This window comes from Cohnella sp. 56 (genome assembly GCF_037963805.1).
Lineage (GTDB): Bacteria > Bacillota > Bacilli > Paenibacillales > Paenibacillaceae > Cohnella.
The window spans coordinates 1-115343 of the sequence record NZ_JAZDQE010000006.1 but is presented as its reverse complement, the minus strand read 5'-3'; the positions used below and the strand labels follow the sequence as shown (position 1 = coordinate 115343).

Annotated in this window: 64 protein-coding genes (1 of these 64 running past the window's edge); 56 read left to right on the top strand and 8 right to left on the bottom strand. The window is 62.2% G+C overall.

Translation table 11 applies throughout. The features are described from left to right. The 4 genes from VQ071_RS12995 to VQ071_RS12980 all read left to right on the top strand — a co-directional run. Positions 1-383, top strand: the final stretch of a protein-coding gene (locus tag VQ071_RS12995) for a carbohydrate ABC transporter permease (RefSeq protein WP_340514434.1). The gene continues 436 nt to the left of window position 1, outside the view; 383 of the gene's 819 nt are visible here — the last part of the coding sequence; its start codon lies beyond the left edge, outside the window; it ends in the stop codon at positions 381-383. 30 nt (positions 384-413) lie between these two features. Further along, positions 414-3131: a glycoside hydrolase family 9 protein gene (locus VQ071_RS12990; protein WP_340514433.1), complete on the top strand. Its 2718-nt coding sequence runs from the start codon at positions 414-416 to the stop codon at positions 3129-3131. A 411-nt stretch (positions 3132-3542) separates the two neighbouring features. Then, positions 3543-4904: a glycoside hydrolase family 64 protein gene (locus VQ071_RS12985; protein ID WP_340514432.1), complete on the top strand. Its 1362-nt coding sequence runs from the start codon at positions 3543-3545 to the stop codon at positions 4902-4904. A 344-nt stretch (positions 4905-5248) separates the two neighbouring features. After that, positions 5249-8941 (top strand): ABC transporter ATP-binding protein, encoded by a 3693-nt coding sequence (locus tag VQ071_RS12980; protein ID WP_340514431.1) that lies wholly within the window; start codon positions 5249-5251, stop codon positions 8939-8941. Positions 8942-9078: 137 nt separating this feature from the next. Here VQ071_RS12980 and VQ071_RS12975 read toward each other — a convergent pair whose 3' ends face one another. Together VQ071_RS12975 and VQ071_RS12970 are read right to left on the bottom strand one after the other, a co-directional pair. After that, positions 9079-10650: a response regulator transcription factor gene (locus VQ071_RS12975; protein WP_340514430.1), complete on the bottom strand. Its 1572-nt coding sequence runs from the start codon at positions 10648-10650 to the stop codon at positions 9079-9081. Then, entirely contained in the window at positions 10625-12532 is a 1908-nt protein-coding gene (locus VQ071_RS12970; protein WP_340514429.1) for a sensor histidine kinase, read from the bottom strand. The genes VQ071_RS12975 and VQ071_RS12970 overlap by 26 nt, the downstream gene beginning before the upstream one ends. A gap of 198 nt (positions 12533-12730) precedes the next feature. Between VQ071_RS12970 and VQ071_RS12965 the strand changes: the two genes are divergently transcribed. The 8 genes from VQ071_RS12965 (at position 12731) to VQ071_RS12930 (ending at position 31335) form a co-directional block, all read left to right on the top strand. Beyond that, positions 12731-13636, top strand: a complete 906-nt coding sequence (locus tag VQ071_RS12965; protein ID WP_340514428.1) for an ABC transporter permease subunit — start codon at positions 12731-12733, stop codon at positions 13634-13636. A gap of 22 nt (positions 13637-13658) precedes the next feature. Then, positions 13659-14549, top strand: coding sequence for a carbohydrate ABC transporter permease (locus VQ071_RS12960; protein ID WP_340514427.1), 891 nt, complete (start codon positions 13659-13661; stop codon positions 14547-14549). Between the two features lie 118 nt (positions 14550-14667). Then, entirely contained in the window at positions 14668-16446 is a 1779-nt protein-coding gene (locus tag VQ071_RS12955) for an extracellular solute-binding protein (protein WP_340514426.1), read from the top strand. Between the two features lie 152 nt (positions 16447-16598). Further along, entirely contained in the window at positions 16599-17777 is a 1179-nt protein-coding gene (locus tag VQ071_RS12950; protein ID WP_340514425.1) for a glycoside hydrolase family 172 protein, read from the top strand. Positions 17778-17807: 30 nt separating this feature from the next. Further along, positions 17808-20219: a glycosyl hydrolase family 95 catalytic domain-containing protein gene (locus tag VQ071_RS12945; RefSeq protein WP_340514424.1), complete on the top strand. Its 2412-nt coding sequence runs from the start codon at positions 17808-17810 to the stop codon at positions 20217-20219. Positions 20220-20274: 55 nt separating this feature from the next. Then, positions 20275-21384 carry a glycoside hydrolase family 172 protein gene (locus tag VQ071_RS12940; protein ID WP_340514423.1) on the top strand — a complete coding sequence of 370 codons (1110 nt, stop codon included), beginning with the start codon at positions 20275-20277 and terminating at the stop codon, positions 21382-21384. Between the two features lie 587 nt (positions 21385-21971). Then, positions 21972-28217: an S-layer homology domain-containing protein gene (locus tag VQ071_RS12935; protein WP_340514422.1), complete on the top strand. Its 6246-nt coding sequence runs from the start codon at positions 21972-21974 to the stop codon at positions 28215-28217. Positions 28218-28320: 103 nt separating this feature from the next. Continuing rightward, positions 28321-31335 (top strand): hypothetical protein, encoded by a 3015-nt coding sequence (locus VQ071_RS12930; protein WP_340514421.1) that lies wholly within the window; start codon positions 28321-28323, stop codon positions 31333-31335. A 121-nt stretch (positions 31336-31456) separates the two neighbouring features. Here VQ071_RS12930 and VQ071_RS12925 read toward each other — a convergent pair whose 3' ends face one another. Continuing rightward, positions 31457-32602, bottom strand: coding sequence for a PPK2 family polyphosphate kinase (locus VQ071_RS12925; protein ID WP_340514420.1), 1146 nt, complete (start codon positions 32600-32602; stop codon positions 31457-31459). Positions 32603-33081: 479 nt separating this feature from the next. On the opposite strand from VQ071_RS12925, the gene VQ071_RS12920 reads away from it, so the two are divergent. Next, positions 33082-33381 (top strand): hypothetical protein, encoded by a 300-nt coding sequence (locus VQ071_RS12920; protein ID WP_340514419.1) that lies wholly within the window; start codon positions 33082-33084, stop codon positions 33379-33381. Between the two features lie 67 nt (positions 33382-33448). Here VQ071_RS12920 and VQ071_RS12915 read toward each other — a convergent pair whose 3' ends face one another. Further along, a complete protein-coding gene (locus VQ071_RS12915) occupies positions 33449-34699 on the bottom strand; it encodes an MFS transporter (RefSeq protein WP_340514418.1) in 1251 nt (416 codons plus the stop codon). A 200-nt stretch (positions 34700-34899) separates the two neighbouring features. Between VQ071_RS12915 and VQ071_RS12910 the strand changes: the two genes are divergently transcribed. The 3 genes from VQ071_RS12910 (at position 34900) to VQ071_RS12900 (ending at position 36725) form a co-directional block, all read left to right on the top strand. Further along, a complete protein-coding gene (locus tag VQ071_RS12910) occupies positions 34900-35508 on the top strand; it encodes a TetR/AcrR family transcriptional regulator (RefSeq protein ID WP_340514417.1) in 609 nt (202 codons plus the stop codon). Between the two features lie 135 nt (positions 35509-35643). After that, positions 35644-36018, top strand: a complete 375-nt coding sequence (locus VQ071_RS12905; RefSeq protein WP_340514416.1) for an antibiotic biosynthesis monooxygenase — start codon at positions 35644-35646, stop codon at positions 36016-36018. Positions 36019-36110: 92 nt separating this feature from the next. Continuing rightward, positions 36111-36725, top strand: coding sequence for a hypothetical protein (locus VQ071_RS12900; RefSeq protein WP_340514415.1), 615 nt, complete (start codon positions 36111-36113; stop codon positions 36723-36725). On the opposite strand, the gene VQ071_RS12895 is transcribed toward VQ071_RS12900, so the two are convergent. Next, positions 36652-38142: an MDR family MFS transporter gene (locus VQ071_RS12895; RefSeq protein WP_340514414.1), complete on the bottom strand. Its 1491-nt coding sequence runs from the start codon at positions 38140-38142 to the stop codon at positions 36652-36654. The two genes, VQ071_RS12900 and VQ071_RS12895, sit on opposite strands and share 74 nt — an antisense overlap. 170 nt (positions 38143-38312) lie before the next feature. On the opposite strand from VQ071_RS12895, the gene VQ071_RS12890 reads away from it, so the two are divergent. After that, the gene (locus tag VQ071_RS12890) at positions 38313-39209 is read left to right on the top strand and encodes a TetR/AcrR family transcriptional regulator (RefSeq protein ID WP_340514413.1); all 897 of its coding nucleotides are present in this window, start codon (positions 38313-38315) and stop codon (positions 39207-39209) included. Between the two features lie 186 nt (positions 39210-39395). On the opposite strand, the gene VQ071_RS12885 is transcribed toward VQ071_RS12890, so the two are convergent. Further along, positions 39396-41039, bottom strand: a complete 1644-nt coding sequence (locus tag VQ071_RS12885) for a response regulator (protein ID WP_340514412.1) — start codon at positions 41037-41039, stop codon at positions 39396-39398. 6 nt (positions 41040-41045) lie between these two features. Next, entirely contained in the window at positions 41046-42836 is a 1791-nt protein-coding gene (locus VQ071_RS12880; RefSeq protein ID WP_340514411.1) for a sensor histidine kinase, read from the bottom strand. A gap of 285 nt (positions 42837-43121) precedes the next feature. Here VQ071_RS12880 and VQ071_RS12875 point away from each other — a divergent pair, with 285 nt between their 5' ends. The 11 genes from VQ071_RS12875 (at position 43122) to VQ071_RS12825 (ending at position 74580) form a co-directional block, all read left to right on the top strand. After that, positions 43122-44531, top strand: a complete 1410-nt coding sequence (locus VQ071_RS12875) for an ABC transporter substrate-binding protein (RefSeq protein WP_340514410.1) — start codon at positions 43122-43124, stop codon at positions 44529-44531. A 67-nt stretch (positions 44532-44598) separates the two neighbouring features. Next, positions 44599-45483, top strand: coding sequence for a carbohydrate ABC transporter permease (locus VQ071_RS12870; RefSeq protein ID WP_340514409.1), 885 nt, complete (start codon positions 44599-44601; stop codon positions 45481-45483). Further along, complete coding sequence (locus VQ071_RS12865) at positions 45483-46346, top strand: carbohydrate ABC transporter permease (protein WP_340514408.1); 864 nt, start codon at positions 45483-45485, stop codon at positions 46344-46346. The genes VQ071_RS12870 and VQ071_RS12865 overlap by 1 nt, the downstream gene beginning before the upstream one ends. Positions 46347-46481: 135 nt before the next feature. Beyond that, positions 46482-54107: a glycoside hydrolase family 3 N-terminal domain-containing protein gene (locus tag VQ071_RS12860; protein ID WP_340514407.1), complete on the top strand. Its 7626-nt coding sequence runs from the start codon at positions 46482-46484 to the stop codon at positions 54105-54107. 208 nt (positions 54108-54315) lie between these two features. Beyond that, complete coding sequence (locus VQ071_RS12855) at positions 54316-54609, top strand: hypothetical protein (RefSeq protein WP_340514599.1); 294 nt, start codon at positions 54316-54318, stop codon at positions 54607-54609. Between the two features lie 359 nt (positions 54610-54968). Then, a complete protein-coding gene (locus VQ071_RS12850) occupies positions 54969-57179 on the top strand; it encodes a helix-turn-helix domain-containing protein (protein ID WP_340514406.1) in 2211 nt (736 codons plus the stop codon). Positions 57180-58660: 1481 nt separating this feature from the next. Then, positions 58661-60211 carry an extracellular solute-binding protein gene (locus tag VQ071_RS12845; protein ID WP_340514405.1) on the top strand — a complete coding sequence of 517 codons (1551 nt, stop codon included), beginning with the start codon at positions 58661-58663 and terminating at the stop codon, positions 60209-60211. Positions 60212-60308: 97 nt separating this feature from the next. Next, a complete protein-coding gene (locus tag VQ071_RS12840) occupies positions 60309-61217 on the top strand; it encodes an ABC transporter permease (protein WP_340514404.1) in 909 nt (302 codons plus the stop codon). Continuing rightward, a complete protein-coding gene (locus VQ071_RS12835) occupies positions 61211-62080 on the top strand; it encodes a carbohydrate ABC transporter permease (protein WP_340514403.1) in 870 nt (289 codons plus the stop codon). The genes VQ071_RS12840 and VQ071_RS12835 overlap by 7 nt, the downstream gene beginning before the upstream one ends. 143 nt (positions 62081-62223) lie before the next feature. Next, positions 62224-68124 (top strand): DUF4962 domain-containing protein, encoded by a 5901-nt coding sequence (locus VQ071_RS12830; protein ID WP_340514402.1) that lies wholly within the window; start codon positions 62224-62226, stop codon positions 68122-68124. Positions 68125-68421: 297 nt separating this feature from the next. Beyond that, positions 68422-74580 (top strand): DUF4962 domain-containing protein, encoded by a 6159-nt coding sequence (locus VQ071_RS12825; protein ID WP_340514401.1) that lies wholly within the window; start codon positions 68422-68424, stop codon positions 74578-74580. Positions 74581-74677: 97 nt separating this feature from the next. Here VQ071_RS12825 and VQ071_RS12820 read toward each other — a convergent pair whose 3' ends face one another. After that, on the bottom strand, positions 74678-76570 hold the full coding sequence (locus VQ071_RS12820; protein WP_340514400.1) for a glycoside hydrolase family 36 protein: 1893 nt from the start codon (positions 76568-76570) through the stop codon (positions 74678-74680). 213 nt (positions 76571-76783) lie between these two features. Here VQ071_RS12820 and VQ071_RS12815 point away from each other — a divergent pair, with 213 nt between their 5' ends. The 28 genes from VQ071_RS12815 (at position 76784) to VQ071_RS12680 (ending at position 114869) form a co-directional block, all read left to right on the top strand. Then, on the top strand, positions 76784-78280 hold the full coding sequence (locus VQ071_RS12815) for an ABC transporter substrate-binding protein (RefSeq protein WP_340514399.1): 1497 nt from the start codon (positions 76784-76786) through the stop codon (positions 78278-78280). A gap of 216 nt (positions 78281-78496) precedes the next feature. Continuing rightward, positions 78497-79414, top strand: coding sequence for an ABC transporter permease (locus VQ071_RS12810; RefSeq protein WP_340514398.1), 918 nt, complete (start codon positions 78497-78499; stop codon positions 79412-79414). A gap of 12 nt (positions 79415-79426) precedes the next feature. Next, positions 79427-80320 carry a carbohydrate ABC transporter permease gene (locus VQ071_RS12805; RefSeq protein WP_340514397.1) on the top strand — a complete coding sequence of 298 codons (894 nt, stop codon included), beginning with the start codon at positions 79427-79429 and terminating at the stop codon, positions 80318-80320. Positions 80321-80448: 128 nt separating this feature from the next. After that, the gene (locus VQ071_RS12800) at positions 80449-82002 is read left to right on the top strand and encodes an ABC transporter substrate-binding protein (RefSeq protein ID WP_340514396.1); all 1554 of its coding nucleotides are present in this window, start codon (positions 80449-80451) and stop codon (positions 82000-82002) included. A 94-nt stretch (positions 82003-82096) separates the two neighbouring features. Then, positions 82097-83083 carry a hydroxyacid dehydrogenase gene (locus VQ071_RS12795; protein WP_340514395.1) on the top strand — a complete coding sequence of 329 codons (987 nt, stop codon included), beginning with the start codon at positions 82097-82099 and terminating at the stop codon, positions 83081-83083. A 30-nt stretch (positions 83084-83113) separates the two neighbouring features. After that, positions 83114-84064, top strand: a complete 951-nt coding sequence (locus VQ071_RS12790) for a carbon-nitrogen hydrolase family protein (protein WP_340514394.1) — start codon at positions 83114-83116, stop codon at positions 84062-84064. A 46-nt stretch (positions 84065-84110) separates the two neighbouring features. Then, on the top strand, positions 84111-85034 hold the full coding sequence (locus tag VQ071_RS12785; protein ID WP_340514393.1) for a Gfo/Idh/MocA family oxidoreductase: 924 nt from the start codon (positions 84111-84113) through the stop codon (positions 85032-85034). Continuing rightward, positions 85031-86326: a hypothetical protein gene (locus VQ071_RS12780; protein WP_340514392.1), complete on the top strand. Its 1296-nt coding sequence runs from the start codon at positions 85031-85033 to the stop codon at positions 86324-86326. The genes VQ071_RS12785 and VQ071_RS12780 overlap by 4 nt, the downstream gene beginning before the upstream one ends. A gap of 123 nt (positions 86327-86449) precedes the next feature. Then, positions 86450-88801 (top strand): AraC family transcriptional regulator, encoded by a 2352-nt coding sequence (locus VQ071_RS12775; protein WP_340514391.1) that lies wholly within the window; start codon positions 86450-86452, stop codon positions 88799-88801. 141 nt (positions 88802-88942) lie between these two features. Then, a complete protein-coding gene (locus tag VQ071_RS12770; RefSeq protein WP_340514390.1) occupies positions 88943-92998 on the top strand; it encodes an S-layer homology domain-containing protein in 4056 nt (1351 codons plus the stop codon). A 54-nt stretch (positions 92999-93052) separates the two neighbouring features. Continuing rightward, positions 93053-94714: a DUF4091 domain-containing protein gene (locus VQ071_RS12765; protein ID WP_340514389.1), complete on the top strand. Its 1662-nt coding sequence runs from the start codon at positions 93053-93055 to the stop codon at positions 94712-94714. 58 nt (positions 94715-94772) lie between these two features. Further along, entirely contained in the window at positions 94773-96095 is a 1323-nt protein-coding gene (locus VQ071_RS12760) for a Gfo/Idh/MocA family protein (RefSeq protein WP_340514388.1), read from the top strand. 98 nt (positions 96096-96193) lie between these two features. Next, positions 96194-97072 carry an SDR family oxidoreductase gene (locus VQ071_RS12755; protein WP_340514598.1) on the top strand — a complete coding sequence of 293 codons (879 nt, stop codon included), beginning with the start codon at positions 96194-96196 and terminating at the stop codon, positions 97070-97072. Between the two features lie 242 nt (positions 97073-97314). Next, the gene (locus tag VQ071_RS12750; protein ID WP_340514387.1) at positions 97315-97707 is read left to right on the top strand and encodes an iron chaperone; all 393 of its coding nucleotides are present in this window, start codon (positions 97315-97317) and stop codon (positions 97705-97707) included. 10 nt (positions 97708-97717) lie between these two features. Further along, positions 97718-98227, top strand: coding sequence for a hypothetical protein (locus tag VQ071_RS12745; protein ID WP_340514386.1), 510 nt, complete (start codon positions 97718-97720; stop codon positions 98225-98227). Further along, a complete protein-coding gene (locus VQ071_RS12740; RefSeq protein WP_340514385.1) occupies positions 98224-98748 on the top strand; it encodes a DinB family protein in 525 nt (174 codons plus the stop codon). The genes VQ071_RS12745 and VQ071_RS12740 overlap by 4 nt, the downstream gene beginning before the upstream one ends. 132 nt (positions 98749-98880) lie before the next feature. Beyond that, positions 98881-99498, top strand: a complete 618-nt coding sequence (locus tag VQ071_RS12735) for a hypothetical protein (RefSeq protein ID WP_340514384.1) — start codon at positions 98881-98883, stop codon at positions 99496-99498. Positions 99499-99533: 35 nt separating this feature from the next. Next, on the top strand, positions 99534-101357 hold the full coding sequence (locus VQ071_RS12730; protein ID WP_340514383.1) for a cyclic nucleotide-binding domain-containing protein: 1824 nt from the start codon (positions 99534-99536) through the stop codon (positions 101355-101357). A 303-nt stretch (positions 101358-101660) separates the two neighbouring features. Beyond that, entirely contained in the window at positions 101661-102395 is a 735-nt protein-coding gene (locus VQ071_RS12725; protein WP_340514382.1) for a hypothetical protein, read from the top strand. A 16-nt stretch (positions 102396-102411) separates the two neighbouring features. Then, a complete protein-coding gene (locus VQ071_RS12720) occupies positions 102412-104100 on the top strand; it encodes a vWA domain-containing protein (RefSeq protein ID WP_340514381.1) in 1689 nt (562 codons plus the stop codon). Between the two features lie 30 nt (positions 104101-104130). Then, a complete protein-coding gene (locus VQ071_RS12715; RefSeq protein WP_340514380.1) occupies positions 104131-105270 on the top strand; it encodes a toxic anion resistance protein in 1140 nt (379 codons plus the stop codon). A 146-nt stretch (positions 105271-105416) separates the two neighbouring features. Beyond that, complete coding sequence (locus tag VQ071_RS12710; RefSeq protein ID WP_340514379.1) at positions 105417-106394, top strand: substrate-binding domain-containing protein; 978 nt, start codon at positions 105417-105419, stop codon at positions 106392-106394. Further along, positions 106391-107839 carry a sensor histidine kinase gene (locus VQ071_RS12705; protein ID WP_340514378.1) on the top strand — a complete coding sequence of 483 codons (1449 nt, stop codon included), beginning with the start codon at positions 106391-106393 and terminating at the stop codon, positions 107837-107839. Before VQ071_RS12710 ends, VQ071_RS12705 begins: the two co-directional genes overlap by 4 nt. Beyond that, positions 107832-109514 carry a response regulator gene (locus VQ071_RS12700; protein WP_340514377.1) on the top strand — a complete coding sequence of 561 codons (1683 nt, stop codon included), beginning with the start codon at positions 107832-107834 and terminating at the stop codon, positions 109512-109514. Before VQ071_RS12705 ends, VQ071_RS12700 begins: the two co-directional genes overlap by 8 nt. Before the next feature lie 2 nt (positions 109515-109516). Then, entirely contained in the window at positions 109517-110647 is a 1131-nt protein-coding gene (xylF, locus tag VQ071_RS12695; protein ID WP_340514376.1) for a D-xylose ABC transporter substrate-binding protein, read from the top strand. Positions 110648-110946: 299 nt separating this feature from the next. Then, complete coding sequence (locus VQ071_RS12690; RefSeq protein WP_340514375.1) at positions 110947-112062, top strand: sugar ABC transporter substrate-binding protein; 1116 nt, start codon at positions 110947-110949, stop codon at positions 112060-112062. 98 nt (positions 112063-112160) lie between these two features. Further along, positions 112161-113681 carry a sugar ABC transporter ATP-binding protein gene (locus VQ071_RS12685; RefSeq protein ID WP_340514374.1) on the top strand — a complete coding sequence of 507 codons (1521 nt, stop codon included), beginning with the start codon at positions 112161-112163 and terminating at the stop codon, positions 113679-113681. Positions 113682-113693: 12 nt separating this feature from the next. Further along, positions 113694-114869: a sugar ABC transporter permease gene (locus VQ071_RS12680; protein ID WP_340514373.1), complete on the top strand. Its 1176-nt coding sequence runs from the start codon at positions 113694-113696 to the stop codon at positions 114867-114869. Positions 114870-115343: the final 474 nt, after the last annotated feature.

Here is a 115343-nt window from a genome sequence, read left to right as displayed (position 1 = left end):
CCGGCATCGCCTTCCTCATGTTCGTCGGCTACATCAAGTCCGTGTCGCGGGAGCTGGACGAGGCGGCTGCGATGGACGGCTGCGGCTACCTGCGCTTTATATTCCGCATCCTGATCCCGCTCGTGAAGCCCGTCATGGCGACCGGCGTCATGCTGACGGCGATCGGGGTCTGGAACGACATCATCGGTCCGACGATCTACCTGTCCGACACCAAGTACCAGCCGATCACGCGCGGCCTGTACGCCTTCTTCGGGCAGTATCTGAACAACTGGCCGCTGCTCGCCTGCGGCATCATCATCATCACGGCGCCGCTCATCCTGCTGTACGTGTTCATCCAACGCTATCTGGTCAGCGGTGCGCTGGCTGGCTCGGTCAAGTTCTAACATGTTTAATGGTAAAAAGGGGGGCTGACGATGCCGATTCAAGAAGCGGCGGCGGCGGGCGGGACTGCGGACGGCGCTAACGGTACTAATGATGCTGGCGGCAACGGCGGCGCGATGGAGGCGGCGCGGGCCCGGGCATTTCCGATGCCGATCCGCGAACAGGACGCCGCCGCCTGGCGGTGGCAGCGCAAGCCGGTGCTGCGGTCGCTCGCGCTCGATCGCATGCACGACGAGTCCGTGTGGGAGGCGGTCGAGCAGGCGCAGATGAGCTTCACCGCCGAGCGGGGGCGGCCCGGCTGCCGCTCCGTGCGGCTCGAGTCCCCGACGACATCCGACAAGTCGTACCAGACCGAGGCGCCGGGCCGACCGCACGGCAAGGCCGCCGTCAAGCGGCTGTTTCCCGGCGAGGACTGGCGCGCGTACAACCGGCTGCGCTTCTGGGTGTATCCGACGCTGCCGGGCTTCCGGCATATCTCGTTGTCGGTCGTCCTGCACAACGAAGGCGCGATCGCCGTCCCGGACGACTATTTGCGGGAGGGCATCCATTACTTCCAACTCCAGCCGGATACGTGGAACGAGGTCGTCTGGGAGATCGCACATCTCGACCGCGACCGCGTGACGGGCGTCGAGTTCGTCTACCGGCTGCAGGGCAGCGACGACGGCGCGGCGCGCCGGGTGCGGTACGACATCTCCGGGCTTGAGCTGCAGGAGGTCGACGCCGACTACAGCGAGGGCTGGGCGGTCGCGCCGGGCAGCATCGCCTTCAGCCATAGCGGCTACGCGCCGGACGCCGTCAAGACGGCGGTCGCGTGCGGCACGGGCGCGGCGCGCTTCGCGGTGCTCGCGGCGGACGGCGGCGCGGTCGCGTACGAGGGCGACGTGCGGCGCGCCGACTCGCCGCTCGGCGAGGGCGGCTACGAGCTGCTCGACTTTACGGCGCTCGCGGCGCCCGGCCGCTATGTCGTCCGGCTCGGCGAGCTGACGTCCGGGGCGTTCGAGATCGGGCCGCGTGTGTGGGAGGCGTCGATCTGGAAGACGCTGAACTTCTTTTACGGCCTCCGCTGCGGCATGGAGGTGCCGGGCGTGCACGACGTCTGCCACCGGGACTTCCTGTGCCGGCACGGCGACCGGCAGATCGTCATCAACGGCGGCTGGCACGACGCCGGCGACCTGTCGCAGGGTCTCGTCAACACGGCCGAGGCGGTGTATGCGATGCTGTCGCTGGCCGCCGCGTTGGCGGGGAGCGGTGCCGGGATTGCCGCCGAGGCAGATGCGGCGCTGGTCGAGCGGCTGCGCGAGGAAGCGCGCTGGGGGCTGCAGTGGATGCTCAAGACCCGGTTCGGAGACGGCTATCGCACGACCTGGGCGACGATGGATCTGTGGACGGACGGCATCCTGGGCACGGCCGACGACGAGGTGTGCGAGGCGGGCGACGATCCGCTCTCCAACTTCGCCGCCGCGCAGGCGGAGGCGCTGGCCGCGCGCAGCTATCGCGACGCCGACCCGATCCTGGCGGCGCGCGCGCTGACGGCTGCCCGCGAGGACTGGGCGTTCGCGCGGGCGGCATTCGACCGGGAGGCGGATGAGATGTCCGAGTGGCAGCCGCCGCTGATCGCGGCCGCCGCAGGCGTCGGAGCCGCAGTCGAGCTGTACGAGGCGACCGGCGAGCAGGCTTATCTCGAGCGCGCGGCAGAGCTTGCCGCTTATGTGCTCGCTTGTCAGCAGACGACGCTGCCGGACGATTGGGATACGCCGCTGAACGGATTTTTCTACACGAGTCCGGCCCGGCGCGCGCTGCTGCACTTCCCTCATCGCGGCCACGAGCAGGCGCCGGTCGTCGCGCTCGGCGCGCTGCTGCGCGTATGCCCGGATCATGCGGATGCAGGACGGTGGTATGCGGCGATCGTGCTGCATTCGGCGTACATGAAGCGGCTGGCCGCGTACACCGCGCCCTACGATATGCTGCCTGCGGGCATCTACGATCTGGCGGCGTCGGACGATCCGGCGTACCGCGAGCAGGTGCTGCAGGGCGTGCGGCTGTCGGACCGCTACTATGTGCGGCGGTTCCCGGTCTGGTACGCGATGCGCGGCAACACCGGCACGGGCCTGTCCCAGGCGAAGGCCGTATCCGCCGCGGCCGCGCTGCGGCGGGACGACACGCTGCGCGAGCTGGCCGTCCGCCAGCTGGAGTGGACGGTCGGGCGCAATCCGTTCGCCCAGAGCCTGATGTACGGCGAGGGCTACGACTTCACGCCGCAGTATACGGCGATGTCGGGCGACTTGTGCGGCTCGCTGCCGGTCGGCATCCAGACCAAGCGGGAGGCGGACGTCCCCTATTGGCCGATGCAGAATTGCTACAACTACAAGGAAGTGTGGGTGCATCCGTCGTCGCGCTGGCTGTGGCTGATGTGCGATCTGTATGGACCTGCGGGAGAGGCTGCTGCCGGAGAAAAGGGAGCGGACGATGACGTGACCGTGAGCTGCGAAGCGGACGGGAGCGGGCTGCGGTGGCATATCCGGGGGCTCGGCGGCTTCGCCGGAGGCGCGGACTGCCGCATGGTGAGCCACAATCTGCGGCTGGAGCGGCCGCATGAGGCGGAGCAGGCCTTCGCGGCGCGCGGCGAGGCGCTGCTGAGCGGCGAGATCATCGACGCGCGCGAGCCGGCGGTGCTGCTGGTCGTCCCCGGCGGACGGCTGGACCGCAGCCGCGAATGGACGGGCGGCGCCCTCCCGGCGCGCCTGGACTAGGGCCGGACGCGGCGTTTCGAGCCGAGTGAACGAGAAGCCTGCAAGCGTGGTCAGCGTGCAGGCTTTTCGCCTCCCCGGCGGCTCAGGTTCGTCCGATAACTGCAAACGGTCCTATTTGCAGCTATGATCGACGGGGTCTCGTCCCATCGCCATAACCTTCGTATTTGCTGGAATCGTGGGCAACTCGCGTTTTTTACATTTTAACGATATCCCCTTCGATCAGGCAGATGTTCGGGGCGGGCATGGAAGGAGGAGGAGCGGACGGGCGCAAATGGGGCGGCAGAACGGCACAGTGAAGACGATGAGAGGGGGTGATTGATGAACGGGATGCGGGCCAAGTCGTAGCAGTGTACGTTGTGTACCGGGCAACAGGCAAACGGAACGCCACTAATCAAATGGAGGCAGATGCAAATGATTAGAAAGAAGACGTTGTTGCTGTTGTTATCTCTGCTCGCGGCAATCAGCTTTCCGATGTTTTCGTCCCGGGTCGCGGCCGCCGATTTTGCACAGGGCGTGTCCGTCTCCGGCTCGACGGCGACCATCTGGTTCAAGTCCAACGTCGGCACGACCTGGGTCGACGTGCATTACAAGCTGAACGGCGGCGTCCAGCAAAATCTGCGGATGACCTACAGCTCGGCGAACGCCCGCTATGAGCAAGCCGTATCCGGCGTGGCGTCCGGCAATTCGCTTCAGTATCTCTTCACCTATAATAACGGCAATCCGGCCTACGATACGGCGACGTATACGTACACGATCGGCGGTGGCGGCAGTGGCGGTGGCGGCGGCTCGGGCTCGGGCATCGGCTCGGTGCCAGCGTCCTCGATTCCGACGCCGCCGAACAACGGCTCCGTGTCGCTCAAGGTGATGAACGGCACGGGCGGCGCCTACGCCGACAGCCAGATCTACTGGGGCGTCATCGGCATCAACCCGGCCAACGGCGCCTGGAGCTATCTCGACCTGAACGGCAACCTGCTGCCGATCTCGAACGCGCTTAACGACGCATCGGGGCATCTGACCAAAAACGGCCAGAACTATGCGAACATCTACCATACCGTCAGCGCCGCGAGCTGGGTCAACCTGCCGAAGATCACGTCGGGCCGCATGTTCCTGTGCGTCGGCACGCCGTGCTATATCAAGACTTATAACGACGGCTTCGCGGGCCCCGATATTAACAATCCGTCCGATCCGAACCGCAACATTTACTTCGACTTCATCGAGTTCACGGTCGACAATACGGGTTATCACGGCAATACGACCCGGGTCGACGGCTTCGGCTTCCCGGTCCAGCACCGGCTCGTCAACAAGGCGGGCAACTTCGACCGGACGGTCGGCGAGCTGGAGTCGGAGACGCGGTCCGGCTTGTTCGCCAAGTACCAGAACGAAGTGCCAACGGCGTTCAAGTCGCTCGCGACTGTGCAGGCGCCTTACCGCATCGTCGCGCCGATCCACGGCTCGTTCGCCGTCGGGGGCGCCAATGCCAACTACTTCGCCGGTTACTCCGGCTACAGCACCCAGGACATTTTGCGCTGCGACGGCAGCCTGACCGACGCCTCCGCTTGCGCGGCGATCAACAGACATGTCTATACGACCGGCAACTGGAACAATGTAGCGAACTACTACAATGCCGCACCGGCCAACTATTACGCCAAGTTCTGGCATGATCACAGCATCGATCATCTCGCCTACGGGTTTGCGTACGACGATGTCAACGGCCAGGCGGCATATCTGGAGGTCGGCGATCCGAAGGGCCTGATCATCCGCGTAGGCTGGTGAGCGCGCACAGCCGCTAGTGTACGCATGATCTTTTGACAAGCTCGACCGCCCTGGACAATCGCATCAGAATCGCACGGGGAGCGCCCCGTCGGAGCCGGACACGAACCGTGTCGCTCTGACGGGGCTTTTTCTCCTCGCCCATAATGATTCGGAAAATATAAACCGGTCGGATGCGATCGGCGGCCAAATGAGCATTGAGTTATAGCGAGCTTCTTGCTACAATTGATAACGATTATCATTATTATTAAACTGAGGAAGTGATCCTTACGGAACCTCAAGCGCAGTCCAAGCGAGATGCGGCGCCCAAGGCCAAGAAGGGGAAGCCGCTTAAGCCGCCTTCTCCGATGTCTCGTTTAAAACCATTTTTGCTCAAGCGCAAGGCGGCGTTGGCCGGCTCGATCGCGACGGGCGTCGTGGCGACGCTCATGGGGCTGATCCCCTATTGGGTCATTTATCGCATCTGTCAGGGGCTGTCCGACGGCAGTCTGCTCGGCGATCGCACACAATTGCTGACGCTGGCCGGGGCGGCCCTGTGCGCGATCGCGTTCAAAGGGCTGCTGACGGCGCTGTCGACGAATTGGACGCATCGCGTCGCTTATGATGTGGTGTACGAGGTGCGGATGGCGCTCGCGGACAAGCTGGCGCGGCTGCCGCTCGGCTACTTCGATCGGACGGACAGCGGCAAGCTCAAGCATACGCTGAACGAGGACGTAGAGCAGCTGGAGGAGGGCATCGCCCATCTGCTGCCGGACCTGACGACCAGCACCGCGCTGCCGCTTCTGTCCTTCGCCATCATGTTTGCGATGGATTGGCGGATGGGGCTGGCCGTGCTGGCCTTCATCGGCGTCACGGTCGGCGGCTATTCGCTGGTGATGACCTTTCTGAAGCCGCTGCAGGCCGGCTACGGTCAGGCGGGAGCGGCCGTCAGCAGCGCGATTCTTACATATGTGTACGGCATGAAGGTGATTCGCGCCTTTTCCCGCACCGAGTCGGCGTTCGATTCTTATGCGCAGGCGGTGCGCCGTTTTTCGGAGACCTCCTCCCATATCGAGGGCAAGAGCATGCCGGCCAAGACGATTGCGGTGCTGCTCTCGCGGACGGCGCTGCTGATCGTGGTCCCGTCCGGCCTGTGGCTGGCGGCGCGGGGGCAGCTTGAGGTTCCAGTACTGATCTTCTTCGTTCTGATGTCGCTCGGCGTGGGGGCGGCGTTGTTCAAGCTGCTCCGGTCGAGCGGCATGACGGCTTTCCGGCTGGCCGCAGCGCTCAAAAATGTGAGCAAGCTGCTGGAGGAAAAGGGCATGCAGACGGCGGATCGGCTGCAAACGCCGCAGGGCACGGATATCCGGCTGCAGCATGTGACCTTTGCCTATGACAAGCAGGTCGTGCTCAGCGATGTATCGCTTCACATTCCCGCCGGCACGATGACTGCGCTGGTAGGTCCGTCGGGCGCGGGGAAAACGACGATCGCCCGACTGCTGCCCCGGTTCTGGGATGTCGACAGCGGCAGCGTAACGATCGGCGGCGTCGATGTGCGCGAGATGGGCGAGGAGCAGCTGATGTCGCTCGTATCGTTTGTGTTCCAGGACGCGTACTTGTTCCAGGGAACGATCATGGACAATATCCGGTTCGGCAAGCCCGGCGCTACGGACGAAGAGGTGATGGCCGCGGCGCGGCGGGCCGGCTGCCATGCGTTCATCGAGGAGCTGCCCCAGGGCTATCGGACGCCGGTCGGCGAAGGCGGGATGACGCTCAGCGGCGGTCAGCGGCAGCGGATCAGTCTCGTGCGGGCGATTCTGAAGGACGCCCCGATCATCGTACTCGACGAGGCGACGGCATTGGTCGATCCGGAGAACGAAGCCCGCATTCAGGATGCGATCGCGGGACTGCTTCACCCGGTCGACGGCGAGCCCAAGACGATCGTCGCGATCGCCCATCGGCTCGGCACGATCGTGCATGCGGACCAGATTGCCGTCATCGACCAGGGAAGCGTCGCGGCGGTCGGCACGCACGGCGAGCTGCTGGCGGGCAGCGAATTGTATCGCCGCCTGTGGGAGTCGTACGAGGCCGGCACCGAGGATCTGGAGGAGGAGCCGACGGCTCTCGCGGCGGAGCGGTCTAAGCAGCAGATGAGTGCGCGGACGGCGGAGCGACAGCCAGCCGCGCCTGCGGCCGCGGCTGCGGCGAATGCGGCGGCATCGGGCGGGCAGAGCGCCGGCCAGCCGGAGGCGGACGATCCGCACCGGCATCTGGCTGAGATGTCGGAGCTGCGGCAGTCGCTGCTGCTGGCAGACGAGCGAGGCGGCCGGCTGCGGGGTGCGCTCATCTTTTCCATTTTTGAGAATGCGTTTACCGCTCTTGGCTCTATCGCTGTGGTTGCCGTCCTGTACGAGCTGCTGACCGGCAGCACGAACGGGGCGTGGCGCGCGGTGGGCTGGATGCTGCTGATGTTCGCGGGCCAGGGCGTGTTTTATTTTCTGACGAACAAATGGAGCTTTCCGCTGTTCGGTCATTTTCTGACGCATATCCGTCTATATTTGGGCGATCGGCTGCGCAAGGTGCCGTACGGATTTTTCCTGCAAAAGGACGCCTCCGTGCTGGAATCCCGGGTGAAGACGGATGCGGGCAGCTACATCTACGTGCCAGCCGTTGTGGTCGGTCTGATCAAGGCATGCGTGATCCCGCCGCTGATTCTAATCGCGATGCTGTGGATCGACTGGCGCCTGGCGCTCGTCTCGCTGGTCGGGGTTCCGCTTAGCATCGTCTCGACCTGGCTGGCCGAGCGCAAGCTGAAGGATATTATGCAGAAGCTGTCCGCGGCGCGGCAGGCGGCCAACAGCCGGATTTTGGAGTATATCCGCGGCATCGCGGTCATTCGTTCGTTCGGGCTGACGGGCAGCCGGATGGGCAGCTATGAGGAGACGATTCGCCGCTACAGGGACGCCAGCATCGCGATCAATCGGGAGCTGACGCCGTACACGGCCGTCTATCATGTCGCGTTCGAGGTAGGTCTGGCGCTCGTCCTGATCGTCGGCGGGATATTCGTCGGGCAAGGAACGCTGGAGCCGGCGAGCTTCATGGTGTTTCTCGTGTTGGCGATCTGCTTTTACGAGCCGCTGCCGCTCATGGATTATGCCATGTTCAAGCGCATGTTCGCGACGACGGTGAACCATATGAACGACATTATTTTGGCCGACGATATGCCGGTGCTGCCGGCTTCGGACCGCCCGCAGCGGGGCGCCGAGATTGCGTTTTGCGACGTCACCTTCGCATATGACGACAAGCCCGTGCTGAACGGTCTGAACCTGGTCATTCCGGAGCGGGGGACGACCGCGCTCGTCGGACCGTCGGGCGGTGGCAAGACGACGATGCTGCATCTGATCGCGCGTTTCTGGGACGTGCAGCAGGGGGCGGTGACGATCGGCGGCGCGGATGTGCGGAGTTTGAGCTCCGACGAGCTGATGCGGCAGCTCGCCTTTGTGTTCCAGGACGTGTATCTGTTCAACGACACGGTGGCGAACAATATCCGCTACGGCAACCCGGGCGCGAGCATGGAGCAGGTGGAGGATGCGGCCCGCAAGGCGCGCTGCCATGAATTCATTATGGAGCTGCCGGACGGCTACGAGACGATGGTCGGCGAAGGCGGGGGGCTGCTGTCGGGCGGCCAGCGGCAGCGCATCTCGATCGCTCGGGCGATTCTCAAGGATGCGCCGATTATTTTGCTGGACGAAGCGACGGCCAGTGTCGATCCCGACAATGAGCGCTACATTCAGGAGGCGTTCGAGGAGCTGGCCCGCGACCGGACGGTCGTCATCATCGCCCACCGCCTGCACACCGTCCGCCGCGCCGACCATATCGTCGTGATCGACGACGGCAGGGCGGTTCAGTCCGGCACGCACCGCGAGCTGCTCGCGAGCGGCGGCATCTATCGCCGCTTCTGGGAGGAGCGCCGCCGCGCCCAAGGCTGGGTCATGCGCAGGGGCACAGAACGCAGAGAGTCAGCAGCACAGGAAGCAAGGGCGCAGGAGGCCGAGGCATAAATAACGCGTATGCCGCGCGTCCGGCCGGGATTTCCGCTAATCGGCGGCGGTCCCGGCCGGATTTTTTTAAACCCGCACCTTTCCCCCGCCTGCCTACCCGCGCCCCCGGATCGCCGCCCCCGTCGTTTTATCGCGCCTTACGCATACTCCGACGGATATTTTCCGGTCACCTTCTTGAAAATTTTATAGAAATAATCCGGATTGGCATAGCCGACCTTGAGGCCGATTTCCTTGGCCTTGAGCGGGCTGCTCTGCAGGAGCTCGATCGCCTTGGCGACGCGGTATTCGTTCAGGTAGGCGCTGAACAGCTTGCCGGTCTCCTTCTTGAACAACTGGCCGAGATAAGCGGCGTTGGCATGGAACAGGGAGGACAGTTGGTGCAGCGACAGATCGTCGGCGTAGTGGGCGTTCACGTAGGCCAGCACCTCCTCGATGCGCGAGTCGCGCGACTCGGTCCGGGCGAGGAGGTCGTCGACCGCGTCGACGATGGCATCGGCGATCTCGCCCAGCGTGCGGCGGTTCAGCACGCCCGCCAGAAACTCCTTGCGCCCGAGCGGGCTCGACGACACGCTGCGCTGCGACAGGCTGGCGGCATGAACGATGCGGTACAGCAGCTCGACGGTCACGTTGTGCACGAGCGCGGGGCTCTTGGTCTCCAGCACGTCCAGCTTGCCGAAGATGGTGCGGATGTCCGCCGCGATGGCGGTGCGGTCGCCTGCGAGCAGCGCGTTCTGAAGCTTGTCGAAGTCGATCTGCAGCGGCGCGCCAAGCCCGACCTGCTGGGCCTCGGCCTCCCGCGAGGTGATCAGTCCGCGGTCCGCCACCACGAGCGAATAGTCGGCCAGATCCTTCGCCGAGCCGTAGCTGGCGGCCAGCGCGTGCCGGTCGTCGGCCGGGACGCCCAATGAGACAAATATTTCCTGCTTTAAATAGTTCATGCAACTGTGTATCATGTCCCGCAGCAGGCGAATCACGGCCGCTTCGTCTGTGAGCGCGCCGGACAGCACCAGCACGATGTCCTCGTCGCTGTCGCTGACGGCATAGCCGAACAGGCCGTCGCCGGCGGCAGCCGCCAGGACGTCGCTGCATATATTGCGGATGGCGAAGTTCATGAGCTGCGGCTCCGCCTTGGCTCCCTCTGCGAGATTATCCTTGATCCGGCGGATCATGGCGACGGCGTAGAGCGGGCCGTCCAGCTTAAGCCGCAGGAACGCGCTCTTGTCGGCATACTCGTGAATGCCGATGCTGCCGTTGGCCAGCCGCAGGACGACGTTGTCCCGCAGGATGTCGATCGCTTCCCGCACATATACCTGCTGAATGGCTTGGCGTCGGCTCTGCTCCAGCTTCTCGGCCGCGCTGACGAGCGTCGAGGACAGTTCGTCCTTGTTGACCGGCTTGATCAGGTAGTTCTCGATGCCGAGGGTCGCAGCCTTGCGGACATACTCGAAATCGTTGTAGCCGCTCAAAATGACGAACTTCACGTCGGGCCGCAGCGCCCGCACGCGCTCGATCAGCTCCAATCCCGTTTGCTCCGGCATGCGGATATCGGTCACGATCAGATCGACCGCGCTCCTGCCCAGCAGCTCGATCGCTTCGGCCGCGCTCTCCGCCGCGCCCGCGATCTCGAAGCCATGCTCCTCCCAGCTCAAAATATAGCGGAGTCCTTCCAAAATAAGCGGCTCGTCATCGACCAGAAGCGCTTTGTACATTTGCCATCTCCTCCAATCTGCGCGCGGGCCAGGCGATCGTCACGACCGTGCCGCGTTCGTCGCTGCTCACCTCAAGCCCGTACGGCTCGCCGAACTGAAGCTGAATTCGCTCGTGCACGTTCGGCAGACCGATCCCGCGGTCGCCGCCGCGGTCTCTCGCCGCACCGGCTCCGCTGGTCCCGCCCGCCGCTCCCGAACCTGGCCGCTCCGCTCCACCCGCGCCCGCCCCGCCGGTCCGGTTCGTTTCGCCCATCAGCCTCTCCCTGATCCGTTCCAACGCTTCCGGCGCCATCCCTCTCCCGTTGTCCGCAATCTCGATGACCGCGACGCCGTCCCGCAGCCGGCCCCGAATCCGAATCGCGTTGTCCCCGTGCTTGAAGTCCACGCCATGCTGGACGCTGTTCTCCACGATCGGCTGCAGCGTCAGCTTGCCGATGGCGTAGGGCTCCAGCTCGGGGTCGACGTCGATCTCGATGCGCAGCTTGTTCGGATGCCGCAGCGTGAACAACTGCAAGTACAGCTCGCAGTACGAGATCTCCTCCCGCACCGTGACCCATGGGTCCTGCTTGAGACTCGTTCGCAGCAGGAAGGACAGGATGTAGATCATGTCCGCGACATCCTCGTTGCCCTCCCGCACCGCCTTCATCCGGATCGCCTCGAGCGTGTTGGACAGGAAGTGCGGATTGATCTGCGCCTGCAGCGCTGCGAGCGCTGCATTTTTGTAGCGAATGTCCGCGATATACACCTCGTTGATATAGTCCGTCAGCTTGTCCTGCATGACATTGAAGCGGAACGCGAGCTGGCCGATCTCGTCGTCCGACACTTCGAGGCGCGCCTTCTGCTGGAGAATGCCCTCGGGCGGATGGCCGATGGCCCGGACGATGCGCCGCACCCGCTTGGTGAACACGCTCATGCCCGCACCGTTCAGCGCGATCGTCAGCGCAGCGCACAAGAGCCCGAGCAGGAAAATGCTGCGCTTGAGCGCATTCACCTCGCGGTACATTTCCGACTGCTCGATAATGCCGACGACATAGGTGCCGCCCTCGCTCGGCAGCACGTTCACGATGCGGGAGCCGACGGTCATCGAGGTTGTGCCGGCACCGACGGACAGAATGCGCTGCCGCAGCTCGTCGCCGAGCGGGGCGTATGCCCCCTTGGAGTCGTAGATCGGCTTGCCGTCCCGGTCGACGATGAGCACATTGCCTTTGACCCGTTCTTTGTAGGGCTGGTAGGCGTTCTCGATGGACGAAGCGTCGAAGTTCACGAGCAGGACGCCCGTGTTTGCGGTGATGTCCTGCGACTTCAGGTTGGAGCCGATTGTGTAGATCCAGCGCGAGCCGCTTAACGCGAAGCTGTCCTCATAGGCGGGCGTCAGCCGCAGGCCGTACAGATCGTTGTTAAAGTCCTTGAACCAGTCGAGCGTTTTAAAATACTTCTCGTCCTGGATGCGCCACAGATTGGTGGAAAAAAGAAACGATTCGTCATTGAGCCTGGAATAGATGGCGATATTGGTAATGTCCTTGTCGCGCGTGAAGTTGGAGTTGAGGTAGGTCTCCAGCTTGGCGCGGTTGGACCTGTACTCGTAGCTGCCCGTGTCCTGCTGCTCGAGCAGCGCAAAAATAAAATCGTACGAAGCCGGATCGTAATAAATTTGCTCGATCATCTGCCGCACGACACTCAGCTTCTGCTCGTAATATTTGCTCACGCTCTCGAGAATCTGCGTATTGAAGCTAAGCTCCTTCTCCGAATTCTGAGCGGCCACGCTGCGCGAAATGAGCGTCACGAGGATCGCCATCATGAGCAGGACGATCGCGGTGTTGAGCAGCATTAGGCGGGCGAAGAAGCGCGATTTAAAGTACTTGGCGTACCACCGTCTCAGCAATTTCCGCTCACCTCCGCCTGTTGCTATCAGTATAGTCAACGCGCGGGGCGGCGAACAGACCCCGAGGCCGGTCTGCGGCAAAGTCCTATAATTTGAACCGTAAAACTAAAATCCGTTCCGTTGTCGGGCGCTGCCGTTTGCTTTTACGATTAATACACAGGCAACAAGCACAAGCAAAGCGGAATGGAGCGAACCGGCATGAACCAGACACGAAGAAAAACAGATTGGCTGCTGTGGGCGATGACGCTGCCGTTTTTTCTTCTCGTCCTCTTATTCAGTTACGTCCCGCTCGCGGGCTGGTCGATGGCCTTCGTCAAGTATATCCCCGGCCTGTCCATATTCAAGAGCGAGTTCGCGGGGCTCGATTACTTCAGACAGCTGTTCAGCCTGGGGAGCGAGCTGCCGAAGGCGATTACCAATACGCTGGCGCTCGGCTTCCTCGGCATTCTGGCGTCCCCGTTGTCGATGATTCTGGCGATCCTCATTACGGAGGTCGGCCGGAGCCGACTGCGCAGGTTCATCCAGGTTGCGCTGTCGCTGCCGAACTTTATCTCGTTTATTATCGTTTACGCCATCTTCTTCACCTTCTTCTCGGTGGACGGCGGGATCGTCAACCAACTGCTGCTCAAGCTGCATCTCGTCTCCGAGCCGACCAACCTGCTGGGCAACGAAGGCGCGACCTGGCTGTTTCAGACGCTCGTCATCATCTGGAAGACGATCGGCTGGTCCGCGATCATCTACATCGGGGCGATCACCTCGATCGATATGGAGCTGTACGACGCGGCGAGCGTGGACGGCGCGGGCCGCTTCAAGAAGGCGCTGCACGTGACGATTCCCGGACTGCTCCCGACCTTCACCGTGCTGCTGCTGCTGTCGATCGGCAACCTGCTCAGCTCCAATTTCGAGCAGATTTTCGTTTTCCACAACGCGCTTAATCACGACCGGATCGTCACGCTGGACTATTATTCGTATCAGGCCGGTCTCGTGAACTTCGACTTCTCGCTCGGCACCGCGATCGGCGTATTCAAGAGCGTCACGAGCCTGATCATCCTGTTCGCCGCCAACGGCATCATCAAGCGGATCTCGGGCAACTCGATTATTTAGCCATACGAAAGGAGGCGGGGGCATGGCCCGGCGAACCGCATGGTCACATCGCATATTCGGATTTTTCAACCTGTTGTTCCTGCTGCTGCTGGTTGTCCTGTGCATCTATCCGTTCTACTACATCTTCATCTACTCGGTCAGCGTGCCCGATCAGGTCGCGCGGCATTCGATCTACCTGTGGCCCAGGGGGTTCACCTTCGTCAACTACAAGCAGATCTTCATGCTCGACGAGCTGGCCAAGGCGGCCGGCGTCAGCGTCGCGCGCACCATCGTCGGCACGGCCGTCACCGTATTTTGCACCGCAATGTTCGCCTATGCGCTGACGAAGCCGCAGCTGCGGTTCCGCAAGGCGATCTACCGCATTACTTTGGCGACGATGTACGTGAGCGCCGGCATCATCCCCTGGTATATCACGATGAAGTCATATGGCCTGAAGGACAACTTCCTGCTGTACGTGCTGCCGACGGCGATCATCGCTTTTTATCTGGTGCTCATCAAGACGTATATCGAGCAGATTCCCGGCGCTATGGAGGAGTCGGCGATGATCGACGGAGCGAACGTGATGACACTGTTCCTGCGGATCATTTTGCCGCTCAGCATGCCGGTGCTGGCCGTGGCCGCGATCTTCTCGGCGGTCAATCAGTGGAACACCTGGACCGACAATTTCTTTCTGGCTCCCAATCTGCCGACGATGCAGCTCGTGCTGCTGAACTTTCTGACGGATCAGACCTCGAACCTGATGGCGCTGAAAACGAACATGGCGACCGTCAGCTCGTCCGATATCCAGCAGGTGACGCCGACGTCGATCCGCATGACGATCACGATGATCGCGACGCTGCCGATTATATTTGTCTATCCGTTTTTCCAGCGCTACTTCATCTCGGGCATCATGATCGGCGCGGTCAAGGGTTAGCGGGCGGCGCATTCATCCGAAGCAGGTGTCTCATCCGCCGGGCGGCGCAGGACGAACGAACCGACCGACGGATTGCACATATAAGCTTTTATCCATCACGAACAGAGGAGATATCGACATGGGGAAAAAAGGTCAACAGAAATTCGCGTCGTCCGTCGGTCTGGTGACGGCGGCCATGCTGGCGCTCGCAGGCTGCTCCGGCGGCAACAATAACGGGAACGCTTCGCCGTCCGGTTCTTCCGCGGCATCCGCATCTTCGTCCGCTTCGGCATCCGCCAGCGCGACGCCGAGCGGTCCGCCCGTTGAGATCACGATGTCGGCGCCCGCCTTCGAGAAAAGCTTCCCGGCCGGCTTCCAGGACGATCCGGTCATGAAGGAGATCGAGCGGCGCCTCAACATCAAGGTCAACATCACGCCGGGCAACGCGGTCGGCGACATCAGCGCCAAGTTCGCGGCCCAGCTTGCGAGCGGCGATCTGCCTGACATCGCATTCGTGCCGACGCCGGATCTGCTGCCCAAGGTCGTATCCGCGGGCGCCGCGCTGACGCTCGACGACATGCTCGACCAGTACGCGCCGGACATTGTGAAGAATACGCCGCAGCGGATCGATTACTCGCGCAAGTTTCTGAGCAAGGACGTGAACGGCACGACCGACAACAAGGTGCGCTTCATCAACCTGGTCGGCGATTATGCCGACGATCCGCTGCAGGCGCAGGTGGCGCCGTATATGCGGTACGACCTGTGGAAGCAGCTCGGCTATCCGAAGCTTGAGTCGCTGGACGACTACCTCAACGTGCTGCAGCAGATGCAGAAGCTCGAACCGAAGAATGCCAATGGAGAAAAGAATTACGGCGTATCCGCCTGGTTCGGCGATGCCCCGGGCTGGGCGCAGTGGTCGATGGACGTGCCGTTCTCGATGTTCAAGGGCGTCTCGAACAATATGATCTACGACCTCGACATGGTGTCGTACGACGTCAAGTCGCGCCTCACCGATCCAGCCTCGACATTTTTCGAAGGCGTGGAATTTTACCGCAAGGCGAATCAAATGGGGCTGCTCGATCCCGACGCCTTCACGATGAAATTTGCCGACTTTCTGAACAAGGTAACTGCGAACCGGGTTTTCCTCGGCTGGTCCCCGTGGTCGGTAGACAACGGCAACGTCGAGTTCACCAAGCAAGGACAGACGGACAAAGGCTACTTCCAGATGCCCGCGCCCAACAATCTCGATCAATATATGCTGTCGTTCGACCAGCCGCAGGGCGGCTCGACGTTTTTCATTCCGAAAAACTCCAAGCACCCGCAGGAAGCGCTCAAGCTGCTCAACTTCCTCATCTCTTACGAGGGTGCAGAGCTGATCTTCAACGGTGTCAAAGGCCAGGCGTGGGACGAAGTCGACGGCAAGCCGCAGCTTAAGCCCGAGACGATCGAAGGACTCAAGAGCGATCCGGACTACCGCCTGAAGACGGGCGTGTACAAGTACCACAACATCTCCGGACGCGGCCTGTCCGCCGTCGATCCGACATACAATACGCCGGTCTACTTCAGCTACTTGCCGGACGTCGTCAAGCAGCGGCTGACGCCGTTGCAGCAGGAGGGCGCGGAGCACTTCGGCGTCGAGCTGCCGGGCGATCTGTATACCAAGCAAAAGGCGCATACCTCGTACGATACGTCCATCGTCGCCAGCCTGCCGCCGATGTCGACCGAGCAGACGGCGATGCTGACCAAGATTACGACGTACGTGCAGACCAATCAGATCAAGCTTGTCATCGTCAAGGACGACGCCGCCTATGCAACCGCCAAGGCCAAGTTCATCAAGGACGTTCAGGCGCTGGGCGCCGAAGAGCTGCTCGAATGGTACAAGACGGAGATCGCCAAGATCGTGGCGGAACGCGGGTAAAGGCGACGGTCGGGGCAGCGGATAATGGCGGTCAACGGGCCGATCGCAGCATTTAAGCCATAGTATGCGCTTGGCTGCGTTTGAACGCTGTCCCCTCCGCGCAGGAACAGGGACAAGGATATGTCCACCATGAAACAGAGAGGAGCGAGCCGATGCGTTGCGATCCGGGAGGAATGGAGCTGTACGCGGCGCCCGCCGCGCAGACGCGGTGGGCGAGCGCGGAAAATCCGGCCGGCGCGAAGGGCGCGGGAGGCGCCGCCAACGGCGGCCGCAAGGGCGCGCCGTCGTTCAAGCTGGCAGCCGGCGAGACCCGGGAGCTGGCGCGCGAGCGTGAAGGAAGCGGGATCGTGCGCCGCATCTGGCTCACGATCAGCGACTTTCGGCCGCTCGCGCTGCGGGGGATCCGCATCGACGGCTATTGGGATGGCGAGACGCGGCCTGCGGTCAGCGCGCCGCTCGGCGATTTTTTCGGCACGGGGCTCGGGCGCAGAGTGGCCTTCGAGTCGGTCTTCTTTTCCAATCCGGAAGGCCGAAGTTATGTATGTACGCTCCCGATGCCGTTCCGCAACGGCATGCGGCTGACGCTGACCAACGAGCTGGACTGCGACATCGAGCGGATATTTTACGACGTAAGCTATACGGTCGGAGACGACACGCGCGAAGCTCTCTATTTGCACGCGCACTTCAGAAGAGAGAATCCGACGGCATTGCAGCGGGATTATGAGATATTGCCGCGGATAGCCGGACAGGGGAGGTATCTCGGCGTCAACTTCGGCGTCAACGTCAACCGGCGGGAATATCTCGGCGCGTGGTGGGGAGAAGGCGAGCTGAAAATCTACCTCGACGGAGATCGCGAGCTGCCGAGTCTGTGCGGCACCGGCGTGGAGGATTACATCGGCACCGCCTGGGGCCAGGGCGCGTTCACGCATCTGCATCAAGGCTGCCAGATCGCGGACGAGGAGAGCGGGAGCTATTGCTTTTACCGTTACCATGTCCCGGACCCGGTCTACTTCCGCGAGGACATTCGGGTGACGATTCAGCAGATCGGCTACTGCGGTCCGGATGCGCGAGATGGGTTCAAAGAAGCGGGAAGGACGATCTTCCATGCGAGCCCGGGACTGACGCCGATCGACCTTGAGGCTCCGCACAACTTCGTGGATGCGTCCGATCCGACGTTCCACGCGCTGTTCGAGCGGCAGGACGACTGGTCGAGCTGCGCCTACTTTTACCTCGACGCGCCGAGCAATGACCTGCCCGCGCTTGCCTCGGTCGAGGCGCGCACGGCCGGCCTTGAGGCGATCGAGGCATACGTCGAACGCAAAGATTTGTAAGCCGCGTTGCTCGCGGAAAGGAGGATCGTCATGAACGAACCAAGCGGCCGCAACCGGCTGTACCTGAACTATCCGGCCTCGATCTGGTCGGCCCGCTGGAAGGACGCGCTGCCGGCGGGCAACGGCTCGATCGGCGCAGCCGTCTACGGCGGCAGTTACGAGGAGACCGTCATGCTCACTCACGAGGATCTGTGGTGGCAGGGCACGCATGATCCGCTGCCGGACGTGAGCGGCAGCCTGCCCGAGGTGCGGCGTCTGCTCGCCGCAGGGCGGGCGCCGGAGGCCGACCGCGTGCTGCCCGACGCGCTGAAGGCGGCGGGCTACGACCCGCGGGTCGCCTGCCCGCTGCCGCTCGGCGATCTGAAGCTGATCACGAAGGCGGCGCACGCGTTCAAGAACTATAGCCGCGTCCTCGATATGGAGACTGGTGTCGTGACCGTAGCGTGGGAAGACGGAGAGACGCGAATCGCGAGGGAGCTGTTCGTCTCGCGTGCGGACGATGCGGTCGTCTGCCGCATGATGGCGTTTGGGCCGGCGCAGCTCGACGGCCTTGTCTGGGTCGGCCTGCACGATGTGGCGGACGCGCGCATGCCGTTCGGCGGCCCTTCGGCGCTGCCGACGGACGACGAGAGCCGCGGCGACGGCGAGCTGGTCTACTATGCGGCGCGCAAGGACGACGGCAGCGACTTCGGCGCCGTCGCCCGCGTGCGAACGGTAGGCGGCTGGCTCGCGCCGCGTGAGAAGGGGCTCGGATTCGAGGGCGCGTCATGCGTCGAAATCGTGCTGAAGGTATTTATCGACGGCGACCGGCACGAGGCTTGGCCGCGGCTTGCCGCGGAGCTCGGTGCAGCGGCGGAGCTGGATTACTCCGTGCTGCTGGACCGCCATGTCGCGCTGCACGGCCCGCTTTTTAACCGAATGAACCTGGACCTGCACGCGGACGAGGCGGAGCGGCGTCTCTCCAACGAGGAGCTGCTGCTGCGCGCCTATCGGGGAGAAGCGCCGGTCGCGATGCTCGAAAAAATGTGGGCGTACGGCCGATATTTGCTCGTATCCAGCTCGCGGGCGGGCGGCAACCCGTCGCCGCTGATGGGGCTGTGGAGCGGGGAATATACGGGCTTCTGGGCATTTAACATGATTAACGAGAACCTTCAGATGAACTACTGGCAGGCGCTGTCGGGCAATATGCCGGAGACGCTGCTCGCGGTGTTCGACTACTTCGAGCGGATGATGGACGACTTCCGGGACAATGCGTCCAAGCTGTACGGCTGCCGGGGCATCTATATCCCCGCGCCGACGTCGCCGCAGAGCGGGCTGATCCAGATCATCTTCCCGCATATCGTCCACTGGACGGGCGGAGCGGGCTGGATCGCCCAGCACTATTACGATTACTACCTGCATACCGGCGATATCGACTTCCTGCGCGACCGCGCGCTGCCCTTTTTGCGGGAAACGGCAATGTTTTACCGCGACTTTTTCACCGTCGGCGAAGACGGCTACTATGTCAGCTCTCCATCGAACTCGCCGGAAAATACGCCGGGCAACTACTGGACGAAGCTTGCGACCGGCTACGAGGAGACGACGATGGAGACGACGGTCAACGCGACGATGGACTTCGCGATCGCCAAGGAGGTCGTGACGCATCTGGTGGAAGGCATGCGGCTGGCCGGCGGCTTCGACGAAGCGGACATCGCGGACTGGGCGGCGATGCTGCCGCGCATCCCGCCCTATCAGATCAACGAAGACGGTGCCGTGCGGGAATGGATGCACCCGGACTTCGACGACAACTATCAGCACCGCCACCAGTCGCATATTTATCCGCTGTTCCCGGGCACGGAGGTGACGCGGGACGGCGATCCGGCGCTGTTCGAGGCATTCGTGACCGCGATCCGCAAGCGGCTCGTCATCGGGCTCAAGCAGCAGTCGGGCTGGTCGCTCGCGCATATGGCCAACAGCTACGCCCGCACGGGCGAGGGCGATCTGGCGCTGGAGAGCCTCGACATTCTCGCGCGCTCCTGCGTGCTGAACAACTTTTTTACCGTGCACAACGACTGGCGCGGCATGGGGATCGGCGTGGATCTGGCGTGGGCGCCGTTCCAGATCGACGCCAACATGGGGTGGACGGCGGCGCTGCAGGAGATGCTGCTGTTCGGCGTGCCGGGCAAGCTGTCGCTGCTGCCTGCGCTGCCCGCCCGCCTGCCGCGCGGCTCGGCCGGACCGCTGCTCGCGCGGGGCGCGATCGAGGTGACGCTGCGCTGGGATACGGCGGCCGGCGAGCTGTACGCCGTGCTGACGGCGCAGGCGGGCGACGCCGACGTCGAGGTGACGGTGCCGCGGCAGTTCGCCCTGGCGGAGGACCGGGTGCGGACCCGCCATGCGCTGAAGCGCGGTGTGCCGCTCGCGCTGACGTTTAAGGCGGGAGCATGCGTGCTTGAAGTGTGAGAGGGCGCGCGGCTCTCTTGCCGGATTATATAGCGGGGAACGGAGGGGATTTATCGTGAAGCAAGCATTTAACGGACTGGGCATGCATCCCGGCAATCTGTGGCGTCTGTCGGACGCCAGGACGCGCAGCATCAGTGCGGAAAATCCGACCGGGGCCAAAGGCGGCGGCGCCATGAGCGACGCGCATCCGAACAGTCCCGCGCGCGAGCTGGGGAAGGGCTGGAAGTGCAGCCCTTGCGCGATGGTCGGACCGGGGGAAACGTATACGGTCGCCGATATCGAAGGTCCGGGCGCGATCCAGAGCATGTGGTTCGCGGGGTACGTAGGCCGGGATTTCATTTTGCGCATTTACTGGGACGATCTGGAGTTCCCGTCGGTGGAGACGCCGCTGCCGGATTTTTTCGGACTGCCGTGGGTAACGGGGGATATGTTTTCGACGAAGGGGCCATATGTGCATCTGAACTCGCTGATGGTCGCGGTCAATCCGAACAAGGCGCTCAACTGCTTCTGGGAGATGCCGTTCCGGGGCCGCTGCCGGATTACGATCGAAAACCGCATGCCGGCGGGCAGCGCGCCGCAGATGTGTTTCTACCAGATCAATTACACGCTGACGGACGTGCCGGAGGATGCCGCATACTTCCATGCGCAGTTCCGCCGGACGAATCCGGTGCCGTACATGGTGCCGTACACGATTCTCGACGGCGTCCGGGGACGCGGCCAATACGTCGGTACCTCGATGGGCTGGGGCATCAACAACAGCGGCTGGTGGGGCGAAGGGGAGATCAAATTTTACCTCGACGGGGACGGCGAGTATCCGACGATCTGCGGCACGGGCACCGAGGACTACTTTGGCGGCGCGTTCAACTGGGAGGTGGACGGCAGCTACCGCGAGTATTCGACGGCCTATGCCGGCATGCATCAGGTGCTGCGGCCGGACGGCCTGTACCAGTCGCAGCATCGCCACGCGATGTACCGTTGGCATGTCGTCGACCCGATCCGTTTCGAGTCGGATCTGACGGTGACGATCCAGGCGCTCGGCTGGCGGGGCGAGGGGCGGTATTACCCCGGGCAGCATGATATTTGTTCGGTCGCGTACTGGTACCAGACGCTGCCGGCGACGCCGTTCCCGGCGCTGCCGGGGCGGGACGAGACGGAAGTGGTGTAGCGGGCGTGCGGACGCCCGGAAGCCGAGTTATGCGGCGGTGTCGCATAACGGGGGCGGAAAAGGTGTCCGGCGGCCGAGTTGTGCGGCGGTGTCGCATAACGGAGGCGGAAAAGGCGTGCGGAGGCCGAGGTGTGCGGCGGTGTCGCGCAACGGAGGCGGAAAAGGCGCCCTAAGGCCGAGATGTGCGGCGGTGTCGCATAACGGAGGCGGAAAAGGCGCCCGGCGGCCGAGTTGTGCGGCAGTGTCGCATAACGGAGGCGGAAAAGGCGTCCGGCGGCCGAGGTGTGCGGCAGTGTCGCATAACGGAGGCGGAAGAGGCGTGCGGCGGCCGAGTTGTGCGGCGGTGTCGCATAACGGGGGCGGAAAAGGCGTGCGGAAGCCGAGTTGTGCGGCAGTGTCGCGCAACGGGGGCGGAAAAGGCGTGCGGCGGCCGAGTTGTGCGGCGGTGTCGCATAACGGGGGCGGAAAAGGCGTGCGGCGGCCGAGTTGTGCGGCGGTGTCGCGTAACGGGGGCGGAGGTGAAGCGGGGGTATTAAACGGCTTCAATGGTAAGCGCTTACAAACATTTAAACTGGAGGCAATCTCATATGATCCTGCGTCGTGCGGGCATCGGCTCGCTGCTATTCATTATGCTTGCAATACAATTGCTGGCTGTCCTGCCGTCGGTACATGCGGCTGCGGTACCGGCTCCCGTCAACATGCTGTTCGGCCAAGCCGCGAGCGCCAACGCGCCGGGCAGCGTGCCCGGCTCGATCGTCGACAACGATACGTCGACGTATCTGAACACGTACGACGGCACACATCAGGCGGAGGCGTGGTATGCGGTCAAGCTCGATACGCCCGCCCGCATCGACAAGATCGTGTACGCGCACGGCCACGCCTATGTCGACGGCGGCTGGTTCGATACGGCCGCAGGCGGCAAGCCGAAGCTCCAGGTTCAGACCGCACAGGACGGGGAATGGATCGACGTCGGCACGCTGGCGGACTATCCCGACACCGACGCCGCGAGCAGCGGCGGGCTCGTCGACGGCCAGAAGTTCGCGCTGACGCTGGCCCCTACCGATGTCTACGGCGTCCGCATCGTCGGCAAGCCGGTCTTTTTCGCGTCGGCGGCGGAGCTGCAGGCGTTCGATACGAGCGCGGTGGTCGATCCGAATCTGCTGTCCAAGGGCACGCCGTCCAACTCGCGCAATCTCGCGGGCGGCGAAGCCTACCTGGACAGCGATCCGGCCACCTCGCTCAGCTTGAACGACGGCACGCTTCAGGCCGAGGATTGGTATGCCGTCGCGCTCGCCGCGCCGCAGACGATCGACAATGTCGTCTTCACGCAAGGTCCGGTGTCGCCGGACGGCGGCTGGTTCAACACGGCGGACGGCGGCAAGCCGCGCGTCCAGATTCGCACGGCGGCGGGAGGCCCGTGGCAGGACGCCGGCGTGCTGTCGCGCTATCCGGCGACGACGGCCTCGGACAGCGGCGGACTCGCGCAGGGCCGACGCTTCGAAGCCGTCTTCGACCCGGTCGCCGTCTATGGCGTCCGCATCGTCGGACGGCCGGCGAGCCCCGGCGGCGCCGTCGCCTTTTCGAGCATCGCGGACCTGCAGGCGTATCACGATCCGCTTGCGGCCGAGGCCAACGTCCTGCGCCGCGGCACGGCGGAATATTCCCGCGCAGGCAATGCGCCCGGCTCCTTCAATGACGGGGACGTCGGCACCGTCCGCAACACCTGGAACGGCCAGATCGAGACGACCGACTGGTATGCGGTCGAGCTGGACGTGCCGCAGCTTATCAACAGACTCGTGTTCGTCCACGGCGTGACGTCGCCGGACGGCGGCTGGTTCGACACGGCCGCTGGCGGCAAGCCGGTCATTCAGGCGCGCTTGTCCGCAGGCGGCGCGTGGACCGATCTGGCGACGGTCGAGGCTTACCCGGCGACGACGAGCGGCGACAACGGCGGCCTGACGACCGGCCGCAGCTTCAGCATCGACGTGCCGCCGACCGAAGTATACGGTGTGCGCGTGATCGGCCGTCCGGCCCATTACCCCGGCACGACGTATTCCTTCTCGAGCATCGCCGAGCTGCAGGCGTATTACGCGCTGCCGGAGCGGGTATACGTGCCGCTGAACGCGCCGCTCGCGGACAGCGAATCGTGGTCGACGACCGGCGGCGCCGCGCGGCCGTCGGACGGCGCGCTCTCGCTGTCTGCCGGCCAGTCCGTCTACTACGACGGACAGCATTATATGAGCGCGGCGTTCCACTTCAAGCTGCGGATCGGGCAGCCGGCGCCCGGCGGCGAGGCGCCGTCCGTGTCGCTGCGCGCAGCATCGAACGGCGATGCCTACAGGCTCGTGCCGAAGGCGGACCGCTGGGAGCTGCAAAAGCATACTTCCGCAGGCACGAGCGTGCTTGGGACCGTCTATGCGGCCGATATTCCCGGCTTCGACGGCGCCGCGGACCATGAAGTGCTGCTCGCCGGCTACGAGGAGCGCGACGGCGTTCGCCTCCAACTGTCGATCGGCGGCGAGCCGCGGCTGAGCCTGCTCGACGCCGCCGAGCCGATTCGCGGGGCCGGGCGCTTCGGCGCCGACGCGGGCGACGGCACGCTGGCGCTCGCCGGCATCGCCGAGGGCGTGCCCGCGGACGCGCTGCTGGCCGATCGCGGCAACTGGGTCGGGCTCGGCACGCTGGCGCCGGGCGACGACGGGCGCGTGACGATCAGCGGCGGCAACAAAATGTACAAAGGGCAGGAGTTCGGCGACGAATACCTCGATTTTACGATGCGGTATACGTTCACCGGCCCCGACTGGCCGGGCATCGCGCTGCGGAGCAGCGATCCGTCCAAGACGATTTTCGATGGCGGCTCCGCTTACTTTATCGATATGAGCGCGAGCAAGTGGGAGGTTCAGAAGTGGACGGACGGCAACCGCAAGATGCTGATCGGGGAGTTCCCGGGTCAGACGCCGCCGTTCGGCACATTGGCCAATCGTCAATTCCTCTCCGATACCGCGCACACGGTGCGGGCGGCCGCGATCGATGTCGCGGGCGGCGTGCGTCTCGTCCTGTGGGTCGACGGGCAAAAAGTGTTCGACATCGTCGACGCCGATGCGCCGCTGACGGGTCCGGGCTACTTCGGCATCTACGCCTTCAGCGGACCGGTGACGGTCGGCGGGATCGATTGGGAGCCGCCGGGGCCGGCCAATACGTACAACGACATCACGCTGTTCGACGTGCCGAAGAAAAACCGGCCTGTCGTCATCGACAAAGCCGCGCACACCGTGACGGCGCTGCTGGCGGACGACGCCGATCTGTCGCAGACGGACGTTGCGATGAAAGTATCGCGCGGGGCCGCGGTCAGTCCGTCGCCGGATGCCGTACACGATTTCCGCGAGCCGGTCGCGTTCACCGTTACCGCAGAGGACGGCACGCCGCAGTTGTGGACGGTGACGATCGCAAAGGAATCCGACGTTCAATCGAGCTTCGTCGATCTTGCGGATCATCCCGCCAGACGCGATATCGTGCAATTGAACGCGGCAGGCATCATGGACGGCACGGACGAGACGCATTTCTCGCCCGACGCGCCGATCTCGCGGATCGCTCTGATCGCTGCGGTCGCCAAGGCCGCCGCGCTCCCGCAGGCCGCCTATGACGATGCTTATGCCGACGTCGAGGCGGGCGATCCGTACGCCGGGCTCGTTCAGGCCGCGGCCGATGCGGGCCTGATCTTCCCGACGGCCGGCGGCATGCTGCTGCCGGAGCAGCCGGCGACCCGGGAGGAGATGACGTACTTGTTCGCCCAGGCGGCCCGCCGGGTTGCCGGTCGGCCGTATCTGCTCGGCGACGCCGGCGCTTATGCGGATGCGGCGCAGATTGCACCCTGGGCGCTGGACAGCGTGGAGGCGGCGCTCGGCACGGGTTTGCTGCCGGCGTCCGAGGACGGCATGCTGCATCCGGGCGCGACGGTGTCGCGCGGCGACGCAGCCGTATATCTGCGCAGGCTGCTCTACGACAACAAGCCGTTCGCGCCGCTTTACAACGCGTATTCGGCACAACTGCTGAACGCGTTCCCGCTGGCCGGCATTCCGTCGCAGGCGCCGGGGGAATGGACCGTGTCGCAGACCAACGGCACCGTCCCGATGAACGGCACGAAGTGGAACGAAGCCGCGGACGAATCGCTCGTCTATCAATCCTCGGTCAAGCATGTCCAGGCGGACGGAAAGTCGTGGGAGCTGCGCGTCGGCAAGGGCGGCCAGATTTATTCGCTCGAGACGGACGCCGGAGAGCTGATGCCGCCGCAGACGGCGAACAATGTGTTTATGGACGAGGTCATCCAGCCCGTGTCCATCAGCTACGACAATCATAATCCGGATCAGGAGCCGACGATGTACTTCATTCACGGCTCGGGCGTGTATTACAAGAACGATCCGATTCTGACCAAGCCCTTTTACGACCCGATGCTGGCCTCCGGGTGGAACCCGCAGGATCAGTCTTACTCGGTCGCAGTCTGGGGGCAGAACGCGCAGATCCCGAGCATCTGGCGATCCGGTCTCCTGTACTACACCAAGGTGCGGGACGCGGGCGACGGCGTTATCGAGGTGTCCTACGTGCTGAACAACTTCGGCACCGACACGATCGACGATATCTCGATTCCGTGGGGCGGCGTGCGCAAGTCCGTGCTGCCGGACCATATTATCGGCAATCAGGCGGGCGCCTTCGACCGGGCCGGCGGCGCGTACACGCAGATCAAGAAGGCGTCCGACACGGGCGGCTGGGCCGCGATGACGCAGGACGCCGACGATCCGGACAGCTTCGCGCTGGCGACGGTATTCGGCAAAGACCAGCACTACGGCACGATCGACGGACAGTGGGAGCCCAACTACTACACATGGGGCGACGCCAACCGCGACGATTTTTACGTGCAGGCGGTGCAGGGACGCATCCATCTGCAGCCGGGCGAGAAGCTGGCGTGGAAGTTCTACTACGTGGTCGGCAAGCTGGGAGAAGTGACCGGGAAGGCGAAGGCGCTCGCGGACAAAATGGACTACGGCTTTGCCGAGTATGACGCAGCGGCCGCCGATAAGCTCGCCTATTATGTACAAACGGACGGGGACGGCACGCAAACGCTGTCTTTGAAAAAGGAAGGCGCGGCCGAGCAGGCGTTCGAGGCATACGCCCAGCCGGCGGCGGGGACGAAGCCGCTGTTCCTGCTGCGCGATACGGAGACCAGGGCGCTGTCGCTCACGATGGACCCGTTCCTGCTGAGCACAAAGGTGCCCTACGTCAATCCGTATCCGGTCGGCGATCCGAAGCACGATCTGTATGAGGGCAAGTTCCAGTACAAGGCTTATGACGGCAAAACGGAATATCTGGGGCTGCTTGGCTACGTATATCCGTCAGAAGCCGCTGTGCCGGCAGGCGCGGATACGGTCGCGTTGGGCGATGTGCTGGACGGCGGCTCCGGCACCGGGGCCGGTTATGGCCTCACGGCCGAGGATCGGGCGCTTCGCGTGCTCGCTCTGGCGAACGACGCGCCGGAGACGAGTCCGAGCCCGACGCCGACTCCAACACCAACGCCAACACCAACGCCAACACCAACGCCAACACCAACGCCGACGCCAGCACCGACTGCGACGCCGGATGCGCCCGAAACGGTGGTCAAGCTGGACGCAGCCGCGCTGAACGCGTCGCTGGCGTCGCTGCCTGCCGACGGCGGCACGGTGAACGCCGAGGTGACGGAGAAGGGCGATCGGCTCAGCATCGAGGTGCCCGCCTCGTTCATCGCCGCGGCAGCGGCGGCCGGCAAGCCCGTCACCCTGGCGGTCGTCACGCCGCTCGCGCGGTACGACCTGCCGATCGGCAGCCTCTATCTCCGTCGGCTCGCCGCCGACCTGGGCGTCGACAGCTCCGAGATCGGCCTCCACATTCATATCGGCGTCGCCGGCGCGGCCGATCGGGCCGCCTTGACCGAAGCGGCCGAGAAGGCCGGAGACCGGCCTGTCGGATCGCCGCTGGCATTCAGCGTCGAGGCCGTCGCGGGCGACCGCCGTATCCCGGTCGATCGCTTCGGGGCGTATATCGCGCGAAGCTGGACGCTCGACGGCAGCCTCGATGCCGCGCGGCTGACCGCGCTGTGGCTGACGCCGGAGGGCGAGGCACGGTTCGCGCCGGCCACCTTCGAGCGGGAAGGCGATCTGTCGCGCGCCACGGTCATACGGCCGGGCAACAGCGCGTATGTCATCGTGCAGACGGCCGAGCGGACGTTTGCGGATGCGCAGGCGCACTGGGCATCCGCCGACATAAGCGAGCTGGCGGCCAAGCGAATTGTCAAGGGCGCGACGGCGGATCGCTTCGAGCCGAACGCGGCGATCACCCGCGCCGAATGGGCCGCGCTGCTGACGCGCGGCCTGGGACTCGGCGACGAGCCTGCCGCGGCCTCCGCATTCGGGGATGTGGGCGGCGACCGCTGGTACGCGGGCGCCATCGGCGCAGCCGCGCGGGCCGGGCTGATCGGCGGCTACGAGGACGGCGGCTTCCGGCCGAATCAAGCCGTCACGCGCCAGGAGATGGCGCTCATGCTCGACAAGGCGCTCAAGGCTGCGGAGGGCGCGCACGCCGCGGCCGCCGCGACCGCGACTGCCGGGGCCGCCGCACGTGCGGACTTCGCCGACCGTTCGGCGATCGCGTCCTGGGCGCGCTCGGCCGTCGACCATGCGGCGGACCTCGGCCTGATCTCCGGCCGACCGGACGGCACCTTCGCGCCGACCGCGCCGGCCACGCGGGCGGAAGCGGCGGCTATGCTGCACCGTCTGCTGCTCCAAGCCCGGTTCGTCCAGCACTGAGGCGATCGAGACCGATGCCGCGGTGGCATTTGCGCCGTCGCGGCACCGGATTCACGGTAAACAGTCAGGCAACGACCATTAAGACGCAGGGGAGGCAGCTTTTATGAAAAAGACATTCACCGCCTTGCTCGTACTGCCGCTGTTATTCATAAACGCTCACGCGTACGGACAGGCGTCGCAAAACGCCGATCTGCTTCAGATTTTTCCGACAAGCCCGGAAGCCCCGCACAACGCATCCGCTTGGGAAGCAACGAGCGCGGATGGGCCGCTCCAAACGCCGGTCAACACGAACATTCTCTACTACGGCAAAGAAAGCTGGTCCCGCGCGGGCAATATCGACGCCTCGTTCATCGACGGCGACGTGATGACGCACCGGGTGACGATGGACGGGACGGCGCCGGCGCAGGACTGGTACGCCGTCACGCTGCCCGTCCCGTATCTGATCAACAAGGTGGTCTACGCGCACGGCAAAAACTATGCGGACGGCGGCTGGTTCGACACCTCGTCCGACAAGCCGAAGATTCAGGTGCAGACCGCGCCGGGCGGCGCCTGGACGGATGCGGCGACGATCGCCGCGTATCCGGCGACCGGACCGGGCAATGGCGGCGGCCTGGCCCAGGGCCAGACGTTCGAGATCCAGATCGAGGCGACGGTTGTGTACGGCGTGCGCGTCGTCGGCAAGCCCGTTCAGGTGACGGGCAAGACGTACGCCTTCTCCAGCATCGGCGAGCTGCAGGCATCGTACGTGCCGCGCAACGCGGCCTTGAACGGAACCGCTTCGTATTCGCGCGCGGGCAACATCAATGCTTCGTATATGGACGGCAGCTTCGCGACCCATCGGGTGACGATGGACGGCACGGCGCCCGCAGCCGACTGGTATGCGGTTACCTTCGCCAAGGCGCAGCCGATCAACAAGGTGTTGTACGCGCACGGCAAAAGCTATGCGGACGGCGGCTGGTTCGATACCTCCGGCGGCAAGCCGAAGATTCAGGTGCAGACGTCCGCGGGCGGCGCCTGGACCGATGTCGCGACGATCTCGCAATATCCGGCGACGACCAGTGCCGGCGACGGCGGCTTGACCGACGGCCAAGCCTTCGAGGTCGTCTTCGACACGGTGCAGGCGGTTGCGGTTCGCGTCATCGGCAAGCCGGTGCAATATACCGGCAAGACGTACGCCTTCTCCAGCATTGCCGAGCTGCAGGCGAGCTTCGCGCCCGAAGCCAATGCGCTGCTGCAGGCGACGCCGAGCTACTCGCGCGCGGGCAACATCGCCGCCTCGTACCTCGACGGCGACTTCAACACGCATCGCGTTACTTGGGACGGCACCGTCCAGACGAGCGACTGGTATGCGGCGACGCTCGGGCTTCCGGTCACGATCAACAAAGTCATTTACGCACACGGCAAAAACTACGCAGACGGCGGCTGGTTTAATGCCTCGGCCGGCAAGCCGAAAATTCAGGTGCAAACGTCCGCGGGCGGCGCCTGGACCGATGTCGCCACCTTGACCGACTATCCCGCGACGACGGACGGCAACGGAGGCGGGTTGACGCAAGGGCAGCGGTTCGAGGTCCGTTTTGACCCTGTGTCCGTCTACGGCGTCCGCGTCATCGGCACACCCGCGCATTATCCCGGCACAACGTTCTCGTTCTCGAGCATCGGCGAGCTGCAGGCATTTTACGACGAGGTGGACCTGGACAACGGAAAATGGGCGGCCGGACTGAACGAACGCCATGTGTATCAGGCATCGATCGTGCACCGGCAGACCGCGGATACTTCCTGGGAGCTGCGCCTCGGCAAGGGCGGGCAGATTTATTCGCTGACCGGACCGTTCGGCGAGGCAATCCCGCCGCAGTCTCCGGTCACGACGCCGAGATCGGGCGGCTGGATCGACGAGGTTATTCAACCGGTCGCCATCAACCGCGGATTGAACAATCCCGACACGCAATTTTCCCAGTCCGTTTACGACAGCATGGCGTACTACATTCACCAGGCCGGCGTATACGAAGGCAAGGACACGACCGCGCTCGGCCGCAACGGCTTCTTCTATTCGCCGAAGCTCGCCTACGGCTGGGACGCGTCAGACAAATCCTATTCGATGCTGAGCTGGGGCCAGCAGGCCCATATTCCGAGCATCCACAGGTCGGGCATTTTGTATTATGAAAAGGTGCGGGATATCGGCGACGGCATCATCGAGGTTACGTATGTTATTTCCAACTTCGGGACCGAGCGGATCGACGATATTACGCTGCCTTGGGGCGGCGTGCGCAAGTCCAACCTGCCGGATCATGTCGTGAGCGACACGAGCGGCGACTATACGGCGATCGGCGGGGATTTCAGCGATCCGAGCAATCGCATTGCGCTGGACGAGACGGGCGGTTGGGCGGCCTTCGCGCAGAATGCGAGCAACCCGGGCAGCTACGCGCTAGGCTGGGTTTTCGGCCAGGACAAGCATTACGGCGAAGATACTGATTTTCAATATGCAAAAAATACCTGGGCTTGGGGCGATGCCAACAGAGACGATTATATCGTGGGCGGCGTCGGCGGCAACTTCTATCTTGAGCCCGGTCAGACGATGTACTACAGGCATTATTGGGTCGTCGGCACGCTGGCGGACGTGCAGGACAAGGCGAACGCGCTTGCGGACTCGGTCGACTACGGCCTGCTGGACATTACGGAGGCAAATGCCGGCCTGATCCCGCTTTATACGATATCGGTCGGCGGTCAGACGATTCTAACGCGGGAGCCGCAGAGCGGACATTCTCCCGCCCTGCGTACGTACGCCAAGCCCGTCGCCGGCAGCAAGCCGCTGTTCCTGATGCAGGATACGACGACCGGCGCGTACAAGCTGTCGTTCGATCCGTACGAATTCGCGGACAAGGCGGCATTCGCCAACCCGTATGCCCCGTCCGATCCGCAATATTCGACCTATCAGAACCGCACATTGTACAAGCAGTACGACGGCACGATGGCTTATGCGGACCTGCTGGGCTTCGCCATGCCGGCCGACCTGGCCGACACCGCGAGCTACGGTTATGTCAATCTGTACGACGTCGTCACGGACCGCTCGTTCTATCCGGGGCCGACGGCCGCGCATCAGACGCTTAAGGTCAGATCGTAGTAAAAGGTCGGCCTGCCGTTGTCCACTTCCCGGAGCTGCTAGCCCCCGGCATACTCGGCGAACAACCCAAAGCACCTGCCGATCGATCGGCAGGTGCTTTGGGTTTGATCACTGCAGCAAGCTAGCTGTCTGTCTGCCTCCGGCTGCGCCTGCCCGGTTGCTTAGGCGCGCTCGGCTCGGTCGGCGCATCCGCGGCTGAAGCCGGCACCGACGCTTCGTTTGCAGCTTGCTTCCTCGTTTCCCTCGGCTTCCGGGCAGCCTTCCGCGTTACGGGCGCTGCTTTTTCGGCAACCTCCGCCGGTTTTTCGACGACTGGCCGGTCGTCCCCAGCTTCCCCGCCTGTCTCGGTCGCCCGCTGCTCCGCATCCGCAACCTCTTCCTCCGCGGACTTCCTGCTCTCATCACCGGTCTCGCTTTTGACAGCCTTGCTATTGGCCGCCGCCAGCTTGGCGAGCGTCTCGGCATCCAGATCCAGCTCTCCGAGGCGCTCGATGTCAAGCTTCGGATAAGCCGGCTTCAGCCCCTCGATCTCCTCCGTAATAATCTTCAACACGCGATAATCGCGGTACCACCGCTTGTCGGCGGGAACGATATGCCACGGGTTGCGCTTCGTGCCCGTCGCTTCGAATACATCCTCGTAGGCCCGGACGTATTCGTCCCAGTGCTGCCGCTCCTTGAGGTCGCTCGGATCGAATTTCCACAGCTTGTCCGGGTGGTCGAGTCGGTCGCGCAGCTTTTCAAGCTGGAACGCCTTGGAGATATGGAGGAAAATTTTAATAATCAGCACACCGCTGTCGGCCAGCTGTTTTTCGAAATTTTTAATATGCTCGAGTCGGCGCTTCGCTTCCTTGCCATCGATGAGCCCGTGAACGCGGGTGATGAGCACATCCTCGTAATACGAACGGTTGAACGAGGCGATATAACCCTTCTGCGGCACGAGTCGGTGCGCGCGCCACAGAAAATCGTGGGCGGCTTCCTCGGCGGTCGGCGTTTTGAAGCTTTCGGCGCGGAAGCCTTGCGGATTAAGCGCGCCCAGCACCTTTTTCACCGTGCCGTCCTTGCCGCTGCAGTCCATGCCCTGGAACACGATGAGCACGCCGTTCGAGCGGCTGGCATAGAGCTTCTCTTGCGCCTCCTGCAATCTTTCGCGAAGCGCCTCGAGTTCGGCCTCTACCTGCTCCTTGCTCTCGATGCCGCCGGTATCGCCGGGGTCGAACGTCTTCAGTGACACGGCACGCTTGCGGTTAAGCCTGGTGTGGTCGGACATGCTTTTCTCCTCCGATTCTCGCTTGAATATGGGGCTGTCACACACGATTATACCATCGTTCGGACCCTGAGCGCTGGGCGGGCATACCTGTGCGAAGGCATGGGACAGCGAGCTGTGCTATCAGGAAAATGAGCCCGGTCCGATAACCGCGTCGCCCGTGTGGCAGATATGAACCGTGCGGGGCAATGTCTGCCATGCGGGCGGCGTCACGCCGTCTGCGCCATCCGTGCCGGGCGCGCCTGCGGCACCCGTCGACGGCGGCGTACGGCAGCTAATGTGCATCGATAGGATTACAAACGCTGCGGATGAATGCTAATATCGAATAGAAGGTTGCCGTCGTGACCGGAATGACTGGGCGAGTGCGCGAGAGACCGGCGTCCTCTGACAGGCGACGGCCGGACGCCAAGGTCGGATCTTCGGCCGACAAGAGCAGGTGCCGCCTCCGATGGCGGATATCAGACCTAGGGAGGGGAAGTCCCATGCTGATCGGAATTATCGCGGCCGCGGTCCTGGCGGCTGCAGGGCTCGTGCTCTGGCGCTGGAAGCGCGGACGGCGAGCTCCGGCTCCGCGCAGCGCGAAGGTTGTGCCGCTGCGGGCCGCCCGCAGGCGGCAGCGAAGCCGGCCCGGGCCGGCCGCAGGGGAACAGGCCCGGCCTTGTTCGCTTTGCCGCGAACGATCTGCGCGGCTTTCTTTTTATATTGACGAGAGCGGCCGTACGATCGGCGTGTGCAAGGCCTGTCGTTCTAAAGCCGAGGCGCGCGAGCTGGACCGCCTGTGATCGTGCGGACTTGACGACAACGATACAGACTTCGTGTAGCCATAATGGTGATAATCCGGGTGTGCCGTCACATGCGCTGCTCTCGCAGCTCGAATGGCTGTGTGATGCCGGCGTCGCCGTCCGCCATGCGTTCCCTTTTCTCAGTCGCAGCATAAAGGATGGCGAGCAGCGGCCATGCAACGCCGATCAATGCCGCCAGCCGCCAGCCGCCGTGCGCGTACGCCCAGCCGCCCAGCGCCGAGCCGACGGCTCCGCCGAGAAAGAAAATCGACATGAACAGACCGTTCAGGCGGCCGCGCGCTTCACTGCCGAGCGCATAGACGACGCGCTGTCCGAGCACCAGATTGCCGGAGACGGCCATGTCGAGCGCGATTGCGGAGACGAAAAGCAGGACGAGCGAGGCGGTCGAGCGGCTGTGAAACAAGCAGGGGAGCAGGAAGGACAGCAAAGCGATACTCATGGCCAGCCAGGCGAGCGGTCGGCTCCAGCCCTTGTCCGCCAGCCGTCCGGCGATTGGCGCCGCTATCGCGCCGCCGACGCCGACCAGTGCGAACAAGGCAATGCCCTGCTGCGACATGCCGTATGCATCCGCCAGGCGGAGCGGCGCGACCGTCCAGAAGAGGCTGAAGGCGCCGAACAGGCAAGCCTGGTACAGCGCGCGGCGGCGCAGCGCCGGCGTACGGGCGAGCAGCGGCCAGAGGGAGCGGATCAGCCGTCCGTAGGATACGCTTCGCGCGGGCCTTCGTACGGGCAGCTTGCGCGACAGCAATGCCATCAGCAGCGCGATGGCGGTCGCCGAGGCGGCGAATACGTACGGCCAGCTCCAGATGCCGGCGATGAAGCTCGCGACCGGCCGTGCGAGCATGATGCCGAGGAGCAGACCGCTCATTACGTTGCCGACCGCGCGCCCACGCTGGGCCTCGGAAGCGAGCGAAGCGGCGAGGGGCACGAGCACCTGCGCGACGACCGAAGCCGTCCCGATGAGGAGCGACGCGGACAGGAACAGCAGCGCGTTCGGCGCGAGCGCGGCCGCGATCAGCGCGATGACCGCTACGGCAAGCCCGGCGACCGCAAGCCGGCGGTTCTCGACGATATCGGCCAACGGGACGACGAACAGCAGCCCGGCGACATAGCCGATTTGCGTCAGCGTGACGATCAGTCCGGCCGCGCCGGCGGACAGCCCTGTGGAAGCGCCGATCGGGCCGACGAGTGTTTGGGCATAGTAGAGGTTCGCCACAATCAGGCCGCATGCGACCGCCAGTAGAATCGTCAAGCCGCGGGAAATGCCGCTTTCCTTCATGATGTGTTCCGTTCGCATCTTGCTTCCTCCATTCGGTACGTTTTTTATTTAATATACTAAACGTACAGTTTATTAATTAACGACCTCATCATATAATGAACGAAGCGTTTTGTAAATAGGCGCTTTGTTTGTTTTTTCAACTTTTTTTCGTATACTGAACGTATTGTATTTTATTGTTCGCAATTACACGGTGGAGAGGCCGGGAGGAGGCTGTGACGATGCAACAACCGAACAAACGGGGGCGGCCGCGGGACCCGAAGACGCAGCAGGCGATTCTGGCAGCCTCGTACGAATTGCTGCTTGAAGTCGGATTCGGCGCGGTGACGGTAGAAAAGATTGCGGAGCGCGCGGGCGTGAGCAAAGCGACCATTTATAAATGGTGGCCGAACAAAGCCGCGGTGGTCATGGATGGATTTTTGTCCGCCGCCTCGGCCCGGCTGCCGGTGCCCGATACGGGCGATGTTTTCGAGGATATCCGGATTCACGCCATGAACGTGACGCGCTTTTTGACGAGCAGCGAAGGGAAGATCATCACTGCGCTCGTCGGGGAAGGGCAGTTCGACGCCGGCCTGGCCGAGGCTTACCGGACGCGATATTTCCAGCCGCGGCGGCAGGAGGCGAAGGGAATCTTGGAAAAAGGGGTTCGGCGCGGGCAGTTGCAAAAAACGCTGGACGTCGGTCTCGGCGTCGATCTGCTGTACGGGCCGATCTTCTACCGGCTGCTCGTGACCGGCGAGCCGCTCGATGACGATTATGTGCACAGGCTGGTGACGAGCGGGTTCGAGGGAATCCGCGAGTGCGGCGATCGGCGAGGAGATGCTCAATAACGGGGAGTAGCGCAGGCAACGAGAGGGACGCACGATCGGCCGCGGTGCTCGCACCACACAGCCGGCTGCTGATTTGAGCGGGTATCTCGCCTTTGCTACAATACGGACAATACGGACACAGGAAGGATGTTTAACATGATCGTCGCCATCAACACCATCAAGATCAAGTCCGGCCACGTCTCCGAAGTCGCCGAGCGCTTCAAAAACCCGAAGGGTATCCAGCACGCCGCCGGATTCGTCCGGATGGAGCTGCTGACCGAATCGCTGGAGGCGCACGATGAACTCAAAGTATGCACCACTTGGGAGGATCGCGCAGCCTTCGACGACTGGGTGAACAGCGACGCGTTCAAGCAGGCGCATACGCCTGCCCGACCGAAGCCGGCGGCAGAGGGCGGCGAACCGGGGCAGCATCGGGGCGGAGATGGGGAGCAGGCGCGTCCCGGCGGCGGCATCATGCTGGGCGCCAAGCTGAGCGTGCATGAGGTTGTGTTCGCTTATCCGTCCGAATAAGAGCGCAGCAAAAAACGTTCCTCTCGTCCACAGCGGCATTGTGCGCCATGGATGAGAGGAACGTTTTGTTTGGTGACAGGCATAAGAGGTCGATGCCAATCGCCTCCTGTAGTGAAGGCGATCCGCCCAACGCAGGCGCCCCGAGCCCAATCGCCTCCTGTAGTGAAGGCGATTCGCCCGCAGCAGGCGCTCCGGTGCCAATCGCCTCCCGTAGTGAAGGCGATCCGCCCGCAGCAGGCGCGCCGGTGCCAATCGCCTCCTGTAGTGAAGGCGATCCGCCCGCAGCAGGCGCGCCGGTGCCAATCGCCTCCTGTAGTGAAGGCGATCCGCCCACCGCAGGCGCGCCGGTGCCAATCGCCTCCTGTAGTGAAGGCGATCCGCCCGCAGCAGGCGCCCCGGTGCCAATCGCCTCCTGGAGTGAAGGCGATCCGCCCGGCGCAGGCGCCCCGGTGCCAATCGCCTCCCGTAGTGAAGGCGATCCGCCCAACGCAGGCGTCCCGGTACCAATCGCCTCCTGTAGTGAAGGCGATCCGCCCGCAGCAGGCGCTCCGCGCTCAATCGCCTCCCGTAGTGAAGGCGATCCGCCCAGCGGCGCCCGCGCCGCGCGAATCGGATTGCCTTCACCACGCCCCGTTAATGTCCCGACAGCACGCTCTCCTCCGCTCGCACTTCGCCCGATCCGCTCTTCTGCGCGGCGGCCGGTTTGACGCGGCGGATGAACAGGCTGAGCGCGAAGCCGACGATCGCGAAGCCCGAGGTGAGCAGGAAGGTGTCGCCGAACGCGCCGACGGCCGCTTCGAGCGGGTTGGGGCCGGTGTAGGCTTTCATGATCTTGTCGCTATGCGTGGACAGGTAGCCGGTCAGTCCGGCGACCGCGAAGGAGACGATAACCTGCTGCGCCGAATTGGTGAGCGGCGTGACGCGGCCGACCAGTTCGCGCGGCGCGGTGTTGAGGATGTACGTGTTCATCGTCATCATCGACAGCCCCATGCCGCAGCCGAGCAGGAACAGGTTCAGCATGATGACGTACAGCGGACGGTCGAGCGTGATCTGCGACATGATGAGCAGCGCCGCGGAGATGAACAGTGTGCCCGTGATGACGATCGGACGTGCGCCGATCCGGTCGAACAGCCTGCCGCCGATCGGCATGCAGAGCATGGAGCCCATCGCTTGCGGGAGCAGGATCAGCCCGGTCTCGAGCGGCGTGTAGCCCTTGACCTGCTGGAGCATGAGCGGGAACAGGATAATGGAGCCGAACAGCGCCACGTTCAGAATCCAGGACAGGATGATGCCCTGCGTGAACGCGAAGGTGCGGAAGACGCGCAGCTCCAGCAGCGGCTGCCGGTGCCGCAGTTCGACGAAGATGAACAGCAGCAGCGCGGCGCCGCCGACGATCAGGCCGGTCAGCGTGCGGGCGGAGCCCCAGTCCTGACCGCCCTCGCTGACGCCGAACGCCAGCATGGCGAAGGCGATCGGGCCGAGGATCATGCCGAGGATGTCCAGCGCCGGCGGCTTGCCGCGCTCGAAGACGGGCAGGAACCGCGCGGCGACGATGACAGCGGCGATGCCGATCGGCAGGTTGATCAGGAAGATCCAGTGCCAAGAGACGTATTCGACAAAGTAGCCTGACAGCACCGGTCCGAGCGCGGGCGCGAGCAGGATCGGAATGCCGAGCACGCCCATGACGGCGCCGCGCTTGTCCGGGGGGGCGATGCGGAAGACGAGCGCCATGCCGATCGGCGCGACCATGCCGCCGCCGATGCCCTGGATGACGCGGAAGACGACGAGCTGCTCGGTCGTCGAAGCGAGCGCGCAGAGCGCGGAGCCGAGCGTGAACATCACGATCGTCGCGATGAACACGCGCCTCGCGCCGAACTTGTCGGTCATCCAGCCGGCGAGCGGGATGACGGCCGACAGCGCCAGCGTATAGCCGGTGACGGCCCATTGCAGATGGTGAAGGGTGGTGCCGAAGTCGTCGACCAGCGTCGGGATCGCATTGTTGACGACCGTCGTGTCAAGAATAACCATGAACATGCCGATGATAACGGCGAGGAGCGGCGGCAGCAGCTTGAGCAGCGAGAAGGGCGCGGCTGCGTCAGGCGAGGCCGTGCGCGAGTTTGCCATGTGTGTTCATTCCTTTCCGATTGGGGGCCGAGTCTTGACGGAAGTCTGATTTTCCGCTATTTTTGACTAAGTGGTTTTGTTAAAAACCGCGTAGTCACGAAAGGCTATAGGCCTATTTTTATACCTTTCGGCAATCCATGTCAATCGTTATTTTTCTGGCGGGAGGGCTTATGAGCATATTAAAAAACAAAATCGTAGCCTCGGCCGAGCGGCTGTTCGCGGAAAAAGGGTACGAGTCGACGTCCATCCAGGACATCGCGGACGATTGCAGCGTCGCAAAGGGTTCGTTATATAAGTTTTTTCCGTCCAAGGAAGATTTGTATATCGAGATTCTCGAGGTGCATTACACGCGGATGATGGAGGAGACCGATCGCCTGCGGGAGCGGACCGAGCTGTCCGCACGCGAGCTGTTCGTCGAGGAGATCACGTATCAGCTCGGCTACTTCCTCACGCACGGCTTCTTCGTGGCGAATTCGTTGAAGGAAAAGCCGCCGATCGCGAGCGACAAGCTCGGCCCGCATCTGTTCCGCAAGCGCGCGCGGCTGCTGAACTTCAATCGCGGGGTGCTGCTGCGCCGGTACGGGGAAGCGATCGAGCCGCATGCCTGGGACGCGGTGATGATTCTGAACGCCATCGGCAAGGAATATTTGCATCTGATGAAGACATCGGCCAAGCCGCTCTCGGTGCCGGCGCTGGCCGCGTATGTCGCCGATCGGATGGACGATCTGGTCGCCGGACTGCTCTCCCGTCAGGCAGAGCCGATGCTGCCCGGGCAGCTGATGCAGGAGTTCGCGGACGAGGCGCCGGAGACGCTCCGCGAGTCGATCGAGCGCTGCGGCGGCATGGTGCTGGCGCAGACCGCCTCCACGATTCGCGAGCTGAGCGTGCCCAACGCGCGCAAGCGGGAGCTGGAGCAGATTCTGGAGCTGCTCCGGGAGGAAGGGCTGAAAAGCGAGCCGAGGCGCTTCCTCGTCACGGCGCTGCTGAACGAGCTGGGATCCGAGCACGAGCTCGCGCCTTACGCCGCCCGGATGCGTCTTTGGGTCGAGCAGCTGCTGGCCGAATAGGCATTGAAAAGGTCTCGATAGTCTTTGATAAGCTCAATGTCGCGGACGGCTCGCTTGGCGGTCCTGAAGCATTTCTTGAGCCGGGCAGTCTAGGGCCCCGATCGGCAGGAAGCCGCCTTGCCCAACAAGCAGAAAACAGCGCCGCGCGGGCCCGTAGCCCGCGCGGCGCTGTTTCGGCATTTCCGGCTAAGCCCGGCTCGCCATTTCTTTCTTGTACTGCGAGGGCAGCTTGCCCGTCCACTTTTTGAACGTCCTCGTAAAATGCGCCTCGTCGAAGTACCCGATCTCCTTGGCGACGGATTGAATCTTGATATCCGCCGATTGCAGCAATCCTTTCGCTTTTTCCACCCTGTATTGATGGACGTAGTCCAGGAAGTTGATGCCCAGCTCCTGCTTGAACAGCGTGGACAGGTACGTGCTGGAGACGTACAGCTCCTTGGCGACGCCGCCCAGCGACAGACCGGGCGCGTTGTAGTGGCTGGCGATGTAGCCGAGCGCCTGCTGGACTTTGCGCTTGGGCGTGCGGTGCGGATTCAGCCGCTCCACGAGCTGGCGGATGACGGTGTAGACGAAGCCGGCCAGCTCCTCCATCGTATCGATGCCACCGATCTGCTGCTCCAGGCTGCCGTAGTCGACGGGACGATCGTCCTCGCCGTCGGCCTGTCTCTGCAAGGGCGCCTGCTGCAGGAGCCGGGTCAGGAAGGAGAGCGTGCGGACCTGAATCTCCGTACGGGAGTGCGGATGGTACCGCTGGAGCGCCTCCAGCCATCGTTCCGCATCGTTGAGCGCCTCCGCGAACAAGCCTGCGTGCAGATTGTCGGCGGCGGATTGCTCGAGCTTGACCAGGCTCGTATCGACGGCTTCCGCCTGGGAGAGCGATGACGGCGCATGCGGCGACAGCATGCGCACGTCGCGATAATAGCAGCAGCGCTCCGCCCCGAGGAAGAAGCGCAGCTCGAGCGCCTGCAGGGCCTCTCCGTACGCTTCGGCCAATTGATTGATGCTCGCCTTGGAATCGCTGATGCCGACGCTGACCTCGATCTTCAGGAACTGCCTCAGATTGTGCTGGACGCGTTCGAGGCCTCTCGCCAGCTTGTCCTCGATCCACTCGAACATGCCGTTCAGGATGACGACGATGCCGTCTTCCTCCTTGACGGTGGCGACGGACTGCATGACGGTCTGCTCGAGCGTCTCCTGCACGATGTTGGCGGCGGCCAGCCGGATCAGCTCCAGATCGGTCCGATTGTAGTTGAGCTGCTGCCGCGACCGGTTGTCGATGCGCACGACCGCGACGATCAGATGCTCGTGGCCGATAGGGAGCTTGAGCTTCCTGAGCTGCTCCCGGCGATTTTCCGTGACCAGGGCAGGTGAGCTGAGCCATTGGCGCAGCAGCTGCGTCTTGAGCATCGGCATGCTCTCGCGCCAGCCTTGGACCGAGTCGGACTGGCGGCGCTGCTCCGTCAGCTGGGCGGTCAGTCTGGCGAATATGGCCTTGATCTCTCGGGGCGCGCAGGGCTTCACGACGAAGTCGGACACACCGTAGCGGAGCGCCTGCTGCGCATACTCGAAGTCGCTGTAGCCCGACACGAGCACGCAGGCGATATCGCGCTCGCGCTTGCGGATCTCGCCGATCAGCTGCAGGCCGTCCATGAGCGGCATGCGGATATCGGTCAGCAGCAGGTCGACCTCGGTCCGCCCGATGATCTCGAGCGCCTCCAGGCCGTTTTCGGCTACGCCGCAGATGCGGACGCCGACCGCTTCCCAGTCGATCATGCTGGCGAGGCCTTCCCGCATCGTTTCCTCGTCTTCTACGATCAGCAGATTCAGCATCCGGCTCTACTTCCTTTCATATGGCAATTCGATCCTCAGCCGCGTGCCGGAGCCGGCCTCGCTCTGGACGTCGACGCTCGCTCCCTCGCCGTAGAACAGCCGGATTCTGGCTGCGATGTTCTGCAGCGCATAGCTCTCGCCTTCGGGCGTCAGCCGTTCGGAGCGGATCATCTGCGCGAGCCGGGAGCGCTTGTCCTCGGAGATGCCGATGCCGTTGTCCGTCACCTCGATGACGACCCGGCCGCCTTCCGCTGCGGCGGCGACATGCACGAGGCCGACGTCGTCGACCAGCGATTCGATGCCGTGCACGACGGCGTTCTCGACGAGCGGCTGGATGAGCAGCTTCGGCACGGCGAAGTCCGCGATGCGCTCGTCCAGCTCCAGCTCGTAGTTAAGCTTGCTCGGGAACCGCATTTTTTGCAGGAACAGGTAATGGCCGATGAGCTCGAACTCCTGCTTCAGGTCGGAGGCGTCCATGCCTTGATTCAGGCTGATCCTGAACATGCCGGACAGGGCGTAGATCATCTCCTCGACGAGCGCGTCGCCGCTCTTGTGCGCCGTCCAGGCGATCGTATTGAGCGTATTGTACAGAAAATGGGGGTTGATCTGCGATTGCAGCGCCTTCAGCTCGGCTTGCTTCTGCTTCAGCTGAAACGCATAGACGTCGTCGATCAGCTCCCGGATGCGCCCGACCATCGTGTTGTAGCCAAGACCGAGCTGTCCGACTTCATCGTGTCCGATGACGCGCACTTGCTGCGTAAAATCGCCTTTCTGGAACTTCTTCATGGAGATGAGCACCTTGCGGATCGGCTTGGAAATCAGACCCGATACGGCCCAGGACAAGATGAGACTGAGCACGATCGTCACGCATATGATAACCGCCGTCAGCCACTGGATGCGGCTCAGCTGCCGCAGCATCTCGCTCCGGGGCTGCACGACGAGCACATGCCAGCCGGTCAGCGGGGAGATGACATCCGCATATACCCATCGGGCCGTGTCGATCTGCCGCGCCAGCGATTCCGGCCCGCCCTCGCCGCCCTGCAGGAAGGGGAGCGCATGCATGGACTGGCCGGTCCAGCTCCCGGAGCTGTCCGAGTAGACCATCCCGTCGGTGCCGATCACGTAGATCTCGGAGATGTCGCCGCTTGGGGCGTACGATCTGCGAATATCCTTTTCGTCGATGCCGATGATGATGATGCCTTCCGGTTCGTAGTCGTAGTCGTTCTTGAGCACCTTGGTGAGCAGCAGCTTGTTCTTGGTATCGCCGGGGAAGATCCGGCTGTCGCCGCCGCCGGGCGTCTCGACGCTCCACCACTCCATCTCGCTGCGCCTCAGCAGGCGATCGTAGTCGAATCGCTCCCGGTATTCTTCGAACGAGATCGCCGGGGACAGGCCCTTGTTGTTGAACTGGATCGAGCCGAAGTGCGCGGAGTACAGCGTCAAATATTGAAAATAAGGGCGCGTGACCATCAGCCGGTTGATGGCGTCGATCGCGGTCTTGTTGACATAGTTGTCGTTCGACGGATCGGAAGAGACGAGAGACTGAATATCCGGCGTCAAAAACAAATAATTGAAAATATCGCCCGCATCCTGCGCGATATAATCGAGATGATCGATTGCCTGCTTGGCCGCGCTCGTCTGCTCGGCGCCGATCTTGGTCGTCAGCTCATGGGCCGCGATATTATAGGAGTACACGCCGGTCGCGGAGATGGTCAGCGCGAGCAGGGGCACGAACCAGAACAAAATCTTGTACCGGACGGACAGATTCAGATACGGTCTGAACAAGCGGTTAGCCATCGGCTGCGACCTTCCCGGTTGAATTGAGAGATAGATTTACTATAAACGAAAAGGCAGGCCGCGTCTGCCGTCCGCGCCTCCGATCTGAAATCTGTACAAGGGAAAGTGAAAAATGAGCAATTGCGCCATGCGGCAGAGGGCGGGAACCAGTCGGGCACGGCGGACGGCTTCGAAAAAGCGCAAGAACGTACAGAAGATCCTGAAGAATGCCTTCTGCTGCCCGGCGCCGAAGCGGATTATAATCAAGCTCGAAGCGCAAACGACAACTGTTAAGGTGGGGGAAAGATGAATCGTTCGAAGATGAAAAAGGCATCCGCAAGTCTGGTTGTCCTGATCGCGTCGCTGAGTCTCGGCGCATGCGGCGGCAACGGCGACAACAAAAACGCGTCTCCGTCCCCGAGCGTCTCCGCGTCGGCCCAGGACACGGCGTCCGCATCGGCTTCGGCTGCCGCGACGGCGGAGCCGGCCAAGAAGGTCACGCTCTCCTTTTTCACCAACAACTCCGACCGCACGGTCGGACAGGGCAAGATGGAGCAGGACCTGATCGACGCCTACATGCAGGAGAACCCCAACGTCACGATCAAGGTCGAGACGCTCTCGCCGGACCCGCAGTTCCAGGACAAGATCAAGGTGTACAACGCGTCCAACGCGCTGCCGGACATCATCACGTCCTGGGGCAATACGAACTTCCTGACGCCGCTGATCAACAGCGGGGCGCTCGCGGAGATCGACCGCGGCGAGCTCAAGGACTTCGGCTTCGTGGACGCGGCGCTCGACGGCTTCAGCAAGGACGGCAAGCTGTACGGCATCCCGCGCAACTCCGACTTCTATGTGCTCTATTACAATAAGAAGATATTCGCCGACAACGGCATCCAGGTGCCGTCCACGGAGGCGGACCTGCTCAAGGCGTTCGATACGCTCAAAAGCAAAAAAATCGTGCCGATCGCCATGGACGGCCGGGACGCGTGGACGTCGGGCATCTGGTTCGACACGCTCGTGCAGCGCGCCTCCGGCACATGGGACACGTCGCACAACGCCATGAACCGCACCGGCTCGTTCAAGGACCCGGCGGCCGTGAAGGCCGCTGAGACGATCCAGAGCTGGATCAAGGCGGGCGCCTTCGGCAACGGCTTCCTCAACCAGGACTACGGCGCGGCCCGCAATATGTTCGGCCAGGGCAAGGCGGCCATGTTCATGATGGGCGAATGGGAGATGGGGATGGCGGCGGACGAGAACTTCCCGCAGGAGGTGCGCGACAATATCGGCGCGTTCCCGTTCCCGGCGCTGGAAGGCGGCCAGGGCAAGACGACGGACCTGCCGGCCTGGTTCGGCGGCGGCTACTCGATCTCGGCCAAGTCGCCCAACAAGGACGAGGCGATCAAGTTCCTCGTATGGATGTTCAAGCCCGAGAACTGGGCGAAGGGCGTATGGGTCAACGGCATCACGTTCCCGGCGCAAAAATACGACCAGTTCCTGACCGGCAGCGAGACGAGCGTGCAGAAGGACCTGAGCGCGATCTTCAACGGCGCATCTTCCTATAGCGGCACGGTCTCGCAGGATCTGTTCACGTCCGACACGCAGAAGACCTTCTACGATTCGCTGCAGCAGCTCGAAGGCAATCGCCTGAAGCCGGAAGACTTCACGAATACGATCGACGGGGCGGCGGACAAGTCGGCCAAAGATTCGGCGAAATAAATACGAGGAACCAAGGGGCGGCGATGCCCGCATCGCCGCCTCCGTTCTTCCGATAGGATGATGACGCATGCACAAAATACTGGGCGACAGAAAAACGATCGTCTGGCTCATGACGCCCGGACTGCTCCTCTTGGCGTTCATGATCCTCGTGCCGATCGCGGTCGGCTTCTACTACAGCCTGACGGACTGGAACGGCGTGGGCGACTACGGCTTCGTCGGCTTCCAAAATTACGGAGACGCGTTCGCGCACGATCCCGTCTTCTGGAAGTCGCTGCTGAACTCCGTCCTGCTCGGCCTCGGCCTCGTCGCCGTGCAGCATCCGCTGGCGATTGTGATCGCGATGCTGGCCCAATACGGCGGCCGTTGGGAGAAGCTGCTGCGTGTCTGCATCTTCATTCCCTCGATCATCTCCACCTTCGTCACGACGAAGCTGTGGACCAGCATTTTCGACACGCAGTTCGGGCTGCTCAACCGGGTGCTCGACCAGATCGGCCTCTCCGCCTGGCAGCAGGACTGGCTCGGCGATCCGGGCTGGGCGATCGCCTGCATTATTTTCGTGTGCATGTGGCAGGGCTTCGGCTACGCCTTCCTGCTGTACTATGCCGGCATCAAGGGCGTGCCCAAGGATCTGTACGAGGCGGCGATGCTGGACGGCGCTTCCGGCGCGCAGCTCAACCGCCGCATCGTGCTGCCGCTGCTCGCGCCGGTGCTCCGGGTCAACCTGGTGCTGGCGGTCGTGTCCGCGTTCAAGCAGATGGAGACCGTCTATCTGATGACATCCGGCGGACCGGGCAACAGCACGCAGTTTCTGTCGACGTACCTGTACTCCAAGGCGTTCCGCGAAGGCCTGTACGGCTACGGCAACGCGATCTCCTTGCTGCTGGTCGCGATCTGCCTGCTCGTCACGCTCGGAATGAACCGCGCCATGAAGCGGGAAGTAGGTGAATATTGATGCAGCCCAAACTGCAAGACAACACGCCCGGCATCCGGCTGTCCGGCGTCTACCGGAGCGGATTTGCGCTGCTGATGACGCTGCTCGTCGTCGCGGAGCTGTTCCCGCTCGTCTGGCTTTTCGACTTTTCCTTGCTCAAGAGCGGCGACTTTTTCGGCTCGAATATTTTGAAGTGGCCCGACCCGCCCAAGTGGCAAAATTACGCGGACGCCTTCCGCAACGCGCACATCCCGCTGCTGTTCTGGAATAGCCTGCTCGTATGCGCGGTGTCCATCGCGATCATCATCGCCTGCTCCGTCGCCATGGGCTACGCGCTGACCCGGATGACGTGGAGATGGCGCAAGCCGACGCTCGCGCTCGTCATGGCCGGCATGATTATCCCGATCTATGCGACGCTGCTGCCGAACTTTATGGTATTCAACGAGATCGGCCTGCTCAACAGCTATTTCGCGCTCATTTTGCCTTATGCCGCATTTCAGATTCCGGTCAGCATGTACATCGTCACGGGCTTCCTCGAGACGGTGCCGCGGGCGCTGGAGGAAGCGGCCGTCATCGACGGCATGACCGTTCCCGGCTTGCTGTTCAGAATTATCCTTCCGATCCTGCGGCCCGCCATCGCCACCGTGTCGGTGCTCGCCTTTCTCGCCTGCTGGAACGAGTTCATTATGGCCGTCACCTATATCGATACGGATAAGCTGCGGACGCTGCCGTTTGCAGTCGTCTACTTCATGGGGCAATATTCGTCCAATTACGGCGCGCAGTTCGCCGTGCTGGCGATCATCTCGATACCGTCCATCCTGATCTACATCGCGTTCACGGACCAGATCAACCGCGGCATCACGGCGGGCGCCGTCAAAGGTTGATCGGCGAGGGGGCAGGCACGCGGCCCGACAATCGCAAATCTGTACAAGCGATACTGAAGAATAGGCTCTGAAAATAGAAAGCGCTCGCATTTATAATCGGTCAGGAAATCATCGCTAACCTGGGAGGGTTGTCTCGTGATTCGAAAAAGAGCAAGAAGCTTGGCGTCCTCGCTCATGCTGTCTTCCTTGTTGACGGGCTTGCTGCCCGGCCTCGCACAGGCGGAGCAAGCGGCGCCGCCGCAGATCGACCTGCAAGGGGAGAGCGTCCAGCCGGCCGCAAGCTCCATGCCGCTCTATCTGGACAAGGACCGGGAGCTGGAGGAGAGAGTCGCGGATCTGCTCGGCCGGATGACGCTCGACGAGAAGGTCGGCCAGATGGTGCAGGCCGAGCGGGCCAATGTGACGCCGGCGGACGTGAAGCAATATTACCTCGGCTCCGTACTGAGCGGCGGCGGATCGTTCCCGAACGGCAAGCAGTCGGACAGCACGGTCGACAAGTGGGCGGAGCTGGTCAATTCGTATCAGGACGCGGCGCTGTCCACGCGGCTCGGCATCCCGATCCTGTACGGGGTGGACGCCGTTCATGGACACAACAACGTACTCGGCGCCACCATCTTCCCGCACAATATCGGGATCGGCGCATCCCGCGATACGGCGCTGGCCGAGCAGATCGGCGCGGCGACTGCCGAGGAGATGAGAGCCTCGGGCACGAACTGGGCGTTCGCGCCGACGATCGCCGATCCGCAGGATATCCGCTGGGGCCGGACCTACGAGGGCTTCGGCGATGACGCGGGGCTCGTGGGCGACATGGGCGCCGCGTACGTGAAGGGACTCCAGGGCGAGACCGCCGACCGCAACGACGATCCGGACAAGGTCGTCTCTACGGTGAAGCACTATCTCGGCGAGGGCTACACCGACAATGGCACCAATCAAGGCAACGTGACGCAGTTCACGGAGCAGCAGATTGTGGACAAGGACCTCGGCGTCTACAAGAAAGCGATCGATGCCGGCGCCATGACCGTCATGGCCTCCTACAGCAGCATCGGCGGCATCAAGATGCATGCCAATCAGCGGCTGCTGACCGACGCCCTGAAGGGAACCGGCGAAGGCCAGCTCGGCTTCAAGGGCTTCGTCATCAGCGATTACAACGCCGCCCAGCAGATCAAGACCGACTGGAACGGCAACGCCGTCAGCGGACTGAAGGATCAGATCCGGGTGTCCGTGAACGCGGGCGTCGACATGTTCATGATGACCTCCGACTGGAAGGCGACGGTCGCGAATCTGAAGGCGCTCGCGGGCGACGATATCGCCAGCCCGGGCAGCGGCATCCCGATGACGCGCCTGGATGACGCCGTCTCGCGCATCCTGCGGGTCAAGCTCCAGGCCGGCGTCTTCGAGAACAGCCGGGCCAGCGTCGATCTGACGTCCGCCGTCGGCTCCGCGGAGCATCGGGCAATCGCCCGCAAGGCGGTCGCCGAATCGCTCGTCCTGCTCAAGAACGACGTCGTCGGCGGTGCGCCGATCCTGTCGCGACTGGGCGGCATGCAGCATATTCTCGTCGCGGGCAAGAGCGCCGACGACATCGGCATCCAGTCGGGAGGCTGGACGATCAGCTGGCAGGGCGCTGCGGGCAGCATCACGACGGGTACGACGATCCTGCAGGGCATCAAGAATGTCGCCGGCAGCGACCGCGTGACCTACAACAAGCACGGGCTCGGCTCGGCCGGCAAGGATGCCGCGATCGTCGTCGTGGGCGAAGCGCCGTACGCGGAGGGCACCGGGGACATCACGTCCCAGACCGGGCTCAATCTGAACGCCGAGGACCTGGCGACGCTGCGGAACGTGCGCGCAGGCAACCCGGGCATCCCGATCGTCGTCGTGCTCGTCTCCGGCCGCCCGATGATGATCTCGGAGCAGATGCAGGACTGGGCCGGTCTGGTGGAGGCTTGGCTGCCCGGAACCGAAGGACAAGGCGTCGCGGACGTCCTGTTCGGCAGCCAGGACTTCACGGGCAAGCTGCCGATGCGCTGGCCGTTCTACCTGTCCGCCTATCCGATGTACGAGCGGCAGAGCCCCAAGCTGCTGTTCGACTACGGCTACGGGCTGACCAAGCACGAAGCGACGCCGACGCTGGCGGCCAATCCGGCGCGGACGGCGGTAGGCGCTTCCGATGCCGCGAAGATTGAAGCTGAGAACTACAGCGTCAAGAGCAGCGCGCTGAAGGTCGAGACGACGGCGGCGGCGAGCGAGGGCGAAGGCGCCAAGGATGTCACCGGCGCAGCCGCGAACGAATATCTGGAGTTCCCGCTGCGGGTGGAGCAGGCCGGATACTACGATATCGACATCCGCTATTCCTCCACGATCAGCGGCACCTCCACCGGCCTGCAGGTGCTCGATGCGAACGGGACCCAGCTCGGCATGCTGACGGTGCTGTCGACGGGGGGCGAGTGGCAGACGGGCACGGTCAGAAATGTCGCGCTGAAGCAAGGCGATCAGACGATCCGCCTCAAGCTCGTCGGCAACCTGCTGAATCTCAATTGGCTGTCGATCAAGCGCACCGGCGACGCACCGGTCGTGCCGGTCGTAGCGGTGCCGGAATCCGGCGCGGTCAAGTTCGAGACGGAGAGCTACAGCGCCAAGAGCGACAAGGTCGCGATGCAGACGGCGGACGGCGTGACCAATGCCGGCTTCGCCGCCAGCGGCGAATGGCTTGAGTATACGCTCGACGTCGCCAAGGCCGGGACGTACACATTGAACGTCCATTATGCCACTGGCGCGACCTCCGCAGTCGGCTTCAACATCGTCAACTCGCGGGGCGAGCTCGCCGGCAAGTTTGCGAATTCGGCTTCTACGGGCGGTTATGCGACCTATGCCGACAAGCAAGTGACCGGCATCGTCCTGCCGGATGCGGGCAAGCAGAAGCTGCGTTTTGAATATACGAGCGGCTCGCTCAATCTGGACTGGTTCCAGTTGACCCGCACGGGCGACGCGCCGGTTCGGACGGTCGTCAAGGCGCAGGCGGTCGAATCGTGGATATCGCGAGAGCGCGATCCGGTCAACCGGGAATGGTACTACGCGTCCCGCTATCAGCCGGGCGACCAGAAGCTGGAGCAGCAGCCCAAGCTTGACATCGTCGCCAAGGACGCCGCGTTCAACGCAACGACGATCAACGTCGATCCGACCAAGCAGTATCAGTCGATCATGGGCATCGGCACCTCGGTGGACGAGTCGTCCGTACACAATCTGTGGAAAATGTCGGGTCCCGCGCGGGCGAGTCTGATCGACAAGATGTTCAATCCGGACACCGGCGCCGGCATCAGCATGATGCGTCTGACGATCGGCACGGCCGACTTCACGGCGCAGCCGTTCTACTCCTACGACGATATGCCGAAGGGTCAGACGGACGTCAATCTGGAGCACTTCTCGATTCAGAAGGACAAGGATTATCACATCATCGATACGATCAAGCAGATTCAGGCGGCCAACCCGAACATGCAATTTTTCGCCTCGGCCTGGAGTCCTCCCGGCTGGATGAAGACGACGGACAGCATGATCAAGGGGACGGTCAAGGACGAATACTTGCCCGTGCTGGCGAAGTATTACGTCAAGTATTTGCAGGCGTACAAGAGCGAAGGCATTAATATCAGCGCGCTCACGATGATCAACGAGCCGCTGCTAGAGATCGAGTATCCGAGCACGAACATGCCTTGGCAGCAGCAGGCCAGACTGGCGAAGCTGCTGCGGGCAGAGCTGGACGCGAGCGGCTTCAAGGACGTCAAAATCTGGATTTTCGACCACAATCCGAGCTCGACCTCCAGCTATCCGACGCCGATCCTGTCGGACGAGTCGGCGCGCAATGCCGTGGACGGCACGGCGTTCCACGACTATGGCGGTGAACTGTCGAACATGACGACGCTGCACAATGCGTTCCCGACCAAGAACGTCTACCTGACGGAGAGAGCGGTATGGGGCACGTCGGGTGCGGACCGGATGGCGCAGTACTTCAGGAACTGGGCCAAGAGCTACAACTCGTGGGTGTTCATGCTGGACAGCGATATCGCGACGCATCAGTGGACCGGCACGCCGGACCCGACGCCGATCGTTCAGGATTCGGGTAATCCGGACAACTACTGGCTGCTGCCCGAGTTCTATCTGCTCGCGCAGTATTCGAAGTTTGTCAAGCCGGGCTATATCCGGATCGACAGCGACTACGGCTCCTCGTCGACGGTGACGAACGTCTCGTTCATGAGCCCGGACGCCAAGAAGCTGGTGACTGTGGCGATCAACCAGACGAGCAAGCCGCAGAACATTCGCATCGTGAGCGAAGGCTCGCAGTTCTCGGCGGTCATCCCCGCCCAATCCGTGGCGACCTATCAATGGGACCGCCTCGGCACGGGCAGCATCGTCAATCAGGCGAAGCTGACGGCGGAGCAGAGCTCGCTGCCGTACAATGTCGCAGGCAGGACCGTCTCGCTCAAGCTTGAGGGCGGCACGTTCGTCGCCGACAAGGCGAACGCGATCGTCTTGTCCGGCACCGGCGCGACCGAAGGCGGCGTCTCGATCCAGTCGGCGACGGTTGTCGGCGAGCATCAGGTGGATGTGAAGCTGGCCTGGAACAATACCGTCTACTACAAGGACCTGAAGCTGACGTTCAGCGTGCCGCCGGCCGCCTACGCGGATTCGAGCGCCGGAGCCGTATTGACGACGGACGTCACGCTGCGGGGCACCGACCGCGCGACGGCACCCGCGCTCGTCACCGATCCGCTCGATCTGTCCAACTACGCGCAGAAGAGCGGGATGACGGGCGTGACCGCCAGCCAGCTGTCAGGCATCGCGACGGGCGACTGGATCGACTACAAGCTGACCGTGCCGGATCAGGGCGGCGCCTATATCGCCACGCTGCAGGAAGTGCCGCCGGCCGGCTCGTCGTTCCTGCTGAACGACCAGAACGGCAATACGCTCGCTTCCTTCATCGTGCCCAACCAGTACAACAGCACGAGTCCGATCCAGGCGAGACTGCCGGTGACGCTGGCGGGCGGCGAGCAGAAGCTGAGATTGTACGCGGCGGCCAGCGACGCGAACGTGAAGGTGCAAGGGCTGCGCTTCGAGCCTGTCGCCGCCCAGACGGTGGACGGCACGCTTGAAGTCAAGGCCGACAGCTACACGAACGCGACGCCGATGCCGGTCGTCCAGCTCGGCACGACCTTCAACAACCTGGGCTATACGACGGCGGGCATGAAGTTCGAGTACCTGCTGAACGTTGCGGCCGAAGGCTACTACAACGTGTCGTACAACTATGCGACCAATCAGAACGGCGTGACGGTCACGTTCAACCAGGACGGCGCCGCGCTCGCGACGACCTCGCTGCCCTTCACCGGCGGCTGGGGCAACTACCAGTCTGCTGTCGCGACCGTTCATCTGAATGCGGGCATTCATACGATTCAATTGGTGGACAATGTGGACGGCTTCAATCTGGCTTCGTTCACCTTGTCCAAGACGGATACGCCGCCGGTCGTTCAGAGCGGCAAGCTGTCGCGGGTGACTGCCGCGATCGCGCCGGGAGAGCGGCTCGGCACCAAGACGGTGACGCTGTCGACGATGTCCGTCGGCGCGGCCGTGTACTACACGCTGGACGGCTCGCTGCCTACGGCCGCCGCCGGCATGAAGTACGCAGAGCCGCTCGTGCTGGAGCGCAGCGCGTATATTCGCGCCGTCGCCGTCCGGGACGGCTGGCAGGACAGCGACGTATCGGCGTACGCGGTCGCCGTCGCGCCGTTGACGGCAGCCGGCGTGGCGGATACGATCCGCTCGCTCGCGCCGCCGGAGCGGGATGCCGCGGCCTTGAAGCTGCCGGCCGTGCCGGAAGGCTATACGGTGACGATCAAGAGTTCGGATCGTGAGGACGTGATCGACGCGCACGGCGTCATCGCGCCGCCGGAAGCGGACACTGCCGTCACGCTCGTGCTGACGGTGACCAGGATCGCGGACGGCACGACTGCGGATACGGCGAGCCTGACGGTCGTCGTGCCGGCGCGGACGCCGGCCTCGGCGACGGCTGCCGATGTGGCGCAGCGCATCGTCTCGATCCCGGCGCCCGAGCGGGATGCGACGGCATTGACATTGCCGGTCGTGCCGGCAGGCTTCGCGGTGGCGATCAAGAGCTCGGATCGTGAGGACGTCATCGACGAGCATGGCGTCATCGCGCCGCAGGATGCGGACACTACCGTCACGCTCGTGCTGACGGTGACCAAGACGGAGGACGGCACGACCGCGGATACGGCGAGCCTGACGGTCGTCGTGCCGGCGCGGACGCCGGCCGAAGCGGGCATGACGGCGCTGTCGGTCGCCTCCGGCATATACGGCTTGGCCGCGCCGGCCAAGGATGCGACGAGACTGACGCTCCCGGCCGTGCCTGCGGACTTCGAGATCAAGATCAAGAGCACCGACAGACCGGACGTCGTCAGCGACACGGGGACGATCGCGCCTCCGGCCGTCGAGACGATCGTGCATCTGGTGCTCGTCGTCACCCGGATCTCCGACGGCATGACGGCGGATACGCGTCCGCTAGCGGTCATCGTCCCGGCGAGGACGCCATACGTGCCGGAGACGCCGCCGCCGGTCTATACGCCGCCGGTCGTGACGGCTCCCGTATCGCCGGGCACCCAGGTCGTGAAGAGCGAGGAGCTGGCCCGGGCAGTCGACGGCAAGGTGACTGTGGCGATCGGATCGGACACGAAGCGGATCGAGCTGCCTGCCGATGCGTTCCGGCTGATCGGCGCCAACAAGTTGATCCTGTCGGCGGGAGAGTTGAGCCTGACGATCCCGTCCGCCATACTGAAGCAATTGGCCGGCGGGATTGCAGATGATCAACTTGCCGACAGCAGGATCGCGATCAAGCTCGGGCAGATCGGCGATGCCGACAAGTCCGCACTGCTCGCTGCCGGGGACGATGCCGGGAACACGCTGTATCGGGCCGCGGGCCATGTGTACGACCTTGAACTGGCGCTGGTCGCGAAGGACGGCAAGGAGACGAAGCCGGCCGCCTTCGACGCGCCGATCCTACTGCGCTTGAAGGTCGATCCGTCGATGAATGCGCGTCTGTCGGGCATCTACTATATCGCGGACGACGGCAAGCTGGAATACATCGGCGGCAAGTACGAGAGCGGGGCGTTCGCGGCGGAGATTCGCCACTTCAGCAAGTACGCCGTGCTTGAGATGACGAAGTCGTTCGACGACGTGCCTGCCGGATACTGGGCGGCCGACGCGATTGCCGAGATGGCGGCGAAGCATATCGTCAACGGCGTGAGCGCTACCTCGTTCGCTCCGGGCGGCTCGATCACCCGTGCCGAGTTCGCAGCCTTCCTCGTGCGCTCGCTCGGCCTGACGGCTACAGACGCCGCGGCATTCGACGACGTGTCGCCTACGGCTTGGTATGCGGACGCCGTAGCGGCAGCCGTGCAATCGGGCATCGCGCGCGGCAAGAGCGACCGCGTCTTCGATCCGAACGGACGCATCACGCGCCAGGAGATGGTCGTCATGCTCATGCGGGCATACAGTGTCCGGCACAGCGGCGCTTCCGATGTCGCGCAGGCTGCGGTTTTCAAGGACGAAGCCAAGGTAGCGCCATGGGCGGTCGAGGCGGTTCGCGCCTCGGCGGCGCTCGGCCTCGTCAACGGCAGGCAAGCCGGCCTGTTCGAGCCGGCGGGCCTGACCAGCCGCGCCGAAGCGGTCGTCGTGCTGCAGCGGCTGCTGCAGCAGTAAGCAAAGGTTGATGCGAAGAGCCCGGGCGGCCGCACTTGCCCGGGCTCTTTTTTGTCCGCCGCAGGGCCCGCAAATCAAGGGCCGATCCGCGCGAGCCAGATCATTTGCAAAGGTTTATGCGTTAAGACTTGAAACTTTGGTCCGAATGCGGCCATAATGGGAATATCGATAAAATTTTAGGAGTGGTCGTTTGAAAAAGCAGAAACCGATGTCCATGGAAGAATTGTTGAAGGATTTGCAGGGCCAGCGCACGTTCCAGGAAGATCCGAATCACATCTCGCTCGACAAGCTCTTCAACGAAGCGTTCATGAGCAAGCACACGAACTTCGAGTCGTTCCCCGCATTTCTGGAGAAGGGCAACTTCCAGGTCTATAGCCATGACGATATCAAAAATATTAATGAAGAACTCTGGGAGCGTCATGTGGCCCGAGAGACGAACTTCAAGGACTGGAAGTCGATGCTCGATAGGGCGAACGCCGAGTACGCAGGTCCCAAAGCATAACTTTCGCGCTAGATTAGAAGGACTAACTTTCACTCCGAACAGCGGGCCAGCCTGTGATGCACAGAGCTAGACCGCTAATTCGCAGCGCGCCGAGAATCGGGTCGCGTCTCAAGCTGCAGCAGACTTGAGGCGTGGCTTTTTTGATTGCCCGGACAGGCGCTATGCACATTAAAAGACATAAAAAAGATTTGTCTCCATATGCTCCGGCCATTATGATGGACATAGGTCGTTTGCATCAGAAGTTGCAAACGCCGCCGCATGCAGCTTGAACCGGTACGATGGCCCATAATACTGGCAGCCCCGCGGCCGAGCCTGCGAGACGCCCGGGAGTCCGATCATAACAGACAGGATGATTCATCATGAAGCTCCGGCCCGTGCACTACGTTCGCAATTTTTCATCCACGCTTTTCCTGCGTCTGATGGCGGGATTCCTATGCATTATTATTCTGCTCGTGTCGCTGACCGCCTACGCGCTATCCGTCTCCAGGAACAATGTTCGGGATGAGGTCGTGAAGTACAATACGCTCATGCTGGACAGCACGATGGAGAACTACGAAAAGCACTTCGATATTATCCGCAAGCAGATGTATCTATTCCTGTTCAGCGACCGTGTGCAGAAGCTGCAGCGCGAGCCGAACTATTCGGATTTCCCGGGCGTTATCAACGACATTCTGTCCTGGGTGTCCAATCCGAATCTGTATATCGCCGACATCGTGTTCTACTCCAAGAAAGGTCAGTTCGTCATTGAAAAGTCCACGAGCACGACGCCGGACAACATGTTCGACGTGTTCATGGCCGGCGAGAAGTATCCCAAGTCTTTCTGGGACAAACAATTCGACGAGACGTACACGAACCGGATCTTTCCGGCGGACCGGTTTTATTCCAATGTATTCTCCCGCCGCAAGGAGGTCGTCGGCGATTACATCCCGATGATATTCAAGCGGGCGGACAATCGTGATTTTTATATGGCGGTGCTCCTCGATGCCAACAAGATGTATGGGGCCTTTCACCAGTCGCTGAACGACGACTTCATTATCTACGGTCGCGATGGCTCACCGCTATTCACGCGCTCGAACGTCGGCGCATTTCCTTCTTTGGATACGCTTACGGAGCGCGGGGGCGACGAGTTCGTGCAGGACAACCGCTACCACTTTTACAGGACCGGCGGCAGCGGGATGACCTATATGCACCGGCTGCCCGTCGAGCAGATGGCCTCGCAGACGCGCATCAACCTGACGCTCGTCGTGCTTGTGGTGGCGGTCGTGCTGCTCAGCATCGTGATCGCTCTGCTCATGGCAGTCCGCATCAACAATCCGTTCAAGCAATTGGTGAATTCGATTCGCGGAGCGGGGGACGCGGAGCCGTACAAGTCGAGTATCCGGGAGTTCGATCTAATCGGCAGCCAGCTGCGGGACAAAAACAAGCTTATGAAGCAATGGGCGTTCATCCATCTGCTGAAGGACATCCGGGGGAGCGAGCGGGATGCCTCCAAGCTGGAGTTCTCCGGCAAGCCGTTCGTATTCGTCCTGTTCCAGGTTGTCGAGAAGAAGGGGGCTAGCTGGGACGACGGAACCTTCAGCAGCTGGCTGTATTATATGAAGGTATTCATCGAGGACAAGCTGAACCGGGTGTTCCCCGACGCGCTGACCAATCAGGTCGAATACAACCAGATACTGAGTCTCGTGTTCATCGACCGGCCGGAGACGCTGGACGAGCTGCTGCGGGAGATTAAGGTCGTGTTCGACCAGGACCGGGACAGCGGCACGATCACGATCGCAGTCACTTCGGTGTACCATCGTTCCGATCAGATCAGCGTCGCCTATAAGGAGGTGCTTGAACGGATCGACGAGCGCAGCCTGGTCGACGAGACGCAGATCGTCGCCTCCTCCTCGGACCGGCTGACAGCGATCGCATTCGTGCAGGAGGAGGACGTCCGGTTCCGGGCCAATCTGAAAGAAGGCAACGTGCAGGCGCTGGAGGAGCTGATGGAACGGTTCTTCGCGAGACAACGCGAGCTTGAGCCGACGGCGGCGGCCTGGCTGCGATTCGCCCAATCCGTGACCGAGCGCATTCGCGGGACGGCGGCGGAGCAGTTGGGCGCGGATATCGCGGACAGCATGCTGCAAAACGCGGAGGAGCGGATCGACGGCTGCGTCACCGTGGCGGAGCTGCAGCGGCTGCTGCTCGAATGGGTCCGGCGGGCCGCAGAAGCGATCGAAGACAAAAAGGAGCGGAAGGATTCGATCGCCTCCTTCGTCATGAATTATGTCAACGAGCATCTGGCCGAGGAGATCTATCTCGACGCGCTGGCCGACAAGCTGAACCTGAGCAGCGGTTATCTGTCCACCTACTTCAAGGAGAAGACCGGCATCAACTTCGTCGAGTACGTGAACGAGACGCGAATCCGACAGGCCGAATCTCTGCTCGTGAACGGCCGGATGAAAATCCAGGAGGTGGCGGAGGCCGTCGGCTACCGCAACATCGCATCCTTCAACCGGATGTTCAAGAAATATACAGGGCTCAAACCGAGCGAGTATCGGAAAAGCAAGCAGGAGAATTCGGCCGGATAAGCGGCGGCAGGACGCGGGTGCGAGCCCGCGCCTGCCGCTTTTGCTTGCCGTTGGCGGCGGATAAGTGATTTCAGTGCGGGCCTAGTAGTCTCAGGTAGGAACAAACGAGCACGGTGATGGCGGCGTACGGACCAAGTAGTCTTAGGTAGGAACAAACGGGCGTCATGGTGGCGGTATGCGGACCAAGTAGTCTTAGGTAGGAACAAACGAGCGTCATGGTGGCGGTATGCGGACCAAGTAGTCTTAGGTAGGAACAAACGGGCGGTATGCTGGCAGAGTGCGGACCAAGTAGTCTTAGGCAGGAACAAACGGGCGGTATGCTGGCGGAGCGCGGACCAAGTAGTCTTAGGTAGGAACAAACGGGCGTCATGGTGGCGGTATGCGGGCCAAGTAGTCTCAGGTAGGAACAAACGGGCGGTATGCTGGCGGAGTGCGGGCCAAGTAGTCTTAGGCAAGAACAAACGGGCGGTATGCTGGCGGTATGCGGACCAAATAGTCTCAGGTAGGAACAAACGGGCGGTATGCTGGCGGAGTGCGGGCCAAGTAGTCTCAGGTAGGAACAAACGGGCGGTATGCTGGCGGAGTGCGGACCAAATAGTCTCAGGTAGGAACAAGCGGGCGCGATGGTGGCGGCGTGTGGGCCGAGTAGTCTCAGGTAGGACAAACGGGCGGTATGCTGGCGGAGTGCGGGCCAAGTAGTCTCAGGTAGGAACAAACGAGCGGTATGCTGGCGGAGTGCGGTCCAATTAGTCTCAGGTAGGAACAAACGGGCGGTATGCTGGCGGTATGCGGGCCAAGTAGTCTTAGGTAGGAACAAACGAGCGCGATGGTGGCGGTATACGGGCCAATTAGTCTTAGGTAGGAACAAACGGGCGGTATGCTGGCGGAGTGCGGTCCAATTAGTCTCAGGTAGGAACAAACGGGCGGTATGCTGGCGGAGTGCGGTCCAATTAGTCTCAGGTAGGAACAAACGGGCGGTATGCTGGCGGAGTGCGGGCCAAGTAGTCTCAGGTAGGAACAAACGGGCGTCATGGTGGCGGTATGCGGACCAAGTAGTCTTAGGTAGGAACAAACGGGCGCAATGGTGGCGGAGTGCGGGCCAAGTAGTCTCAGGTAGGAACAAACGGGCGTCATGGTGGCAGTATGCGGACTAAGTAGTCTCAGGTAGGAACAAACGGGCGTCATGGTGGCGGTATGCGGACTAATTAGTCTCAGGTAGGAACAAGCGAGGTATCGGTCATCTACACTCGACCAAGCCGTCTTTACTTGCCTGTTTTACGAAAAGCTAATACTTTTTTAATATCGCCCGAAAAAAATACAACTTTTAAAGGCAACCGATTATTTACCGGAGCGGCTCCCGGCGCCTACGATGAGAGCAAGCCGAAGGATGGCCGCAGCGATGCGGAGGCAGTCCAATGATGGCGAAGGAAGCGGGCAAGGCAGCTTAATAAAACCTTATTTGAAAAGGACGGGGTGTCTGCATGAACATGAAAGCGTTCAAACTGACCTGGGCGGCAGCCGCTGCGGTTGCGTTAACCGTAAGCGGTTGCGGCAGCAACAATAATAACGAGCCCGCGACAAGCGCTTCGAGCTCGGCCAATCCGAGCCAGTCGGCCGCCGCGACGGCAAGCGCGTCGGCTGCACTGCCGGAGCCGGCAAAGATCAAGATCTTCACCGAGAACAATGACGCTTGGCCGCCGAAGGCGGATTGGGGCGTGTGGAAGTGGGTCAAGGAAGAGACCAACATCGACGTCGAGCAGGTGCTCGCCACCGGCCCGGAATCGCTGGCGCTCGCCGTATCATCCGGAGACATGCCGGACGTGCTGTCCGTCTTCCAGAACGACGTTCAGAAGTTCGGACCGCAGGGCGCCTTCGAGGATCTGTCCAAGCATATGGACCAGATGCCGAACGTCAAGGCGTACCTCGACAGTCACCCGGACGTCCTGTCCCGCGCAGTGTCGCCGAACGGCGAGATCTTCAACATCTATAACGACGGCGCAGGCGACGGCAGCCAGATGGTCTGGTTCTATCGCGACGATATCTTCCAGAAGAACAATCTCGAAGTGCCGAAGACGTGGGATGAGCTGTACACGGTGTCCAAGAAGCTCAAGGAGCTCTATCCCGACAGCTATCCGTTCATGTTCCGTCACGGCCTGGGCACGCTCGATACGTTCGGACCGTCCTTCGACATCTATCCGGAGTTCTATCAGGATCCGGCGGATCCGACCAAGATGAAGTTCGGTCTTGAGGATCCGAACGCCAAGACGATGGTCGAATGGCTGAACAAGTTTGTGAAGGAGAAGCTCATCCCGCCGGACTGGCTGACGATGGACTACAAGGCCTGGACGCAGTTCATGTCCACCAACAAGTCGTTCATCACCGTCCAGTTCATCGGCCAGATCGAGATCATGAACAGCCAGCTGACCGAAGGCCACCTGAAGTTCATGCCGCCTCCGATCGGCGCCGGCGACAAGCCTTACCTGCCGAAGGGCGGCCAAGAGGGCTACAGCCTGGCAGTCGCCTCCACGTCCAAGAACAAGGATGCGGCCTACCGCTACCTGGATTACATCTTCTCCGAGAAGGGCAAGGACATCCAGAGCTGGGGCAAGGAAGGCGAGACGTACACAGTCGTGGACGGCAAGCGCAAGTTCAACGACAACTACAAGGAAGCGAACGACCTGCGCGTCATCTCCGGCATCCAGACCGCCGCGACCTACGGCTGGTTCGACTTCAACGCATGGCTCTCGCTGGTCAAGCCGGGCGAGCAAGAATCTTATGTCGAAGCGCCGAAGTACCGGTTCCCCGTCGCCTATGCCCGCCCGAATCTGACGGCGGACGAAGCGTCCGAGCTCTCGACGTCGAACGACCAGATCTGGAAGTTCTGGACAGGCGAAGTCACGAAGTTCATCAACGGCGACAGACCGCTCAGCGAGTGGGATGCCTTCGTCAAGGATCTCGGCAAGCATGACCTCGAGAAGATCCGTACGACGTACCAGAAGGCGCTGGACCGCCAGATCGCGAACACGAAGTAAGTAACGAGATTCATTCCGGCATGAAAAGATAGCAAGCTGCGGGGCCGTGCGTTGCTGGACAGTGCACGGCCCCGTCTCTTCGGGAAGGAGCACTACGATGAAACAATCCGTTTTCCACCGCATCAAGCGCGACAGGGTATTTCTGCTCCTGCTGCTGCCTGCGCTGCTTCATTATCTGCTTTTCCGCTACGTTCCGATGTTCGGGATCGTGGTATCCTTCATGGACTACAACCTGTTCAAGGGCATCTGGCACAGTCCCTGGGTCGGGCTCAAGTATTACCGGATGTTTTTCAGCAATCCCGACGCCTGGAACATTGTCCGCAACACGCTCTTATTGGGTTTATATAAGTTTGTCATCGCTTTTCCGGCGCCGATTGTCCTGGCGATCCTGTTCTACGAGATGCGCTGGAAAAAGTTCAGACGCTTCGTGCAGAGCGTCAGCTACCTGCCGTTTTTCCTCTCCAGCGTCGTCCTGTCCAGCATCATGCTGATGCTCTTGTCTCCCAGCACAGGGTGGGTCGGCAAAGCGATGCAGACACTTGGCCTAGAGCCGATCAACTTCCTCCAGAAGCCGGAGTGGTTCCGGACGATCTACATCGGCTCGGACATTTGGCAGCAGGCCGGCTACGGTACGATTATTTTCCTTGCGGCGCTCGCGGCCATCGACCCTCAGCTGTACGAAGCCGCGCGGATGGACGGCGCGAACCGTTGGAAGCAGACGCTCCATGTGACGATCCCCGGCATCGTACCGGCGATTGTCATCATGTTCATCCTGAGCATCGGCGGCATTCTCGAAGTTCCGTTCGACAAGGCGTTCCTGCTCGGCAATGCGGGCAATCGGGACACCGCGGACATCATATCGACCTACGTCTATCGAATCGGCATCCTCGGAGGCGGCTTCAGCTACGCTACCGCCATTAATCTATCCATAGCTGTCGTATCCCTGACCTTCATCTACACAGCGAACAAAGTCAGTCGCAAAGTGGGGGAGACCAGTCTATGGTAAGAAAAAGAATTGGTGTATTCGACGTCGTCAATTTTCTGATCCTGCTGTTCATCGCGATCGTCACGGTGTTTCCGTTCCTGCATATGGCATCCGTGGCGATCAGCGCACCGGAATATGTCGTCCGCAACCAAGTCAGCTTCTTCCCGCGAGGGTTCCAATTCGACGCGCTGAACGCCGTATTCGAAGACAAGCGGCTGTGGATCGGCTACCGCAATACGATCGGCTACGTCCTCCTCGGCGGCTTCATCTCCATGTCCGTGACGATTATGGGCGCGTATGCGCTCTCGCGCAGGGGGCTGGTCTTCCACAAGCCGATCATGCTGTTCATCGTGTTCACGATGATGTTCTTCGGCGGCATGATTCCGTTCTATCTGGTGGCGCGTGCCTACGGATTGATGGACACAATCTGGGCGATGGTGCTGCCCAATGCCGTCAACACGTACAACTTGATCGTGATGCGGACGTTTTTCTCCGGACTTCCGGTCGAGGTCGAGGAGTCGGGACGCATTGACGGCTTGTCGGACTTCTCGGTGCTCACGCACATCGTCATCCCGCTGTCCAAGCCGGTGCTGCTGACGATCGGATTGTTCTACGCCGTAGAGATCTGGAACAGCTTCCAGGGGGCGCTGCTGCTCATTCGCAATCCGAACCTGTTCCCGCTGCAGCTCGTCATCCGCAATCTGGTCGTCGTCGGCCAGGCCGGCGATGTGCTCACGGCGTCGACGAAGGACGGGCACAAGGTCATTCTCGAATCGCTCAAGTACGCGATCATCCTGCTTGGCTGTCTGCCGCTTCTCATCATTTATCCGTTTATCCAGAAGCACTTCGAGCAAGGCGCACTGATCGGCTCCGTCAAGGGCTGACGGAGGCGGCAGTCCTGCAACATCGCATGGCGGCGCTAGTTATGAGGCCGCCTGTTTAACGGAGGATATGGTAAACGCTTACAAAGCTGCAAAACAAAACGCGGAATCGAGAGGGATGAAGAATAGTGACGATGTACGGGAAGGTGAAAAAGCAAACCGCTCTTGTATTGGCTTTAACGCTGCTGCTTGGCTTATTGAATCTGTGGCCCGCCAGTTCGACGCCGCAGGCGGCGGCTGCCGACTCCGGTTGGCCCGCGAACGTGCTCGGCGGCACGAACATGCCGTTCCGGCCGACGGATTCGCTGGTTACGACGCAAAATCCGCCCGATTTCAGCTGGCCGTTCGTGACCGGTGCGGACAAGTACGATCTCCAGGTCAGCCGGGATTCGTCGTTTGCGACGGTCGTTCATGAGAACGACGCGATTATGTTCAACTACTACAACTTTCCCGTGACCTTCGACGCCGGCGCCTGGTACTGGCGCGTCCGCTATCATCAGACGAGCGGCGCCTGGTCCGACTGGAGCACGACGCGCAAGTTCCGCATCGACGCGGACAGCGTGCCGTTCGTCGTGCCGCCGGTCGAACAGCTCATGAGCAACGTCTCGACGGCGCATCCGCGCATTTGGACGACGCCAGACGAGCTGGCGGCCTTCCGCGATCTCCGCCTGACGGGCAACTCCAAGACGGTGTTCGACCAGACGGTGGCCGCGTACAATGCCAGTGCAGGCAAGCCGCTGCCGGCAGCTCCGACTTTCCCTTACATGAACAATGAAGTACCGACCAACAGCGACGCTTATGTAGCGGCCCAGCAGGCGCTCAAGAAGACTGCCGAAGACGCTTTGAACGACATGCAGAACGCCGCATTCCTCTATCTCGTGACCGGCAACGCCACGTACGGCAATCGCGCCAAAACGCTGCTGCTGAACCTTGCGACCTGGGATCCGAACGGAGCGACGAGCTACCGGATACACGATCAGGTGCACCGCTCCATCGCCTATCGCTCCGCGATCGCATACGACTGGCTTTTCCCGCTGCTGACGGAGAGCGACAAGCAGGCGGTCCGCGATATGATCAAGGCCCGCACCGAAACGCTGGTTCAGAACTACCTGAGCAACAACGGCTTCTACAAGTTCCCGTACGACTCGCACGGGTGGACGATCGTCGGCTATATCGGCATCATCGCCACCGCGATGCTCAATGAAATTCCCGAGGCGGCCGACTGGTACAAGCTGTCCGTGCCGCTGTTCATCAACGTGCTGCCGCCGTGGGGCGGGGAGGACGGCTCATGGTCGCAGGGCACCGGGTATTGGCAGTGGTCGTCGGGCTCCAACAAGGAGCTGATGGACGTGCTGCTGAGCTCGGGTGCGATCGATTTGTACAAAAAGGCGTTCTCACGCAACGAGGGTCTGTACCCGCTGTACATGTTCCCGCACGGCAGCCCGACCGGCGTCTTCGGCGACGACTCGCAATATACGCCGGGCGCGCCGAGCGCCAGTCTGCTGACGCGTCTCGCCGATATTTACGACGATTCCCGGTTGAAATGGGAAGCGGAGGCGATCGGCGCCAAGTCGACCGGTCTGACGGATTATTTCTATCGTGCGGACGACGTGGCTTCCAAGCCGCCCGTGGACCTGCCGAAGGGCATCTGGTTCCCGGATACCGGCGCCGTGGCCATGCATTCGGAGCTGTACGAGACGGACCGTACGTCGCTGTATTTCCGGTCCAGCCCTTACGGGACGTACAACCACACGATGTCCGATCAGAACAGCTTCGTGCTGAACGCCTTCGGCGAGTCTCTGGCCGTCAAAGCAGGCTACTATGACTTCTACGGCAGCAAGCATCATAGCAACTTTACGCGGCAAACCTACTCCGCCAATGCGATCACGTTCGACGGCCGCAAGGGGCAGGGCAATGACGATATTACGGCTGACGGCAAAGTGCTCGGCTTCGTGACGAGCCCGGACTTCGACGCGACGAGCGGCGATGCCACCGCGGCGTACAAGGGCGGCTTGTCCAAAGCCGTGCGCCACATCATCTATGTGCGCCCTGACGTCTATGTCGTCATCGACGACCTGGCGACAACCAAAGACGGCGGCTCCCAGTTCGAGTGGAACCTGCACGCCGACGACAATCTGACGATCGACCCCGGCAACACGGGCGCGACGATCGCCAAGGGCGACGCGAACCTGCGGGTGCAGTTCTACGGCCAGGAGGCGCAGAGCTATCGCACGACCTACGAGACGAAGTATGTAGGTCCCGACGGCGTATCTTATCCGCCGACGGGCGCCTTCTCGGGCAAGTCGCAGATCCATGCGGCGTTCATCACGCCGAGGGAGAATCAGACCAAGATGATCGCGACGCTGGCGCCGTACAAGCGCGGCGATGCGCCTGCGAACGTCGCGTCGACCGAATATTCCAATTATATGAAGCTTGTTTTTGAAGACGGTACGACGGTCTACATCCGCAAGACGGACAGCGGCCTGGTAGACACCGGTGCGGACGGCGTGCAATTCGACGGCGCGGCCGCCGCGGTCAAAGGCGACTCGGCGCTGCTCGTCGTCGGCACCAAGCTCGTCAAAAACGGTGTCACGCTGATCGAGAGCGATTCTGCCGCGACCGTCTCGTACGGCCGCGACCAACTGTCCGTATCCGCACAGGCAGAGGCGCAAGTGACGTTGGCTGCGGCAGGACTGACGCAGGTGCGCGAGTCCGGCAGCGGCGATGCGATTCCTCCCGGCGGGGACGTCCGGGAAGCGCTCGACAATCGCGGGGTTCAGTGGAGTCTCGCGGATGGCAAGCTCGTGCTGCATGTCGAGCAGGGACAGCATGCATTCAAGCTGAATGCCGCGCCGATGCCCGGCCCGCTCGGCACGGTCACGCTGCAGACGGATATCGACGGCGTCGCGGGATCGGTGACGCTGCAGGCGTACCGCGATGTGAACGGGGACAGCGTAGCCTGGGGGCAGCTGACCAATGCGCAGGGCTTCTATCAAGTAGTCGAAGCACCGGCAGGCTTTTCGTTCCAAAAGTACGGCAAAATCTCGAGCGGCCTGATCGACGCCAACGCCTCGATCCTGCTGAAGGGCGATACCGGCCTGCTGAAGCTGACGAACATCGGCTCGGGCGACCCGCTGCAGACACAGCAGTATCAGGCTCCCGACGATACGCGGCAGACGATGGGCATCGAATGGCAGGAGGCCGAGCTGTTCACCGAGTGGAAGGGTACGAAGCAGCCGACCGTATACGATACCCGTCCATGGCTCTCGGGCGGCAAAGGCGTGAGCAACTGGGATGCGCTTGGCGTATCGCTCAAGTGGAAGCTGAACGTGCCGGAGGACGGCGTCTACGACCTGGTCGTGAAGTATGTGGCGGGCTGGGACGTGACGACGCCGGATACGGATTCGATCCGCTATGTGAAGCTGGGCAACGCAATTAACTACTTTAAGGTGCCGAAAACCGAGAGCTTCGGCTCGACGCCGGAGCAGTGGCGCGGCCTTCGGGTCAAGACAGGCGTACAGCTGTCCGCGGGCGTCGTCGATCTGACGATGTATCACTCGCTCGGCGGGATGAATCTGGACTGGATCGGACTCGTCAAGGCAGGCGACGATGAGATCCGGCCCAGCGCGCCGACCGGACTGAAGGAAGTGTCCCAGGCGGACGGCGAGATCACGCTCGGCTGGGAGCCTTCCACGGACAATGTGGCCGTCAGGGGTTATGAGATCGAGATGGACGGCGTCAAGAAGCTGACGGTGCCGTCGGACAAGACCGAGGCTACGATCACGGGCCTGGTCTCCGGACAAGCGTATGCCTTCCGCGTCATCGCCGTCGATACGAGCGGCAACCGCTCCTATGTCGCGCCGGGCGCGGCACCGCTGACCGTCCTGAAGAAGGATTCGACGCCGCCGGTGTGGGGCGAGGAAGCGGCCATTCATACGCAGTTCCTGTCCAGCGACATGGTCCGGCTCACCTGGGCGCCTGCGATCGACAACGCGGGCAAGACGAGCGGGTACCAGGTGTACCGCGTCGACGGCTCCGTGATGACGGCCGTGTACGCAACGAATAGCACGACCGTCGACATCGGCGGCCTGCAGGCAGGCGGCACGTATACGTTCAAGGTCGAAGCCAGGGACAATCAGGACAATGCCACGACCGACGGTCCCGACGTGACGGTGACGCTGCCCGCGTCCGTCAGCATTCCGGTGTACGACACGTTCGATGACTGGCCGGTGGCCGAGGTCGAGAACGGCAACGGCTGGGACAATCTGAAGACGGGCGGCACGTCCATCAGCGTCGCTCCTTTGCCGGAGGGCGGCAATGCGCTGGTAGCGCTGGACAACTATTTTCCGAGCTCGGACCAGTACGCTTCGTCGCCTGTCCTGCGGAAGATCATCCCGAACACCGGCGGCGGCAAGCTCACCATAGAGACGCGTACGATGTTCTCCAAGGTGGACCATGACGTCGGCAATTATCTGATCGATATCAGCGGCAACGGCAAGATCTTCGCCGGCTTCGTCGGCTTCTCTGACGGCGGCATCGGCTTCCAGAAGCTTGTGAACGGCGTCAGCACGAACATTCGCCTGGCGGAAGGCTACCAGCAGCCCAAGGATCAATGGATGACGATCCGCTGGGATATCGACTTCGACGCCAAGACGTACGATCTGACCGTTCAGGAAGAAGGGCTTAAAAACTACGGCGGCCTGCCCGTCGCCGGCGGCCAGGTAGACCGCGACACAGGGACATACCGAGTCGAAGGCATTCCGTTCCTCGACACGAGCGCGACGCTGAAGGGCTTCGAGATGTTCCGCTTCTCCGCGCAGCGGTTTACGGGCAAGTACGCATTCGATTATCTGGCCGTCTATCCGACCGACGCGGTCAAGACGAGTCTGCCTGCGCCCAAGCTGCGACTGGATTCGCAGACGGACGATTCGGCGACGCTCGCCTGGGACGGCTCGGCCGATTCTGCGGTCAAGGCGTATGCGATCTATCAGGACGGGACGCTGAAGACGACGGTCCCGGCCGGTACGAATACGGCAGCGCTGACCGGGCTGGCGCTCGGCTCGACGTATACGTTCGCGATCCGGGCGGTCGATCAGCACGATCAAGTGTCACCGGAATCCAGAAGCCTGAGCGTCCTGCTGGAGGGCGGTGCGGTCGATCCGGAGCCAACGGCATCGCCGGAGCCAACGCCGACACCGGAGCCAACGCCGACACCGGAGCCAACGCCGACACCGGAGCCGTCGGCGACGCCGGAGCCAACGGCGACACCGGAACCGTCGGCGACACCGGAACCGTCGGCGACACCGGAGCCATCACCGTCACCGGAAGCCTCGCCGTCACCGGAAGCCTCGCCGTCGCCGGAATCGTCTCCGTCCCCGGATCCGGGGACGACGCCTCCGCCGGTCCCGACGCCGACACCGACGCCAACGCCAACGCCGACGCCGGTCCCGACACCAACGCCGACACCAACGCCGGCGCCGACATCGGGCGCCGCAATCTTCAAGGATGTCGACGCGAAGTATGGCTGGGCGGACGAAGCGATCGGCACGCTCGCCGCCGCGGGCATCATCAAGGGCACGGCCGAATCGACCTTCGATCCGGGCAAGCCGATCATGCGCGCGGACTTCATGACGCTGCTCGTGCGGCTGCTGAACATCGAAGCGGAGGTGGACGGCACCGATAACTTTGCCGACGTGTCGCCCGACGATTATTTCTACAGCACGCTTGCCATCGTGAAGAAGCTGGGCATCGCCAACGGCGTCGACGGCAGCAACTTCAATCCGCGAGCGGAGATCTCCCGGCAGGATATGATGGTTCTGATCGCAAGAGCGCTGCAAGTGACGGGCGCGCTCGAATGGGCCGGCGCTGCGGCAGATCTGGCAACGTTCAAGGACGGGGACGCCGTCTCCGGCTATGCGAAGCAAGCCGTAGGCGCGATGGTCGGCGCCGGCATCGTCCAGGGAAGCGGCGGACAGCTGAAGCCGAATGCCTCTGCGACGAGAGCCGAGACCGCGACGATGCTGTACCGTGTCTTCAAGCGGCTGTAGAAGGCCTGCGATCGCGCACGCCCGGCGCCGCCTCGACGGCGGAAGCCGGGCGTATGCGAGCCGCTTGGTCCAGGCCCGACCGACGTACATCCACGATTGAACATCATAGAGCATGGACAGATTGGCAGTGCCGGGGAGGGGATCGAACGAACGGAGCCGCCGGACGCCGATGAACGGCAAGGCCGGACGAGAACGTGAGAGGTTTGTGCGCGACCGGCATCGGCACATTTGTCGATCCGGCGAATTTTACGCCAATAGCAGGCGCTTGCCAAAAATGGACGAAGGGAATGAACTGAAGTGACGATATACGGAAAATGGAAAAAGCAAATCGCAAGCGTATTGGCATTGACGCTGCTGCTGGGACTGCTTGGCGCCTGGCCGGGAAGCGCGGTGCCGAGAGCCGCAGCCGCAGACGCGGACTGGCCCGCCAGCGTGCTGGGCGGCACGAACATGCCGTTCAGGCCCGCGGATGCGCTCGTCACCACGCAGAATCCCCCGGATTTCAGCTGGCCGTTCGTGAGCGGAGCGGACAAATACGAGCTTCAGGTCAGCCGTGACTTATCGTTTTCATCTGTCGCGCATACGAACAATGCGATCCCGTACAACTTTTACAACTTTCCCGCCACCTTCGATACCGGGACCTGGTATTGGCATGTGCGCTACCACAAGACGGACGGCACCTGGTCCGGGTGGAGCACGACGCGCAAGTTCCGCATCGACCAGGACAATGTGGCCTTCCCCGTCCCTTCGGTCGACACGCTCATGAGCAACGTCTCCACGGCGCATCCGCGCGTGTGGACGACGCCGGCCGAGCTGACCGCCTTCCGCAATCTGCGGCTGACGGGCAACTCCAAGACCGTATTCGATCAGACGGTGGCGGCCTACAACGACGGCTTGTCCAAACGAAGCCAGCCGCCGGCCGATCCGACCTTCCCTTACATGAACAATGAGGTGCCGACGAACAGCGATGCTTATGTCACTGCGCAAGGCGTGCTCAAAAGTTATGCCGAAACGGCGCTGAACGATATGATGAACGCCTCGTTCCTCTATCTCGTGACCGGCAACAGCACGTACGGCGCCCGCGCCAAGACGCTGCTGCTCAACCTTGCGACGTGGGATCCGGACGGGGCGACAAGCTACCGGATACACGATCAGGTGCATCGCGCCATCGCCTACCGTTCGGCGATCGCGTACGACTGGCTGTATCCGCTGCTGTCGGATAACGACAAGACGGCGCTCCGCGCCATGATCAAGACCCGGACGGATACGCTGGTTCAAAAATACCTGGACAGCAGCGCAGCCGGACAAAATTTCTACAAATTCCCGTACGACTCTCACGGCTGGACGATCGTCGGCTACATCGGCATCATCGCCACCGCGATGCTGAACGACATGCCGGAAGCCACGAATTGGTACAAGCTGTCCGTGCCGCTGTTCATCAATGTGCTGCCGCCGTGGGGCGGGGAGGACGGCTCGTGGTCGCAGGGCACCGGGTACTGGCAGTGGTCGTCCGGCTCCAACAAGGAGCTGATGGACGTGCTGCTCAGCTCGGGTGCGATCGATTTGTACAAAAAAGCGTTCTCGCGCAACGAGGGTCTGTACCCGCTGTACATGTTCCCGCACGGCAGTCCGACCGGCGTGTTCGGGGACGACTCGCAGTATACGCCGGGTGCGCCGAGCGTCAGCCTGCTGACGCGCATGGCCGACATCTACGACGACTCGCGGCTGAAGTGGGAGGCGGAGGCGATCGGCGCCAAGTCGACCGGCCTCACGGATTATTTCTACCGGGCCGACGACGTAGGCAGCCAGCCGCCGGTCGACCTGCCGAAGGGCATCTGGTTCCCGGATACCGGCGCCGTGGCCATGCATTCGGAGCTGTACGAGACGGACCGCACGTCACTGTACTTCCGTTCGAGCCCGTACGGTACCTACAATCATACGATGTCCGATCAGAACAGCTTCGTGCTGAACGCCTTCGGCGAGTCCCTGGCCGTCAAGGCCGGCTACTACGATTTCTACGGCAGCAAGCATCATAGCAACTTCACCCGCAACACCTTCTCCGCCAACGCGATTACGTTTGACGGACGCAAAGGTCAAGCCAACGACAACATCTCGGCTGACGGCAAAGTGCTTGGCTTCGTGACGAGTCCGGACTTCGACGCGACGAGCGGCGACGCAACGCAAGCTTACCAGGGCGGCTTGTCCAAGGCCGTGCGCCACATCATCTATGTGCGTCCGGACGTCTATGTCGTCATCGACGATCTGGCGACGACGAAGGACGGCGGCTCCGAATTCGAATGGAACCTGCATGCCGACGACAATCTGGTCCTCGATCAGAGCGGCGCCGGCGCGACGATCGCCAAGGGCGACGCCAACCTGAAGGTGAAGTTCTACGGCCAGGAGGCGCAGAGCTACCGCACGACCTACGAGACGCAGTATCTCGGACCGGACGGAATCTCCTATCCGCCGACGGGGAACTTCGCCGGCAAGTCGCAGATTCATGCGGCCTTCATCACGCCTCGCGAGAGTCAGGCCAAGATGATCGCGACGCTCGCGCCGTACAGACGCGGCGAAGCTCCCGTGAATGCGACGCCGACCGAATACGCGAGCTATATGAAGCTCGCATTCCCGGACGGCACGACGGTATACGTCCGCAAGACGGACAGCGGTCTGATCGACACCGGCACGGACGGCGTGAAGTTCGACGGCGCGGCCGCAGCGGTCAAGGGCGATTCGGCGCTGCTCGTGGCGGGCACCAAGCTCGTCAAAAACGGCGTGACACTGATCGAGAGCGATGCTGCGTCGACGATCGCTTACGGCGGCGACGCGCTGTCCGTGTCCTCGCAGGCGGACGTCCAGGTGACGCTGGCCGCGACAGGGCTGACGGCGGTACGCGATGCGGACACCGGCAATGCGATTCCGTCGGGCGGCACGGTAGCCGACGGCATGAACAATCGCGGGGTGCAATGGTCGTTCGCGAGCAACAAGCTGACGATGCACGTCGAGAAGGGCCAACGCGCGTTCAAGCTGAACGCCGCTCCGATGCCGGGCCCGCTCGCGGCGGTCACGCTGCAGACCGAGATCGACGGCGTCGCAGGCTCGGTCACGCTGCAGGCATACCGCGATGTGAACGGCGACACCGTCGCCTGGGGACAGCTGTCCAACGCACAGGGCTTCTATGAAGTGCTGGAAGCGCCGGCAGGCTTCTCGTTCCAGAAGTACGGCAAGATCGCGAGCGGCCTGATCGACGCCAATGCTTCCGTCCTGCTGAAGGGCGCCACCGGCGTGCTGAAGCTGAAAAACCTCGGATCGGGCGCACCGCTGCAGACCGAGCAGTACCAGGACCCGGATCAGACGCGGCAGACGCTCGGCATCGAATGGCAGGAGGCCGAGTCGTTCACGCAGTGGAACGGCACCAAGCAGCCGACCGTGTACGACACCCGCCCGTTTCTATCGAACGGCAAAGGCGTGAGCAACTGGGATCAGTTCGGCGTCTCGCTCAAGTGGAAGCTGAACGTGCCGGAGACGGGTACGTACGACCTCGTGCTGAAGTACGTGGGAGGCTGGGATCTCGCGGAAGAGGCGGATACGAATTCGGTGCGGTACCTCACGCTCGGCGGCGACATCAAATACTTCAAGCTGCCGAAAACCGAGAGCTTCGGCTCGACGGCCGAGCAGTGGCGCGGGCTTCGCGTCAAGACGGGCGTGCAGCTGTCCGCCGGAATCGTCGACCTGACGATGTATCACTCCCGCGGCGGCGTGAATCTGGACTGGATCGGTCTCATCAAGGTCGGCAGCGACGAGATCCGTCCTTCGGCGCCGGCCAACGTGCATGAAGTATCCCAGGCGGACGGCCAGATCACCATTGGCTGGGACCCGTCCACGGACAATGCGGCCGTCAAGGAATACGAGATCGAGATGGACGGCGTCAAAAAGCTGACGGTTCCGTTCGGCACGAACACGGCTACGATCACGGGGCTGTCCTCGGGCAAGGAGTATACGTTCCGCGTGACGGCCGTCGATACGAGCGGCAACCGCTCGTTCAGGGCGCCCGGCTCGGCGCCGCTCACGGTTCTGATGACGGACACGACGCCGCCGGTATGGGGCGAGAACGCGGCTGTGCATACTTCCTTCCTGTCCAACAAAATGGTCCGTCTGTCCTGGACGCCGGCCGTAGATAACGCAGGCCAGGTCAGCGAATATCAGATTTATCGCGTGAGCGGTTCGACGCTGCTGTCGGTGGGCACGGCGAAGGGCACGACGATCGACTTGACCGTGCCGCAGGCGGGCGGCACCTATACGTTCAAGGTCGAGGCCAAGGATAATCAGAACAACGCCACGACCGACGGTCCGGACGTGACCGCGACGCTGCCTTCGTCCGTCGTCCTGCCGGTGTACGATACGTTCGACAGCTGGGTGGGCGGCGGCGAGGTGTCCGATATCAGCGGCTGGTCCTTCACCAGGACCGGCGGCACGTCGGTGCAGACTGTCGCGCTGCCGGAGGGCGGCAAGGCGCTGGTCGGGATCGACAACTATTATCCGTCCACCGACGAGTACGCCTCGTCGCCGGTCATGCGGAAGACCATCTCGAATACCGGCGGCAAGCTGACCGTCGAGACGCGGACGATGTTCTCCAAGGTGAACCATGACGTCGGCAACTATCTGATCGATCTGAGCGGCAACGGCAAGATCTTCGCCGGCTTCGTCGGCTTCTCGGACGGCGGCATCGGCTTCCAGAAGATGGTGAACGGCGTCTCGACGAACATCCGTCTGGCGGAGGGCTACAAGCAGCCGAAGGATCAATGGATGACGATCCGCTGGGACATCGACTTTGACGCGAAGACCTACAATCTGATCGTACAGGAGGATGGCCTGAGGGATTACAAAGGCATTCTCGTCCCCGGCGGCCAGCTGGATCGCGATTCCGGCGTATATCGCGTCGACGGCATTCCGTTCCTGAATACGAGCGCGACGCTCGTCGGCTTCGAGATGTTCCGCTTCTCCGCCCAGCGCTATACGGGCAAGTATTCGTTCGACCATCTGGCCGTCTATCCGACGGATTCGATCAAGGAGAGCCTGCCGGCGCCGAAGCTGCGGCTGGCGTCGCAGTCCAACACCTCGGCGACGCTCGCCTGGGACGCTTCGTCCGACCCGGCGGTGAAGAGCTACGCGATCTACCAGAACGGAACGCTGAAGACGACGGTGCCGGCGAGCACGAATACCGCGACGCTGACGAGCTTGACGGTCGGCAATGCGTATACGTTCGCGATCCGTGCCGTCGATCAGAGCGACAAGACATCCGCCGAGTCGCGGAGCCTGGCCTTGACGCTGGCCGGCGCGCCGACCTGGGGCTCCACGGCCGCGCTGACCGCGGACCTGACGTTCACGAACGCGGTCCGGCTGACGTGGGATCCTGCGACGGCCGGTTCGGGCCAGGTTGCCTCGTATACGGTGTATAAAGCGGAAGGCTCGTCGGCCGCCGTGCCGGCAGGCACTGTGACGGGCACGACGCTCGACGTGGCCGATCTGACGCCGGGCGCGACGTATACGTTCCGCGTGCAGGCGAAAAACGCCGCAGGCGGCGAGTCCGGAGACGGACCGGCGCTGACCGTGACGCTGCCGACGACGGGCAAAATGGTGTACGATTCGTTCGACACGTGGCCGACCGGCGAAGTATCGAACGGCGCGGGCTGGACGTTCACCAAGACGGGCGGCACGTCGGTGCAGGCCGTGCCGCTGAGTGATCTCGGCGGCAAGGGGCTGCAGGCGATCGACAATTACAACCCGGCCTCGGACGCCTACGCTTCGTCGCCGGTCATGCAGCGCACGACGAGCAGCATCGGCGGATTGGTCACGCTGGAGACGCGCGTGAAGTTCTCCAAGATCGACAGCGACGTCGGCCACTATCTGATCGACCTGGCCGGCAACGGCAAAGTATTCGGCGAGTTCGTCGGCTTCTCCGACGGCGGGCTCGGCTATCAGAAGCTGGTGAACGGGACGCCGACGTTCGTCCGCCTGACGGACTACAACGTCTACAAGCAGCCGGCCGACGAATGGGTGACGCTTCGCTTCGACTTCAACTTCACGGCCAAAACCTACACGCTGACCGTGCAGGCCGATTCGCTCAAGACCTACGGCGGCACGGTCACGACGGGCGGCACGCTGAACGCCGCAACAGGCGTCTACCGCGTGACGAACATTCCGTTCATGGATCCGAACAACGCCGTGCAGGGCTTCGAGCTGTTCCGGTTCACCGCGCAGCGGTTCACGGGCAAGTACACGCTCGACAAGTTCGTCCTGTACAACACGAATGCTTCGCTCTCGTATGCGGCATCCGCCGCAGCGCCTGAGCTTGAAGGCGAGGAGGGACTGTCGATTGCGGGCGCCGTATACGGCGATGGCGACGCGCAGCGGCAAGAGGAGCCGGCGCCGCTGAATCTCGATTCGGCGACCTGACGACGAAGACGCATACGCTGTCCGAGATTCAAGGACGGCGTATGCGTCTTTTACATAATATGAGCTTGCCAGGAACAGCTACAGAGCGGATTCGGCGTCAGCGCTCGATCCACCAGGCCAGCGCGCTTCTGGGCGCCAGCTCCGCCTCTCCGGAGGGCGGGGCCGGCACGGCTTCGCCGGTCCAGAATGCCGTCCATGCGTTGTCCGGCGCGAGATAGGCTGCGGGAATCCTCTGCGTCCGGTAGTCGTCGCCGAGGTTGAACAGCACGAGCAGCGTGCGTCCGCTGCCCGGCTCGCCGCTCTCTGCCGCGACGACCGGCAGGTCTTCGCCGTCCGGCTCGAACAGATTCAGCGGGACGCCGCGCCGAACGGGAGGCTGCCGCAGCAGGCCGGCGAGCAGCTCGATGCCTGCGGCGTTGAGCTTGGCGAGCGCGTCCCCCAGGAGCAGATCGCCGCCGCTCGCATAGCAGGCGAGGAGCAGCGTCTTGGCCTCCTCGAGGTTCATCTCTCTGCCGGCCGCCCAATTCCCGCCCAAGCCCCAAGGGTTGTGGGCCAGGCGCCGGTTGAGCTGCCGGTCGTCCGTCGTCTCGCGGCTGCGGACGATGGGAGAGTCGGGATCTACGTTGCCGACCGCCCCGTGCATCCACCATCTCGCCTGCATGGAGCGGATGTTCTGCCGAATATGGCTCCAATAGTTGTGAATGTCGCCCGTCGTGCGGTGAGCGTCGGCGATGCCGACGACGGCTTCGTAGGGGGCGCCGCAGGCAAGCAGATAGGCGTCGTCCCCGATCTCCTCCCGGATGATCCCGAACAGCCGCCGGATCATGCCGGCATGCGACATGCTGTGATCATGGAAGGTCGAAGCGCCGAGCAGCAGCTGGGCGAAGTCGCATTTGAAATACGTAAATCCGGCTGCGCGCAAACGCGCGTACGTCTCTCGTATGTGCGTCACGACGTCCGGATGCGTAATATCAAGCTGGACCATGGCGCCGTACCCTGCGTTTTCGGCGAACGGATTGCCCTTCTCGTCGCCGACGAACCAGTCGGGATGGTCGCGGAACAAAGGGGTATAGACGCTGACCATGAGCGGCGCCGTCCAGATGCCGGGCTCGTAGCCTTCGGAGCGGACCTGCGCGCAGAACGCCGCCAGCCCTTGCGGGAATTTCCAGCCGGCCTCCCAGACGCCCCACTGGCATTCGTATCCTTCGTCGATTACGATGTACTGCATCGTATCGCCGAATCGCTGCCTTGCCTCCGACGCATTGGCGAGCATGTCCTCGGCACGGACGGCGCCGGCGTAGTAGTCCCAGCTGTTCCAGCCCGTGACCCGGTCGGCGCGGGGGCGGAATGCCGCATCGGTCAGACGCTTGCGGATCAGCTCCGCGTATTGCGTCAGCAGCTGGTTGCCGCCCTGGCCATGCAGGACGACCAGATGCGCCAGGACGACCTCCTCCTGCGCAGCGATCGTGCGGGGCGACTGAAGATGGAAGCCGTACCCGATATTGCCGTCGCGATGAGGCAGCTCATGCAGAATCGTGATATTGACGAAGCAATCGCCGTACGGCGGCACCGCGCCCAGCAGGATGCCGGCGCCGGTCCGGCGGTGGCTGAGCACGCTCACCATGCCGGAGGGTTCGGCCGGAGGGGACCAGGCCACCGGCCGATGAACCGGGCGAACGCCGGACAGTCCGGAGAAGTCCCGCGTGTGGTGAAGCTGGACGTACTCCCGCGCATCGAGTCTATCTCCCAAGCTAGAAGCGGGCCACTCCAGACGGATCTCGCGCAGCGTCAGCGTGTTCGGGCTATCGTTGCGGATGGAGACCGCCAGCGCCTCGGGATCTGCGGTCGAGCACAGGCTCACCGTGAGCGTATCTGCCCGGAACGCCGCATCTCCGCCCGGCGTCTGCCTGGAGAAGGCGCCTTGCAGTACACGGTTCGATAATCGTGCACTAACAGTTGCCGTCCGCAGCGGCGGCGGATCGAATCGCATGGTTGAATCCTCCTTGTGGACGGCGGCATGCGCTGAACGCAGCGCGCCGCGTGATCGTTCGAAGCAAGCATACCAGACCGTTCCTGTCGTCGAAGCACGCCATATTGTACTTTTGTATGTTCAACGGAGCGGCCGAATTGCTATATTTATAAATAAGTGAACAAACCGTATATACGGCAGGGGACAAAGCGGTGGCGAGGGGGGCGATTGGTCTTGTACAAGGCGATCAAAGGGGAAACTTGGAAGCGGGTGGCGCAGGCGATCATCGTCTGCTCGCTGTCCGCCGTGAGCTTGAGCGGCTGCACGGGAACCGGCTCCCCGCGGGAAGCGGAGCCCGGAGCCGCCGGGGGCAAGCTGCCGCCGGTCGAACTCGTATGGTATTACCCGCAGTACAAGGCCAATCCCGACCAACGGCTCGTGAACGACGCAGTCAACGAGATTACCCGGTCCAAGCTGAACGCGACCGTCGATCTGCGGCCGATCGAGTTTGCCAATTACGAGCAGAAGCTGAACACCATCGTCGCCTCCGGCGAGCGGATGGATATCATCTGGACGTCCAACTGGCTGTTCAATTGGACGACGAACGCCAAAAAAGGCGTGTTCCGCCCGCTCGACGATCTGCTCGCCCAATACGGCGGGCAGCTGCTCGCGAACATGGACGAGAAGTACTGGAACGGCGGCAAGCTGGGCGGACAGCTGTACGCGATCCCGAACTATCAGATCTCCGCCATGCGTCCGAGCCTCGTCATTCAGCAGCGGTTCATCGAAAAATACAGGCTCGACATTTCCAAGATCAAGCGAATCGAAGACATCGAGCCCTTCCTGAAGCAGATCAAGGAGGGGGAGCGGGAGATCGTCCCCTTCGGCACAACCCGAGGCTTCTATACGAACCTGCTCTACGGGATCGACTGGCATGTGCCGGTGTACCGGAACGACTCGACGCCGACAGTGCTCCCGGACGTCACGGCGGAGATGCGGACGAACTTCGCGCTCATGCACGACTGGTATATGAAGGGCTATATTAATGAAGACGCAGCTACGCTCAAGGATGCGGCGGACGCCTATAATAAAGGAAACGCGGCGGTATGGTTCGATATTACGGGCAAGCCGGGCTCGGAGGTCGAGTTCAAAGCCGGGGACGGCGGCTACGACGTGCAGCTGGTACCGCTGACCGGGTCGGCGTTCGTCGGCGCGGGCAGCTCGATGAATGCGATCGGCCGGACGTCGGTCGACCCCGAGCGGGCGCTCATGCTGCTGGCGCTCGTCAATACGGACAAAGAGCTGTACAACCTGCTCGTGTACGGCATCGAGGGCAAGCATTATACGAGAACGGCCGGCAACTTCATCCGGGTGAATTCGGATGGCGGCTACGTGACGAACACGGATTGGGTGTTCGGCGACATTCGGAACGAATATTTGCCGGAGGGGTCTCCGCCCGGTAAGATCGAGCAGACGATACGGGCGAACGAGGAAGCGGTCGTATCCGCGTTCGAGGGGTTCGAGTTCGACGAGGACCCGGTCAAGACGGAGATCGCCAACGTCCGGGCCGTCAACGAGGAGTATTATCCCGCCCTGGCTACGGGCACGATCGATCCGGTGCGATTCCTGCCGGAGTACGAGGAGAAGCTGGCCAAGGCGGGCAGCGGCATTATCGTCCAGGAGAAGCAGAGGCAGCTGGATGCATGGCTCAGGGCAAACGGCAGCCAATAACAGGACCGCGAACGACGAGATTTCCCCGTCGCTTTCGCGGCCTTTTTTTGTTTTCCCGCCGTCCACGCCGAATCGGGCAGAAAAAAGCAAATCGCGCACTTCGGCGGAGAGTAAAGTACGATTTCTTCACTTTTCCCGGCCCCGGATCGGCGATATCGTCAAGGCATGAGCCAGAGCAAGACGCAAATCCAAGCAGCAAGGAGGACACCGGCCGATATGAAACGCGGCAAAGTTTTCAAATTCGTGAACCGAAATATCGAGTTGTTTCTTTTTTCGCTACCCGCGATCATTTACATCTTCGTCCTCTCGTACCTCCCGATGTTCGGCGTAATTATTGCCTTCAAAAATTACGTGTACGACAAGGGGATTCTGGGCAGCGAGTGGGTCGGCTTCAAAAACTTCCGCTTTCTATTCGAGAGCGACAACGCCTACCGGATCACGAGGAATACGGTGCTGTACAACCTGGGCTACATGTTTATGACAACCATCTGCTCCCTCCTGGTCGCCATATTGCTTCATGAAGTCGCCAAAAAATGGCTGAAGCTGTACCAGACCGCGATGATCCTGCCTTTCTTCCTGTCCTGGGTCGTCGTCAGCTACATCACGATGGCATTTCTCGATCACCAGAACGGCTTCCTGAACGGCTGGCTGGAGGGCATGGGCTTCGAACGGGTCCAGTGGTACTTCAAAGCCAGCGTTTGGCCTTACATTTTGAATGCGGTCCATCTATGGAAGGCGCTCGGCTTCTCGGCGCTCGTCTACTTTGCGGGCATTCTCGGCATCGACGCGGAGCTGTACGAGGCGGCGAAGATCGACGGAGCCAAGCGGTGGCAGATGGTTACGAACGTCACGATCCCGCAGCTGACGCCGCTCATCATCATCCTGCTTATCATGAGCATCGGCAATATGTTCCGCGGCGACTTCGGCCTCCACTACTTCATCCCGAACAACAACGGCATGATATACGCCACGACGGACATTATCGATACCTACATCTATCGGGCGCTGAGCGAGCTCGGAGACGTCAGCATGGCTTCCGCCGTCGGCCTCTATCAATCGTTCGTCGGACTCGTGCTCGTCGTGCTCGCGAACTATACGGTCCGCAAAATCAACGAAGAAAATTCCTTGTTTTAAGGGGGCTCCACCGTGACCGCCACATCGAAGTTCAAGTTGTCCACTGTCATTATCCATCTTGTCTTTATTCTGATCACGCTCAGCATGCTCGTGCCCCTGGCACTCGTCATCGTCGTGTCGCTGACGGATGAAAATTCGATTTTGCACAACGGCTTCCGCATGATACCGGATAAATTCACCTTTTCGGCTTACGAATATTTCTTCAAGACGCCGGATGCGATTTTGCGCGCCTACGGCGTGACGATCTTCGTCAGCGTCGTAGGCACGGTGCTCAGCCTGATTCTGACGGCCAGCATGGGCTACACGCTGTCGAGAAGAGACTACGGCCTGGTGCGGCCGACTTCCTTCTACGTGTTCTTCACGATGCTGTTCGGCGGCGGGCTCGTCCCGTTCTACATCCTGATGACACAGTACCTGCACCTGAAGGATACGATCTGGGCGCTTATCGTACCGGGGATGCTGAGCCCGTTCTATGTCCTGATCATGAAGGGCTTCATGTCCAAAATTCCGTTCGAGGTCATCGAATCCGCCAAGGTGGAGGGTGCGCGGGAATGGCGGATCTTCGTGCAGCTGGTGCTGCCGCTGTCCAAGCCGGCGCTCGCGACGCTGGGACTGTTCATCATGTTCAACTATTGGAACGAATGGTTCAACGCGCTGCTGTTCATCGACAACGAGAAGCTGGTTCCGTTGCAGCTGCTGCTCGTGCGGACGATGAACTCGCTCGACTTTATTACCTCAAGGCCCGAATTTGCGACGGTCATGGCCAACTTCAACCTGGCGAACTTCCCGAAGACGTCGGCCAAGTTCGCGATTGCCATCATGTCGGCGGGGCCGATGCTGCTCGTATTCCCGTTTTTCCAGCGCTTTTTCGTCAAGGGGCTGACGGTCGGGGCGATCAAAGGCTGAGCAAGCGGATTCATCCGGATACACGATTAGAGGCGCGCGGGAAGGGCGGTGAAGGCGGTACGGTTATGCGGCGGCCTTTCATTTATCGATAGGCATCATCATCCAAACATTTCTCGGGAGGGTTTACGTTGAAAAAAACAAACAGCGGCAAATTCAAATTCCGGACTACGCTCCTCACGTCGATCTCGCTGGCTGCAGCGCTCACGGCGGCAGGCTGCGGCAACTCCAACAACAATAACGACGCTTCGCCCAGCCCGTCCGCAGCCCCGTCGGGCAGCGCCGGCACTTCGGCTTCCGCCAGCGCAGCTCCGTCGGCGAGCAGCGAGCTTGACCCTGTAGAGCTGACCTGGTACTACCCGCAAAACGCGGCGAACGCCGATCTTCAGCTTGTCAACGACGCGGTCAACAAGATTACGAAGGAAAAGATCAACGCAACGATCAAGCTGATGCCGATCGACTTCGGCACATACGAGCAAAAGATGAACACGATGACCGCCGCAGGCGAGAAGATGGACATTATCTGGACGTCCAACTGGCTGTTCAAGTTCGATACGAACCAGAAGAAGGGCGTATTCCAGCCGCTCGACGATCTGCTGAAGACGCATGGCCAGAAGCTGTACGATTCGCTGGAGAAAAAGTTCTGGGATGACGCCTCGCTGCAAGGCACGATCTACGCCGTACCGAACTTCCAATTTTCCGCTCAACGGGCGGGCCTCGTCATTCAGAAGCGGTTCGTCGACAAGTACAACCTGGACATCGGCACAATCAAAAAGATGGAAGATATCGAGCCGTTCCTGAAGCAGGTCAAGGAAGGCGAGCCGGGCATCACGCCGTTCGGCACGACGAGGGGCTTCTACACGGCCCTGCTGTACGGCATCGACACGAAGGTGCCGGTCTACGTTAACGATTCGACGAACACCGTGCTCCCCGATGTGACCGAGGAAATGAAGCAAAACTATGCACTCGCGCATTCGTGGTATACGAAGGGCTATATCAACCAGGACGCCGCGACGCTCAAGTCCGCCGCCGACGCGTACAACAAAGGAACGACAGCCGTCTGGTTCGACTGGACGGGCAAGCCGGGCTCCGAGGTCGAGTTCAAAGCTGCCGACGGCGGGTACGACGTCGTGCTCGTGCCGCTCGGAGAGCCTGTCTTCACGGGGGCGTCCAGCACGCTGAACGCGATCAGCCGCACGTCCAAAAATCCGGAGCGCGCGATGATGTTCCTCGAGCTGGTCAACACCGACAAGGAGCTGTACAACACGCTCGTCTATGGCATCGAGGGCAAGCACTTCGAGAAGACGACGGGCAACTTCATCAAGATCAATCAGGATGCCGGCTACTTCACGAACACGGACTGGATCTTCGGCAACATCACCAACGAGTACCTGCCCGAAGGCGCCCCGGCCGACAAGATCGAACAGACGCTCAAGATGAACAACGAGGCGCGTGTATCGAAGTACAACGGCTTCGTATTCAACTCCGAGCCGGTCAAGACGGAGATTGCCAACGTGAACGCGGTGAACGAGGAATATGCGGCTTCGCTGGGCACCGGCACGCTCGATCCGGCCAAGTATCTGCCGATCTACGAAGAGAAGCTGAAGAAGGCGGGCTCGGAGACGATCCGCGCGGAGAAGCAGAAGCAGCTGAACGAATGGCTGGCGGCGAACGGCAAGCAGTAAGCTGGACGACAAAATCGAATTGAAACGCCAACGCGGGAAAATAGACCGGGGTCCGTCCCCGGCTATTTTCTTCGCGGTACGGGAGGTCAAGCAGATGAAAATCGCGCTGCTGCAAGGCAAGGAACAGCGGGAGAAAGTATTTAAGCCGCATCATCTCGACCGGCTGCGGAAGCTGGGCGACGTCGTCCTGAACGAGACGGCCGGCGATCCGTCGGAGGCGCTGCTCGCAGAGGTCATCCGGGACGCCGATATCGCGATCACGTCCTGGGGCTGCGGCCAGCTGACCGCGCGCGTGCTGGATGCCGCGCCGAATCTGCAGCTGGTGCTGCATGCCGCGGGTACCGTGAAGCCGATCGTCACGCCCGAGATCTGGGCGAGAGGGATCCGGGTATCGAACGCGACGGCGGCGCTGGGCAAGGGCGTGGCGGAGACGGCCCTCGGCTTCACGATCGTGTCGCTGAAGGATATGTGGCGGCTCTCCCGCGACACCCGGGAAGGCGGCTGGGGCGACGGGGCGAACGTCCGCGAGGTGTACGACGTCACGATCGGGGTCGTCGGAGCGGGCCGAGCCGGCTCGCACTACATCAAGCTGCTGCGCCAATTCGACGTGGACATCGTGCTGTACGATCCGTTCGTCAGCGAGGCTCAGGCGAGGGAGATGGGCGCGCGCAAGGCGGAGCTGGACGAGCTGCTCGCGCAGAGCGACGCGATCTCGATTCATCTGCCGTCGCTGCCCGAGACGCAGCATATGTTCAACCGGGACCGGTTCGCGCGCATGAAGGACGACTGCGTCCTCATCAATACGGCCCGCGGCTCGGTCATCGACGAGGACGCGCTGGCCGAGGAGCTTCGCAAGGGCCGCTTTTTCGCCTGCCTGGACGTGACCGAGCCCGAGCCGCCCCGCGCGGATCATCCATTCCGCGGACTGCCGAACGTCGTGCTCACGCCGCATATCGCGGGCGCCGTCAACAACGGCCTGCAGCGGATCGCGCAGGCGGTCGTCCTGGAAGCGGAGGCGTTCATGGACGGGGAGCCGCTTGGCGGCGAAGTGCGGGCCGACCAGCTGCATCTGCTGGCTTGAACGCGAAGGGAGAAGGGAGCGTAAAGCGCTGTGGCGAATCACGTTAAAATCAGCTGTCTCGGCCCGAGGCCGCTCGCCGTGCCGGCGGATGTCTCCGACGAGGAAGCGATCGCGCGCATGATCCGGCACTGGCAGGCGCAGCTGGATCAGGTGCTGCCGGACCGGCCGGACCTGATCGTCCTGCCGGAAGCCTGCGACAGGCCGGACCCGCTGAGCTTCCCGCTCGCCCGCCGCCTCGACTACTATCGCGCACGCAAGAACCGGATGCGCGATTTCTTCGCGGATGTCGCGAAGCGGCACGGCTGCTACATCGTCTATCCGGCGCATACCGAGGCCGCGGACGGCTCATGGCGCAACGCCATGCAGCTGACCGACCGAGCGGGCGTGGTGACGGGCGCCTATCATAAGAATCACCTCGTCCCCGACGAATACGAGGTTGCGAACATTTTGTACGGCCGGGACGCGCCCGTATTCGAATGCGACTTCGGCCGGGTGGCGGCGGCGATCTGCTACGACCTGAACTTTGAAGAGCTGCTGCGGCGATATGCCGCGCAGAAGCCCGATCTGATCGTCTTCCCGTCGATGTATCACGGCGGGCTTATGCAGAGCTACTGGGCCTACGCGTGCCGCTCTTACTTTGCTGGCGCGGTCGCTGGAGCGCCCTGCACGATCGTGACGCCGCTCGGGGAGGTCGCGGCCAGCAGCACGAACTACTATTCCTTTATTACGGCCAGCGTCAATCTCGACTGCGTCGTCCTTCATATCGACGAGAACGGCGCCAAGTTCCCGGACATCAAGCGCAAGTACGGCCCCGCAGTCTCCATCCACGATCCGGGCTATCTCGGGTGCGTGCTGCTGACGAGCGAATCGGAGCGCTTCACGGCGGACGATATCGTGGCGGAGTTCGGACTGGAGCGGCTCGACGATTACTTCGAGCGGGCGGACCGGTCCAGGCATGCGCCCGGACGGATGGCGCCGTGACGATGAGGCAGACATAGGGCAGCGGCAGGCAGAGGAGGCATATGCATTGAAAATCGGAATCGTCGATCTGGATACGTCCCACCCGAACGCGTGGGTGCCGATCCTGAAGGAGATGGGGCATGAGGTGACGGCCGTATACGACGGCGGCACGGTGCATGACGCAGGAGAGGCCGAGCGGTTCGCCGGCAAGCACGGCATCGAGGCGGTCTGCGAAGATCTGTCGGATATGGCGCGGCGGGTCGATGCCGCGGTCGTTCATAGCGTGAACTGGGATCTGCATGTCGAGCGGGCGCGCCCGTTCGCCGAAGCCGGCAAGGCGATCCTGATCGACAAGCCGATGGCGGGCAGCGCGCGCGACATCCGGCAGCTGCTCGACTGGGCGCGCGGCGGCGTCCGCATCGCCGGCGGCTCCGCGCTGCGCTTCTGCGAGGAGGCCGCGGCATGGCGCGAGGCGCGCGATCCGCAGGATCGGGTCGTCACCGCGCTGGCCGGCTGCTCCGTCGACGACTTCAACTACGGCATTCACGCCTACAGCCTGATGCTGGCGATCATGGGACCGGGACTGGCAAGCGTCAGGTCCGCCGGGGTCCATATCCAGCATCAGGTCGAGCTTGTCTGGCGGGACGGCCGCAGAGGGTTTCTCAGCGTCGGCGCTACAGCGGGCTACCTGCCTTTCTATGCGACGGTCGCCTCGGAGCGCGAGGTTCGGCATCTCCAGGTCGATCCGGACAGGCTGTACCGTACGTTCCTCGCGGCCACGCTGCCGTATCTGGCAGGCGAAGCCGCTGCCGTCCCCCCGCTGGCCCAGCTGCTCGAGGCGGAGCTGGCGGCGCTCGCCGCGAGAATCTCCCTGCTCGAGGGCGGGCGCGCGGTCTCGCTCGAAGAAGCGGCCGCCGCGCCCGGTCCGGGCTGCGACGGGGCGGACTTCGCCGTTCAATATCGGATGAAGGCGAGAGGGCAGACGCGATGATCACCATCAGCAACACGAGCGTGCGCACCCAACGCGAGCCGCTCGCGGCGCCGTTCGGCTTCAAGGGCGGCTACGTCGACGAGCTGTGGCAGTCCGTCGTCTGCCTGCAGGACGACATCGGCAACAGGGGGACCGGACTGGGCGTCCAGAGCGTGCTGTGGTCCGGACCCGAGGTGCATGCCCGGTGGGGGCATGAGCGGGGCAACGCGTTCATGCAGGCGATCACCGCGCATGCGCTGGAGGCGGCCGTGGGCGTGTCCTTCGGGACGCCGCTCGATCTGCTGGACGGCCTGACCGGCGAGACGCTCGCCTATGCGGACCGGGAATGGGGCGGCGGGCGGCTCCGCGCGACGTTCGCGCTGAACGCGCTCGTGCCCGTCGACCATGCAGCCTGGGCGCTGCTCGGCCGACGGCGTCCGGACGCTTCCTTTTACGAGCTGATCCCGGCAGCCTATCGCTCCGCCCTGACGGCCCGTCACGATCGGCTGGCCTGCACGCCTGTCGTCTCCTACGGCATGACGGCGGCGGACGTCGAGGCGCTCTTGGACGAAGGCTACTTCGTCCTGAAGATCAAGCTCGGCTCCGATCCGGACGGCGACGGCGATCCGGACAAGATGCTGGCTTGGGATATCCGGCGGCTCGAGGAGGTCCACCGGCTCGCGGAGCGCCGCGACTGCCCGCATACCGGGAGCGGGAGAATCGCCTATTACCTGGATATCAACGGCCGCTACGGCAGCAAGGAGCCGCTGCTGCGGCTGATCGAGGCCGCGGATCGGATGAACGCGCTCGATCGCATACTGGTCGTGGAGGAGCCGTTCCCCGAGCATGTGGATGCGAGCGTGGCGGACCTGCCGGTCCGGATGGCCGCCGACGAGAGCGTGCACGACGAGGGGGACGCGCTGGCGCGCATCCAGATGGGCTACGGGGCGATCGCGCTCAAGCCCGTCGCCAAGACGATGAGCATGAGCCTGCGGATCGTCCGGGTGGCGGCCGCCTCCGGGATTTCGTGCTTCTGCGCGGATCTGACGGCCAGCCCCGTCATGGTCGATTGGAACAAGAACCTGGCCGCGCGTCTCCCGCCGCTCCCCGGACTGACGATGGGACTGATCGAATCGAACGGCGGGCAGAACTACCGGCATTGGGGAGCGATGAAGCGCCGCCATCCGGTGCCGGACGGCGATTGGACCGATGTCGCAGCGGGACAGTTCCGGCTGACCGCGGACTTTTACGCGCGCAGCGGGGGCGCACTCGACGGCAGCGATTATTATGCGTCGCTGTGCGAGCTGGATTAGCAATCATTTCAATCACTGTCAAAATGAAGTTTTCAAAGCTGTCTTTAATGGAGGAAAGTGCGGATTTTGCACTTTTCTCTTCGTTTGTATTCCTGTTAAGGTAGAGACGGAGGGGATCAGGCCATGGCTCACTACCTGCGGAAATACAGAGAACGCAAATATTTGATGCGCATCATGCTCTCGATCAATCTGTTGATCGTGGCGTCCATGCTTGCTTCTCTGCTGTCCGCGTACTTGTATTCGCGGAAGATCAGCCTGGACTCCCAGCGGGAAGCCAACGAGAAGGTGCTCTCCCAGATCAACTACAATATTTCCTACATGAACGAGACCGTCAAAAACTTCGCGATCTCCCTTTATTACGATAACGACATGGCGCATCTGCTGTTCAGCCGGGAGCTGGACCGATTCGAGGATACGACGCGGATCAACAAGCTCAACAAGACGATCGCTTACAATTCGTTCATCCATTCCATCGTGTTCTACAACAGCAAGCGGGATACCTACTTCACGAGCGGCGACGATTCGATATCCGACCCCAGGAGCAATCTCATGGATATTACGAAGAGCTATCTGGCGGGAACCAAACCGATCTACAAGATGCAGCTGATGCCGATCGCCTATGCGCCGTTCACCGAGCGCCCGCAAAATACGCAGGAAATTTTCTCGCTGTACATGTACGACTCCATCGAAGCCTACAACAAGACCGACAGCGCGCTCATTATCAATATCAAGCCGGAATGGCTGTTCCAGAAGCTCGAGCTGATGAACGCGAGGTCCGACAATCCGTCCAATCGCATCTTCATTCTGGATCAGAACAAGGAGATTTACAGTCCGGTCGCGCCGGCGGACGAAGGGCTTGCCGAGCTCAAGGACGCGATCTACAAAAAAATCGGGGCCTCGAACCAGGCGGTGTCCCAATTCACCTATAAATTGGACGGTCAGAAACAGATCGTAAACTATATGGCGAACGCGTCGACGAACTGGGTTATCGTGGATATCGAGCCTTTTACGGGCGTGATGGCCCAGATCGAGCAGCTGAAGAAGGTGTTCATTACAGTCGCTGCGATCTCTTTTTGCCTGGCGCTCCTCGCCTCGCTGTTCGTATCCAACAAGCTGTACAATCCGGTCAATGTGCTGCTGAAGCAGACGGAGCGCGTGACCGGCATGAATCTGCTGGAGCGTCCGCAAGGCAAGGACGAGTTCAGCTACGTCACGGATATTTACGACAGTCTGGTCGAGAAGCTGGCATCCGAGCAGACGAGGCAGGCAGGCAACGAAAATATTATTTGTTCCTATCATCTGCGCAAGCTTGTGACCGACAGCACCGCGATTACGGCGGACGAACTGCAATCGTACCGGGAGCGGGGCTACCTCAAGACCGATCTCGCGTGGCCGTTCGTGCTCGGCGTCGTCAAGGTGGACGACTACAAGAAGCTCAAAGGCACCCGGGGATTGGATCTGAAGCTGCTGCAGTTCGCCGTCTCCAACATCGTGCAGGAGGTCGTATCCGAGGTGCTGCCCGTGGACGCGGTAGACCTCCGGGAGGAGCACTTCGTGCTGCTGTTCGATATCGGGCAGCCGGACGAGGAGACGTACGACCGGATCGCGACATCGATGCGCAAGGCGCAGACGATCGTTAACGATCTGTACCATATCACGTTCACTGTGGCGCTCAGCGATCTCGTCCGGTCGCACGGCGAGCTGACCTACAGCTATGAGCAGACGCTCGATTATTTGCAGTACAGAATGAATATCGGCGCGAACGCGGTAATCACGCCGCAGACGGTCCAGGTCAGGCAGGACAATCACGACGCCCAGATCCCGCCGGAGCTCGAGCGCAAGCTGATCGAGGGAATCAAGTCGGGCCGGCAGGAGCAGGTCCATCAGGAGCTCGGACGCATTCGCGAGGTCATCGCCGGCATGAGCTCGGATGCGGTCATCCAGTCGGTCGTCCATGTGGGCATCATCATCAAGCAGACGATCCGCGAGATCAATCAGAACAAAGTATCGCCGCTGACGCTCGACCTGCGCTCCATCGACGGCCTCGTATTTGAAAAGGAGACGCTCGACGAGATTTTCGAAGCTTTCATTCAGATTTTGGATGCGATCTTCGTCGACCACAAGTCCGTCGTCGAGAACAAGGTCCAGGTCATCGTCGATACGATCAAGGATGTCATTCAGTCGAACTACGCCAATACGAACCTCAGCCTGCAGGAGATTTCGGATCTGCTCAAGATGTCGCCGGCGTACGTGGGCCGGATTTTCAAAAAGTACGAGTCGGTGTCCGTGGCCGATTACATCAACGAAGTCCGCCTGCAAAACGCGGTCATGCTGCTCGAAAAAAACAATTGGCAGGTCAACGAGATTTCCGATAAAGTCGGGTTCAGCTCGCAAAGCTACTTTTTCAAATTGTTCAAAAAACGCTTCGGCACGACGCCGAAGGATTACCGGATCAAAAAATCGATGGGCATGTAGATGCAATTCACTAAAAGCCATATCGAGGAGCGCCATAAGGGGGAAAAGTGCAGATTTTGCACTTTTTTTTCTTACCTGTCCTGCTACTGTATGAGATGCGGATTTCCTTGATCCGCCATCTGACAAGAGGAGGTAGGGTTCTTGTACAAGAAACGGAAATCAAAGCTTGTTTCCGGCATGGCGGCATTTATGATTGCATTGTTGATTATCGGGCTGGTGCCCGCGCAGGCGGCCGAGCCTGACGCCACGAACGCGGATCACGACGCGGGAGTGACCATGAATACGCTGAGTGTGACCGGGGCTACATATTACGTTGCGCCCGCGGGCAGCGATACCGCGATCGGATCGGATGCGGCTCCGTTTAAGACCATTGGCAGATGCGCCGAGATCGTGAAGCCGGGCGATACATGCCTGATCGATTCCGGAACGTATCGCGAGACGGTCAGACCGGCCGTCAGCGGCACGAGCGGTCTGCCGATTACGTTCGCGGCCAAGCCGGGCGCGACGGTCGTCGTCAGCGGCACCGAGCAGCTGGGCGGATGGACGCTCGATTCCGGAAGCGTATACGTCGCCGATCTGCCTGCAGGCTTGAACAGTCTGGGCGAGCAGAACCAGCTCTTCATCCGCGACGGCGGCAACGTCACATCGTTATGGGAGGCTAGATGGCCCAATATTGACGACTATACGCTGCCCGAGCTGAAGCAGCATGTAGGGGTGGCGACGGCCGGCTCGGAAACGACGCTGTCCAGCGATCAGCTCACGCAGGCGGACGACTACTGGGTCGGTGCTACGCTGTGGGAGCGGGGCGGCGACGCATATGTCGCGAAGACGACCAAGGTCACCGGCTTTGACGCGGCAACGCATATGCTGACCTATGAGAAGACGGCAGGCAACTTCGACTATATGTGGCCGAAGCTTGGATCGACCTTCTATCTGTCCGGCCTGCGCAGCGAGCTGGACGCGCCGCGCGAATGGTACGTGGATTCGGCTGCACGCAAAGTGTATCTGTGGGCACCGGGCGGCGGGAAGCCGGCCAACGTCGAGATCAAGCAGCGTCTCAAGACGTTCGATCTGAGCGGACGCTCCTATATTCGTCTCGAAGGGCTGCATACGTTCGGCGGCAGCATCCCGATGGACAACGGGGCGAGCTACAATGTACTTGACGGCATCACGGCGGAGTATTTGTACTTCTCGACCGAATCGCACGGCACGTCCGTCGCCCACCAGCTCACGGGCGGCATCAATGTGGCCGGCAACAACAACGAGATCAAGAACAGCGCCATCGGCTACTCGACCGGCACGCTGATCAACATCGACGGCAGCAACAACCGCATCGTGAACAACGTCATTCACGACGGCAGCTACATGGCCGCCTACGACCCGCTCGTCAAGCTGTCGACCGGCGCGACGAACCTGATCAGTCACAACGACATGTACAATTCCGGACGCTACATCCTCTACTGGAACAGGGGAAGCGCGGAGATTCAATACAACGACATCCACGACGGCATGTGGCTGTCCCGCGACGGCGCCCTGATCTACAGCTGGGGCACCGACATGGGCAACAGCGAGATTCATCACAACCTGATTCACGACAGCAAAGGCACGGACATGAGCGTCGGCCTGTACTTCGACAACTTCGCCTCCAACGTCGTCGCCCACCACAATGTTATTTACAACAACAATGTCGGTATCCAGCTCAACACGCCGGGCAATTACCGGCTCATCTACAACAACACGGTCGCGAACAACGACCTCAGCAGCATCGGGTATTGGGGCTCCGCTCCATACGACCAGGAGCTGTACGGCTCCCGCATCTACAACAATATTTTTACGAACAAAGTCGGGATCACAGCGGATGCGGCTAACGGGTTCAACACCGTGTCGGCAAGCGGCGTGAACTTCGTCGATCCGGCGAACCGCAACTTCCGGCTGAGCGCCGGCTCCACCGCGATCAATACGGGCGCCGTCATCGCGGGCATCACGGACGGCTACGTCGGCGCGGCGCCCGACGCGGGCGCTTACGAATTCGGCGGCACGGACTGGACGGCCGGGCCGAACTTCGACAATCCGCCGAATCCGTCGTACACGCAGATCGTCACGCCTTATATGAACCTGATTAAGAATAGCGGGTTCGGCACGTTCGACAACTGGCTCAAGTGGTCGACGGATACGACGACGCTCGAGCAGGTGCCGCGGGCGACCGGGAATGAAGTCTGGCAGAACAGAGGTTATCAATCCAGGCTGAAGCTCGGCAAGGGCGGCGGCGTCGAGCAAAAGATCGACGGTCTTCAGCCTGATACCGACTATAAATTCGTAGCGTGGGTTTACAACGAACCGGGAGAAACGATCATCGTCGGCGTGCTGAACTACGGCGGGGATCCCAAGGACATCTCCACGAAGGAAGAAAAGTATACGCGTATTGAAGTGCCGTTCCGTACTGGGACGGATAATACGAGCGCGCGCGTTCGCATATTTAAAACCGGGGCGGCTACCGGCATCTCCTATGCCGACGACGTGGGGCTATTCGAGACCAAGGCGTTCGACTCCGGCGTGAGCGACACGCTGCTCAAGGAAGTGAAGATCAACCTGCCTGCGGTGCAGGACTCGATCTTCAAGGCAGGCGAGCAAGGCACGATCCCGCTCGTCGGCACGCAGCAGAACGGCGACACAGCGGACCTGTCCGATGCCGATGTCACGTTCACTTCGAGCGACAGCGGCGTCCTTCGCATCGACGATGTGAGCGGCGGTATTGCTTCCTTCACGGCGCTGGCGCCGGGGCAGGTCACGATTGAAGCGATCGCGCTCAAGGACGGCATCACGAAGGCGGCCTCGACGGTCGTCACGGTGTTCCCGGACGGTACGCAATCGCCGATCGGCGATTGGTCGGTACGGACGTACGGAGCGCACAGCCGCGGCTTCGCCACGGTGGCGGATACGACTTATACATTGATCGGCCAAGGCGACAATGTGTGGAATACGTCCGACGACTTCGTGTATCTGAGCAAACCCGTGCATGTGGACGATCCGAATGCGACGGTCACGATGATCGCGACGATCGACTCGCTCGGCGCCGGCGACCCGGCTTCGGTCGGCCTGATGTTCCGGACGCAGGACACGGCGGACGCCAAGCATGTGCACTTCCGCACGGACGGGACCGGCAAGGTGCTGCGCTATGTGTTCCGCAACGAAGAGAGCATCCTCGATGCGCAGAAGCCTGCGGATAAGCAAAAATACTGGGGCTCGCCGACCGGCCTGCTGCTGGACTATCAAGGCAAGAGCATCGACGCGCCTTTCCGGATGAAGCTCGTTAAGCAGGGCAACAACGTCGAAGGCTTCTATATGAAGGATGACGCATGGACATCGATCGGCAGTACGACCGTCGAGTTCCAGGGCGGCGACTTCTTGGCAGGCATCGGCATGTATTCCGGTGCGAACAAGATCCCGGTGAAGGCCGTCGTCTCGAAGCTCGAAGTGACGATTGCCGGCGACACGCCTGATCCGTCGCCGTCACCGTCGCCATCGCCATCGCCTTCACCGTCACCGTCACCATCGCCGTCGCCGTCGCCGTCTCCAATCCCGACACCGACGCCTACGCCTACGGCATCGCCGACGCCGACGCCGTCGCCGCAATCCGGTGCCGCAATCTTTAAGGATGTCGGCGACAAGTACGGCTGGGCGGACGAAGCGATCGGCACGCTTGCAGCCGCCGGCATCGTCCAAGGCACGAGCGAGGCGACGTTCGATCCGGCCAAGCCGATCACGCGCGCGGACTTTATGACGCTGCTCGTGCGCCTGCTCGGTCTCGAAGCGGACGTGGAAGGCGTCGCCGGCTTCGCGGACGTATCGCCGAACGATTATTTCTACAATACGCTCGCGGTCGTGAAGAAGCTGGGCATTACCAACGGCGTGGATGGCACCCACTTCAATCCGAGGCAGCAGATCACTCGCCAGGACATGATGGTCCTGATCGCGAGAGCGCTGGAGGTATCCGGCAAACTCGACTTGTCCGGCCAGCCGACGGATCTGGCTTTGTTCAAGGACGGAGACGCCGTCGCCGGCTACGCGCAGAATGCCGTAGCGGCCATGGTCGGCGCCGGCATCGTTCAGGGCAGCGGCGGACAGCTGAATCCGAAGTCCTCCGCCACGCGGGCCGAGACGGCCGCGATGCTGTATCGCATTTACAAGAAGCTGTAGCCAGTCAAGATAGGACGACTGATAGCTTAAACGCTGAATAGAAGGAGAAGCGCCATGATCCATTCTGGCCCGCCGTTCGAGACCAGATGCCTGCATTCCCTGGAGAAGGTGTTCGCCGACGACTCGCTTCGCGCTGCGCCCTATCGGCGCGGCTCGGCGCTCCGGGGAGAGACCTACGCCTTTCAGGTCGCCTACCGCGCGCCGAGGCTGACCAAGCATATTGCCGTCAGCGCGCACTCCCCGCTAGGCGCAAGCGTCTCTCTGAGAGCCGTCGGATTGTCGCCATCGGAGCTGCCCAGCCAGTATGATCACGACGACAACGTCCTTCGGGCGACGCCGGGACTGTATCCCGACCCGTTGTACCCGATCCGGGAAGGACATGGCGTGACGGGCTTTCGCAATCATTGGCGGTCGGTATGGGTCACGGTGGAGACGGATGCGAATACGCCTGCGGGTATCCATCCCGTCGCCGTCCGATTTGCGGCCGAGACGGGCGAGCTGCTGGGGGAAGAGCGCTTCGAGCTGGAGATTATCGATGCGGAGCTGCCCCCGCAGACGCTGCTTCATACCGAATGGTTCCATTGCGACTGCCTGGCCAACTATTATGGCGTGGAAGTATTCGGCGAAGCGCACTGGTCGCTCATCGAGCGCTACCTGGACCCGGCCGTGCGTCACGGAATGAATATGGTGCTGACGCCGCTGTTCACGCCGCCGCTCGATACGCAGGTGGGCGGAGAGCGTCCGACGGTTCAGCTGGTGGATGTGACCAAGGACGGGGATTGCTACGTTTTCGGATTCGAACGCCTCGAGCGCTGGATCGCGATGTGCGACCGCGTCGGCATCCGTTTCTTTGAATTTTCGCATCTGTTCACTCAATGGGGCGCGATGCACGCGCCCAAGATTATGGCCGACGACAACGGGGCGTACCGGCGAATCTTCGGATGGGAGACCGACGCCACCGGCGAAGCCTACACAAGCTTCCTCGGTGCGTTCCTCCCGTGCCTGGTCGCGTTCCTCCGCCGGCGCGGGCTGCTGGACCGCAGCTATTTTCACATTTCCGACGAGCCGCTGGAGGGGCATATGCCCTGGTACCGGAGCGCGAGCGAGCTGATGCACGCGTTTCTCGGGGATCTGCCGATCATAGACGCGCTTAGCGACGTAGCGTATTACGAGCAGGGGCTGGTGCGGCGGCCGATTCCGTCCAACGATCATATCGAACCTTTCCTGGAGCGGGGGGTTCCGGAGCTGTGGACCTACTACTGCTGCGCGCAATACAAGCAAGTGTCCAACCGGTTTTTCGACATGCCGTCGGCCCGCAACCGCGTGATCGGCATCCAGCTGTACAAGTTTGAGATTGCCGGCTTTCTGCACTGGGGCTACAATTTCTGGAACTCGCAATATTCGCTGGAGGCGATCGACCCTTACCGCGTGACCGATGTCGGCTGCAGCTTCCCTTCCGGAGACGCGTTTCTCGTCTATCCCGGGGCGGACGGCACGCCGGTCGAATCGATTCGCATGGAAGTGTTCAGGGAGGCGCTCCAGGATATGCGGGCGCTGCAGCTGCTCGAGCGAGCGATCGGTCGGGAGCGGGTGCTCGCGATGATCGACGAAGGGCTGGAGGAGCCGCTGACGTTCAGCGCCTATCCTCGCGACGCAGCGTGGCTGCTGGGGTTGAGAGAAGTTGTCAACTCGGCGATCAAAGCCCATATCGGTTAAACGAACGCGGCGCGGGACAATTGTCCCGCGCCGTAACTTTACGAAGAGGTGAACAAGAGTGGATCTGAATTGTGCTACGGCGGGCGGGTCTCGTGATCCGGTCACCGTCGTCATCGTCGGCGCGGGCAGCCGTGCGATGAACTATGCCTCGTACGCGCTGCAGCATCCGGATGCGATGCGGATCGTCGGCGTCGTCGAGCCCAACCCGGTCCGGCGGGCATACGCGGCAAGCCTGTACGATCTGCCGGCGGATCGGTGCTTCGCGGATGTGGACGACTTCGTGTCGCGACCGAAGCTTGCCGACGCCGCCATCAACGGGACGCTCGACAGGCTCCACGTGCAGACGACGCTGCCGCTGCTGCATGCGGGCTATGATGTGCTGCTGGAAAAGCCGGTCGGCATCTCGGAGGCCGAGGTGCTGACGCTCTATCGTACCGCCGAGGCGCACGGACGCAAAGTGATGATCTGCCATGTGCTCCGCTACGCGCCCTTCTATCAGGCGGTTCATCGCGCTATCCGGGACGGTGAGATCGGCGACGTCATCCATGTGCAGACGGAGGAAAACGTCGACTACCACCATATGGCGACCGCGTTCGTGCGGGGCAAGTTCGCCAGCCGGGAGCGGGACGGCTCTTCTTTCCTGATGGCCAAATGTTGTCACGATCTGGATCTGATCTCCTGGTTCAAGTCGGGGATCAAGCCGGTCCGCGTCAGCAGCTTCGGCCGGCTCTCGCAGTTCCGCGAGGACCGCGCGCCGGAGGGGGCCGGCACCCGGTGCATCGCGGACTGCCCGATCGAGGTTCGCTGCCCGTACTCCGCCAAGTCGCTGTATGTGGATCGGGGACTGTGGCCGGTGTACGTCTGGCCGGGTTATCTGGACGGCGTGCGGCTTGGCGACGGGGAGAAGCTCGCGAGTCTGGCCGGCGACAACCCGTTCGGCCGCTGCGTCTGGCGCTGCGACAACGATATCGTGGACCACCAGGTCGTCCAGTTCGACTTCGAGGACGGCAGCACCGCTGCGCACAGTCTGGTCGGGGCGACCGCCAAAGCTTGCAGGACCGTGCATATCACGGGGACCAAGGGAGAAATCTGCGGCGAGCTGGAGGAGGGCATGTTCGTCGTCCGGCACCCCGATCCGTGGCGGGAGGACGGCGTCTATGCGGAGCGCAAGGTGACGATCGAGGTGTCGGGAGAGATGCACGGGGGCGGCGATCACCGGCTTGTGGCGGATTTCCTGCGGGTCGTGCGGGGCGATCCCGGGGCTGCGTATTCGACCTCGCTCGGCCATTCGGTCGTCGGCCATGTGGCGGGCTTCCGGGCGGATGATTCTATGGCTACGGGCCGAACCGTGGACATCGATTGGGATTGTATTTTCGTTTAAAACGAAGCCTCGAAGGTTATATAGAAAGGAGTTCGAGCCTATAAGGCAAATTCAGCGAAACGCAACGGAGGGATCTCACGATGGCCGATCAATATGCGATGCAGGATCCGACGAAGCAGTACCCGAAGGCGGGACCGGAGTATCAACAGAAGCAGGAGCCGCCGGGACTCCAGGTCGAGATGCACCCGATCCCCGACTGCGGGGAGCTAACCTATCGCGGCACGGGACGGCTCGCGGGCCGCAAGGCGATCGTCACCGGCGCCGACAGCGGCATCGGCCGCGCCGTGGCGATCGCCTTCGCGCGCGAGGGCGCCGACGTCGTGCTGTCGTATCTGCCCGAGGAGGAGGCGGATGCGCAGCAGGTGGTGAAGCTGGTGCAGGAAGCCGGGCGCAAGGCGGTCGCCGCGCCGGGCGACCAGAAGGATGAGGCCTACTGCGAGCAGCTGGTCGAGACCGCGGTCCGCGAACTCGGAGGCCTCGACATCCTCGCGAATGTGGCCGGCATGCAGCAGTTCGTGCCGGAGATCGCGGAGCTGACGACCGAGCAGTTCGACGCGACGTTCAAGACGAACGTATACGGCCTGTTCTGGCTGTGCAAGGCGGCGATCAAGCAGATGAAGCCCGGCAGCACGATTATCAATACGTCGTCGATCCAGGCGTACAAGCCTTCGCCGATTCTGCTCGACTACGCGACGACCAAGGGCGCGATCAACGTGTTCAGCAAGGCGCTGGCCGGGCAGGTCGCGAGCAAGGGCATCCGCGTCAATGTCGTGGCGCCCGGTCCGGTATGGACGCCGCTGCAAATATCCGGCGGGCAGCCGACGGAGGTGCTGCCGAAGTTCGGCGAGACGACGCCGCTCGGCCGTCCGGGCCAGCCTGCGGAGATGGCGCCGGCATACGTGTTCCTGGCGAGCGCCGAGTCGAGCTACGTCAGCGGCGATACGCTGAACGCAAACGGCGGCACGCCGACGCCATAAGCGCAAGCGGCGAGTCGTCGGCGTGCGCACAGGTACGAAGCCCCCGGTTGTTGGTTGTTGCCCGGGGGCTTTTTTTGCGTTGCCCCGCGTATGCAGGGCTCCCGTTCACGCGCGCCGGCTCCGGCACGGCGCCATCCGCCGCCGCGGTCAAGCAGCGTACGGCAACTCCTCGACACGCGCGAGCGTTTTTGCGTTACACTGATAGAGTCAGCTACATTCCGATCCGCAAAGGAGCGCCTCGCATGGACGGTAGCCGCAACGCGTACGCATCGACCGACGACTATATCGCCACATTTCCGCCGGAGATTCAGTCGCTTCTGCAGGCAGTCCGGAACACGATCCGGCAGGCCGCGCCGGAGGCGAAGGAGAAGATCAGCTACCAGATTCCGACGCTTGAGCTGCACGGGAATCTGGTCCACTTCGCCGCCTTCAAGCAGCACATCGGATTTTACCCGGGGGCGGACGGCATCGCGGTTTTCAAGGACGAGCTGTCGGCTTACAAAGGCGCGAAGGGCTCGGTGCAATTTCCGATCGACGAGCCGCTGCCCCATGCGCTGATCGCCCGGATCACAGCTTACCGGGCAGCGCAGAACAAGGCGCGCGCCGAAGCGAAGCGGGGCAAAGGGAAAGGCTGAGGCGGGGGTGATGGGGGCGGTGGGGAGCGCGCATCTGCCGGGCGCATCGCCGGATCGCGCGCCCGCGGAGCCCATCGCCTCTCGTAGTGCAGGCGATGGCCGCCCCCGCGCGCCCGCCCAGCCCATCGCCTCTCGTAGTACAGGCGATGATCGCCCCCGCCCGCCCGCGGAGCCCATCGCCTCTCGTAGTGCAGGCGATGATCGCCCCCGCGCGCCCGCGGAGCCCATCGCCTCTCGTAGTGCAGGCGATGACTGCCCCCGCGCGCCCGCGGAGCCCATCGCCTCCCGTAGTGCAGGCGATGGCCGCCGCCGCGCGCCCACGGAGCCCATCGCCTCTCGTAGTGCAGGCGATGACTGCCCCCGCGCGCCCGCGAAGCCCATCGCCTCTCGTAGTGCAGGCGATGACTGCCCCCGCGCGCCCGCGAAGCCCATCGCCTCTCGTAGTGCAGGCGATGGCCGCCCCCGCGCGCCCGCGCGCATTCCACATTCACATTCCGCCGCATGGGAGGTCTCCGCATGAATTTTAACCTGGAAGAAGCCATCAGCATCCTCAGTCGTACCCCGCAGACGCTGGCGTCGCTCCTGTCCGGCCTGCCCGAGGGCTGGCTCCGCTGCAACGAAGGAGAGGGCACGTGGAACGCGGACGAGGTCGTCGGTCACCTGATCGAGGGGGAGCAGTCCAACTGGATTCCGCGTCTGGCGTTTATACTGCGCGAGGGAGAGAGCAAGCCGTTCCCCGCGTTCGACCGCTTCGCGCATCTGTCCGCCGCCGAGCGGACGACGGAGCGGAAGCTGGAGGAGTTCGCCGAGCTGAGAGCCCGCAGCATCGAGCGCCTGAGAGCACTCGTCGGCACCGACGAAGTGTCTCTCGAGCGGACCGGTACGCACCCTGCGTTCGGCACGGTGAAGGCGAGGGAGCTTGTCTCCGCCTGGGTTGTGCATGACATGACGCATCTCGCTCAGATTGTCAGAGTGATGGCGCTCCGTTACCGGACGGATGTCGGCCCGTGGGCCGAGTATCTGGGTATTTTCAACCGCTGACCGCGCAGCCTCTTCGTTCGCCGGCTCACCTTATTTATCATTGACGTTCCCGCCGCCGACATAATATGCTGGAAATAAATGATGATTTTCATAGGGGGCTGTCCGGTGAACTCGAAAAAAAGAGCATTGGCAATGGCAGGTGTATTCGTGGTGGGCGTGATCGGCGGATCTGCGCTGATGTACAACAATTCGGTGTACGACGCGGTCAACGATGCGCTGGGCAAAGGCGCGACGCAGAACGCGGTCGGGTCCATCGACATGACGCAGATCAACGTCAGCAGTATGGATCTGGAGACGGCGATGATGGCGGTGCAGTCCAATCGGGCGAACCTGCTGGAGCAGCAGCTCAAGGAACAGATCGAGAGCGTGCAGGCGAAGAACGACCAGATTGCGAAGCTGAATCAGGTGCTGAACACGTTGAACGTCGTGGCGGGCCGGTTTAATTCCGACGCAGGCAAAGATACCCCGGTCCCGAATGCGGGCAGCGAGGAAAAGCAAAGGTATGCCGATGTGCAAAACGCGATCAAGAACGCCGGTCTGACGGATGCCGTCCCGTCGACGAAGGGGCAGCTCGAAGTGTACATCCAGCAGATTAAGTCCATGATCGACGCCCAGTCCAACTCGCAGCAGATGGATATGCTTCGTCTGCAGAGCCTCTCGAACAAGCGCAACGAAGCGTTCGACGTCATGACGAACTTCGTCAAGAAGATGTCGGACTCCCGCAGCTCGATCATCGGCAACATGAGATAAATGAGCGGACACGCACAGAAACGGAAGAGAAGCGAATGCCACAAGACGACGTAATCGCATTCCTGAGCGGACACTCCCTGCTGCGCGGCATACCCGATTCAGAGCTTCGCATCGCGGCCGCCTCTATCGAGCTCGTCTCGTTCGGAGACGGCCGTCCTCTTCTGATCGAGGGGGATACGGGCTCGGACTGCTACTTCATCCAGCGGGGGACCGTGCAGGTGGCATCCCGCAACCTGGTCGGCGAGTCGCTGCTGCTCGCCGAGCTGGGCCCCGGAGCGCTGGTCGGAGAGATCGGGCTGCTGCGCAAAGAGCGAAGAACGGCGACGGTGAAGGCAGTCGGCGAGGTCGAAGCGCTGCGGCTGGACCGGCGCTCGTTCGAGCTGCTCGCGGAGCGCAGTCCGCTTTTTCACGAGAGCCTGCTGCTGACCGTCCGGATTCGGATGATCCACCGCATGCTCCGCAAAGCTTCGATCTGGTCGGATATTCCGGATGCGGAGCTGCGCGGCCTCGCCGAGATCACGACGGTCAGACGGATGAAAAAGGGCGAGCTGCTCGTACACGCAGGCGCGGAGCTGGACAGCTTCTACATGCTCGCCGGCGGAAGCGTAGAGGTTCGGAGCCCGAATAAGCGGAAGACGGTGCTGCGGGCAGGCGATTTTTTCGGCGAGATCGGGCTGCTGACGGACACGCCTTCCGAGGCATCGGTCACGGCTTCAGAGGATGGCGAGCTGCTCGTCATGGGCAAGAGCGAGTTTCACTACATTCTTGACTACTACCCGCCCGTGCGCCGGCAGTTTATGGAGATGCTGCGCATTCGGGCGCCGCATCTGCTGCCGAAGGCGGAGGAGGGACAAGGCGGCGAAGCCGCGTCCGTCGTCCTCGAACCCGCGCTGCCGAAGGCGCAGGAGCGCTGGATCGACGTGCTGCTCTGGCTCGGCGGCGGATTCGTCGCATTGACCGTGCTCGCGCTCATACTGCGCAGCAGCTGGCTGAACTTCGCGGCGCTGATCGTAGGGGGCATCGTAGGGCCGGTGACATTCGTATCGTATATTCGCAGCCATCAGCTGCTGGGCTTCAGTCCGGTCAGGCTCGGATTGATCTTCGTCTCCTCCGCGGCGGTGGCCGTCCCGTTGGCCTGGTATCTGGAGCGTGTCTCGCTGTTCGGCGGCGGCGCAGAGGCAGGAGACTTCTCGCAGCTCAGAGTCCCCCTGACGGTATCGGTCATTGAGGAGAGCGCCAAGCTGCTCGTGTGCCTCGCGCTCATCCGCACGAAGCAGATGCGGTTCCTGATGGACGCGGTCGTGTTCGGGGCTGCGGCGGGCATGGGCTTCGCGGCGGTAGAGAGCGTGATCTACGGCTGGTCGAATCTCGAAGCGGCTTCGTCGATCGGTATGCTGTCGGTGCTGTGGATCCGCGCGCTGCTGTCCCCGTTCGGACATGGGACATGGACGGCGATCGCCGCGGCGGGCATCTGGATCGGCACCGCCTCGCGTACGTCCGGGCAGGTGGACGCGGCTTCTCGCCGGCGCTTCAGGCCGCAGGTCGCGCTCCTGCTGCTTGCCGCCGTCGTCGGGCTCCATGCGCTGTGGGATCTCCATTATTCGAACGGCCTGGCGAAGCTCGGGACGATGGTGGCGGTCGGATGCGTCGGCCTGAGCCTGCTGTATATCCTGATCCGCAACGGCAGACGCGAGGAGCTCCGCGCCTTCGCCGCGCTGAACCCGTATGTCCGCGAGTCGCTGAAGCATGCCGATCCGGAGGCCGAGGCCGGAGGCGAGCTTCGATGCGCCGGCTGCGGCACCGTCTCGCCGCAGGGGACCCGGTACTGCGCGCGCTGCGGCAGCGCGCTCAGAGCGTGACAGAGAGGCCTGCTTTGCGAAGCGATTCGCGGAGCGGGCTTTTTTAGGGTGAGGCAGGCCAGGCCGGTACGATGCGGACAGCCGACAGGACGTTTTTGGGAACGTATCCGCGCGCGCTGCGTATTGCTTCATATCGTCGCTGGATTCCCGTCAAAAACGTTTATTTTGTTTACAACCCTCGAATCCTAGCATAATATGGTAGTATTTAATTATATGAACTGATCGCCCGGAAGATCGCATATTCATAGCATAGCGGCGGATCGAACGGACCGAACGAACATCGCGGGAAAGGGGCTACAAGCGTTGGCCGGAAAGAACTATTTGAAAATGCTCGGGGTCGTGGCCGGTGCGGCTGTCATCAATATTTTGGCGCTGTCCCCCGCCTTCGCCGGCGTGACGATCGGCGGCAGCGCGTTCGAGACCGCGCTGGGCGTGACGCTGCTGGCCGCCAGCGCGATCGCGATTATTTACGGCAGCTACAACTGGCTCTACAAGACACCGATCGTGCTGACGACCAAGCCGATCCAGACCCGCGAGGACTATGTGGGCGCACTGGCCCCGTACGGCCGTATCCGCGTCCTCGCGGAGGATATCTCGGCTGCGCTGGAGCAGATGGACCGGATGGACAAGAAGAAGGCGACCTTGCTCAAGGTGCTGCATCAGCGGTTCGAGCTCGGCGAGATGAGCTTCGCCAAGTTTTCCTCCGTGGCGGACGAGGTAGAGAATCTATTCTACTTGAATATAAAAAGCGTGCTGAATCGGCTCGGCGTGTTCGACGAAGCAGAGTACGAGCGGGTGATGACGCGCAAGTCGGCGCGCTACTCGCCCAAGCTGCTGCAGGAGAAAACCGATTTTTACAACGACTATCTGTCTTATATCAAGCATGCGATCGGCACGAACGAAGAAATGCTGCTTCAGCTCGACAAGCTGCTGCTCGAGATATCCCGCCTCGACAGCATCGAGCCGGGCGAGATCGAGCAGATGCCGGCCATGGTGGAGATCGATTCCCTGATCAAGCAGACCAAATACTATAAATAATAAGGGGTGCGACGCATTGAGGAGCGGCAAGAAGTTTCTGATCGTAACCGGCACTATTCTGGTCGTCGTGTTCGCCATCGTCTACATCGGCGTCAATCTGTCCACGAACTGGGGCAAGTCCGACAAGCAGGTGGCGACGGAGGATGCGGGCAAGCGGCTGAACAAGCTATACGGCAATATCGACGTGACGACGGAGACGCCGGTCAAAGGACAGATCGACCTCGATCCGGTGGATTTGGCCGCGTCCCTGCCCGATATCTCCAAGTTCCCGATCACGGCGGACAGCACGACGGCCGATTATATCGAGATTTTCTCGTCGACGGAGAAGTCCGGCACGGGAGGCGACGGGTGGCTGACGGATGTCGCGAAGGACTTCAACAAGGCGAACATCGACGTCAACGGCAAGCCGGTATCGGTCAAGCTGCGCAATATCGCTTCCGGTACGGCGGCTGACTATATTCGTTCGGGCAAGTACGTGCCGGATGCGTTCACGCCGTCCAACGAGCTGTGGGGCGAGATGGTGAAGGCGAGCGGCGTGAAGACGCAGCTCGTCGCGAAGCGTCTCGTCGGCAATGTGCCCGGCATCGTCATCTCGAAGGCCAAGTATGACGCGCTCGTGCAGAAGTACGGCAAGGTCAACGTCAAGACGGTGACCGAGGCGATCGCGGCGGGCGACTTTTCGATGGGCTACACGGACCCGTTCGCCAGCTCGACGGGGCTGAACTTCCTCGTCGCGGCGCTGCAGACGTTCGACAGCGCCAACCTGCTCAGCGACAAGGCCGTCCAGGGCTTCGAGAGCTTCCAGGCCAACGTGCCGTTCATCGCGTCGACGACGCTGCAGATGCGCGACGCAGCCAAGTCCGGCGCGCTCGACGGCTTCGTGCTGGAGTACCAGACCTACGTGAACGCGGCGGACCTGAAGGGCGGCTACGTGTTCACGCCGTTCGGCGCCCGGCACGACAGCCCGCTCTACGCGCTCGGCAACATTTCCGCCACCAAGCTCGAGATCGTGAAGAAGTTCGCCGAATTCGCGGCCCAGGCCAAGTACCAGGACGACGGCAAGGACAAGGGCTTCAACAATCTGGAGGATTACAAGCCGACCCTCGGTGCCGTCGAAGGCAGCGTCCTGATCGCCGCGCAAAAGGTATGGAAGGAAAAGAAAAACGGCGCCAAGCCGATCGCCGCGGTGTTCGTCGCCGACGTCTCCGGGAGCATGGACGGCGAGCCGCTGAACCGGCTGAAGGAATCGCTGCTCAAGGGCCAGAAGTATCTCGGCCGGGACAACAGCATCGGACTCGTCTCCTACTCCAGCAACGTCACGATCAACCTGCCCATCGCCAAGTACGATACGAACCAGCAGTCGATGTTCGTCGGCGCGGTCGACGGCCTGCAGGCGGGCGGCAGCACCGCGACGTTCGACGGCGTCGTCGTGGCGCTCAAGCTGCTGCAGGACTATATGGCGGTCAATCCGAACGTCAAGCCGCTGATCTTCGTCCTGAGCGACGGGGAGACCAATGTCGGCCTCAAGCTGAAGGCGGTCCAGGGGCTGATCGAGAGCTTCAAGGTGCCGATCTACACGGTCGGCTACAATGCCGACATCAAGGCGCTGCAGAGCATCTCGAGCATCAACGAGGCAGCCAGCATCAACGCGGATACGGACGACGTCGTCTACAAGCTCGGCAATCTGTTCAACGTTCAAATGTAAGCCATAGAGCCATGGGAGGATGAGCGCGAGATGTCATTTACGATGGAAGTGCCCAGTCAGGAAGAGATCAAGGTCGCGATCGAAGAGGAAGTAAAGCCCGTCCCCGAGGAAGTCGCCAAGCTGCAGGAGATGGCGGACAGCAACGTGCAGGCGATCATGTCGCTCGACATCGAATCGCTCGACAAGCGCAAGGGCATTCTCCAGTCGATCGATTCGTTCGGCATGGGCACGATGCGCACGTCGTCGGAGAAAAACCAGCTGCTGCAAATCACGGTCGGCAATCTGTCCAAGACGGGTGATGAGGGCGGTCAGGTCGCCAAGGGGCTGGCGGAGCTGAACATCCAGCTCAAGGATCTCGACCCGAGCGCGATCGACTTCGCCAAGCGCGGCATGCTCGGCAAGCTGTTCAACCCGCTGCGGGCGTACTTCGCCCGCTACGAGAAGGCCGACGTCGTCATCGCCGACATCATCGTCTCCCTCGACAAGGGCAAGACGACGCTCAAGAACGACAATACGACGCTCGAGATCGAGCAGCAGACGCTGCGCGACCTGACCAAGAAGCTGCAAAAGGAAATCCAGCTCGGCTCGCTCATGGACGCTTCAATCGAGCAGCAGGTCGAGGCCGCCAAGGCGCGGAGCGAAGACCCCGAGAAGATCCGCTTCATCACCGAGGAAGTCATGTTCCCGCTGCGCCAGCGGTTGATGGACCTGCAGCAGATGCTGGTCGTCAATCAGCAGGGCATCATGGCGATGGAGGTTGTCATTCGCAACAACAAGGAGCTGATCCGCGGCGTCGACCGGGCCAAAAACGTCACCGTATCGGCGCTCAAAATCGCCGTCACCGTGGCCAGTGCGCTGTACAACCAGAAGATCGTGCTCAAGAAAATCGAGCTGCTGAACCAGACGACCAACGAGCTGATCGCCGGCACGTCCCGCATGCTCAAGGAGCAGGGCGTGGCGATCCAGAAGCAAGCGATCGAGGCCAATATCTCGGTCGACACGATGAAGCAGGCGTTCACCGACGTGCTGTCCGCGCTCGACTCGATCAGCACCTACAAGCAGGAAGCGCTGCCCCGCATGCGCGAGACGATCAACCAGTTCCGCGAGCTGGCCGACACCGGGGAAAAGCAAATCCAGCGCCTCGAGCGGGGCAGCAAGCTGGGACTGTAAGCACCGCGGCATATAAAACGTATGAGCCCGGCCTCGTCTGCCTCGCAGGCGGCCGGGCTTATTTGCGTTTGCCGCGCCGCAGCGCTTGATCTTCCCATCGCCTCTGATATGATGTAGCTAGTCCAATTGGAAACGGAGTCATTCGCTTGCGCAAATCGTTGCTTATCGTGATCGGCGCCCTGTGCGTCGTCCTGTTGTACTTTACCGCGCAGTCCGCGGATCGCGTGTTCCGCTCCGAGCGGCAGCTGCCGCGGACGCCGGCGGAGCAGCAAGCCCGCTATCGGCTCGTCCTCATCACGCAGGAGCTGGATACGCCGTTCTGGGACAAGGTCGCCGCCGGCGCCAGGGCGGAGGCGATCGCGAGCGGCGCCAGCATCGAAGTGTGGGGCAGCTACAACAAGGACCAGGAGGATTTCCTGAAGAAGCTGGAGATCGCCATCGATTCGAAGGTGGACGGGATCATCGTACAGGGCCTCGACACGGACGCGTTTAAAAACTTGACCAAGGTCAAGGCGGCCTTCTACGGCATTCCCGTCATCACCGTCGGCAGCGACGTGCCGATGGTCGACAGCCTGAGGCGGACGTACGTCGGCTCGGATCAATACGCCGCAGGACAGCTGATCGCGAGGCAACTGATCGCCGACATGGGCGTGTCGGGCACGGTCATCCTGATGGGCGACAGCAGCGAGGAATATTATCAGAAGCAGCGTCTCGCGGGCATTCACGACGTGCTGAAGCTTTACCCGGACGTGCGCACGTCGTACGCGGAGACGCAGGAGGCCCGCGAGCAGGTCATCGCCACGACGCAGGATATGATGAACCGGCTGCCGGACGTCGACGCCTTCATCGCGGTCAACGCCAACATCGCGGCCGCGATGATCCAGGAGATCGGCAGGCGCTCGCAGGTCGGGCCTTACGATATCTACTCTTTTGACGACAGTCCGGACAGCCTGGGTCTGCTGGAGAAGGGCAAGCTCGACGGGATGCTCGAGCAGTCTCCGGAGCAGATGGGGAGGATCGGCGTGAATCTGATGGTCAAATGGCTGAGCGGCGAGGTCATGCCTCTGAATACGGACGGCTATCCGACCGATATCAAGATGCTCAAGCTGAAGGAAGCGCCATGACCAGCATCCAGCGCAAGATCTGGACGCTCGCCGCCATCGTCCTGTTCATCATGGTCGCGATCTGGGTGACGCTGACCTATTACAATCAGAAGACGCAGGACCAGTACAACGACATATTGCAGCGATACTTGCGCATGAGTGAGGTGACGGGCGCCAGCCAGCAGACAGTTACGGCGCTCAACAACTATCGGAACAAGCCGACGGAGGCCAATCTCGGACTGCTCGACCGGAGCAAGGAACAGCTGCGCAGAGCCCGGCTCGACGTCATCGATCTGAGGAACGCGGACAACGAGTTCGCCATCACCAATTACATGAATCTGATCGACAGTCTGTTGGAGACGACGGACCGCTCGCTGCTGTTTCAATCGGAAAAGGAATCCGAGGATTCGGAAAACGCCTTCAACGAGGCGACCCGCATCTCCAAGTACATCTCGGAGATGACGCTCACGCTGATCGACACGGAGCTGAGGACGTACGACCGGTTCTACCGCGGCATCATCGAGCAATCGGCCGAGCTCAAGAAGCTCGGGGTCTGGCTGCTGCTGACGATCACGCTGCTGATGCTGCTGTTCACCTACGGATTCTCGCTCAGCATCACGCGGCCGATCCAGAAGCTCACCCAGGCGGCCAAGGAGCTGTCGCGCGGGCGGTTCGACCTCAAGGTCGAGGTCAAGTCGAATGACGAGATCTCCTTCCTGGCCAAAATGTTCGAGCGGATGCGCATCAACATCAACAACCTGATCTCCGAGATCCAGCAGAAGGCGCAGCTCGAACACGAGCTCCAGCAGAACAAGCTGCTCTTGCAGGAGAGCCAGCTGCGGAGCCTGCAGAGCCAGATCAATCCGCACTTTCTGTTCAACACGCTCGACACGCTGTCCAAGAAGGCTTATCTCGAAGGCTCCGAGGAGACGAGCGACCTGCTCGCGAGCGTGGCCGGATTGCTGCGCTACAACCTCAAACGGCTCGACAGGTCGGTGACGCTGTACGAGGAAGTGAAGGTGCTGCGCCAGTACATGGAGATCCAGAAGGCGCGCTTCACCGACCGGCTGCGGTTCGAGACGGATATTGACGACACCTGCCTGCACGTTCAGATCCCGGGACTCACGCTCCAGCCGATCGTGGAGAATGCGGTCATCCACGCGGTCGAACCGAGCGAGGACGGTGGCACGATCCGCTTCAGCTTGAGGGATGACGGGGAGGATCGCGTGACGGTCGAGATCGCCGACGACGGACCGGGCATGCCCGAGCTGAAGGTCCGACAGATTCTCGAGGAGCATCAGGTGGAGGCGGAGGGTCATTCGACCGGCATCGGCTTCAGCAATGTCGTGCGGCGGCTGCGCCTCTTTTACGGAATGGACGACGTGATCGAGATCGCGAGCGGCCCGCAGGGCACGACGGTTGTCCTACACATCCCGAAGACAAGGAGATTCGACAGCGATGACTAAGCTCTTGATCGTAGACGACGAGCAGATCGAACGGGAAGGCTTGCAGGCGATCATTCGCAAAGGCTTCCCCGAGCTCGACATCGCGCAGGCCAAAAACGGAAAAATCGCGGTGGAACTGGCCGGCGAGCTGCGTCCGGACCTGATCCTGATGGATATTAAAATGCCCGGCATGAACGGTCTCGAAGCGATCGAGCTGATCGCCGCAGAGCTGCCGGACACCAAGTTCGTGATGGTCACGGCGTACGATACGTTCGACTATGCGCGCCAGGCGATCAAGCTGGGGGTCAAGGACTACCTGCTCAAGCCGAGCAAGGCGAGCGAGATCGTGGCGACGGTGGGCAAGGTGCTGAGCCAGATCGCGGAGGAGCGCAGGTCGGCCGAGACGAGCAAGCGGCAGGAGGATGCGCTGCGCAAGGTGTTGCCGGTCATCGAGACCGATATCGTCACGCAGCTGCTGTTCGATCATGTGCACGAGGTGCATCTGGACGAGCTGCTCGGCCTGCTCGGCGTGAGCGCGGGGAGCGAGCCGTTCGCGATGACCGTCCTGCTGCCAGAGGGCTCCGAGCGCTTGTATGCCGCGATCCGGGAAAAGGCGAGACAGGCGGGCGGCGGCTGGGTAGGCGCCATGTACGGACGGCATATCCCGGTCATCATGTTCAGGGACCCGGCGCGCTCGTACCGCTCGCAGGCGCTCGCCGTCGCGCGCGAGCTGCTGTCGGTCGCGGATGCGGAGCAGGCGCCGGCGGACGGCAGCGCGGGGGCCGCAGAGGAGGCGGGCGGTGCCGGCGAGCTGGCGGCAGGCCGTACGGCTGCGGCGGGGGCCGACTCGGCCGGCGAAGCCCGTGATGCAGGCGGGGGCGCGCGGGCGCGCGGCTTGGACGGCTGGTTCGTCGGCATCGGCGGCGTATGCGAATCGCTGGATCAGATCCGGCAATCCTATCAGGAAGCGCTGATCGCTTCCTCGGATCCGACCGTGCCGGTCAAGTACCGGCTGTACGCGGATACGCCATCGCTTGGCATAGCCCGCGAGGGATTGTCCGCGAAGCAATGGGAGCGGCAGTTTTTCGACCGTGTGCGGCTCGGGCAGTGGGAGCAGATCGAAGCGGACGCGCTTGAGCTGCTCAGGCGCTGCGAGAGCGAGAGAGCGGATCTGCTGCTCGGGCAGCAGCGCGTGCTGGAGCTTCTCTGGCTCGCCTCGCGCGTGCTGCTTGAGATGGGCGTGGAGACGGATATGCCGCTGTTTTCATTTCAGGCGCGGGACTACCGGCAGCTGCGGGCCGAGACGTCGCTGCTCCTCGGACGGCTGCGGCAGGCGTTCGAGGCTCACCAGGAGCGGATCAAGCCGGATGCCATCCAGCAGATCAAGCAATACATCTACGAGCATTCCCACGAGGACATCTCGCTGGAGGCGATCGGCAAGCGGGTCGGGCTCAGCCCTTTTTACATCAGCAAGCTCTTCAAGGAGCAGCTCGGCGTCAACTACATCGACTTTCTGACCGAATGCCGCATCGACAAAGCCAAGAAGCTCATGGGCGATCCGGACCGCAGCCTGAAGGAGATCACGTTCGAGGTCGGCTATCACGATCCGAACTACTTCAGCAAGGTGTTCAAAAAAATGTGCGACGTCTCGCCGACCGAATATCGCAAGACACTGCTCGGCAAGAGGGGACCGTGAAGATGGCGTTCAAAAGAGGAAGCACGCAGTCGGGTGCGCTGGCGCTGCTGCTGGCGGTCGTGCTGTCGCTGTCGTGCCTCGCGGCGGGATGCAGCGACGGCGGGGCGACCGGGAATGGTGGTCCTGCGGCTTCGGCCTCGCAGGGCGCGGGGGGCGGCGGCGGTGTGATTCCGGACCGGAGCGGGCCGATCAAGATCGGCTTCGCGATGGACACGCTGCTCGAGGAGCGCTGGCTCCGCGACCGCGATCTGTTCAAAGCCGCCGCCGAGGCGCTCGGCGCTCAGGTCATCATCGAGGCGGCGAACGGCGACGATGCCAGGCAGATCTCGCAGGCCGAGACGATGATCAGCGAAGGCGTGGACATCCTCGTCATCGTGCCGCACAATGCGGCGGCCACGGCGGCGATCGTCAAGCGCGCGCACTCGTCGGGCATCAAGGTGCTCGCGTACGACCGGCTCGTCAACAATGCCGACATCGATCTGTACGTATCGTTCGACAACGAGAAGGTCGGCGAGCTGCAGGCCCAGGCGCTCCTGAAGCTGGTGCCGCGCGGCAAATACGTATATATCGGCGGAGCGGATACGGACAACAACGCGCATATGTTCAAGCAGGGCGTGTTCAACGTCATCCAGCCGTTGATCGACAGCGGCGACATTAGAGTCGTCTACGATCAATGGAGCAAGGACTGGCTGCCCGCGAACGCGCTGGCTAATATGAAGGCGGCGCTCGAGGCGAACGGCGGCCGGATCGACGCGGTCATCGCGGCCAACGATGCGACGGCCGGGGGGGTCGTCCAGGCGCTGGCGGCCAGAGGCCTCGCGGGGCGCATCCCGGTCGCGGGCCAGGACGCTGATCTGGCGGCGGCGCAGCGAATCGTCGAAGGGACGCAGACGATGACCGTCTACAAGCCGATCAAGCTGCTTGCCGACAAGGCCGCCGAGCTCGCGTTCAAGCTCGCCCGCGGCGAGGACCCGGGCGCGGACCGCAAGGTCAACAACGGCAAGATCGAAGTGCCGTCCGTGCTGCTCTCCCCGATCGCCGTGGACAAGTCCAACATCGACGAGACGATTATCGCCGAAGGCTTCCACTCGCGGGCTGATGTGTACAAGAACGCCAAGCAGGCGGAGCGCTAGCCCCCGCCCCCGCTGCGCCATATCCGCGCGCGACCCGCGCGATCCAGGAACCGCACAAACCGTGCGGTTCTTTCGCATTCTCCGCGCCCGCAGTCCGCGCTTCGCCGCGAGTCACCATCCGCCTCCTGCCCCGCCGCACCTCCCGTTTCAACGGCGCGTTTTTGGCTTCCGCCCACCGAGGATAAAAATTTGCAGGCGGTCGTAAAAGAGTGCTATTGATAAGCGCTTTCACGTATCTTGTCCGGTGCTATAGTTGGTCTTGTCAGAAAAACCGACGAGATCGAAAGGGGATACAAGCAATGAAAAAAGGATTCAAAACGATCGCGCTCTTGATGGTCGTCATGATGTTCGCGGCGCTCGCCGCAGCTTGCGGCAAGGACGGCGGCAGCAGCGGCAGCAGCAAGGTGAGCGTAGGCATCGTGCTCCCGACGAAGGATGAGCCGAGATGGGTGCAGGACGAGCAACGGTTCAAGGATGCGCTGTCCGGCACCAAATATACGACTGACATCCTGTTCAGCCAAGGCTCCTCTGCCAAGGAGAAGGAAAATGTCGAGACGCTCATCAACAAAGGCATCAAGGTCCTCATCATCTGCCCGCAAGACGGCGATGCCGCGGCAGCGGCTGTCGAAGCCGCCAAGAAGGAAGGCATCACGGTTATCTCCTATGACCGTCTGATCACGAACACAAAAGCAGTCGACTACTACGTCACGTTCGACAGCGTCGCGGTCGGCGCAGCGCAGGCGAAGTACCTGGTCGATCACGCGAAGGGCAACGGTCAGCCGCTGTACCTGTACGCCGGCGCCGCAAGCGACAACAATGCGTTCCTGTTTTTCCAAGGCGCATGGGAAGTGCTGCAGCCGAAGATCGCGGACGGCACATTCAAGATCGCGAACTCCAGCGAAGCCGAAGCGCTCAAGGGCAAGCAGAAGCTGGAGCGCGCCGAGATGAGCAAGATCATCGGCCAAGTCACCACGAACTGGGACGCCAACGAAGCCAAGAACAAGGCGCAGACGCACCTGACCTCCGCCGCAGCCGACATGAAGGGCGACGTCGCCATCCTGGCGCCGAACGACGGCACGGCCCGCTCCATCGCCGACGTATTCGCCAGCGACAAGGCGATCACAAGCTACGTCGTAACCGGTCAAGACGCTGAGAAGGCCTCCATCCAATATGTAATCGACGGCAAGCAATCGATGACGGTATTCAAGGATGTCCGCACGCTGGTCAAGGACGCGATGGGCATGGCGATCAGCATCCTCGACGGCGGCACGCCCGAGACGACCGGCTCCTACAACAACGGCAAGGTTGACGTGAAGGCGAAGCAAACCGACGTCATCGTCGTCGACAAGGAAAACGTCAAAAAAGAACTCATCGAATCGGACTACTACAAAGCGGGCGACTTCACGGGTCTGTAATCCCGGCCGGCATATAGCTTGGAGCGCGGGATCGTGATAGATGCGTCTATCGCGATTCCGCCATTGTCGACAGTCGCTGCGCCTAAGGAGTGAAGAGAATGAGCGACTATATTTTAGAGATGAAGAGCATCACCAAGGAATTCCCGGGCGTCAAGGCGCTCACCGACGTCAGCTTCAAGGTCGAGCGAGGCGAGATTCATTGTCTGATCGGCGAGAACGGCGCGGGCAAGTCCACCTTGATGAAGGTGCTTAGCGGCGTTTATCCGCATGGCACGTATTCGGGCGACATCGTATTCGACGGCAAGGTGCAAGCGTTCGGAAAGATCAGCGACAGCGTCAAGACCGGCATCGCCATCATTTATCAGGAGCTCGCGCTGTTTCCGGATCTCACCGTCTATGAGAACATTTTTGCAGGCAATGAAGTGAAGCGCGGCGCGGTCGTGGACTGGAACCGGACGGTCGTAGAGGCCAAGCGCATGTTAAGCAAAGTCGGTCTGAACGTCAATCCCGAGACGCTCGTCAAAGACCTGGGCGTGGGCAAGCAGCAGCTCGTCGAGATTGCGAAGGCGCTGAGCAAGGACGTCAAGCTGCTCATTCTGGACGAACCGACAGCCGCGCTCAACGAGAACGACAGTGACAACCTGCTCGATCTGCTGCGCGAGCTCAAGCGGCAGGGCATCACCTGCATCATGATTTCCCACAAACTCAAAGAAGTCATCTCGATCGCCGACAAAGCCACCGTCATCCGCGACGGACGCACGATTTGCACGCTGAACGCTTCCCAAGGCGAGATCACGGAGAGCGTCATCATCAAAAATATGGTCGGCCGCGAGATCGAGGATATTTATCCGAAGCGCGCCGACAAGAAGTTCGGAGACAAGATTCTCGAGGTGCGCGACTGGTCCGCCTACGACGTCGCGTCGGGCCGCCAGGTCGTCAGGAACGCCGATCTGCACGTTAAAAAAGGAGAAATCGTCGGGATCGCCGGCTTGATGGGCTCGGGCCGCACGGAGCTGGCACTCAGCATCTTCGGCAATCCGAAGTCCTATAAACTGCAAGGACAGCTGCATGTGGAAGGCAAGCCGCGTTCGTTCAAGCATACGAGCGACGCGATTCGCGCCGGCATCGCCTACGTAACCGAGGACCGCAAGGGCGACGGGCTCTTTCTGATCCAGGACATCAAGAGCAACATGACGGCGGCGAACCTGCACGGCATCGCGCGAGGCGGCGTCATCAACCAGAACGAAGAGGTCAAAGTCGCCAACGCCTATAAAAAGTCGATGAACGTGAAGGCGCCGTCCGTCGAGCAGATCGTCGGCAACCTCAGCGGCGGCAACCAGCAGAAGGTATCGCTCGGCAAATGGCTGTTCGTCGGTCCGAAGCTGCTCATTCTCGACGAACCGACCCGAGGCATCGACGTCGGCGCCAAGTTCGAGATTTACACGATCATGAACAAGCTGATTGCGGAAGGCATGAGCATCATCATGATCTCCTCCGAGCTTGGCGAGGTGCTCGGCATGAGCGACCGCGTATACGTCATGGCCGAGGGCCGAATCAAGGGCGAACTGCCGATCGAAGAGGCCGATCAGGAAAAAATCATGCAGCTGGCTACGCAATAGGAGGTATCACCCATGAGTTTCTTTAATGAAGCCAAGTCGCTCATCAAAGTCAACATCCGCGAATACGGTATGTACATCGCGCTGTTCGTCATTATGCTCACGTTCTCGATCATGACCGACGGACTGTTCATGTCCTCTCGCAACATCAGCAATCTGCTCGACATGACCGGCTATACCGCGGTGCTCGCCGTCGGCATGACGCTCGTCATCGTCATCCGGCATATCGACCTGTCGGTCGGATTCGCCGCCGGCTTCATGGGCGCCATCGCCGCGATCATGCTGTCGAACTGGGGCGTCCCGGTCTATATCACGATCCCCGTCATCCTCGTGCTCGGCATCGTGATCGGCATGTTCAACGGCGTGCTCGTCGCATCGGTCGGCATCCCGGCGTTCGTCTCCTCGCTTGCGGCGATGCTGATTTTCCGCGGTGCGCTGCTGATGGTGACGGAGAAGACCGGGACGATCATCGTCAAAAACGAGCACTTCAATGCGCTCGGCAACGGCTTTATCCCGTCGCTTGGGGAAGTCGGGGGGCTGAGCGTACTGTCGCTCATTCTCGGCCTCGTCGTCATCGCGCTGTACATCTACTTTGAATTCGCGGGCCGGCGCAACAAGATCAAGTATGAGTTTGAAGTCGTCTCGCGCGGCATCTTCGCCGTCAAGCTCGTCTTCGTCTCCGCCATCATCGCGTACATCACATGGATCATCGCCGGCTACAACGGCTTCTCCTGGACCGTCATCATCATGCTGGCCGTCGTCGTGGTCTACCACTTCCTGACGACCAAGACGGTGCTCGGCCGCCATATTTACGCGGTCGGCAGCAACCCGGAAGCCGCCCACCTGAGCGGCATCAGCGTCAAGAAGATCACCTACATCGTCTTCGGCTCGATGGGCATGCTGTCCGCGCTGTCCGGCATCCTGTTCACCGCGCGCCTGCAGTCCGCGACCACGACGGCCGGCACGCTGTTCGAGCTGGACGCGATCGCGGCCGCCTATGTCGGCGGCGTATCCGCAGCCGGCGGCGTCGGCAAAGTCACCGGCTCGATCATCGGCGCCATCGTCATGACTTCGCTCACGAGCGGCATGAACCTGCTCGGCGTCGGTATCTCCTACCAGTACATGATTCGCGGCGGCGTGCTGGCCGCGGCTGTCATCTTCGACGTCCTGACGCGCAAGAAGAGGGCATAAGCTTGAGCTAGTCGAGAGCCGTCCCGTCCCGCCGCATCGTATGCGGGGGCCGGGGCGGTTTTTTTGATGCTGCGCGCCGCGGGGGTGGGGATCGCCTGCACTACGGGAGGCGATTGGTGTGGCGGGAGCGGGAGGAGGCGGATCGCCTGCACTACGAGAGGCGATTGGTGTGGCGGGAGCGGGAGGAGGCGGATCGCCTGCACCACGAGAGGCGATTGGTGTGGCGGGAGCGGGAGGAGGCGGATCGCCTGCACCACGAGAGGCGATTGGTGTGGCGGGAGCGGGAGGAGGCGGATCGCCTGCACTACGAGAGGCGATTGGTGTGGCGGGAGCGGGAGGAGGCGGATTGGAGTTGTCAAAAAAAGTGCAGTTTGAAAACACCCTCATACAGAAATCCCGTTACTAAGCAGCTTGTGATAGCATTCTTTCACGATAAATAGCTGGGGGCCATCCCCCTGGATTAGAAGTGTAGAT

What these genes read in the sequence shown, in the direction of transcription:
- VQ071_RS12990 (WP_340514433.1), top strand. Translation starts at nt 414, where the DNA reads ATGCCGATTCAAGAAGCGGCGGCGGCGGGCGGGACTGCGGACGGCGCT.
- VQ071_RS12985 (WP_340514432.1), top strand. Translation starts at nt 3,543, where the DNA reads ATGATTAGAAAGAAGACGTTGTTGCTGTTGTTATCTCTGCTCGCGGCA.
- VQ071_RS12980 (WP_340514431.1), top strand. Translation starts at nt 5,249, where the DNA reads ATGTCTCGTTTAAAACCATTTTTGCTCAAGCGCAAGGCGGCGTTGGCC.
- VQ071_RS12975 (WP_340514430.1), bottom strand. Translation starts at nt 10,650, where the DNA reads ATGTACAAAGCGCTTCTGGTCGATGACGAGCCGCTTATTTTGGAAGGA.
- VQ071_RS12965 (WP_340514428.1), top strand. Translation starts at nt 12,731, where the DNA reads ATGAACCAGACACGAAGAAAAACAGATTGGCTGCTGTGGGCGATGACG.
- VQ071_RS12960 (WP_340514427.1), top strand. Translation starts at nt 13,659, where the DNA reads ATGGCCCGGCGAACCGCATGGTCACATCGCATATTCGGATTTTTCAAC.
- VQ071_RS12955 (WP_340514426.1), top strand. Translation starts at nt 14,668, where the DNA reads ATGGGGAAAAAAGGTCAACAGAAATTCGCGTCGTCCGTCGGTCTGGTG.
- VQ071_RS12950 (WP_340514425.1), top strand. Translation starts at nt 16,599, where the DNA reads ATGCGTTGCGATCCGGGAGGAATGGAGCTGTACGCGGCGCCCGCCGCG.
- VQ071_RS12945 (WP_340514424.1), top strand. Translation starts at nt 17,808, where the DNA reads ATGAACGAACCAAGCGGCCGCAACCGGCTGTACCTGAACTATCCGGCC.
- VQ071_RS12935 (WP_340514422.1), top strand. Translation starts at nt 21,972, where the DNA reads ATGATCCTGCGTCGTGCGGGCATCGGCTCGCTGCTATTCATTATGCTT.
- VQ071_RS12930 (WP_340514421.1), top strand. Translation starts at nt 28,321, where the DNA reads ATGAAAAAGACATTCACCGCCTTGCTCGTACTGCCGCTGTTATTCATA.
- VQ071_RS12925 (WP_340514420.1), bottom strand. Translation starts at nt 32,602, where the DNA reads ATGTCCGACCACACCAGGCTTAACCGCAAGCGTGCCGTGTCACTGAAG.
- VQ071_RS12920 (WP_340514419.1), top strand. Translation starts at nt 33,082, where the DNA reads ATGCTGATCGGAATTATCGCGGCCGCGGTCCTGGCGGCTGCAGGGCTC.
- VQ071_RS12915 (WP_340514418.1), bottom strand. Translation starts at nt 34,699, where the DNA reads ATGCGAACGGAACACATCATGAAGGAAAGCGGCATTTCCCGCGGCTTG.
- VQ071_RS12910 (WP_340514417.1), top strand. Translation starts at nt 34,900, where the DNA reads ATGCAACAACCGAACAAACGGGGGCGGCCGCGGGACCCGAAGACGCAG.
- VQ071_RS12905 (WP_340514416.1), top strand. Translation starts at nt 35,644, where the DNA reads ATGATCGTCGCCATCAACACCATCAAGATCAAGTCCGGCCACGTCTCC.
- VQ071_RS12900 (WP_340514415.1), top strand. Translation starts at nt 36,111, where the DNA reads ATGCCAATCGCCTCCTGTAGTGAAGGCGATCCGCCCAACGCAGGCGCC.
- VQ071_RS12895 (WP_340514414.1), bottom strand. Translation starts at nt 38,142, where the DNA reads ATGGCAAACTCGCGCACGGCCTCGCCTGACGCAGCCGCGCCCTTCTCG.
- VQ071_RS12890 (WP_340514413.1), top strand. Translation starts at nt 38,313, where the DNA reads ATGAGCATATTAAAAAACAAAATCGTAGCCTCGGCCGAGCGGCTGTTC.
- VQ071_RS12885 (WP_340514412.1), bottom strand. Translation starts at nt 41,039, where the DNA reads ATGCTGAATCTGCTGATCGTAGAAGACGAGGAAACGATGCGGGAAGGC.
- VQ071_RS12880 (WP_340514411.1), bottom strand. Translation starts at nt 42,836, where the DNA reads ATGGCTAACCGCTTGTTCAGACCGTATCTGAATCTGTCCGTCCGGTAC.
- VQ071_RS12875 (WP_340514410.1), top strand. Translation starts at nt 43,122, where the DNA reads ATGAATCGTTCGAAGATGAAAAAGGCATCCGCAAGTCTGGTTGTCCTG.
- VQ071_RS12870 (WP_340514409.1), top strand. Translation starts at nt 44,599, where the DNA reads ATGCACAAAATACTGGGCGACAGAAAAACGATCGTCTGGCTCATGACG.
- VQ071_RS12865 (WP_340514408.1), top strand. Translation starts at nt 45,483, where the DNA reads ATGCAGCCCAAACTGCAAGACAACACGCCCGGCATCCGGCTGTCCGGC.
- VQ071_RS12855 (WP_340514599.1), top strand. Translation starts at nt 54,316, where the DNA reads ATGTCCATGGAAGAATTGTTGAAGGATTTGCAGGGCCAGCGCACGTTC.
- VQ071_RS12850 (WP_340514406.1), top strand. Translation starts at nt 54,969, where the DNA reads ATGAAGCTCCGGCCCGTGCACTACGTTCGCAATTTTTCATCCACGCTT.
- VQ071_RS12845 (WP_340514405.1), top strand. Translation starts at nt 58,661, where the DNA reads ATGAACATGAAAGCGTTCAAACTGACCTGGGCGGCAGCCGCTGCGGTT.
- VQ071_RS12840 (WP_340514404.1), top strand. Translation starts at nt 60,309, where the DNA reads ATGAAACAATCCGTTTTCCACCGCATCAAGCGCGACAGGGTATTTCTG.
- VQ071_RS12835 (WP_340514403.1), top strand. Translation starts at nt 61,211, where the DNA reads ATGGTAAGAAAAAGAATTGGTGTATTCGACGTCGTCAATTTTCTGATC.
- VQ071_RS12820 (WP_340514400.1), bottom strand. Translation starts at nt 76,570, where the DNA reads ATGCGATTCGATCCGCCGCCGCTGCGGACGGCAACTGTTAGTGCACGA.
- VQ071_RS12810 (WP_340514398.1), top strand. Translation starts at nt 78,497, where the DNA reads ATGAAACGCGGCAAAGTTTTCAAATTCGTGAACCGAAATATCGAGTTG.
- VQ071_RS12795 (WP_340514395.1), top strand. Translation starts at nt 82,097, where the DNA reads ATGAAAATCGCGCTGCTGCAAGGCAAGGAACAGCGGGAGAAAGTATTT.
- VQ071_RS12780 (WP_340514392.1), top strand. Translation starts at nt 85,031, where the DNA reads ATGATCACCATCAGCAACACGAGCGTGCGCACCCAACGCGAGCCGCTC.
- VQ071_RS12775 (WP_340514391.1), top strand. Translation starts at nt 86,450, where the DNA reads ATGGCTCACTACCTGCGGAAATACAGAGAACGCAAATATTTGATGCGC.
- VQ071_RS12765 (WP_340514389.1), top strand. Translation starts at nt 93,053, where the DNA reads ATGATCCATTCTGGCCCGCCGTTCGAGACCAGATGCCTGCATTCCCTG.
- VQ071_RS12755 (WP_340514598.1), top strand. Translation starts at nt 96,194, where the DNA reads ATGCAGGATCCGACGAAGCAGTACCCGAAGGCGGGACCGGAGTATCAA.
- VQ071_RS12750 (WP_340514387.1), top strand. Translation starts at nt 97,315, where the DNA reads ATGGACGGTAGCCGCAACGCGTACGCATCGACCGACGACTATATCGCC.
- VQ071_RS12745 (WP_340514386.1), top strand. Translation starts at nt 97,718, where the DNA reads ATGGGGGCGGTGGGGAGCGCGCATCTGCCGGGCGCATCGCCGGATCGC.
- VQ071_RS12740 (WP_340514385.1), top strand. Translation starts at nt 98,224, where the DNA reads ATGAATTTTAACCTGGAAGAAGCCATCAGCATCCTCAGTCGTACCCCG.
- VQ071_RS12735 (WP_340514384.1), top strand. Translation starts at nt 98,881, where the DNA reads ATGGCAGGTGTATTCGTGGTGGGCGTGATCGGCGGATCTGCGCTGATG.
- VQ071_RS12730 (WP_340514383.1), top strand. Translation starts at nt 99,534, where the DNA reads ATGCCACAAGACGACGTAATCGCATTCCTGAGCGGACACTCCCTGCTG.
- VQ071_RS12715 (WP_340514380.1), top strand. Translation starts at nt 104,131, where the DNA reads ATGTCATTTACGATGGAAGTGCCCAGTCAGGAAGAGATCAAGGTCGCG.
- VQ071_RS12705 (WP_340514378.1), top strand. Translation starts at nt 106,391, where the DNA reads ATGACCAGCATCCAGCGCAAGATCTGGACGCTCGCCGCCATCGTCCTG.
- VQ071_RS12700 (WP_340514377.1), top strand. Translation starts at nt 107,832, where the DNA reads ATGACTAAGCTCTTGATCGTAGACGACGAGCAGATCGAACGGGAAGGC.
- xylF (WP_340514376.1), top strand. Translation starts at nt 109,517, where the DNA reads ATGGCGTTCAAAAGAGGAAGCACGCAGTCGGGTGCGCTGGCGCTGCTG.
- VQ071_RS12690 (WP_340514375.1), top strand. Translation starts at nt 110,947, where the DNA reads ATGAAAAAAGGATTCAAAACGATCGCGCTCTTGATGGTCGTCATGATG.
- VQ071_RS12685 (WP_340514374.1), top strand. Translation starts at nt 112,161, where the DNA reads ATGAGCGACTATATTTTAGAGATGAAGAGCATCACCAAGGAATTCCCG.
- VQ071_RS12680 (WP_340514373.1), top strand. Translation starts at nt 113,694, where the DNA reads ATGAGTTTCTTTAATGAAGCCAAGTCGCTCATCAAAGTCAACATCCGC.